The organism is Pseudomonas sp. SJZ131 (assembly GCF_007828705.1).
GTDB lineage: Bacteria > Pseudomonadota > Gammaproteobacteria > Pseudomonadales > Pseudomonadaceae > Aquipseudomonas > Aquipseudomonas prosekii.
Genome location: NZ_VIVC01000001.1, coordinates 286807 through 402149, shown reverse-complemented (window position 1 = coordinate 402149; position 115343 = coordinate 286807). Strand labels below are relative to the sequence as shown.

The 115343-nt window shown below is 59.5% G+C and carries 97 protein-coding genes and 1 pseudogene (2 of these 98 only partly in view); 63 read left to right on the top strand and 35 right to left on the bottom strand.

Translation table 11 applies throughout. From position 1 onward, the window contains the following. The 21 genes from purB to FBY12_RS01460 form a co-directional block, all read left to right on the top strand. A protein-coding gene (gene purB, locus FBY12_RS01560) for an adenylosuccinate lyase (protein WP_092270068.1) crosses the window boundary here: on the top strand, nt 1–1179 show its 3' portion. The gene continues 192 nt to the left of window position 1, outside the view; the window shows 1179 of its 1371 coding nt (coding positions 193–1371); its start codon lies off the left edge, out of view; its stop codon occupies nt 1177–1179. Between the two features lie 86 nt (nt 1180–1265). Continuing rightward, the gene (locus FBY12_RS01555; protein WP_121733666.1) at nt 1266–2435 is read left to right on the top strand and encodes a cupin domain-containing protein; all 1170 of its coding nucleotides are present in this window, start codon (nt 1266–1268) and stop codon (nt 2433–2435) included. Beyond that, nucleotides 2428–2853, top strand: coding sequence for a GNAT family N-acetyltransferase (locus tag FBY12_RS01550; protein ID WP_145250424.1), 426 nt, complete (start codon nt 2428–2430; stop codon nt 2851–2853). The genes FBY12_RS01555 and FBY12_RS01550 overlap by 8 nt, the downstream gene beginning before the upstream one ends. Nucleotides 2854–3066: 213 nt before the next feature. Then, on the top strand, nt 3067–3828 hold the full coding sequence (locus FBY12_RS01545) for a secretin N-terminal domain-containing protein (protein WP_121733668.1): 762 nt from the start codon (nt 3067–3069) through the stop codon (nt 3826–3828). A 472-nt stretch (nt 3829–4300) separates the two neighbouring features. Next, the gene (aceA, locus tag FBY12_RS01540; RefSeq protein ID WP_008032724.1) at nt 4301–5626 is read left to right on the top strand and encodes an isocitrate lyase; all 1326 of its coding nucleotides are present in this window, start codon (nt 4301–4303) and stop codon (nt 5624–5626) included. 680 nt (nt 5627–6306) lie between these two features. Next, the gene (locus tag FBY12_RS01535; protein WP_003223812.1) at nt 6307–6720 is read left to right on the top strand and encodes an NADH-quinone oxidoreductase subunit A; all 414 of its coding nucleotides are present in this window, start codon (nt 6307–6309) and stop codon (nt 6718–6720) included. A 10-nt stretch (nt 6721–6730) separates the two neighbouring features. Continuing rightward, nucleotides 6731–7405 carry an NADH-quinone oxidoreductase subunit B family protein gene (locus FBY12_RS01530; protein ID WP_008146035.1) on the top strand — a complete coding sequence of 225 codons (675 nt, stop codon included), beginning with the start codon at nt 6731–6733 and terminating at the stop codon, nt 7403–7405. 72 nt (nt 7406–7477) lie between these two features. After that, nucleotides 7478–9262 (top strand): NADH-quinone oxidoreductase subunit C/D, encoded by a 1785-nt coding sequence (nuoC, locus tag FBY12_RS01525; protein ID WP_145250421.1) that lies wholly within the window; start codon nt 7478–7480, stop codon nt 9260–9262. 2 nt (nt 9263–9264) lie between these two features. Continuing rightward, nucleotides 9265–9762: an NADH-quinone oxidoreductase subunit NuoE gene (gene nuoE / locus FBY12_RS01520; RefSeq protein ID WP_092270083.1), complete on the top strand. Its 498-nt coding sequence runs from the start codon at nt 9265–9267 to the stop codon at nt 9760–9762. Beyond that, complete coding sequence (gene nuoF / locus FBY12_RS01515; RefSeq protein WP_109501857.1) at nt 9759–11114, top strand: NADH-quinone oxidoreductase subunit NuoF; 1356 nt, start codon at nt 9759–9761, stop codon at nt 11112–11114. Before nuoE ends, nuoF begins: the two co-directional genes overlap by 4 nt. Nucleotides 11115–11250: 136 nt before the next feature. Next, entirely contained in the window at nt 11251–13965 is a 2715-nt protein-coding gene (gene nuoG, locus FBY12_RS01510; protein WP_145250418.1) for an NADH-quinone oxidoreductase subunit NuoG, read from the top strand. After that, complete coding sequence (gene nuoH / locus FBY12_RS01505; RefSeq protein ID WP_145250415.1) at nt 13962–14969, top strand: NADH-quinone oxidoreductase subunit NuoH; 1008 nt, start codon at nt 13962–13964, stop codon at nt 14967–14969. Before nuoG ends, nuoH begins: the two co-directional genes overlap by 4 nt. 12 nt (nt 14970–14981) lie before the next feature. Beyond that, the gene (nuoI, locus tag FBY12_RS01500) at nt 14982–15527 is read left to right on the top strand and encodes an NADH-quinone oxidoreductase subunit NuoI (protein ID WP_178076584.1); all 546 of its coding nucleotides are present in this window, start codon (nt 14982–14984) and stop codon (nt 15525–15527) included. A gap of 9 nt (nt 15528–15536) precedes the next feature. Continuing rightward, a complete protein-coding gene (nuoJ, locus tag FBY12_RS01495; protein WP_092270096.1) occupies nt 15537–16040 on the top strand; it encodes an NADH-quinone oxidoreductase subunit J in 504 nt (167 codons plus the stop codon). A gap of 2 nt (nt 16041–16042) precedes the next feature. Then, entirely contained in the window at nt 16043–16351 is a 309-nt protein-coding gene (gene nuoK / locus FBY12_RS01490; protein ID WP_003223790.1) for an NADH-quinone oxidoreductase subunit NuoK, read from the top strand. Then, nucleotides 16348–18201, top strand: a complete 1854-nt coding sequence (gene nuoL / locus FBY12_RS01485) for an NADH-quinone oxidoreductase subunit L (protein WP_092270100.1) — start codon at nt 16348–16350, stop codon at nt 18199–18201. Before nuoK ends, nuoL begins: the two co-directional genes overlap by 4 nt. Before the next feature lie 40 nt (nt 18202–18241). Further along, nucleotides 18242–19774, top strand: a complete 1533-nt coding sequence (gene nuoM, locus FBY12_RS01480) for an NADH-quinone oxidoreductase subunit M (protein WP_121733673.1) — start codon at nt 18242–18244, stop codon at nt 19772–19774. Between the two features lie 7 nt (nt 19775–19781). Continuing rightward, nucleotides 19782–21245 (top strand): NADH-quinone oxidoreductase subunit NuoN, encoded by a 1464-nt coding sequence (gene nuoN, locus FBY12_RS01475; protein ID WP_145250412.1) that lies wholly within the window; start codon nt 19782–19784, stop codon nt 21243–21245. Between the two features lie 241 nt (nt 21246–21486). Then, complete coding sequence (locus FBY12_RS01470; RefSeq protein ID WP_109501932.1) at nt 21487–21837, top strand: toxin; 351 nt, start codon at nt 21487–21489, stop codon at nt 21835–21837. Then, nucleotides 21827–22141: a DNA-binding transcriptional regulator gene (locus tag FBY12_RS01465; RefSeq protein WP_092270111.1), complete on the top strand. Its 315-nt coding sequence runs from the start codon at nt 21827–21829 to the stop codon at nt 22139–22141. Before FBY12_RS01470 ends, FBY12_RS01465 begins: the two co-directional genes overlap by 11 nt. 310 nt (nt 22142–22451) lie before the next feature. After that, complete coding sequence (locus FBY12_RS01460) at nt 22452–23234, top strand: hypothetical protein (RefSeq protein ID WP_145250409.1); 783 nt, start codon at nt 22452–22454, stop codon at nt 23232–23234. Nucleotides 23235–23523: 289 nt separating this feature from the next. Here FBY12_RS01460 and FBY12_RS01455 read toward each other — a convergent pair whose 3' ends face one another. From FBY12_RS01455 to FBY12_RS01430, 6 genes are read right to left on the bottom strand one after another with little or no spacing between them, the layout of a single operon-like run. Then, a complete protein-coding gene (locus tag FBY12_RS01455) occupies nt 23524–25266 on the bottom strand; it encodes an ABC transporter substrate-binding protein (RefSeq protein ID WP_101208365.1) in 1743 nt (580 codons plus the stop codon). A 48-nt stretch (nt 25267–25314) separates the two neighbouring features. Next, nucleotides 25315–25587: a DUF2160 domain-containing protein gene (locus FBY12_RS01450; protein ID WP_027925091.1), complete on the bottom strand. Its 273-nt coding sequence runs from the start codon at nt 25585–25587 to the stop codon at nt 25315–25317. Nucleotides 25588–25597: 10 nt separating this feature from the next. After that, entirely contained in the window at nt 25598–26398 is an 801-nt protein-coding gene (locus FBY12_RS01445) for a carbohydrate ABC transporter permease (RefSeq protein ID WP_003232361.1), read from the bottom strand. Between the two features lie 8 nt (nt 26399–26406). Then, complete coding sequence (locus FBY12_RS01440) at nt 26407–27273, bottom strand: carbohydrate ABC transporter permease (protein ID WP_092270120.1); 867 nt, start codon at nt 27271–27273, stop codon at nt 26407–26409. Beyond that, on the bottom strand, nt 27270–28385 hold the full coding sequence (locus tag FBY12_RS01435; RefSeq protein ID WP_145250406.1) for an ABC transporter ATP-binding protein: 1116 nt from the start codon (nt 28383–28385) through the stop codon (nt 27270–27272). Before FBY12_RS01435 ends, FBY12_RS01440 begins: the two co-directional genes overlap by 4 nt. Further along, nucleotides 28385–29479, bottom strand: coding sequence for an ABC transporter ATP-binding protein (locus FBY12_RS01430; RefSeq protein ID WP_092270126.1), 1095 nt, complete (start codon nt 29477–29479; stop codon nt 28385–28387). The genes FBY12_RS01435 and FBY12_RS01430 overlap by 1 nt, the downstream gene beginning before the upstream one ends. 361 nt (nt 29480–29840) lie before the next feature. Between FBY12_RS01430 and FBY12_RS01425 the strand changes: the two genes are divergently transcribed. Then, nucleotides 29841–31673 (top strand): sigma-54-dependent Fis family transcriptional regulator, encoded by a 1833-nt coding sequence (locus tag FBY12_RS01425; protein WP_145250403.1) that lies wholly within the window; start codon nt 29841–29843, stop codon nt 31671–31673. Between the two features lie 213 nt (nt 31674–31886). On the opposite strand, the gene cysS is transcribed toward FBY12_RS01425, so the two are convergent. After that, on the bottom strand, nt 31887–33269 hold the full coding sequence (cysS, locus tag FBY12_RS01420; RefSeq protein ID WP_145250400.1) for a cysteine--tRNA ligase: 1383 nt from the start codon (nt 33267–33269) through the stop codon (nt 31887–31889). An 18-nt stretch (nt 33270–33287) separates the two neighbouring features. Further along, entirely contained in the window at nt 33288–34988 is a 1701-nt protein-coding gene (locus tag FBY12_RS01415) for a glutamine--tRNA ligase/YqeY domain fusion protein (protein ID WP_145250397.1), read from the bottom strand. Between the two features lie 267 nt (nt 34989–35255). Between FBY12_RS01415 and FBY12_RS01410 the strand changes: the two genes are divergently transcribed. Continuing rightward, a complete protein-coding gene (locus FBY12_RS01410) occupies nt 35256–35762 on the top strand; it encodes a peptidylprolyl isomerase (protein WP_145250394.1) in 507 nt (168 codons plus the stop codon). After that, on the top strand, nt 35759–36511 hold the full coding sequence (lpxH, locus tag FBY12_RS01405) for a UDP-2,3-diacylglucosamine diphosphatase (protein WP_145250390.1): 753 nt from the start codon (nt 35759–35761) through the stop codon (nt 36509–36511). The genes FBY12_RS01410 and lpxH overlap by 4 nt, the downstream gene beginning before the upstream one ends. Before the next feature lie 324 nt (nt 36512–36835). Here lpxH and FBY12_RS01400 read toward each other — a convergent pair whose 3' ends face one another. From FBY12_RS01400 to FBY12_RS01370, 7 genes are all read right to left on the bottom strand, one after another. After that, the gene (locus FBY12_RS01400) at nt 36836–38365 is read right to left on the bottom strand and encodes a DHA2 family efflux MFS transporter permease subunit (RefSeq protein WP_145250387.1); all 1530 of its coding nucleotides are present in this window, start codon (nt 38363–38365) and stop codon (nt 36836–36838) included. 153 nt (nt 38366–38518) lie between these two features. Continuing rightward, nucleotides 38519–39721, bottom strand: coding sequence for an HlyD family efflux transporter periplasmic adaptor subunit (locus tag FBY12_RS01395; RefSeq protein WP_092270148.1), 1203 nt, complete (start codon nt 39719–39721; stop codon nt 38519–38521). A gap of 15 nt (nt 39722–39736) precedes the next feature. Continuing rightward, nucleotides 39737–41206 (bottom strand): efflux transporter outer membrane subunit, encoded by a 1470-nt coding sequence (locus FBY12_RS01390; protein ID WP_121733684.1) that lies wholly within the window; start codon nt 41204–41206, stop codon nt 39737–39739. Continuing rightward, the gene (locus FBY12_RS01385) at nt 41203–41676 is read right to left on the bottom strand and encodes a MarR family winged helix-turn-helix transcriptional regulator (RefSeq protein ID WP_109501864.1); all 474 of its coding nucleotides are present in this window, start codon (nt 41674–41676) and stop codon (nt 41203–41205) included. Before FBY12_RS01385 ends, FBY12_RS01390 begins: the two co-directional genes overlap by 4 nt. A 256-nt stretch (nt 41677–41932) precedes the next feature. Continuing rightward, nucleotides 41933–45601, bottom strand: coding sequence for a translocation/assembly module TamB domain-containing protein (locus FBY12_RS01380; protein ID WP_145250384.1), 3669 nt, complete (start codon nt 45599–45601; stop codon nt 41933–41935). Continuing rightward, a complete protein-coding gene (locus tag FBY12_RS01375) occupies nt 45598–47325 on the bottom strand; it encodes an autotransporter assembly complex family protein (RefSeq protein WP_145250381.1) in 1728 nt (575 codons plus the stop codon). Before FBY12_RS01375 ends, FBY12_RS01380 begins: the two co-directional genes overlap by 4 nt. A gap of 65 nt (nt 47326–47390) precedes the next feature. After that, a complete protein-coding gene (locus tag FBY12_RS01370) occupies nt 47391–48041 on the bottom strand; it encodes an N-acetyltransferase (protein WP_092270163.1) in 651 nt (216 codons plus the stop codon). A 295-nt stretch (nt 48042–48336) separates the two neighbouring features. Between FBY12_RS01370 and xthA the strand changes: the two genes are divergently transcribed. Both xthA and FBY12_RS01360 read left to right on the top strand, forming a co-directional pair. Next, nucleotides 48337–49149, top strand: a complete 813-nt coding sequence (xthA, locus tag FBY12_RS01365) for an exodeoxyribonuclease III (RefSeq protein WP_092270166.1) — start codon at nt 48337–48339, stop codon at nt 49147–49149. A gap of 126 nt (nt 49150–49275) precedes the next feature. Continuing rightward, nucleotides 49276–50614: pseudogene (locus FBY12_RS01360) on the top strand (substrate-binding domain-containing protein). A gap of 156 nt (nt 50615–50770) precedes the next feature. Here the strand turns inward: FBY12_RS01360 and FBY12_RS01355 are convergent. Next, nucleotides 50771–52000, bottom strand: a complete 1230-nt coding sequence (locus FBY12_RS01355) for an acyl-CoA dehydrogenase (RefSeq protein ID WP_145250378.1) — start codon at nt 51998–52000, stop codon at nt 50771–50773. A gap of 193 nt (nt 52001–52193) precedes the next feature. Between FBY12_RS01355 and FBY12_RS01350 the strand changes: the two genes are divergently transcribed. The 3 genes from FBY12_RS01350 (at nt 52194) to FBY12_RS01340 (ending at nt 54751) form a co-directional block, all read left to right on the top strand. Next, entirely contained in the window at nt 52194–53123 is a 930-nt protein-coding gene (locus FBY12_RS01350; protein WP_092270176.1) for a LysR family transcriptional regulator, read from the top strand. 188 nt (nt 53124–53311) lie between these two features. Next, on the top strand, nt 53312–53713 hold the full coding sequence (locus FBY12_RS01345) for a MerR family DNA-binding transcriptional regulator (RefSeq protein ID WP_092270179.1): 402 nt from the start codon (nt 53312–53314) through the stop codon (nt 53711–53713). A gap of 138 nt (nt 53714–53851) precedes the next feature. Then, the gene (locus FBY12_RS01340; protein ID WP_145250374.1) at nt 53852–54751 is read left to right on the top strand and encodes a hydroxymethylglutaryl-CoA lyase; all 900 of its coding nucleotides are present in this window, start codon (nt 53852–53854) and stop codon (nt 54749–54751) included. A gap of 781 nt (nt 54752–55532) precedes the next feature. Here the strand turns inward: FBY12_RS01340 and FBY12_RS01335 are convergent. Continuing rightward, nucleotides 55533–57227 (bottom strand): AMP-binding protein, encoded by a 1695-nt coding sequence (locus FBY12_RS01335; protein ID WP_145250372.1) that lies wholly within the window; start codon nt 57225–57227, stop codon nt 55533–55535. A 338-nt stretch (nt 57228–57565) separates the two neighbouring features. Here FBY12_RS01335 and FBY12_RS01330 point away from each other — a divergent pair, with 338 nt between their 5' ends. From FBY12_RS01330 to FBY12_RS01315, 4 genes are read left to right on the top strand one after another with little or no spacing between them, the layout of a single operon-like run. Next, nucleotides 57566–58729: an isovaleryl-CoA dehydrogenase gene (locus FBY12_RS01330; protein WP_145250369.1), complete on the top strand. Its 1164-nt coding sequence runs from the start codon at nt 57566–57568 to the stop codon at nt 58727–58729. Between the two features lie 11 nt (nt 58730–58740). Continuing rightward, entirely contained in the window at nt 58741–60348 is a 1608-nt protein-coding gene (locus FBY12_RS01325; protein ID WP_145250367.1) for a carboxyl transferase domain-containing protein, read from the top strand. A 13-nt stretch (nt 60349–60361) separates the two neighbouring features. Further along, nucleotides 60362–61174 carry a gamma-carboxygeranoyl-CoA hydratase gene (locus FBY12_RS01320; RefSeq protein WP_145250364.1) on the top strand — a complete coding sequence of 271 codons (813 nt, stop codon included), beginning with the start codon at nt 60362–60364 and terminating at the stop codon, nt 61172–61174. Continuing rightward, nucleotides 61174–63123, top strand: a complete 1950-nt coding sequence (locus FBY12_RS01315; RefSeq protein WP_145250361.1) for an acetyl/propionyl/methylcrotonyl-CoA carboxylase subunit alpha — start codon at nt 61174–61176, stop codon at nt 63121–63123. Before FBY12_RS01320 ends, FBY12_RS01315 begins: the two co-directional genes overlap by 1 nt. Nucleotides 63124–63167: 44 nt before the next feature. Here the strand turns inward: FBY12_RS01315 and FBY12_RS01310 are convergent, their stop codons facing one another. Then, nucleotides 63168–63818, bottom strand: a complete 651-nt coding sequence (locus FBY12_RS01310; RefSeq protein ID WP_101209561.1) for a LexA family transcriptional regulator — start codon at nt 63816–63818, stop codon at nt 63168–63170. Nucleotides 63819–63947: 129 nt separating this feature from the next. On the opposite strand from FBY12_RS01310, the gene FBY12_RS01305 reads away from it, so the two are divergent. Together FBY12_RS01305 and FBY12_RS01300 are read left to right on the top strand one after the other, a co-directional pair. Further along, the gene (locus FBY12_RS01305; protein ID WP_092270203.1) at nt 63948–64289 is read left to right on the top strand and encodes a DUF6124 family protein; all 342 of its coding nucleotides are present in this window, start codon (nt 63948–63950) and stop codon (nt 64287–64289) included. Nucleotides 64290–64771: 482 nt separating this feature from the next. Further along, nucleotides 64772–65923, top strand: coding sequence for a carboxypeptidase family protein (locus FBY12_RS01300; protein ID WP_145250358.1), 1152 nt, complete (start codon nt 64772–64774; stop codon nt 65921–65923). Nucleotides 65924–65960: 37 nt separating this feature from the next. Here the strand turns inward: FBY12_RS01300 and FBY12_RS01295 are convergent, their stop codons facing one another. Next, a complete protein-coding gene (locus FBY12_RS01295) occupies nt 65961–66425 on the bottom strand; it encodes a helix-turn-helix domain-containing protein (protein WP_145250355.1) in 465 nt (154 codons plus the stop codon). A 95-nt stretch (nt 66426–66520) separates the two neighbouring features. Between FBY12_RS01295 and FBY12_RS01290 the strand changes: the two genes are divergently transcribed. Further along, on the top strand, nt 66521–67717 hold the full coding sequence (locus tag FBY12_RS01290) for an MFS transporter (protein WP_145250351.1): 1197 nt from the start codon (nt 66521–66523) through the stop codon (nt 67715–67717). A gap of 82 nt (nt 67718–67799) precedes the next feature. On the opposite strand, the gene FBY12_RS01285 is transcribed toward FBY12_RS01290, so the two are convergent. Together FBY12_RS01285 and FBY12_RS01280 are read right to left on the bottom strand one after the other, a co-directional pair. Continuing rightward, on the bottom strand, nt 67800–68345 hold the full coding sequence (locus FBY12_RS01285; protein ID WP_145250348.1) for a cytochrome b: 546 nt from the start codon (nt 68343–68345) through the stop codon (nt 67800–67802). Beyond that, nucleotides 68342–69427 (bottom strand): catalase family peroxidase, encoded by a 1086-nt coding sequence (locus tag FBY12_RS01280; RefSeq protein ID WP_145250345.1) that lies wholly within the window; start codon nt 69425–69427, stop codon nt 68342–68344. Before FBY12_RS01280 ends, FBY12_RS01285 begins: the two co-directional genes overlap by 4 nt. A gap of 157 nt (nt 69428–69584) precedes the next feature. Between FBY12_RS01280 and FBY12_RS01275 the strand changes: the two genes are divergently transcribed. Next, nucleotides 69585–70091 carry an RNA polymerase sigma factor gene (locus FBY12_RS01275; RefSeq protein WP_145250342.1) on the top strand — a complete coding sequence of 169 codons (507 nt, stop codon included), beginning with the start codon at nt 69585–69587 and terminating at the stop codon, nt 70089–70091. Continuing rightward, a complete protein-coding gene (locus tag FBY12_RS01270) occupies nt 70088–70840 on the top strand; it encodes an anti-sigma factor (RefSeq protein ID WP_145250339.1) in 753 nt (250 codons plus the stop codon). The genes FBY12_RS01275 and FBY12_RS01270 overlap by 4 nt, the downstream gene beginning before the upstream one ends. Before the next feature lie 251 nt (nt 70841–71091). Here the strand turns inward: FBY12_RS01270 and FBY12_RS01265 are convergent, their stop codons facing one another. From FBY12_RS01265 to FBY12_RS01235, 7 genes are all read right to left on the bottom strand, one after another. Then, a complete protein-coding gene (locus FBY12_RS01265; RefSeq protein ID WP_145250336.1) occupies nt 71092–72060 on the bottom strand; it encodes a spore coat U domain-containing protein in 969 nt (322 codons plus the stop codon). Next, the gene (locus tag FBY12_RS01260) at nt 72057–74414 is read right to left on the bottom strand and encodes a fimbria/pilus outer membrane usher protein (protein WP_145250333.1); all 2358 of its coding nucleotides are present in this window, start codon (nt 74412–74414) and stop codon (nt 72057–72059) included. The genes FBY12_RS01265 and FBY12_RS01260 overlap by 4 nt, the downstream gene beginning before the upstream one ends. Nucleotides 74415–74550: 136 nt before the next feature. Continuing rightward, a complete protein-coding gene (locus FBY12_RS01255) occupies nt 74551–75324 on the bottom strand; it encodes a molecular chaperone (protein WP_371927360.1) in 774 nt (257 codons plus the stop codon). Between the two features lie 54 nt (nt 75325–75378). Continuing rightward, nucleotides 75379–75879 (bottom strand): spore coat U domain-containing protein, encoded by a 501-nt coding sequence (locus tag FBY12_RS01250; protein WP_145250327.1) that lies wholly within the window; start codon nt 75877–75879, stop codon nt 75379–75381. A 4-nt stretch (nt 75880–75883) separates the two neighbouring features. Further along, nucleotides 75884–76420: a spore coat U domain-containing protein gene (locus tag FBY12_RS01245; protein ID WP_145250323.1), complete on the bottom strand. Its 537-nt coding sequence runs from the start codon at nt 76418–76420 to the stop codon at nt 75884–75886. Nucleotides 76421–76440: 20 nt separating this feature from the next. After that, nucleotides 76441–77010 carry a spore coat U domain-containing protein gene (locus FBY12_RS01240; protein ID WP_371927381.1) on the bottom strand — a complete coding sequence of 190 codons (570 nt, stop codon included), beginning with the start codon at nt 77008–77010 and terminating at the stop codon, nt 76441–76443. Between the two features lie 102 nt (nt 77011–77112). Then, nucleotides 77113–77574 (bottom strand): spore coat U domain-containing protein, encoded by a 462-nt coding sequence (locus tag FBY12_RS01235; protein WP_371927380.1) that lies wholly within the window; start codon nt 77572–77574, stop codon nt 77113–77115. A 351-nt stretch (nt 77575–77925) separates the two neighbouring features. Between FBY12_RS01235 and zapE the strand changes: the two genes are divergently transcribed. Together zapE and FBY12_RS01225 are read left to right on the top strand one after the other, a co-directional pair. Further along, nucleotides 77926–79068, top strand: coding sequence for a cell division protein ZapE (gene zapE / locus FBY12_RS01230; RefSeq protein WP_145250320.1), 1143 nt, complete (start codon nt 77926–77928; stop codon nt 79066–79068). 127 nt (nt 79069–79195) lie between these two features. Next, the gene (locus FBY12_RS01225) at nt 79196–80509 is read left to right on the top strand and encodes a leucine-rich repeat-containing protein kinase family protein (RefSeq protein ID WP_145250317.1); all 1314 of its coding nucleotides are present in this window, start codon (nt 79196–79198) and stop codon (nt 80507–80509) included. Nucleotides 80510–80617: 108 nt separating this feature from the next. On the opposite strand, the gene FBY12_RS01220 is transcribed toward FBY12_RS01225, so the two are convergent. Both FBY12_RS01220 and FBY12_RS01215 read right to left on the bottom strand, forming a co-directional pair. Beyond that, nucleotides 80618–81397, bottom strand: coding sequence for an ABC transporter substrate-binding protein (locus tag FBY12_RS01220; RefSeq protein WP_145250314.1), 780 nt, complete (start codon nt 81395–81397; stop codon nt 80618–80620). A 409-nt stretch (nt 81398–81806) separates the two neighbouring features. Continuing rightward, nucleotides 81807–82232 carry a rhodanese-like domain-containing protein gene (locus FBY12_RS01215; RefSeq protein ID WP_145250310.1) on the bottom strand — a complete coding sequence of 142 codons (426 nt, stop codon included), beginning with the start codon at nt 82230–82232 and terminating at the stop codon, nt 81807–81809. A gap of 101 nt (nt 82233–82333) precedes the next feature. Between FBY12_RS01215 and ftrA the strand changes: the two genes are divergently transcribed. After that, on the top strand, nt 82334–83308 hold the full coding sequence (gene ftrA, locus FBY12_RS01210; protein ID WP_145250308.1) for a transcriptional regulator FtrA: 975 nt from the start codon (nt 82334–82336) through the stop codon (nt 83306–83308). Between the two features lie 109 nt (nt 83309–83417). Here the strand turns inward: ftrA and cobF are convergent, their stop codons facing one another. Next, on the bottom strand, nt 83418–84173 hold the full coding sequence (cobF, locus tag FBY12_RS01205) for a precorrin-6A synthase (deacetylating) (protein ID WP_145250305.1): 756 nt from the start codon (nt 84171–84173) through the stop codon (nt 83418–83420). Further along, nucleotides 84173–84745: a histidine phosphatase family protein gene (locus FBY12_RS01200; protein WP_145250302.1), complete on the bottom strand. Its 573-nt coding sequence runs from the start codon at nt 84743–84745 to the stop codon at nt 84173–84175. Before FBY12_RS01200 ends, cobF begins: the two co-directional genes overlap by 1 nt. Nucleotides 84746–85062: 317 nt before the next feature. Here FBY12_RS01200 and FBY12_RS01195 point away from each other — a divergent pair, with 317 nt between their 5' ends. The 8 genes from FBY12_RS01195 (at nt 85063) to FBY12_RS01155 (ending at nt 93541) form a co-directional block, all read left to right on the top strand. Beyond that, nucleotides 85063–85917, top strand: a complete 855-nt coding sequence (locus FBY12_RS01195) for a MurR/RpiR family transcriptional regulator (protein ID WP_121733957.1) — start codon at nt 85063–85065, stop codon at nt 85915–85917. Nucleotides 85918–85919: 2 nt separating this feature from the next. Next, nucleotides 85920–86564, top strand: coding sequence for an isochorismatase family cysteine hydrolase (locus FBY12_RS01190; RefSeq protein WP_145250299.1), 645 nt, complete (start codon nt 85920–85922; stop codon nt 86562–86564). Further along, on the top strand, nt 86561–87892 hold the full coding sequence (locus FBY12_RS01185; RefSeq protein WP_145250296.1) for a glutamine synthetase family protein: 1332 nt from the start codon (nt 86561–86563) through the stop codon (nt 87890–87892). Before FBY12_RS01190 ends, FBY12_RS01185 begins: the two co-directional genes overlap by 4 nt. After that, nucleotides 87876–88628: an N-formylglutamate amidohydrolase gene (locus tag FBY12_RS01180; protein ID WP_145250293.1), complete on the top strand. Its 753-nt coding sequence runs from the start codon at nt 87876–87878 to the stop codon at nt 88626–88628. The genes FBY12_RS01185 and FBY12_RS01180 overlap by 17 nt, the downstream gene beginning before the upstream one ends. A 111-nt stretch (nt 88629–88739) precedes the next feature. Then, the gene (locus FBY12_RS01175) at nt 88740–90089 is read left to right on the top strand and encodes an APC family permease (RefSeq protein WP_145250290.1); all 1350 of its coding nucleotides are present in this window, start codon (nt 88740–88742) and stop codon (nt 90087–90089) included. A gap of 120 nt (nt 90090–90209) precedes the next feature. Further along, nucleotides 90210–91226, top strand: coding sequence for an arginine N-succinyltransferase (locus FBY12_RS01170; protein ID WP_145250287.1), 1017 nt, complete (start codon nt 90210–90212; stop codon nt 91224–91226). 61 nt (nt 91227–91287) lie between these two features. Then, complete coding sequence (gene astA / locus FBY12_RS01165) at nt 91288–92322, top strand: arginine N-succinyltransferase (protein ID WP_121733961.1); 1035 nt, start codon at nt 91288–91290, stop codon at nt 92320–92322. 349 nt (nt 92323–92671) lie between these two features. Then, nucleotides 92672–93541 carry an oxaloacetate decarboxylase gene (locus tag FBY12_RS01155; RefSeq protein ID WP_101207186.1) on the top strand — a complete coding sequence of 290 codons (870 nt, stop codon included), beginning with the start codon at nt 92672–92674 and terminating at the stop codon, nt 93539–93541. A gap of 75 nt (nt 93542–93616) precedes the next feature. Here FBY12_RS01155 and FBY12_RS01150 read toward each other — a convergent pair whose 3' ends face one another. Both FBY12_RS01150 and FBY12_RS01145 read right to left on the bottom strand, forming a co-directional pair. Beyond that, entirely contained in the window at nt 93617–94858 is a 1242-nt protein-coding gene (locus FBY12_RS01150; protein WP_145250281.1) for a M20/M25/M40 family metallo-hydrolase, read from the bottom strand. 112 nt (nt 94859–94970) lie between these two features. Then, the gene (locus FBY12_RS01145) at nt 94971–96044 is read right to left on the bottom strand and encodes a diguanylate cyclase (RefSeq protein WP_145250279.1); all 1074 of its coding nucleotides are present in this window, start codon (nt 96042–96044) and stop codon (nt 94971–94973) included. A gap of 334 nt (nt 96045–96378) precedes the next feature. On the opposite strand from FBY12_RS01145, the gene FBY12_RS01140 reads away from it, so the two are divergent. From FBY12_RS01140 to FBY12_RS01115, 6 genes are all read left to right on the top strand, one after another. Next, a complete protein-coding gene (locus FBY12_RS01140; protein WP_145250276.1) occupies nt 96379–97833 on the top strand; it encodes an NAD(P)/FAD-dependent oxidoreductase in 1455 nt (484 codons plus the stop codon). Between the two features lie 21 nt (nt 97834–97854). Next, entirely contained in the window at nt 97855–98781 is a 927-nt protein-coding gene (locus FBY12_RS01135; protein ID WP_145250273.1) for an alpha/beta fold hydrolase, read from the top strand. Nucleotides 98782–98999: 218 nt separating this feature from the next. Then, nucleotides 99000–100499 (top strand): glycolate oxidase subunit GlcD, encoded by a 1500-nt coding sequence (gene glcD, locus FBY12_RS01130; RefSeq protein ID WP_145250270.1) that lies wholly within the window; start codon nt 99000–99002, stop codon nt 100497–100499. Further along, nucleotides 100499–101548 (top strand): glycolate oxidase subunit GlcE, encoded by a 1050-nt coding sequence (glcE, locus tag FBY12_RS01125; RefSeq protein ID WP_145250267.1) that lies wholly within the window; start codon nt 100499–100501, stop codon nt 101546–101548. The genes glcD and glcE overlap by 1 nt, the downstream gene beginning before the upstream one ends. A 1-nt stretch (nt 101549) precedes the next feature. Continuing rightward, the gene (gene glcF / locus FBY12_RS01120; RefSeq protein ID WP_145250264.1) at nt 101550–102770 is read left to right on the top strand and encodes a glycolate oxidase subunit GlcF; all 1221 of its coding nucleotides are present in this window, start codon (nt 101550–101552) and stop codon (nt 102768–102770) included. A gap of 88 nt (nt 102771–102858) precedes the next feature. Beyond that, nucleotides 102859–104247 (top strand): VOC family protein, encoded by a 1389-nt coding sequence (locus FBY12_RS01115; RefSeq protein ID WP_145250262.1) that lies wholly within the window; start codon nt 102859–102861, stop codon nt 104245–104247. Between the two features lie 157 nt (nt 104248–104404). Here FBY12_RS01115 and FBY12_RS01110 read toward each other — a convergent pair whose 3' ends face one another. After that, nucleotides 104405–105085: a type 1 glutamine amidotransferase domain-containing protein gene (locus FBY12_RS01110; protein ID WP_145250260.1), complete on the bottom strand. Its 681-nt coding sequence runs from the start codon at nt 105083–105085 to the stop codon at nt 104405–104407. A gap of 253 nt (nt 105086–105338) precedes the next feature. Between FBY12_RS01110 and FBY12_RS01105 the strand changes: the two genes are divergently transcribed. From FBY12_RS01105 to FBY12_RS01070, 8 genes are all read left to right on the top strand, one after another. Beyond that, complete coding sequence (locus FBY12_RS01105) at nt 105339–106469, top strand: alkene reductase (RefSeq protein WP_145250258.1); 1131 nt, start codon at nt 105339–105341, stop codon at nt 106467–106469. A gap of 97 nt (nt 106470–106566) precedes the next feature. Then, the gene (locus FBY12_RS01100; RefSeq protein WP_121733972.1) at nt 106567–106872 is read left to right on the top strand and encodes a helix-turn-helix transcriptional regulator; all 306 of its coding nucleotides are present in this window, start codon (nt 106567–106569) and stop codon (nt 106870–106872) included. A 311-nt stretch (nt 106873–107183) separates the two neighbouring features. Then, entirely contained in the window at nt 107184–107699 is a 516-nt protein-coding gene (locus FBY12_RS01095) for an Hcp family type VI secretion system effector (RefSeq protein ID WP_121733973.1), read from the top strand. Between the two features lie 132 nt (nt 107700–107831). After that, entirely contained in the window at nt 107832–109886 is a 2055-nt protein-coding gene (gene tssI / locus FBY12_RS01090; protein WP_145250257.1) for a type VI secretion system tip protein TssI/VgrG, read from the top strand. After that, a complete protein-coding gene (locus FBY12_RS01085) occupies nt 109883–110770 on the top strand; it encodes a DUF4123 domain-containing protein (protein WP_145250255.1) in 888 nt (295 codons plus the stop codon). Before tssI ends, FBY12_RS01085 begins: the two co-directional genes overlap by 4 nt. Then, nucleotides 110763–114143, top strand: coding sequence for a T6SS effector BTH_I2691 family protein (locus tag FBY12_RS01080; RefSeq protein WP_145250253.1), 3381 nt, complete (start codon nt 110763–110765; stop codon nt 114141–114143). The genes FBY12_RS01085 and FBY12_RS01080 overlap by 8 nt, the downstream gene beginning before the upstream one ends. 17 nt (nt 114144–114160) lie before the next feature. Continuing rightward, on the top strand, nt 114161–114871 hold the full coding sequence (locus tag FBY12_RS01075) for a hypothetical protein (RefSeq protein WP_145250251.1): 711 nt from the start codon (nt 114161–114163) through the stop codon (nt 114869–114871). A 432-nt stretch (nt 114872–115303) separates the two neighbouring features. After that, on the top strand, nt 115304–115343 hold the 5' portion of the coding sequence (locus FBY12_RS01070; protein ID WP_145250249.1) for a hypothetical protein. The gene runs 314 nt beyond the window's last position; only the first 40 of its 354 coding nucleotides appear in the window; the start codon lies at nt 115304–115306; its stop codon lies beyond the right edge, outside the window.

The following is a 115343-nucleotide window of genomic DNA, read 5'->3' as shown; positions in this document are numbered from 1 at the left end:
GCGGTGCTGAACACCTTGGCGGACAACTTCGCTCTGGAGCACGCCGAGCGTGTCAAAGAGATCGAGCGCACCACCAACCACGACGTCAAAGCCATCGAATACCTGCTCAAAGAGCAAGCGGCCAAGCTGCCGGAATTGGCCAAGGTCAGCGAATTCATCCACTTTGCCTGCACCAGCGAGGACATCAACAACCTGTCCCACGCCCTGATGCTGCGCGAAGGCCGTGATGATGTAATGCTGCCGCTGATGCGCCAGACTGCCGAAGCCATTCGCGAACTGGCTGTGCGTTTCGCTGACGTGCCGATGCTCTCGCGCACTCACGGCCAACCAGCCTCCCCGACCACTCTGGGCAAAGAGCTGGCAAACGTGGTTTACCGTCTGGAGCGTCAAATCGCTCAGGTCGCTGCGGTGCCGTTGCTGGGCAAGATCAACGGCGCCGTCGGCAACTACAACGCGCACCTGTCGGCCTACCCGGAAATCGACTGGGAAGAAAACGCCCGCGCCTTCATCGAAGACGAGCTGGGCCTTGGCTTCAACCCGTACACCACGCAGATCGAACCGCACGACTACATTGCCGAGCTGTTCGACGCGATCGCGCGTTTCAACACCATCCTGATCGACTTCGACCGCGACATCTGGGGCTACATTTCCCTCGGTTATTTCAAACAGCGCACCATCGCTGGCGAAATCGGTTCGTCGACCATGCCGCACAAGGTCAACCCGATCGACTTCGAAAACTCCGAAGGCAACCTGGGTATCGCCAACGCACTGTTCCAGCACCTGGCGAGCAAACTGCCGATTTCCCGCTGGCAGCGCGACTTGACCGACTCCACCGTACTGCGCAACCTCGGTGTCGGCTTCGCCCACAGCGTGATTGCCTACGAAGCCAGCCTCAAAGGCATCAGCAAACTTGAGCTCAATGCGCAGAAGATTGCCGCTGACCTCGACGCGTGCTGGGAAGTGTTGGCCGAGCCGATCCAGACTGTCATGCGTCGCTACAACATCGAAAACCCGTACGAGAAGCTGAAAGAGTTGACCCGTGGCAAGGGCATCAGCCCTGAAGCGTTGCAAACTTTCATCGACGGCCTGGACATGCCAGCCGCGGCCAAAGCCGAGCTGAAATTGCTGACCCCGGCCAACTACATCGGCAACGCTGTAGAGCAAGCCAAACGCATCTGATCCAACGCTGTACCCGTTTGAGACGCCCGGCAGCGCCGGGCGTTTTTATTCCCGTCTGAAAAGTGCTTTTTTTCAATAGGTTACACATGAATCCTGATATTCCTCTTCAACTTCTGGGCGGCATCACGGCGCGCGAATTCCTGCGTGACTACTGGCAGAAAAAACCACTGCTGATCCGCCAGGCAATGCCTGATTTCGAAAGCCCGATCGACCCGGACGAACTGGCCGGCCTGGCGCTGGAAGAAGAAGTTGAATCGCGTCTGGTGATCGAGCACGGCGAGCGTCCTTGGGAAATGCGCCGCGGCCCGTTCGCTGAAGACGAGTTCAGCAAATTGCCGGAAACCGAGTGGACCTTGCTGGTGCAAGCGGTCGATCAGTTCGTGCCAGAAGTCAGCGAACTGCTGGAAAACTTCCGTTTCCTGCCGAGCTGGCGCGTCGATGACGTGATGATCAGCTTCGCCGCACCGGGCGGCAGCGTTGGTCCGCACTTCGACAACTACGACGTGTTCCTGCTGCAAGGTCACGGCAAGCGCAATTGGAAAATCGGCCAGATGTGCGATTCCGAGAGCAAGCTGCTGCCGCATGCAGACCTGCGCATTCTTGCCGACTTCGAAGCCACCGATGAGTGGGTTCTGGAGCCGGGCGACATGCTTTATCTGCCGCCGCGTCTGGCCCATTGTGGCGTTGCGGTTGACGACTGCATGACCTACTCGGTCGGCTTCCGCGCACCGAGCGCCTCGGAAGTGCTCACGCATTTCACTGACTTCCTCAGCCAGTTCCTGACTGACGAAGAGCGCTACACCGATGCCGATGCCCTGCCGGCAGTCGATCCGCACCAGATTCAGCACGACGCGCTTGATCGCTTGAAAGCCTTGCTGGCCGAGCACATGAGCGACGAGCGTCTGCTGCTGACCTGGTTCGGCCAGTACATGACCGAACCGCGCTACCCGGAATTGGTGGTTGGCCCGGAAGACATCGAAGAAGAGGACTTCCTCGCCAGTCTCGAACAAGGCGCAGTGCTGATCCGCAACCCGAGCGCGCGCATGGCGTGGTCCGAAGTCGATGACGACTTGCTGTTGTTCGCCAGCGGCCAGAGCCGTTACCTGCCGGGCAAACTGCGCGAGTTGCTGAAGCTGATCTGCGCGGCTGACGCACTGCACAGCGATAACCTCGGCGCATGGCTCAGCGATGAAGACGGTCGCGGCTTGCTGTGCGAATTGGTCAAGCAAGGCAGCCTGGGGTTTGCTGATGAATAAAATCCACGTTCGTGTCGCAGACTGGCATAAGGATATCGCCGAGATCCGGCGCATTCGTGAGACGGTGTTCATCGCCGAGCAATCCGTTCCACCTGAACTGGAATGGGATGCCGATGACGCGACAGCGGTGCATTTCCTCGCATACGAAGGCGACTTTCCGATTGGCACCGCGCGCCTGTTGCCCGATGGGCACATTGGTCGCGTGTCGGTGCTCAAGGACTGGCGCGGTTTGAAAGTGGGCGATGCATTGATGCAAGCAGTGATCGGTGAAGCCGAGAAACGCGGGCTGAAGCAACAGAAACTGAGTGCGCAAGTGCAGGCCACGGCGTTCTATGAGCGACTGGGCTTCAGCCTGGTCAGTGAGGAATTCCTCGAAGCCGGGATTCCGCACGTGGACATGGTCCGGCATTCGGCTTGAAACCGAGGTGAAGCCTTCGCGGGCAAGCCTCGCTCCTACGGATATTCGCGAACTGTAGGAGCGAGGCTTGCCCGCGAAGAGGCCCGCAAGAACACCACAAAACGCCCCGCCATCTTCGGATGTCGGGGCGTTTTGCTGTGCGCGATTCAACTTGCCCCACCCCAGGCCGACAAACTGGCAATATCAAGCCTTTCGAAAGCGGAGATAACGGACATGTCCCTACGCACCCTGCTCACCACGCTGCTGCTGACCTGCAGTTTTTCGGTCATGGCCGCCACCGAAATTGTGCCCCTGAGCTACCACACCAGCGCCGACATGCTGCCGATGGCGCAGGATTTCATCGGCAAGGATGGTCAGGTCAGCGCCTACGGCAATCAACTGATCGTCAACGCTGATCAACGCAAGATCGACGAACTCAAAGCGCTGATCGCGCAGCTGGATACCCAACCCAAGCGCTTGCTGATCACCGTCGACACCAACGAAAACAATTACCAGGGCGATCAGGGTTATTCGGTGAATGGCGTCAAGCCGAGCCAGACCCGCATCATCAACCGCAGCACCAACAGCCGTGACGGCGGCGTCCAGCAGATCCAGGCCAGCGAGGGTTCACCGGCGTTGATCCAGGTCGGCCAAAGCGTGCCGCTGACCAGCAGCCAGACCGATTCCTACGGTGATTTGCGCAGCCAGACCGAATATCGCAACGTCACACAGGGTTTCTACGTCACTGCCAGCGTCACCGGTGACATCGTTCACTTGGCAATCAGTACCAATCGTGACCGCATGAGCCAGGAACGTCCCGATGTAGTGAATGTGCAAAGTACCGACACAACTGTCACCGGGCGCTTGGGCGAGTGGATCACCCTCGCCGGCGTGAACCGGCAGACTCAGGCCGACAAACAGGGCCTGACCCGCAGCTACTCTACTCAGGGCCGCGATGACATGACGCTGCGGGTGAAAGTCGACACGCTGGACTAAAGCACCGAAAACTGACTGATTGGTCGTATTAGACTAAAGATGTAGTGCTTGAAAAAAAGCACTACAAAACGTTTGACGAGCTAAAAAAGCAAAGGCATGATGGCCTCGCTCCCGCTAATCAGGGGCCCTGGAAAGGGCCTTCGGATCGACGCCTGCATCTACCCCGCAAGCCGATTCGTGTCTGTACCGCCCACAAGGCGTGTTTGACGAGGTTGCCGACTGGAACGAAGTTGTCCCGAGGGACGGAAGCGTAATTAGGTAACCCGGCTCCACGCTGATGTTTGTATGAAGGCCCACGACGCCCGAATGCGCTCGCCAGTTCGCCCTTACCTGCTCACTTCCCCTCGAGCCCATCGTTCATCCCGTCGCCACCCCCGCCGAATCCGACTTGAGCACCTAAGCTTCTGGTCAGCGAGCATGAATTTTTCACCCAAGACGACTTTTCATACAAGACGCGACGAGGTTTAACTCCATGGCACTGACACGCGAACAGCAAATTGCAGCCCTCGAAAAAGACTGGGCTGAAAACCCACGCTGGAAAGGCGTGACACGCGCTTACTCCGCTGCTGACGTCGTCCGCCTGCGCGGTTCGGTTCAACCTGAGCACACCTTTGCAAAACTCGGCGCCGAAAAGCTCTGGAACCTGGTCACCCAAGGCGCCAAGCCGTCCTTCCGTCCTGAGAAAGATTTCGTCAACTGCATGGGCGCCCTGACTGGCGGCCAGGCTGTTCAGCAAGTCAAAGCCGGTATCCAGGCTATTTACCTGTCGGGCTGGCAAGTGGCTGCCGACAACAACTCCGCCGAATCGATGTACCCGGACCAGTCGCTGTACCCGGTGGACTCGGTGCCAACCGTGGTCAAGCGCATCAACAACTCGTTCCGCCGTGCTGACCAGATCCAGTGGAAAGCCGGTAAAGGTCCGGGCGACGAAGGCTACATCGACTACTTCGCGCCAATCGTGGCTGACGCCGAAGCCGGTTTCGGCGGCGTACTGAACGCCTACGAGCTGATGAAAAGCATGATCGAAGCAGGCGCCGCCGGCGTTCACTTCGAAGACCAACTGGCCTCGGTGAAAAAATGCGGGCACATGGGCGGTAAGGTTCTGGTGCCAACCCAGGAAGCTGTGCAGAAGCTGACCGCCGCGCGTCTGGCGGCTGACGTTGCCGGCACGCCGACCATTATTCTGGCGCGTACCGACGCTAACGCGGCAGACCTGCTGACTTCCGATTGCGATCCGTACGACCAGCCATTCGTGACTGGCGAACGTACTCAGGAAGGCTTCTACAAAGTGCGCGCTGGTCTCGACCAGGCCATCGCTCGCGGCCTGGCTTACGCGCCGTATGCCGACCTGATCTGGTGCGAAACCGCCAAGCCGGATCTGGACGAGGCTCGTCGCTTTGCTGAAGCGATCAAAAAGGAATACCCGGACCAACTGCTGTCGTACAACTGCTCGCCTTCCTTCAACTGGAAGAAAAACCTGGACGACGCGACCATCGCCAAGTTCCAGCGCGAATTGTCCGCCATGGGTTACAAGCATCAGTTCATCACCCTGGCCGGCATTCACAACATGTGGCACAGCATGTTCAACCTGGCGCACGACTACGCCCGCAACGACATGACTGCTTACGTGAAGCTGCAAGAGCAGGAATTCGCTGACGCGGCCAAGGGTTACACCTTTGTGGCGCACCAGCAGGAAGTGGGCACCGGCTACTTCGACGACATGACCACCGTGATTCAAGGTGGCTCGTCTTCGGTAACCGCGCTGACCGGTTCGACTGAAGAAGAACAGTTCCACTGATACCCCAGCAAACGGCCGTTGCGGACCGAGTGAAAAGCTAACCGCAACGTCGCACATCTGACGCCCCGACTGGTTCGGGGCGTTTTTTTGCGTGGGATTTCTTCCGTCCCACCTTCCCTGTAGCAGCTGCCGAAGGCTGCGTTCGAGGGCGAAGCCCTCGCTGATTCTACGAACTGAATTCATCTGAAAAACATCACCGCTTGTTTAACGACTGCTCCGCAGCCGAACGCAGCCTTCGGTAGCTGCTACAGGATGTGCGTGTGGCGGGCCTTGCGCGAAAAAACATTGATCCAGAGCGCTATCGCGATCGCAAAAACCGGGTAAAACCTGTCCACGTGCAACTTGCAGTAACGGCTATATAAGACAACTTCCCACTCACTCGCCCGTTAAACACTTACAAAACCGCCGCAAACAATATTGATTATCATTTAGCCGTAACTTTGTTCGTTACATTTGCCACAAAACAATATTGATCAAATGCCGGCTAATGCCCGGAGCGCATGGGTCGCAGGGCTGTGGAGGTACGCTATGTCCTTATTCCGCTAAATAATTTCGCCACAGGAATTTTACTTGCACGGTGTTGTGCCATAAAATCACCGCGATTGATTGCTGCGACATATCGTCACTGCTTTGTTTCTATCAAGCTCAGAGACCTTTGCTCTCTGTTAAGGATTACCAGCATGCCCGAAGCGACAGGACTCATGGCCCACAACTGGGGCTTTGCCATTTTCCTTCTGGGCGTCGTCGGCCTCTGCGCCTTCATGCTCGGCGTCTCCAGCCTCCTCGGGTCAAAAGCCTGGGGCCGCAGCAAAAACGAACCGTTCGAGTCCGGCATGCTACCTACAGGTGGCGCCCGCTTGCGGCTCTCAGCCAAATTCTATCTGGTCGCGATGCTCTTCGTGATCTTCGATATCGAAGCCCTATTTCTCTTTGCCTGGTCTGTGTCCGTCCGCGAAAGCGGCTGGACCGGATTCGTCGAAGCTCTCGTTTTCATAGCAATTCTGTTGGCAGGTCTTGTCTACCTGTTCCGAGTGGGCGCCCTTGACTGGGCTCCGGAAGCTCGTCGCAAGCGGCAGGCGAAGCTGAAACAATGAGGCTTTGGCAATGCAATACAATCTCACCAGGATCGACCCCGATGCTCCTAACGAGCAATATCCGATTGGCGAACGGGAAACCGTTTCCGATCCGTTAGAAGATCAAGTTCACAAAAACATCTTCATGGGCAAGCTCGAAGACGTGCTTAACGGCACGATCAACTGGGGGCGCAAGAACTCCCTGTGGCCGTACAACTTCGGTCTTTCGTGCTGCTACGTGGAAATGACCACCGCCTTCACGGCGCCCCACGACATCGCGCGCTTTGGCGCCGAAGTTATCCGGGCATCGCCACGTCAGGCGGACTTCATGGTTATCGCCGGTACCTGCTTCATCAAGATGGCGCCGATCATTCAGCGTCTCTACGAGCAAATGCTCGAACCTAAATGGGTTATTTCCATGGGTTCGTGCGCCAACTCCGGTGGCATGTACGACATCTACTCCGTCGTTCAAGGGGTGGACAAGTTCCTGCCCGTGGACGTTTACGTGCCTGGCTGCCCGCCCCGTCCGGAAGCTTTTCTGCAAGGCTTGATGCTCTTGCAAGAGTCGATTGGACAGGAGCGTCGTCCGCTTTCCTGGGTCGTCGGTGATCAAGGCGTTTATCGCGCCGAGATGCCTTCGCAAAAGGAACAGCGCCGCGAACAGCGAATCGCAGTCACCAACCTGCGCAGCCCCGACGAAGTCTGATCCAGCTCCCCTTCTTAAATAGAACGAGAACCTGGCTTCATTCTTTACGTTGACCGAAAGCGATAAATAACCATGACTACAGGCAGTGCTCTGTACATCCCGCCTTATAAGGCAGACGACCAGGATGTGGTCGTCGAACTGAACAACCGTTTTGGCCCCGAGGCATTCACCGCCCAGCCTACCCGCACCGGCATGCCGGTGCTTTGGGTTGCCCGTGCCAAACTCGTCGAAGTCCTGACGTTCCTGCGCAACCTGCCCAAGCCGTACGTCATGCTCTATGACCTGCACGGCGTGGACGAGCGCCTGCGCACCAAGCGTCAAGGGCTGCCAAGCGGCGCCGACTTCACCGTGTTCTATCACCTGATGTCGATCGAACGTAACAGCGACGTGATGATCAAGGTCGCCCTGTCCGAGAGCGACCTCAGCCTCCCGACCGTCACCAGCATCTGGCCGAACGCCAACTGGTACGAGCGTGAAGTCTGGGACATGTACGGGATCGACTTCAAAGGTCATCCGCACCTGACCCGTATCATGATGCCACCGACCTGGGAAGGTCACCCGCTGCGCAAGGACTTCCCGGCGCGCGCCACCGAATTCGATCCGTTCAGCCTGACGCTGGCCAAGCAACAGCTTGAGGAAGAAGCCGCGCGCTTCAAGCCTGAAGACTGGGGCATGAAGCGTTCCGGGGCGAACGAGGACTACATGTTCCTCAACCTCGGCCCGAACCACCCTTCGGCGCACGGTGCCTTCCGCATCATCCTGCAACTGGACGGTGAAGAAATCGTCGATTGCGTGCCCGACGTCGGTTACCACCACCGTGGTGCCGAGAAAATGGCCGAGCGCCAGTCCTGGCACAGTTTCATCCCGTACACCGACCGTATCGACTACCTCGGCGGCGTGATGAACAACCTGCCGTACGTGCTCTCGGTCGAGAAGCTCGCTGGCATCAAGGTGCCGGAGAAGGTCGACGTCATCCGCATCATGATGGCCGAGTTCTTCCGGATCACCAGCCACCTGCTGTTCCTCGGGACGTACATCCAGGACGTCGGCGCGATGACTCCGGTGTTCTTCACCTTCACCGACCGCCAGAAGGCGTACACGGTGATCGAAGCCATCACCGGTTTCCGTCTGCACCCGGCGTGGTACCGCATCGGTGGCGTCGCCCACGACCTGCCGCGTGGCTGGGAAAAACTGGTCAAAGACTTCGTCGAGTGGATGCCAAAGCGTCTGGACGAATACCAGAAAGCTGCGCTCGACAACAGCATCCTCAAGGGCCGGACCATCGGCGTCGCTGCCTACAACACCAAAGAAGCCCTGGAATGGGGCGTCACCGGTGCCGGCCTGCGTTCGACCGGTTGCGATTTCGACCTGCGTAAAGCGCGTCCATATTCCGGCTACGAGAACTTCGAATTCGAAGTGCCGCTGGCGGCCAACGGCGATGCCTACGACCGCTGCATCGTGCGTGTCGAAGAAATGCGCCAGAGCCTGAAAATCATCGAGCAGTGCATGCGCAACATGCCGGAAGGCCCGTACAAGGCGGATCACCCGCTGACCACGCCGCCGCCCAAAGAACGCACGTTGCAGCACATCGAGACCTTGATCACGCACTTCCTGCAAGTTTCGTGGGGTCCGGTCATGCCGGCCAACGAATCCTTCCAGATGATCGAAGCGACCAAGGGCATCAACAGTTATTACCTGACGAGCGATGGCGGCACCATGAGCTACCGCACCCGGATTCGTACCCCAAGCTTCCCGCACTTGCAGCAGATCCCTTCGGTGATCAAAGGCAGCATGGTCGCGGACTTGATCGCGTACCTGGGTAGTATCGATTTCGTTATGGCCGACGTGGACCGCTAAGCATGAACAGCACGCTTATCCAGACAGACCGTTTCACTTTGAGTGAAACCGAGCGCTCGGCCATCGAGCACGAGCTGCATCACTACGAAGACCCGCGCGCGGCGTCGATCGAAGCCCTGAAGATCGTCCAGAAGGAACGCGGCTGGGTGCCGGATGGCGCCCTGTACGCGATCGGCGAGATCCTTGGCATCCCGGCCAGCGACGTTGAAGGCGTGGCGACGTTCTATAGCCAGATCTTCCGTCAGCCGGTCGGCCGCCACATCATTCGCGTCTGCGACAGCATGGTCTGCTACATCGGCGGCCACGAGTCGGTGGTCAGCGAAATCCAGAGCAATCTGGGGATCGGCCTGGGTCAGACCACCGCCGACGGTCGCTTCACCCTGCTGCCGGTTTGCTGCCTCGGCAACTGCGACAAGGCGCCGGCGTTGATGATCGACGACGACACATTCGGTGACGTGCAGCCTGCTGGCGTCGCCCAATTGCTCGAGGGCTACGTATGACCCTGACTTCCTTCGGTCCTGCCAACCGCATCAAGCGTTCGGCCGAGACTCACCCGCTGACCTGGCGTCTGCGCGACGACGGCGAGGCCGTGTGGCTCGACGAATACCAGGCCAAGAACGGTTACGCCGCTGCGCGCAAAGCCTTCGCCGACATGGCCCAGGACGACATCGTCCAGACCGTGAAAGACGCTGGCCTCAAAGGTCGCGGCGGTGCAGGCTTCCCCACTGGCGTGAAGTGGGGCCTGATGCCCAAAGACGAATCCATCAACATCCGCTACCTGCTGTGCAACGCGGATGAAATGGAGCCGAACACCTGGAAAGACCGCATGCTGATGGAGCAACTGCCCCATCTGCTGATCGAAGGCATGCTGATCAGTGCTCGCGCGCTGAAAACCTACCGTGGCTACATCTTCCTGCGCGGCGAATACACCACCGCCGCCAAGCACCTGAACCGTGCCGTGGAAGAAGCCAAGGCTGCAGGCCTGCTGGGTAAAAACATCCTAGGCAGCGGCTTCGATTTCGAACTGTTTGTCCACACCGGCGCCGGGCGTTACATCTGCGGTGAAGAAACCGCACTGATCAACTCCCTCGAAGGCCGCCGCGCCAACCCGCGCTCCAAGCCGCCCTTCCCTGCCGCCGTTGGCGTGTGGGGCAAGCCGACTTGCGTGAACAACGTTGAAACCCTGTGCAACGTGCCGGCGATCATTGCCGACGGCGTCGACTGGTACAAATCGTTGGCGCGTGAAGGTAGTGAAGACATGGGCACCAAGCTCATGGGCTTCTCCGGCAAGGTCAAGAACCCGGGCCTGTGGGAATTGCCATTCGGCGTCACCGGTCGCGAGTTGTTCGAAGACTACGCCGGCGGCATGCGCGACGGCTTCAAGCTCAAGTGCTGGCAGCCCGGCGGCGCCGGTACCGGTTTCCTGTTGCCGGAACACCTCGACGCACAAATGTACGCCGGCGGCATCGCCAAAGTGGGCACCCGTATGGGTACCGGCCTGGCCATGGCGGTGGACGACAGCGTCAACATGGTCTCGTTGCTGCGCAACATGGAAGAGTTCTTCTCCCGTGAATCCTGCGGTTTCTGCACCCCATGCCGTGACGGTTTGCCGTGGAGCGTCAAGCTGCTGCGTGCAATCGAAAACGGTGAAGGACAGGCCGGCGATATCGAGACCCTGCTGGGTCTGGTCGGTTTCCTCGGCCCGGGCAAGACCTTCTGTGCTCACGCACCGGGCGCCGTGGAGCCGTTGGGCAGCGCAATCAAATACTTCCGTTCAGAGTTCGAAGCCGGCATCGCGCCCACCAGCGCCGCCGTCCCGCCTCTGGCAAGGCCGATCGTAGTCGGCGCGTAAACGCTTAAAAAACGAAGGGTCCGTGCCCTTCGTTTTCTCGTGTGATGACGCCGCAAGCGGCTGTGTTGATTCACGCGAATAACAAGATTCCATTAGCCACGCCCGCTGACACCGGGCCAACGAAGACCTTTGAACCATGGCCACTATCCACGTAGACGGCAAAGAGCTCGAAGTCGATGGGGCAGACAACCTGTTACAGGCATGTCTGTCGCTAGGCCTCGATATCCCTTATTTCTGCTGGCACCCAGCCCTTGGCAGCGTTGGCGCTTGCCGCCAGTGCGCGGTCAAGCAGTACACCGACGCCAACGACACCCGTGGTCGGATCGTCATGTCCTGCATGACACCCGCCACCGACGGCAGCTGGATCTCCATCGAAGACGAAGAAGCGAAAGTGTTTCGCGCCAGCGTCGTCGAATGGCTGATGACCAACCACCCTCACGACTGCCCGGTCTGTGAAGAAGGCGGTCACTGCCACCTGCAAGACATGACGGTAATGACCGGCCACAACGAGCGCCGTTACCGCTTCACCAAGCGCACTCACCAGAATCAGCAACTGGGCCCGTTCATTTCCCACGAAATGAACCGCTGCATCGCTTGCTACCGCTGCGTGCGTTTCTATAAGGATTACGCCGGCGGCACCGACCTCGGTGTATTCGGCGCCCACGACAACGTGTACTTCGGTCGCGTTGAAGACGGCACCCTCGAAAGCGAGTTCTCCGGCAACCTCACCGAGGTCTGCCCGACCGGTGTGTTCACCGACAAGACTCACTCCGAGCGTTACAACCGCAAGTGGGACATGCAGTTCTCGCCGAGCATCTGCCATGGCTGCTCCAGCGGTTGCAACATCTCGCCGGGCGAGCGCTACGGTGAACTGCGTCGGATCGAAAACCGCTTCAACGGTTCGGTCAACCAGTACTTCCTGTGCGACCGTGGCCGTTTCGGCTATGGCTACGTCAACCGCGAAGACCGCCCGCGTCAGCCACTGCTGGCCAACGGCGCCAAGCTGAGCCTCGACGAAGCGCTGGATAAAGCCGCTGACCTGCTGCGTGGTCGCAACATCGTCGGTATCGGTTCGCCGCGCGCCAGCCTCGAAAGCAACTATGCGTTGCGCGAACTGGTCGGCGCCGAGCACTTCTACTCCGGCATCGAAGCCGCCGAGCTGGAACGCATTCGCCTGGTCCTGCAAGTCCTGAACGACAGCCCGCTGCCGGTTCCGAACATGCGCGACATCGAAGACCACGACGCGATCTTCGTCCTCGGCGAAGACCTGACCCAGACTGCTGCGCGCATGGCTTTGTCGTTGCGCCAATCGGTCAAGGGCAAGGCTGAAGACATGGCCGACGCGATGCGCGTCCAGCCGTGGCTCGACGCTGCGGTGAAAAACATCGGCCAGCACGAGCTGAACCCGCTGTTCATCGCCAGCCTCGCTGAAACCAAGCTCGACGACATCGCCGAAGAATGCGTGCACGCCGCGCCGGACGACCTGGCTCGCATCGGTTTCGCCGTGGCTCACGCCCTCGACGCCAGTGCGCCAGCGGTTGAAGGCCTGGACACTGAAGCCCTCGACCTGGCCCAGCGCATTGCCGACGCCCTGCTCGCGGCCAAGCGTCCGCTGATCATTGCCGGTACTTCGCTGGGTTCCAAAGCACTGATCGAAGCGACGGCGAACATCGCCAAAGCCTTGAAGCTGCGCGACAAGAACGGTTCGATCAGCCTGATCGTGCCAGAGGCCAACAGCCTCGGCCTGGCCATGCTCGGTGGCGATTCGGTCGACGACGCGCTACAAGCCGTGATCGATGGCCGCGCCGACGCCCTCGTCGTGCTCGAAAACGATCTGTACACGCGCACTGACAAAGCCTTGGTCGATGCCGCGCTGAACGCTGCGAAAGTGCTGATCGTCGCCGACCATCAGAAGACCGCCACCAGTGATCGCGCGCACCTGGTTCTGCCAGCCGCAAGCTTCGCTGAAGGTGACGGCACGCTGGTCAGCCAGGAAGGTCGCGCCCAGCGCTTCTTCCAGGTCTTCGATCCGAAATACATGGACGCGAGCATTCTGGTGCACGAAGGCTGGCGCTGGCTGCATGCCCTGCGCGCGACCCTGCTGGACCAGCCAATCGACTGGACCCAACTGGACCACGTCACCGCCGCCGTCGCTGCGAGCCGGCCACAACTGGCGCGCATCGTCGATGCCGCTCCGTCCGCCGCGTTCCGCATCAAAGGCATGAAACTGGCGCGCGAACCGCTGCGTTACTCCGGGCGTACCGCCATGCGCGCTGACATCAGCGTGCACGAACCGCGTACTCCGCAGGACAACGACACCGCGTTCAACTTCTCGATGGAAGGTTACTCGGGCTCGGCCGAACCCCGTCAGCAAGTACCATTCGCCTGGTCGCCGGGCTGGAACTCGCCGCAAGCCTGGAACAAGTTCCAGGACGAAGTCGGTGGTCACATCCGCGCTGGCGATCCGGGCACCCGCCTGATCGAAAGCACCGGTGATTCGCTGAACTGGTTCGCCAGTGCGCCGCGCGCGTTCAACCCGGCGCCGGGAACCTGGCAAGTGGTGCCGTTCTTCCACCTGCTCGGCAGCGAAGAGAACTCGGCGAAAGCCGCACCGGTTCAGGAACGCATTCCAACACCTTACGTTGCTTTGGCCAAATCCGAAGCCGATCGCCTTGGCGTCAATGACGGTGCCCTGCTCAGCTTCAATGTTGCCGGCCAGACCCTGCGTCTGCCGCTGCGCATCAACGAAGAACTCGGTGCCGGCCTGGTGGCCTTGCCGGCAGGTATCGCCGGCATTCCAGCGGCGATCTTTGGCAAAACCGTTGACGGTCTGCAGGAGGCAGCTCAATGACCTGGTTCACGCCTGAAGTGATTGACGTGATCATCGCGGTCCTCAAGGCCATCGTGATTCTGCTCGCCGTGGTGGTGTGCGGCGCGCTGCTGAGCTGGGTCGAGCGTCGTTTGCTCGCCCTCTGGCAGGATCGTTACGGTCCGAACCGCGTCGGCCCGTTCGGCGCGTTCCAGATCGCCGCCGACATGATCAAGATGTTCTTCAAGGAAGACTGGACCCCGCAGTTCGCCGACAAGATGATCTTCACCCTGGCACCAGTAGTCGCCATGAGCGCCCTGCTGATTGCCTTCGCGATCATCCCGATCACCCCGACCTGGGGCGTCGCGGACATCAACATCGGCATCCTGTTCTTCTTCGCCATGGCCGGTCTTTCGGTGTACGCGGTGTTGTTCGCCGGTTGGTCGAGCAACAACAAGTTCGCCCTGCTCGGCAGCTTGCGGGCCTCGGCACAAACCGTGTCGTACGAAGTGTTCATGGGCCTGTCGCTGATGGGCATCGTGATTCAGGTCGGCTCGTTCAACATGCGCGACATCGTTGAATATCAAGCGCAGAACCTGTGGTTCATCATTCCGCAGATCTTCGGGTTCCTGACCTTCTTCATCGCTGGCGTCGCCGTGACTCACCGTCACCCGTTCGACCAGCCGGAAGCGGAACAGGAACTGGCTGACGGTTACCACATTGAATATGCCGGCATGAAATGGGGCATGTTCTTCGTTGGCGAGTACATCGGCATCGTGTTGATTTCGGCGTTGCTGGTGACCTTGTTCTTCGGTGGCTGGCACGGCCCGTTTGGCATTCTGCCGCAGATCCCGTTCATCTGGTTCGCGCTGAAAACCGCGTTCTTCATCATGATTTTCATCCTGTTGCGCGCCTCGATTCCGCGCCCACGGTATGACCAAGTGATGGATTTCAGCTGGAAGTTCTGCCTGCCGCTGACCCTCGTCAACATGCTGGTGACCGCTGCGATCGTGTTGCTCAACACGCCCGCCGTCGCGGCTCAGTGAGGATAGAGAATCATGAAGTACATATTTGACATCGTGCATGGCTTCTTCACCCAGCTTCGCAGCCTGGTGATGATCTTCGGCCATGCCTTCCGCAAGCGCGACACGCTGCAGTACCCGGAAGAGCAGGTCTACCTGCCGCCGCGCTACCGTGGCCGGATCGTCCTGACCCGCGACCCGGATGGCGAAGAGCGTTGTGTAGCCTGCAACCTGTGCGCCGTGGCTTGCCCGGTCGGTTGCATTTCGCTGCAGAAAGCCGAAACCGAAGATGGTCGCTGGTACCCGGACTTCTTCCGCATCAACTTCTCGCGCTGCATCTTTTGCGGCCTCTGCGAGGAAGCCTGCCCGACCACCGCGATCCAGCTGACACCGGATTTCGAGATGGCCGAGTTCAAACGTCAGGACCTGGTTTACGAGAAAGAAGATCTGCTGATCTCCGGCCCCGGCAAAAACCCTGATTACAACTTCTATCGTGTTGCAGGTATGGCGATTGCCGGGAAGCCGAAAGGCGCCGCGCAGAATGAAGCCGAACCGATCAACGTGAAGAGCTTGCTGCCTTAAGGAAGAAAGATGGAATTCGCTTTCTATTTCGCATCGGGTATCGCTGTGGTGTCCACGCTTCGCGTGATCACCAACACCAACCCTGTGCACGCCCTGCTCTACCTGATCATTTCGCTGATTGCCGTGGCGATGACGTTTTTCGCCCTCGGCGCACCGTTTGCCGGTGTGCTGGAAGTGATCGCCTACGCTGGCGCCATCATGGTGCTGTTCGTATTCGTGGTAATGATGCTGAACCTTGGCCCGGCCTCGGTTCAGCAGGAACGCGTGTGGCTCAAGCCCGGCATTTGGATCGGCCCGGTAGTGCTCGGCGCGCTGCTGCTGGCGGAACTGCTGTACGTATTGTTCAGCGATGCCAGCGGTCAGGCCATCGGCCACACCACCGTAGACGCGAAAGCCGTGGGCATCAGCCTGTTCGGCCCGTACCTGTTGGTGGTCGAACTCGCCTCGATGTTGCTGCTTGCCGCAGCGGTCACGGCGTTCCACTTGGGCCGTAACGAAGCCAAGGAGCAATGACGATGCCTGCTATCCCTCTGGAGCATGGTCTGGCGGTCGCCGGCATCCTGTTCTGCCTCGGTCTGGTCGGCCTGATGGTCCGGCGCAACATTCTTTTCGTGCTGATGAGCCTGGAGGTGATGATGAATGCCTCCGCGTTGGCGTTCATCGTTGCCGGTGCCCGTTGGGGTCAGCCGGATGGACAGATCATGTTCATCCTGGTGATCAGCCTCGCGGCCGCCGAGGCCAGTATTGGCCTGGCGATTCTGTTGCAGCTGTATCGCCGCTTCCACACTCTCGATATCGACGCTGCCAGCGAGATGCGCGGATGAATCTTCTCTATCTGACTTTCGTATTCCCTCTCATCGGTTTCCTGCTGCTGTCGTTCTCACGCGGCCGCTTCTCGGAAAACCTTTCGGCGCTGATTGGCGTCGGTTCCATCGGCCTGTCGGCGATCGTCACCGCTTACGTGATCTGGCAATTCAACGTCGCCCCGCCAGAAGGCGGTCACTACACCCAGGTGTTGTGGCAGTGGATGGCGGTTGAAGGCTTCACGCCGAACTTCGCGCTGTATCTGGATGGCCTGTCGGTGACCATGCTTGGCGTGGTGGTCGGCGTCGGTTTCCTGATTCACCTGTTCGCGTCCTGGTACATGCGCGGTGAAGACGGCTACTCGCGCTTCTTCGCGTACACCAACCTGTTTATCGCCAGCATGCTGTTCCTGATCCTCGGCGATAACCTGTTGTTCCTGTACTTCGGCTGGGAAGGCGTGGGCCTGTGCTCGTACCTGTTGATCGGTTTCTACTACAGCAACCGCAACAACGGTAACGCTGCACTCAAAGCCTTTATCGTCACCCGCATCGGCGATGTGTTCATGGCCATCGGCCTGTTCATTCTGTTCCAGCAACTGGGCACGCTGAACGTCCAGGAACTGCTGGTGCTGGCGCCGCAGAAATTCCAGGTCGGCGACTTCTGGATTGTCCTGGCGACGCTGATGCTGCTGGGCGGCGCTGTCGGTAAATCCGCGCAACTGCCGCTGCAAACCTGGCTGGCGGACGCGATGGCCGGTCCGACCCCGGTTTCGGCACTGATCCACGCCGCAACCATGGTGACCGCTGGCGTTTACCTGATCGCCCGTACCCACGGTCTGTTTGCCTTGGCGCCGGACATCCTGCACCTCGTCGGCATCGTTGGCGGCGTGACCCTGGTGCTGGCCGGTTTTGCCGCACTGGTGCAAACCGACATCAAACGTATCCTCGCCTACTCGACCATGAGCCAGATCGGCTACATGTTCCTGGCGCTGGGCGTGGGTGCCTGGGATGGCGCGATTTTCCACCTGATGACTCACGCGTTCTTCAAGGCGCTGCTGTTCCTTGCTTCCGGTGCGGTGATCGTTGCCTGCCACCACGAGCAGAACATCTTCAAGATGGGCGGCCTGTGGAAGAAACTGCCACTGGCCTATGCCAGCTTCATCGTCGGCGGCGCGGCTCTGTCGGCCCTGCCACTGGTGACTGCAGGCTTCTACTCCAAGGACGAAATCCTCTGGGAAGCGTTCGCCAGCGGCAACCACGCTCTGCTTTACGCAGGTCTGGTCGGCGCGTTCATGACTTCGCTGTACACCTTCCGTTTGATCTTCATCGCGTTCCACGGTGAAGCGAAGACCGAAGCGCACGCCGGTCATGGCATCGCCCACTGGTTGCCACTGTCGGTGCTGATCGTGCTGTCGACTTTCGTCGGCGCGATGATCGTGCCACCGCTGCACGGCGTGTTGCCGCAAAGCGTCGGCCATGCCGGCGGCGAAGCCAAGCACAGTCTGGAAATCGCTTCGGGCGCTATCGCTCTGGCGGGTATCCTGCTGGCCGCGCTGCTGTTCCTCGGCAAGCGTCGTTTCGTCACTGCAATCGCCAACAGCGGCATCGGCCGCTTCCTTTCGGCCTGGTGGTTCGCTGCCTGGGGCTTCGACTGGATCTACGACAAACTGTTCGTCAAGCCATACCTTGCGATCAGCCACGTACTGCGCAAAGACCCGCTCGATCAGACCATCGGTTTGATCCCACGGATGGCCAAGGGTGGTCACACCGCCCTCAGCCGTACCGAAACCGGTCAACTGCGCTGGTACGCGGCATCGATGGCAGCCGGCTCCGTGCTGGTCATCGGCGCCATCGTGCTGGTAGCGGTCTGAATATGAACCTTGCGAACTTGCGAAAGGAATTGAGCCCGTCATGATTCTGCCTTGGCTAATCCTGATCCCCTTCATCGGCGGCCTGCTGTGCTGGATGGGTGAGCGCTTCGGCGCTACCCTCCCGCGCTGGATTGCGCTGTTGACCATGACCCTGGAACTCGCACTCGGCCTCTGGCTGTGGGCCCACGGTGATTATTCATTTGCTCCGGCGCCTGGCGCCGATCCAACCTGGGCGCTTGAGTTCAAGCACATCTGGATCGAGCGCTTCGGCATCAGCGTGCACCTGGCGCTCGATGGCCTGTCGCTGCTGATGATCCTGCTGACCGGTCTGCTGGGTATCCTCTCGGTACTCTGCTCGTGGAAAGAGATCCAGCGTCACGTCGGTTTCTTCCACTTGAACCTGATGTGGATCCTGGGCGGTGTCGTCGGCGTGTTCCTCGCCCTCGACCTGTTCATGTTCTTCTTCTTCTGGGAAATGATGCTGGTGCCGATGTACTTCCTCATCGCGCTCTGGGGTCACAGTTCTTCGGACGGCAAGAAAACCCGGATCTACGCGGCGACCAAGTTCTTCATCTTCACCCAGGCCTCCGGCCTGATCATGTTGGTGGCGATCCTCGGTCTGGTGCTGGTCAACTTCAACAGCACCGGCGTGATCACCTTCAACTACGCCGACCTGCTGAAAACCAAGATGTCGCTCACCACCGAGTACATCCTGATGCTCGGCTTCTTTATCGCGTTCGCGGTGAAGCTGCCGGTCGTGCCGTTCCACTCCTGGTTGCCTGATGCTCACGCCCAGGCGCCAACCGCTGGTTCGGTCGACCTCGCCGGTATCTTGCTGAAAACCGCTGCCTACGGCCTGCTGCGTTTTGCCCTGCCGCTGTTTCCGAATGCCTCGGCCGAGTTTGCGCCGATCGCCATGACCCTCGGTCTGATCGGGATCTTCTACGGCGCGTTCCTCGCATTCGCGCAAACCGACATCAAACGTCTGATTGCCTTCTCGTCCGTTTCCCACATGGGTTTCGTACTGATCGGCATCTACTCCGGCAGCCAACTGGCGCTGCAGGGCGCGGTGATGCAGATGCTGGCGCACGGTGTTTCCGCCGCCGCACTGTTTATCCTCAGCGGTCAGTTGTACGAGCGCACCCACACCCGCGACATGCGTCAGATGGGTGGCTTGTGGTCGAAGATCGCTTACCTGCCGGCCATCAGCCTGTTCTTCGCGGCCGCGTCCCTGGGCTTGCCGGGCACGGGTAACTTTGTCGGTGAGTTCCTGATCCTGCTCGGCACTTTCGCCGCAGCGCCATGGATTACCGCGATTGCAACGTCCGGCCTGGTGTTCGGTTCGGTCTACTCGCTGATCATGATTCACCGTGCCTACTTCGGCCCGTCCAAGTCGGACGCGGTGTTGCATGGCATGGATGCTCGCGAACTGATCATGGTGGTCGGTCTGGCGGTACTGCTGATCTACATCGGCGTGTACCCGCAGCCGTTCCTCGACACTTCTGCAGCGACGATGCATGGCGTGCAGCAGTGGCTCGGTACCGCCTTCACTCAACTCGCTTCGGCCCGGTAAGAGCGCTATGGAATTCACGACTCAACACTTTATCGCGCTCGCGCCGTTGTTGATCACCACCGCCACGATCATCGTGGTGATGCTGGCCATCGCGTGGCGTCGCAACCACTCGCAGACCTTCCTGATTTCCGTGGCGGGTTTGAACCTGGCATTGCTGTCGATCCTGCCAGCCTTGAAAGTCGCGCCTCTGGCCGTGACCCCGTTGCTGCAAATCGATAGCTTCGCTTGTCTTTATATGGCGCTGATCCTGGTCGCCATCCTCGCGTGTGTCACCCTCGCCCACGCCTACCTCGGCGATGGCGGTTCGGGTTACCCGGGCAACCGTGAAGAACTTTACCTGCTGATCCTGATGTCGGCCCTTGGCGGTCTGGTATTGGTCAGCGCGCAACACCTGGCCGGGTTGTTCATTGGTCTGGAACTGTTGTCGGTGCCGGTCTACGGTCTGGTGGCGTATGCGTTCTTCAACAAGCGTTCGCTGGAAGCCGGCATCAAATACATGGTGCTGTCGGCCGCCGGTTCTGCGTTTCTGTTGTTCGGCATGGCGCTGTTGTATGCCGACTCCGGCAGCCTGAGCTTCGTCGGTATCGGTCAAGCCCTCGCGACCACCGGCCTGCCAAGCTCGCTGGCGCAAATGGGCCTGGGCATGATGTTGATCGGTCTGGCGTTCAAGCTGTCGCTGGTACCGTTCCACCTCTGGACTCCGGACGTTTACGAAGGTGCTCCGGCGCCGGTTGCAGCGTTCCTCGCGACGGCTTCCAAAGTGGCGGTGTTTGCGGTGATGGTGCGGTTGTTCCAGATCTCGCCAGCGGCAAGCAGCGGTGTCCTCAGCGACGTGCTGACCGTCATCGCCATCGCGTCGATCCTGTTCGGTAACCTGCTGGCGCTGACCCAAAGCAACCTCAAGCGTCTGCTCGGTTACTCGTCCATCGCCCACTTCGGTTACCTGCTGATCGCCCTGGTGGCGAGCAAAGGCCTGGCCGTGGAAGCCATCGGCGTGTACCTGGTCACCTACGTGATCACCAGCCTCGGCGCGTTCGGCGTGATCACGCTGATGTCCTCGCCGTACAACGGCCGTGACGCCGACGCTCTGTACGAATACCGCGGCCTGTTCTGGCGCCGTCCGTACCTGACCGCCGTGCTGACCGTGATGATGCTGTCGCTGGCCGGTATCCCGCTGACCGCTGGCTTCATCGGCAAGTTCTACATCATCGCCACCGGCGTCGAGTCGCACCAATGGTGGCTGGTCGGTTCGCTGGTGTTGGGCAGCGCCATCGGCGTCTTCTACTACCTGCGCGTGATGGTGACTCTGTACCTGATCGAGCCAAACCTGCGTCGCCACGACGCCCAACTGCACTGGGAACAAAAGGCTGGCGGCGTGATGCTGCTGGCCATCGCCGCCCTGGCGTTCTTCCTCGGTCTGTATCCGCAACCGTTGCTGGTACTGGTGCAACAGGCAGTGTTGGCAGGTTGATGGTTTAGCGGTAGAAGCAGCAAACAGAAACGGCACCCTCGGGTGCCGTTTTTGCGTCTGGATATCAGGAAGTCACCACTCCTCGCTCATTTGCAGAATTCCCCCGCAGGCACTGCCGCCTCGTCCTACATCCTTTTCGCGATCCGCAACCTACCGTAATGACTTGACCGAATTGGCCGGAACAGATGCCTTGACCAATTCGATTCTTGTGATAGAAATATACGCAGGTAACGTACAGAACATGGATGCTCTCTTTATCGAATTACCCGTATTTGCAAAACACCGCAGCGACTACCTGGACGATGACCTTTTCGGGTTGTTTCAACAGGAGCTGCTGAAAAACCCCGAAGCTGGAGACCTTATTGAAGGCACCGGAGGTCTGCGCAAGATTCGCGTTATCGATCAACGACGAAACAAAGGCAAGCGTGGCGGGTTGAGAGTGATTTATTACTGGTGGTCCGGCTTCAACCAATTCTGGCTGTTTACCTTGTATGGCAAAAACGAGCAGGACGATCTGACGTCATCCCAGAAACAACTGCTCAAACAAATGCTGCATCGAGAAATCAACGCGAGAATAAACGATGAAACGTGAGATCTTTTCCGAGCTGGTAGAGGGCTTCGACGCCTTGGCCGATGAGCGCCAAGGCAAAATCACACTGCGCACCCACAAAGTGAAGCTGGCCAAACTTGCCCCCATCACGGCAGAAGAGGTCGTAGCTGTACGTCAGCAACTGAACCTGTCCCGTCCGGTGTTTGCCATGTACCTGCGCACCAACACCCGCACCCTGGAAAACTGGGAACAGGGCCGAGCCCAGCCGAATGCGCAGGCAACTACCCTGATCCGCCTGGTCGAGCGCTTTCCGGAAACGGTCGAGCAATTGGCGGCCTTGACCTGATAGCGGCGCCAAGACTCGCGAAGACGACAGATTCTGCGGCCCCAGCGTTGCGCCTGACTTCAATGCAAGCGTGCAATTCAAGAGAAGAGTTGCTCTCACAAAGGCTTTGATCACATCTGACACAAAGCAGAAACGGCACCTACTGGTGCCTTTTTTGAGATTGTGGGATTTATTACCGCCAATCACGCACACCTCCCAATCACCGAAAGCTCCGGCTGGATTTACCGCTTCGTCCTACAGCCAGAAATACGCCATCCGCTTTATCGTGATCGACGGTTAATAGGCTGCGCAGCACGTGAGGAGAAACTTTGTGAGCAATAACGATGTAGGGGCAACCTACGAAAAAATGTATCTGCATGAAGAGGAAATAAAAAACAGTCTTGCGATTAAAACCCAAGTGATTTTTACAGCCATATTCGCCCTCGTTTCGACAACCATTTATCTTGCTCGCTTTTTAGATTTCTCATCCAGACCCGACATTGCTTTAGCCATTTCATTAATGATCATTCTGGTCGTAACAAGCGCGATGATTTCAACGTATTTCAACTTCAAAGCTTTCAGTGGCTCAGAATTCAAACGAATGCCGTATGCCGCAAAGGTCAAAGATTATTACGACGAACAAATTCAATACAACATTGAGCTCGATCGCTATAACGCCAAGGTTACTCAGCATGAAAGAGTGTCTTTGATTGATCCAACCAAAGAGACTGAAAACTTTATATCGAACACTTACGTTTCGTGCTCGACGCATAACGCGCTGACCAATGAAAAGCGTTCAAGATGGGTTTTCCAGGCTACTGTGGCCTTCTTGTCGGCCTGCATTCCTCTCGCATTCGCCAGCCTTCTTTTTGTGCTCTTTGACATGGATACATCTTCTCCCAGAAAAAATTTTGCAATTAAGGATGCCTATGTAGGCGGGGAAATCGCGTCATTAAAGGACCATCTACTAAATACTTCCAAGAATGACGGTATGGCAGATCTGGAGAGCAGGATCCAAATTATTGAGAGGATGCTCTTTGGAACATCACCAGCTGATCCAAACCTTATTAACAACATTAATATCGCAAGCAAAAATCTGAAGGAATCGCACTGACTGTTTCATCCTCAAAAATAATGTACGATGAGCCCCACGGCGGCTCCAGCAGGAATAAAGAATGAAACCCAACGACGGTCAATCCAAACCAAACGACTCTATCAAGCCCACACCGCCGAAGAGGCCGTCGGAGCCGGTTGTACGGCGAGTCGTGAACGAGAAAGTTATCAATAGCAGAGAGATAGCGTTAGAGATTCGCTGACGTCCTCCTTACGCACTTGCTTTCAGCAGCAGGACATAACAAAAACGGCACCTCCCGGTGCCGTTCGCCTTTCAAGATCCAACCCGCTTACTTGCGTGCATCTGCCCACGATTTCAGCAGTTCGGTGTAGCTCACGGTTTCCCCTTTTGGCTTCTCATTCGCCAATTTAGGTTTCGGTGCGCCCGGCTGATCAAACCAGTACTGCGCGTCGCGTTCCGGGTTCATTTTTGGTCCGCAGACCGGTTGCACTTTGGAGCGTTCGAGGCGCGCCATGATTGCGTCCTGATCCTTGGCCAGGCCGTCGAGCGCCTGTTGCGGGGTTTTCTCGCCGCTGGCGGCTTCGGCGATGTGGCTCCACCAGAGTTGGGCCAACCGAGGATAATCCGGCACGTTGGTCCCGGTCGGGGTCCATTGCACGCGGGCCGGGCTGCGGTAGAACTCGACCAGACCACCGAGTTTCGGTGCGAGGTCGGTCATCGCTTGCGAGTTGATGTCGGATTCGCGGATCGGTGTCAGGCCGACGATGGTTTTCTTCAGCGAGACGGTTTTCGAGGTCACGAACTGCGCGTACAGCCACGCGGCAAGTTTTTGTTTTTCAGGCGTGGACTTGAGGAATGTCCAGGAACCCACATCCTGATAACCGAGTTTCATGCCCTCTTCCCAATACGGGCCACGCGGCGACGGTGCCATGCGCCACTTCGGCGTGCCATCGGCGTTCATGACCGGCAGGCCAGCCTTGGTCATGTCGGCGGTGAACGCGGTGTACCAGAAGATTTGTTGGGCGATGTTGCCTTGCGATGGCACTGGACCGGATTCGGAGAATGTCATGCCCGCCGCTTCCGGTGGCGCGTAGGCTTTCATCCAATCGACGTATTTTTGCGTAGCGAACACAGCCGCCGGGCCGTTGGTGTCGCCGCCGCGGGTGACGCTGGAACCGACCGGGTGGCAGTCCTCGACGCGAATCCCCCACTCGTCCACCGGCAAGCCGTTGGGCAAACCTTTGTCGCCGCCACCGGCCATGGAGAACCAGGCATCGGTGAAGCGCCAGCCCAGCGACGGGTCTTTCTTGCCGTAGTCCATGTGCCCGTAGACACGTTTGCCGTCGATTTCCTTGACGTCTTCGCTGAAGAATTTGGCGATGTCTTCATAGGCGGACCAGTTCACCGGGACGCCCAATTCGTAACCGTACTTTTCCTTGAACTTGGCTTTGAGGTCCGCTCGCTCAAACCAGTCGGCGCGGAACCAATACAGGTTGGCGAACTGCTGGTCGGGCAGCTGATAGATCTTGCCGTCCGGCGCGGTGGTGAAGGAAATCCCGATAAAGTCCTTGAGGTCCAGCGTTGGCGAGGTGTAGGCCTTGCCTTCGTTGGCCATCAGATCGGTGATCGATTCAGTCTTGCCATAGCGAAAATGCGTGCCGATCAGGTCCGAGTCGTTGACCCAGCCGTCATAAATGCTCTTGTCCGATTGCATCTGGGTTTGCAGCTTTTCCACCACGTCGCCTTCTTGCAGCAAGTCGTGGGTCAACTTGATCCCGGTGATTTCGGAAAACGCCTTGGCCAGCACTTTCGACTCATATTCGTGGGTGGTCAGGGTTTCCGAAACCACTTTGATGTTCATCCCGCGAAACGGCTCGGCCGCTTTGATGAACCACTTCAATTCCTCGAGCTGCTGATCGGCCGTGAGGGTGGACGGCTTGAATTCGCTGCCGATCCACTTTTTCGCCGCGTCTTCGTAGGCATCCGCCCAGGCAGATGCGCTCAAACCGCTGAGTGCCAGCATGGCTGCCAATGAAATGCTATGTCGCAGCTTATTGTTTTTGTCGAACATAGAGACCTCCTGTTGAGTTTTTGGGAGCAACTTTGCCGAGCGATTCGACTAGCCCCAACGCATCACAGCCAACAGCCACACCAGGGACAACGCGGACGCGACCCAGATGCTCCAGTCGGTGACGCCGATTACCAGCAAATGCAGGTAGGCGCTGCCGAGAAGACCGATAAACAAGCGATCGCCACGGGTGGTGGCAATCGGCAATAAACCCCGCCGAAGAATGCTCGGCGAACGCAATTCCCACGTCGTCATGCCGACCAGGATCAGGCCGATGACGATGAAAAACGCTGCGGTCGGAACCGTCCAACTCATCCATTCCATCATCAGCTCCTCAGACCCGACCGAGGGCAAAGCCCTTGGCCACGTGGTTGCGAACAAACCAGATCACCAGCATGCCCGGGAGGATGGTCAACACCCCCGCCGCTGCCAGCACGCCCCAATCGATGCCGGACGCCGAAACCGTGCGGGTCATTACCGCCGCGATCGGCTTGGCGTTGACCGAAGTCAGCGTGCGCGCCAGAAGCAATTCGACCCAGGAAAACATGAAGCAGAAGAACGCCGTGACGCCGATCCCCGAGCCTATCAAAGGGATGAAAATCTTCACGAAGAACTTCGGAAAACTATAGCCATCAATGTAGGCCGTTTCGTCGATTTCCTTGGGAACACCGGACATGAAGCCTTCGAGAATCCACACCGCCAGCGGCACGTTGAACAGGCAATGCGCGAGTGCCACAGCGATGTGCGTGTCGAACAGCCCAATCGACGAATAGAGCTGGAAGAACGGCAGCAGAAATACTGCCGGCGGCGCCATGCGGTTGGTCAGCAGCCAGAAGAACAGGTGTTTGTCACCGAGAAAGCGGTAACGCGAAAACGCATATGCCGCCGGCAGCGCCACGCTCAGCGAGATCACCGTGTTCAGGCTCACGTAATACAGCGAGTTGAGGTAACCGGTGTACCAACTCGGGTCAGTGAAGATCACCTTGTAGTTCGCCAGGGTGAAATCCTGTGGGAAAAGGGTCAAACCGCCGAGGATTTCGGTGTTGCTCTTGAAGGACATGTTCAGCAGCCAGTAGATCGGCACCAGCAGGAACAGGATGTAGATCAGCAATGGGATGAGCTTTCTTTTACTCATGGCAGACCTCAGCGGTTGGCGTCGGAGTGAGTCATGGCCGTGTAGAACAGCCAGGACACCAACAGAATGATCAGGAAGTACACCAGCGAGAAAGCCGCCGCCGGACCGAGGTCGAATTGCCCTACAGCCATTTGCGTCAACGTCTGACTCAAGAAGGTCGTGGCATTCCCCGGTCCGCCGCCCGTCAGCACAAACGGCTCGGTGTAAATCATGAAGCTGTCCATGAAGCGCAACATCACCGCGATCAGCAGCACGCTTTTGAGTTTGGGCAACTGGATGTGTCGGAACACTGCCCAGGACGATGCGCGATCAATCCGCGCGGCTTGGTAATACACATCGGGAATCGCCCGTAATCCGGAGAAACACAACAGCGCCACCAAAGAGGTCCAGTGCCACACGTCCATCACCAACACCGTGACCCAGGCGTCCATTGTGTTCGATGCATAGTTGTAGTTGATGCCCATCGCGTTGAGGCTCGAACCAAGCAAACCGATGTCGGCGCGGCCGAAAATCTGCCAGATCGTGCCGACCACGTTCCAAGGAATCAGCAGCGGAATCGCGAGGATGATCAGCACCAGCGACGACCAGCGGCCCTTGGTCGGCATGGTCAGCGCGATGGCGATGCCGAGCGGGATTTCGATCAGCAGCACACACGCCGAATAGATGAACTGGCGCAGCAGCGAGTCGTGCAAACGTGGGTCGAGCAGCACTTGCTTGTACCAGTCGGCGCCGACGAAGTAGCGGCTGGACTGGTCGAAGATGTCCTGCACCGAGTAATTGACCACGGTCATCATCGGGATCACCGCGCTGAACGCCACCAGCAAAAACACCGGCAACACCAGCCACCAGGCCTTGTTGTTCTGCACCTTGTTCATGGCTGCGCTCCGTTATTTGCCTGCACGGGCAACAGATATTCATCGGCGTAGACCATCAGCCATTGCGCCGGAAAACTGATATACGCCGTGCCTTCCGGCACCGGTTTGTCTTCGGCCAACCGCACTTTCAACGGTGCGCCGTCGAGGTTGAGGGTCATGATTTTGTAGGTGCCAAGGTCTTCGACGTGTACGACGTTTGCCTGCATCGCGTCGTCAAACGGCTCGTCCCAGACATGCACGAATTCGGGACGGATTCCGACCTTGAGGGTTTGCCATTGCTTGTCGGCGATTTGCTGCTGCATCGCTTCGGGCAGCGGCAAGTGCGTCGAGGCAAAACCGACGCCACCCGGTTGCGGCTGCACGTCGATCAGGTTCATCCCCGGGCTGCCGATGAAATAGCCGACAAACGTGTGACTCGGCCGCTCGAACAACTCGCGCGGCGTGCCGAATTGCACAATCTGGCCGCCATACATCACGGCGATTTTGTCGGCGAACGTCGAGGCTTCAAGTTGATCGTGGGTGACGTAGACCATGGTGATGTTGAACTGCTCGTGAATCTGCTTGAGCTTGCGCCGCAGCTTCCACTTCAGGTGCGGGTCGATCACCGTCAGCGGTTCGTCGAAGAGGATCGCCGAAACGTCGTCGCGCACCAGTCCTCGGCCCATCGAGACTTTCTGTTTTTCATCGGCGGTGAGGTTGCGCGCCTTTTTGCTCAGCAGTGCCTGCAGGTCGAGGACCTCGGCAATTTCCTGCACCTTGCTGTGCACTTTCGCCTCGTTCATGCCCTGATTTCGCAGGGGGAACGCCAGATTGTCGAACACCGTCATGGTGTCGTAGACCACCGGAAACTGGAAAACCTGGGCGATGTTGCGCTTCTCCGGGGTCAGCTCGTTGACCTCTTTGCCGTCAAACAGCACTTGGCCTTGCGAGGGGCTGAGCAACCCGGAAATGATGTTGAGCAACGTCGATTTGCCGCAACCCGACGGCCCGAGCAACGCGTAGGCACCGCCCTGCTCCCAGATGTGGTTCATCTCGCGGATCGCGTAATCCTCGGGGCCGCTCGGCGTGCGGGTGTAGCTGTGGGCGAGGTTTTGCAAACGAATTTCGGCCATCAGGCAACCCTCGCGATACGGCGACCGGGCGCCTGGACCAGCCGGCCCTGCATATCGAAGACAAACAGTTTGTGCGTCGGGATGTAGATGCGAATCGGCGCATCGACGTCGTATTCGTGCACGCCCGGCAAGTGCAGCACCAACAGAAAATGTTCGTTGCGCACGTGCAGGAAGGTTTCCGAACCGCTGATCTCGGCGACTTCGACGGTGACCGCCAACTCGAGGTCATCGTCGTTGCTCGGCACCAGCGAAATGTGGCTCGGGCGCACGCCAAAACGGAATTCGCCTTCACCCACCGGGCGCAGATCGACGTTCAGCGGGAAGTGCACAAAATTGGCGAAACTCACTTCGTTGCCAGCGATGCGTCCCGGCATCAGGTTGATCGGCGGCTCGGAAAACAGCTCTGCGGCCAATACGGTTTGTGGCTGGTGATACACCTCGGAGGACTTGCCGCTCTGGATCACCCGGCCTTCGTGAAGAATCGTCGTGGTGCCGCCCAGCGCCAACGCTTCGTTGGGCTCGGTGGTGGCGTAGATCGCGATGGTGTGCCGCGCCTTGAACAGCTCGCGCATTTCCTGGCGCAGCTCTTCGCGCAGTTTGTAGTCGAGGTTGACCAGCGGTTCGTCGAACAGGATCAGTTCAGCGTCCTTGACCAGCGCCCGCGCCATGGCCGTGCGCTGTTGCTGACCACCGGAAAGCTCCAGCGGATAGCGCTTGAGGAATTTCTCGATGCGCAGCATTTTCGCGGTTTCGAGCACTTTGCTCTGGATCAGTTCGTTGGACGCCCCGCCCTGGCGCAGCGGCGAAGCGATGTTCTCGAACACCGTCATGGTCGGGTAGTTGATGAACTGCTGATAAACCATCGAGACGTTGCGCAAACGCACCGGGCGTTGCGTGACATCGACACCGTTCATCAGGATGCGGCCGCTGTCAGGCTTGTCGAGGCCGGCCATCAGACGCATGAGGCTGGTTTTGCCGGACAGCGTGCGCCCGAGCAAAACGTTGAATGATCCGGGTTCGAAAACCAGGCACGCATCGTCGATCCAGGTCTGGCCCTCGACGGTACGGCTGACGTGCTCCAGGGTGAGTGACATGGCTCGGCCTTTTTTATTATTTGGAGTCAAGCGACCGAAACGATAGAGCGACATTCGTGCCAGAAAATGCAAGTGCTTGATGCGCTTCGTAAATCCGTGAAATGAGCGTGAACGGCGTTCGTTGCTGAACAGAAATGAACAATCGCGGCTGAACAATTGAACAGTTGGGCGGTTGACAATGAACAATAGTGAACAACACTCTACGAACGCATTTTGACCCTGTAGGAGCATGGCTTGCCCGCGATGGCGTTATCGAGATCGCCATCGCGGGCAAGCCTTGCTCCCACAGAATAATGTGGCGCCTCGAACGTTGTGTAACACCCATAAAAACAATAAAAGCTTTGCTCAGAGATCGACTGCCATGGCCGTACCCGCCTCGCCGCTCTCCCACGACGCCATCATTCAGGACTCCTGGTCGCGCTGCCGTGCGTTCGGCCTCGATCACCACAGCGCCCCGACCTTCGACCAGCTACCCGCCGCCGGCATCGCGCAATTGCTCGAGAGCCAGCATTCGCTGGTGCAGACCACGCATCAGGAAGTGCTGCCGTATTACGAAAATATCCTCAGCAACTCCAATTGCCTGATCATGCTCGCCGACAATCAGGGCCAAGTGCTCACGTCCTGGGGCACCCAGCGCTTTATCGAGCCGAGCCTGACCCGCGGTTTCAGCGCCGGCGCCAGTTGGATCGAGCGTTGCAGCGGCACCAATGCGATCGGCACCGCCCTCGCCTGCGAGCAAGCCGTGCACATCGAGCACGACGAACATTTTCTGAAAGCCAACCGTTTCATGACCGGTTCCGCCGCGCCGATTTTCGATGCCGAGCGCAAAGTCATCGCGGTGCTCGACGTGTCCAGCGACAGCTACCTGCCGCCGTCGCACACGCTGGGCATGGTCAAAATGATGAGCCAGACCGTGGAGAATCGGCTGATTCTCAACCTGTTCCATGGCCAGCATTTTCAACTGACCTTCAACACCGGGCTAAACAACCTCGACAGCCAATGGGCCGGTTTGCTGATCTTTGACGAGGCCGGGCAAGTGCTTTCGGCCAATCGCCGGGCCGATAATCTGCTGGGCATCAGCCTGTCGCGGGTCAGCGTCGAGAGCCTGTTCAAGGTGTCATTACTGGAATTGCTCAACCAACCGGAGGGCTTGCCGTTTGCGTTGCAAGCGTCCGGGCGCAACCGTTTTCAGTGTTTGTTGAAGCGGCCGAAACAGGTGCCGATTCAAGCGAGAGTGTTCGCTGAACCGACGGTTTCGCCCCCCGCCACCATCAGCCTGAGCACCCTGCACTTCGGTGACAGCCGCGTCGAAAAAGCCGTGCGCCAGGCCGAGCGTTTGCTGGAGAAAGACATTCCGCTGCTGATCCACGGCGAGACCGGGGTCGGCAAGGAAGTGTTTGTCAAAGCGCTGCACCAGGCCAGCTCGCGCAGCAAACAACCGTTCATTGCGGTGAACTGTGCAGCGATCCCCGCCGAACTGGTGGAATCCGAGCTGTTTGGTTACGAGAAAGGCGCGTTCACCGGTGCCAATCAAAAGGGCAGCATCGGCCTGATCCGCAAGGCTGACAAAGGCACGCTGTTCCTCGATGAAATCGGCGACATGCCGCTGCCGACACAGGCCCGACTGTTGAGGGTGTTGCAGGAGCGCTGCGTGCAACCGGTGGGCAGCAGCGAGTTGTTTGCGGTGGATATCCGGATTATTTCGGCGACCAACCGCTCGTTGCGCGAACAGGTGCAGTTGGGGCGTTTTCGCGAGGATTTGTATTACCGGATTGGCGGGCTGACGCTGGAGCTGCCGCCATTACGCGAGCGCAGTGATAAAGAAGCCTTGTTCAAACGCCTGTGGGAACAGCACCGCGAACCGGCGCAATGGGCCGGGTTGAGCCGCGAGGTAATGGCGTTGTTCAGCCGTCATCCGTGGCCGGGGAATTTGCGTCAGGTCAGCAGCGTGATGCAGGTCGCGTTGGCCATGGCTGAGGAGCAACCGGTGAAACCTGAGCATTTGCCGGATGATTTTTTTGTCGATCTGGAGATGGAACCGGTAGAGACGCCGGAGCCGTTGGCGGTGGATTTGAATGATGCCGAGGATTTGAATCGGCTGTTGCAGGCGGCTGGGGGGAATATTTCGCATCTGGCCCGCAGATTGGGCGTTAGCCGCAACACTTTGTACAAGCGCTTGCGCCAGACGGAGTGACCGGGCGTCGGCACTGTTTGCGCTCGACTGCAGACCATTCGCGGGCAAGCCTCGCTCCTACAGGGCCGAGTCGTACGCCATCTTGCGAACGACACAAAACTGTAGGAGCGAGGCTTGCCCGGGAAGGCGTCAGCCCTGTCACCACCGGACTTGGAACCTGCACATAAACAAAAACCCGCACAAGGCGGGTTTTGCTTGTAATGAGTGCAGAAATCAGTCAGCCAGGCGCCAGGTCGTGCCGCCCTTGCCGTCTTCCAGCACCACGCCCATGGCGGTGAGCTGCTCGCGGATGCGGTCGGATTCGGCCCAGTCCTTGTTGGCGCGAGCGGCCAGACGCGCAGCAATCAGCGCATCCACTTCAGCTGCATCGACCCGCCCTTCAGCGCCAGCCTGCAAGAAGTCATCGGCTTCAAGCTGCAACACGCCGAGCACGCTGGCCAGTTCCTTCAAACGCGCCGCCAGACCGGCCGCCGCGTTCAGATCGCTCTCGCGCAGACGGTTGATCTCGCGGACCATCTCGAACAGCACCGCGCAGGCTTCCGGCGTGCCGAAGTCGTCGTTCATCACCTGAGTGAAGCGCTCGACAAACCCTTCGCCGCCCGCCGGAGCGACACTCGGCAGGCCTTTCAACGCATGGTAGAAACGCTCGAGTGCGCCTTTGGCGTCCTTGAGGTTGTCTTCCGAATAGTTGATCGCGCTGCGGTAATGGCTCGACACCAGCAAGTAACGCACGACTTCCGGGTGGTACTTTTCCAGCACGTCGCGAATGGTGAAGAAGTTGTTCAACGACTTCGACATCTTCTCGCCGTTGATCCGAATCATCCCGCAATGCATCCACGCGTTGGCGTAGGTCTTGCCGGTGGCCGCTTCGCTTTGGGCGATTTCGTTTTCGTGGTGCGGGAACTCGAGGTCGCTGCCGCCGCCATGAATATCGAACGTCTCGCCGAGGCAGCAGGTCGACATCACCGAGCATTCGATGTGCCAGCCCGGACGCCCGTCGCCCCACGGCGAAGGCCAGCTCGGCTCGCCCGGTTTGGTGGCTTTCCACAATACAAAGTCCAGCGGGTCCTGTTTCGACTCGTCGACTTCGATCCGCGCGCCGATGCGCAGGTCTTCGATCTTCTTGCGCGACAGCTTGCCGTAGCCCATGAACTTGGCGACGCGGTAATACACGTCGCCATTGTTCGCGGCATAGGCGTAACCCTTGTCGATCAAAGTCTGGATCATGCTGAGCATGCCCGGAATATGATCGGTGGCACGCGGCTCCATGTCCGGCTTCTTGATGTTCAGGCGCGCTTCGTCTTCGTGCATCGCCGCGATCATGCGCTCGGTCAAGGCCTCGAACGACTCGCCGTTCTCGTTGGCCCGATTGATGATCTTGTCGTCAATGTCGGTGATGTTGCGCACATACGTCAGGTTGTAACCGCTGAAGCGCAACCAGCGGGTCACCAGGTCGAACGCGACCATGCTGCGGCCGTGGCCCAAGTGGCAGTAGTCGTAAACGGTCATCCCGCAGACGTACATGCGCACATTGTTGCCATCCAGCGGTTTGAAAACTTCTTTGCTCTTGGTGAGCGTGTTGTAGATCGTCAGCACTTTAGCGGTTTCCTTGAATCACTGGCCCCACGAATCACGCAAGGTCACGGTACGGTTGAACACCGGAGCGCCCGGTTTCGAGTCCTTGATATCCGCGCAGAAGTAACCTTCGCGCTCGAACTGGAAACGGTCTTCCGGCTGTGCATTGGCCAACGAAGGCTCGGCACGACAACCAGTGAGAACTTGCAGTGATTGAGGGTTGATGTTGTCGAGGAAACTGGCGCTGTCCTCAGCCTTTTCAGGGTTCGGAGAGCGGAACAGGCGATCGTACAGACGCACTTCGCACTCAATGCTGGCCGCTGCTGGCACCCAGTGCACAACGCCTTTGACCTTGCGGCCTTCAGGGTTTTTGCCGAGGGTTTCCGGGTCGTAGGAGCAACGCAGCTCGACGATGTTGCCGTCGGCGTCCTTGATCGCTTCGTCCGCACGAATCACGTAGCTGCCGCGCAGACGCACTTCGCCGTTCGGCTCCAGGCGCTTGTAGCCTTTTGGCGGCTCTTCCATGAAGTCATCGTGGTCGATGTAGATTTCACGGGCGAACGGCAACTGGCGCACGCCGAGTTCTTCTTTCTGCGGATGACGCGGCAGTTCGAGGTTCTCGACCTGGTCTTCCGGGTAGTTGGTGATCACGACTTTCAGCGGACGCAGCACGCACATGGCGCGCGGAGCATTCTGGTCCAGATCCTGACGGATGCTGAATTCGAGCATGCCGAAATCGACAACGCCGTCAGAACGGTTGGTGCCGACCATGTCGCAGAAATTGCGGATCGACGCAGGCGTGTAGCCGCGACGGCGGAAACCCGACAACGTCGACATGCGCGGGTCATCCCAGCCGAACACGTGTTTCTCGTCGACCAGTTGCTTGAGCTTGCGCTTGCTGGTGATCGTGTAGTTCAGGTTGAGGCGGCTGAATTCGTACTGACGCGGGTGCGCGGGCACTGGCAACGCGTCGAGGAACCATTCGTACAGCGGACGATGGCTTTCGAATTCCAGGGTGCAGATCGAATGCGTGATGCCTTCGATCGCGTCCGACTGGCCGTGGGTAAAGTCGTAGTTCGGGTAGATGCACCACTTGTCGCCGGTCTGGTGGTGATGGGCGTGACGGATGCGGTACATGATCGGGTCGCGCAGGTTCATGTTCGGCGAGGCCATGTCGATCTTGGCCCGCAGCACGCGTGCGCCGTCCTGGAATTCGCCGGCCTTCATGCGGGCGAACCAGTCGAGGTTTTCTTCGACGGAGCGGTCGCGGAACGGGCTGTTCTTGCCCGGTTCGGTCAGCGTGCCGCGGTATTCCTTGGCTTGCTCCGGGCTCAGGTCATCAACGTAAGCCTTGCCGGCCTTGATCAGCTCGACGGCCCAGTCGTGCAATTGGTCGAAATACTGCGAGGCGTAGCGCACTTCACCGGACCATTCGAAGCCCAGCCATTTGATGTCGCTTTCGATCGCGTCGATGTATTCCTGGTCTTCCTTGGCCGGGTTGGTGTCGTCGAAACGCAGGTGCGTGACGCCGCCAAATTCCTGGGCCAGGCCGAAGTTCACGCAAATCGACTTGGCGTGACCGATGTGCAGGTAGCCGTTGGGCTCAGGCGGGAAACGGGTGACGATCTGCGTGTGCTTACCCGAGTCCAGGTCCGCCTGGATGATCGGCCGCAGGAAGTTGACCGGCACGGCAGGGCCGGTCTTGGCATTCGAGGTAGGGTCGACAGTGGGCTTGCTCATTAGGATCCTTGAACATACAAGTGCGCGGCCGGAACGAAAGGCCTGACAAAACAAAGCCGCTATCATAGCCGATGCTGTCAAGCCGCTGACAGAGCAGGCCTTAAATCAGCTGCGTTTAATCCACCTGTTTTGAAAAACTGCCTCGAAATTAACGCCTGTCGCGCTAAACTGCGCACCTTGGCCGAAATTGGCCAAACCGGTTGCCGGCGTAACGCGCGGCAAACCACGAATTCCTTTCAAACGCTTCTTTTATAAAGAGTCCCGATCATGACCCAAGTCAAACTGACCACCAACCATGGCGACATCGTCCTGAAACTGAACGCTGAAAAGGCTCCGCTGACCGTTGCCAACTTCATCGAATACGTCAAAGCCGGGCACTACGAAAACACCGTTTTCCACCGCGTCATCAGTAACTTCATGATCCAGGGCGGCGGTTTCGAGCCAGGCATGAAAGAAAAGAAAGACAAGCGCCCAAGCATCCAGAACGAAGCCGACAACGGTCTGCCGAACGAGAAGTACAGCGTCGCCATGGCCCGTACCATGGAGCCGCATTCGGCCTCCGCGCAGTTCTTCATCAACGTGGCTGACAACAGCTTCCTGAACCACAGCGCCAAGACCACTCAGGGTTGGGGCTACGCCGTTTTCGCCAAAGTGGTTGCCGGCGAAGAAGTGGTCGACAAGATCAAAGGTGTTTCCACCACCATGAAATCCGGCCACCAGGATGTGCCAGCAGATGACGTGATCATCGAGAAAGCCGAGATCATCGAAGCGTGATACTGCTGATTTCAGATTTACATCTGGAAGAGGAGCGCCCGGACATAACCCGGGCGTTTCTGGATTTGCTCGCCGGACGCGCCCGCTCGGCGAGTGCGTTGTACATTCTCGGCGACTTTTTCGAGGCATGGATTGGCGACGACGCCATGACGCCTTTCCAGCGCTCCATCTGCCAGGCCCTGCGCGATCTCAGCGACAGCGGCACGGCAATTTTTCTGATGCACGGTAATCGCGACTTCATGCTTGGCCAGGCCTTCTGCAAACAGGCCGGCTGCACGTTGTTGAAAGACCCGAGCGTCGTGCAACTCGCAGGCGAGCCGGTGCTATTGATGCACGGCGACAGCCTGTGCACCCGCGATGTCGGCTATATGAAGCTGCGTCGTTATCTGCGCAACCCGATCACCCTGTTTATCCTGCGGCACCTGCCCCTCAGCACCCGGCACAAACTGGCGCGCAAACTGCGCAGCGAAAGCCGTGCGCAGACGCGGATGAAGGCCAACGACATCGTCGATGTCACGCCCGAGGAAGTGCCACGGATCATGCAGGAATTCGGCGTGAAAACGCTGATCCACGGCCACACCCACCGCCCGGCGATCCATAAATTGCAGATCGGCGAGGAAGCGGCCCGGCGCATTGTGCTGGGGGATTGGGATCGCCAGGGCTGGGCGCTGGAGGTGGATGAGAACGGATTTGCCCTGGCACCGTTCGATTTTGGGACACCGCCGCGGCCTGCATTGCTTAGCGGCTAAGAGCCACCCCTCACCCCAGCCCTCTCCCCAGTGGGGAGTGGGGGAATGGGAGCCGATCTTCATTGTTTTCCAGGCCTGAGTTCGGCTCGGGCTTTCAGGTCGGGACACCGCCGCGGCTTGCATTGCCTAACGGCTAAGAGCCACCCCTCACCCCAGCCCTCTCCCCAGTGGGGAGAGGGGGGAAGGGAGTCGATCTTCATTGTTTTCCGGACGGGAGTTCGGCTCGGGCTTTCAGGTCGATGCAGCTCAAAAGAACGCCTCGGTCAGTCCCCTCGCCCCTCTGGGGAGAGGGTTAGGGAGAGGGGTCGATCTCAAGCCCTGCACTCAATGCCCAGACGCCGCTGGCCCTGCTTTTGCGGCAAACGGTGGTTTCGCCAGCCATACAATCAGGATCAAACCGACAAAACCCCAGCCCAGCAGCGTGAAGTAATCCACGGTGGAGAGCATGTACGCCTGGCTCGTCAGCACCTGATCGAGTTGCGCATAGGCCGGCGTACTCGCCCCGCCCAGCGCATGCAAGGCATCGCGCGTCGCCGGTTCATAGGTGGTGATGCTTTCGCTCAGATACGCGTGATGCTGATCGGCCCGGCGAATCCAGATCCACGTCGTCAGCGACGCCGCGAAACTGCCGCCCAAGGTCCGCAGGAACGTCGCCAGGCCCGCGCCATCGGCGATCTGGCTCGGCGGCAAGTCCGACATCAAGATGCTCAGCGTCGGCATAAAGAACAGCGCCACGCCAATCCCCATGAACAACTGCACCAACGCGATGTGCTGGAAGTCCACTTCATTGGTGAACCCGGCGCGCATGAAGCAGCTCAGGCCGATACACAGGAACGCGCCACCGGCGAGCAAACGCAGATCAAACTTGTGCGCGTATTTGCCGACGAAGGGCGACATCAACACCGGCAGAATCCCGATCGGCGCCACCGCCAGACCGGCCCAAGTCGCGGTGTAGCCCATCTGCGTCTGCAGCCATTGCGGCAGAATCAGGTTGATACCAAAGAACCCGGCGTAACCCAGCACCAACACGATGGTGCCGATGCGGAAGTTGCGATACGCGAACAAGCGCAAATTAACCACCGGATGCGCATCGGTCATCTCCCAGATCACAAACACCGCCAGCGCCACCACGGAAATCGCCGCGCCGATGATGATGAAATTCGACTCGAACCAATCGAGGTCATTGCCCTTGTCGAGGATCACCTGCAACGCCCCGACGCCAATGATCAGCGTGATCAGACCGACGTAATCCATCGGCTGGTGACTGGTAACCACCGGGCGCTCCTTGAGCTGCTGGCGCACCACCATCACCGCGAAAATCCCGATCGGCACGTTGATAAAGAAAATCCACGGCCAACTGTAGCTGTCGGTAATCCAGCCACCGAGGATCGGCCCGGCAATCGGCGCGACCACCGTGACCATCGCCAGCAGCGCCAGGGCCATCCCCCGTTTGGCGGGAGGATACACCGCGATCAGCAGCGTCTGGGTCATCGGGTACAACGGCCCCGCCACCAGACCTTGCAACACCCGGAAACCGATCAATTCCGGCATCGAGGTCGAGATGCCGCAGAGAAACGAAGCCAGCACGAACAGAATCGTTGCCCAGAGAAACAGCTTCACTTCGCCGAAACGCCGGCTCAGCCACCCGGTCAGCGGCAGCGCGATCGCGTTACTGACGGCGAACGAAGTGATCACCCAGGTGCCCTGCTCCGAACTCACGCCAAGGTTGCCGGAAATCGTCGGCAACGCGACGTTGGCGATGGTCGTGTCGAGCACTTGCATGAAAGTCGCCAGCGACAGCCCGATGGTACTGAGCAGCAGGCTGGGCGGGGTGAAAGACGCGTTATTGCTCATCGCGAATCCTTTGAAACCAGATGGGCGCTGGGCCCCTTAAAGACGCAGCTGACCTTGTAGGAGTGAGCCTGCTCGCGATAACGGATTTACATTCAACATCTTTGTTGATGGGACCGCCGCTATCGCGAGCAGGCTCGCTCCTACAGGGGAGTATCAGCGCTTGGCGGTCTTGCTGGCCGCCGCACTGTTGTCGTGGATCAACTGCGTGATCATCGCGTCCGCCTCGGCCAATTGACGGTCGTAGACGTTAGTGCTGAACGAAGCCTTTTGCGGCGGCTGTTGCGCCAGCACCGGGCCGCTCTGGTCGTGCAGGTTGACCTCAACCTGAGTCGACAGGCCCACGCGCAACGGGTGTTTGGCCAGTTCTTCGGCGTTGATGTGAATCCGCACCGGCACCCGCTGGACGATTTTGATCCAGTTACCGGTGGCGTTCTGCGCCGGCAACAGGGCAAACGCGCTGCCGGTCCCCGCGCCGAGGCTGTCGATGGTGCCGCTGTACTTCACGTCGCTGCCGTACAGGTCAGCCTCGATGTCCACCGGTTGGCCGATGCGCATGTCACGCAGTTGGGTTTCCTTGAAGTTGGCGTCGATCCACAACTGATCCAGCGGGATCACCGCCATCAGCGCCGTGCCCGGCTGAACCCGCTGACCGAGTTGCACCGAACGCTTGGCGACATAACCGGTAACCGGCGCAATCAAGGTGCTGCGGGAATTGTTCAGGTAGGCCTGACGCAGTTGCGCGGCGGCCGACATCACGTCCGGGTGCGACGAAACCACCGTGTCATCGACCAGCGCGCTGGTGGTTTTCAGTTGTTGCTGGGCGTTGGCCAAGGCGTTTTGCGCCGAGGTCAGGTCGTCGCGAGCGTGGGACAGTTCTTCCTGGGAAATCGCCCCGCCGGCGGCGAGATTCTTCCGGCGGCTGAAGTTGTCCTGAGCCTTTTGCACGTTCGCCTGTTGCGCGTTGACCTGAGCTTTCATACCGTCAACGTTGCTGTACAAGCCGCGCACTTGGCGCACGGTGCGGGCCAGATTGGCCTGGGCACTTTGCAAACTGACCTGCGCGTCGTTCGGGTCGAAATTGACCAGCACCTGGCCTTCGTGGACCAGATCGCCATCGTCGGCGCCGATGCTGACCACGGTGCCGGTGACCAACGGGGTGATTTCCACCACGTTGCCGTTTACATAGGCGTCGTCGGTGCTTTCATTCCAGCGACCGTACAGTTCGTGATAAGCCCAGACGCCGAGGCCGGCGAGGATTACCAGAACCGCCAGCACGGTCAGCATGATCTTGCGTTTGCGCGGGTTGCTGGTGTCTTGCGCGTTGTCGGGAGCTTTGGTTGTTTCGGCAGTGGCCATGACAAATACCTTGAATTAGTTGTTCAGCTTGGCTGGAGCTGGGTTGGCCGAGGCGAGGGTTTCAGTCTGGAAACCACCGCCCAGCGCCTGCATCAATTGGATCGACAGGTCGATCTGCTCGGCATTCAGGCTGGCCAACTGACGCTGGGCCTGGAGCAATTGCTGTTCGATGCTGAGCACGTCGAGGTAATTGCCGATGCCGGATCCGTAGCGCTCGACCACTGTGTTGTAAGAATCCTGAGCAATCTCGGTGGCGTGTTGCTGGGCGCCGATCTGCCGGCCGATATCGCGCAACTGGTTGATCGTGTCGCTGACATCACCGAGGGCCTTGACCAGGTTTTTGTTGTACTGCGCGACCGCGAGGTCATAGTCGGCATCGCGCGCATCGAGGTTGGCGCGCAGGCGCCCACCGTCGAAAATCGGCACCGAAAGCGTCGGGGCAATGTTGAAAAAGCGACTCGCCGAACCGAACATCGCGTCGCCCAACAGCGACTCGGCGCCCGCAGCGGCGCTGAGGTTGAGGTTGGGGTAGAACTGGGTTTTGCTCGCGTCGATGTCTTTGCTCGCCGCTTCGACCCGCCAGCGCGCCGCGACCAGATCCGGGCGACGACCGAGCAATTCGGCCGGCAGTACCGACGGCAACGCCACGGCGCTGGCCTGGAGGATCTTCGGCCGGGCGATTTCGTTGCCGCGGTCCGGGCCTTTGCCGAGCAGCACGGCCAAGGCGATTTTGGCGCTGTTCAAGCGTTTTTCGGCGTCGATCAGGCTGGCCTGGGAACTGGCTTCGAGGCTTTCGGTTTGCTGGAACTGGTACTGACTGTCGATCCCCGAACTCAAGCGCCGCTGGCTCAGATCCAGCATCTGCCGGGTGCGTTTGAGGTCTTCGGCGGCGAGGTCATAAACGATGTGCGCCTGCCCCAGATCGCTATAGGCGCGGGCAACGTCGGCGGCCAACGTCAATTGCGCCGCCTGCCGATCGACTTCGGCGGCGCGCGCCTCGCCCAATGCGGCTTCCCAGGCGTCACGCTGACCGCCCCAGAGGTCGAAGTTGTAATTGAAACCGGCGCTAACGTTACGCACGGTGGCGTAAGCATCGCCCTGCCCTCGCGGGTCCTGGTCCTTGGCCAGACGGGAACGGCTGATGCCGGCGCTGGCGTCGAGCGTCGGCATGCGCGCGGCATCGGCGGCATACGCTGCGGCACTGGCCTGATGGGCACGGGCGGCGGCGATTTGCATGTCGGGGCTGTCGTGCAAGGCTTCGCGGATCAAGCCGTCGAGCTGCGGGTCGCCGAGGCTTTTCCACCAGTCGCTTTTCGGCCAGGCCGCTGGCGACAGGGTCACGCCGGTCAGCGATTGCCCGGCCTTGAGGGTTTTTGCGTCGAGGCTTTGGCCTTCGGTGTCGAGGCCGCTGTAGTTGGCGCAACCGGCCAGGACCATCGCCGACAGCACCAGGCTCAGCCCGGTACGCAGGGTTTTACTGCTCATTTGTCACCTACCCGCAGCAGCGTGATGGGATCACCCGCCGCTACCAAAATTTTCTTCAGGATCTGTTCCAGGGTGCTCAACTCTTGCGGGGTGATGGCCCCGGCCAACTCATTCATAGCGTCGGCGCCGATGTCCGGCAGGCGGTCGGCCAACTGCTGGCCTTGCGCGGTGAGCACCAGTTGCACCTGACGGCGATCAGCTTCGGAGCGTTGGCGGGCGAGGAAGTTTTTCTGCTCCAGACGATCAAGCATGCGCGTCATCGAACCACTGTCGAGCGACAGGTGCCGGCACAGCTCGGCCGGCGTATCGACGCCGAACTGGGCCATGATGATCAGCACTTTGAACTGCGCGGCAGTGATGCCGTGCGGTTCCATGTGCGTATCAATGATCCGGTCCTTGAGCAGCGCCGCGCGCCCGAGCAAGAGGCCGAGATGGCAATGCTTGAATTGTTCCGGGGTGAAATGCTTCATCTGTCCACCGATTAGCTGCCTAGGCAGAGAATGTATGTCGAGATGTTACTGCCTAGGCAGCGAATGTCAACGTAATAGTTAGGAAGCTTTGTAATTGGCGGATAAATGGCAATGTGACTGATCGTTCCCACGCTCTGCGCGGGATTCAGCCAGTGACGCTCTGCGTCACGATTCGAGAGCGGAACGCGGAGCGTCCCAAGAGGCATTCCCACGCAGCGCGTGGGAATGATCGGGCAGGAGCTGTAACGGACGGGCTTTAGAAATCCCGCTTGTAGAAGATGTCCAGTGAGCTGGCGACGCCGCTGGCGACTTCAACGTAGACTTTTTTGCTCAGTTTGTAGCGCAGGGCAATGGTGCTCGCCGGCTCAAACACGCCGACGCCGTAACGCAAACTGAGTTTCTCGGAGATGTTACCGCTGGCGACCACGCTGGTGCTGTCGCCGCTGCCCTGGGTATCGAGCTGGAAATCCTGAATCCCCAAGTCCTTGGCCAAACCGCTGGTGACCCCGGCGCTGCCCATCAAACCCAAGCCCAGCGCCGCTTGCGCGAGCATGTTGTTGTCTTCGCCGTTGGTGCTTAACGGACGCCCGAGCACCAGATAAGACAAAGCCTGCTCTTGGCTCATCGCCGGTTCGGAGAAGATCTGCGTGGTTGGCTGCTCGGCGCTGCCACTCAAGCGAATACCGGCAATCACGTCATCCGTCTGGCGAATCGCTTCGATGTCCAGATACGGTTGGTCCAACGGCCCGGCAAACAGCAACCGCGCCCGGCGCACCGTCAGGCGCTGGCCATACGCGCGGTACCGACCGTCGTTGAGCCAGAGTTCGCCGCGCGTGTCCATGTTGTCGCCGATGTGCACATGACCTTGCAGATTCGCGGTCAGACCGAACCCGGCGAAGCTGAGTTTGTCATCGCCGACCACCACGTCGATGTCCATTTTCATCGCCACCGGTGGCTTGCCTTCTTCCGTTTGCGCGCCAACGATCACCGTGTCATCCGAGACCTTGACCGTCGAGGGCGGCAATTCGCGCACGGTGATTTCACCGCGCGGCACCTGCACTTTGCCGGCAATCGCCAGCTCATCGCCCTTCATCGAAATCTTCAGGTCTGGCGCCACTTCAAGTTTGGCGTAGGGCTCGACGGTCACCGGCAATTGCGAGCCTTTCAGCGCCAGGTCAACGACCAGCGCCTGACCCCAGGCAATATTGCCGTTCAAACTGCCCTGCCCGTTCTTGCCGCTTTTCCAGCCACCGTTCAATTGCACGGTCTCGCCGGCAATCAATGCCTGGACTTTTAAATCCTGCAACTCCATCGGCAGTTCCGGCCCGGACACTTCGCCGTCGCTGAGCATCAAGTTGCCGTTGACCAGCGGCGCCGTCAGCCCGCCGGACAAAGTGCCGCTGCCATTCAAGCGACCGTTGATCTTCTCGACCATCGGCAAAAACGGCCGCGCCACCGACAGGTCGAGGCCATTGAGGCGGAACGAGCCGGTCAACGGTTTGTTCGCTGGCAGCGGGTTGATCTGCGCTTGCACCATCAACTCACCGAGCTTGCCGCCGACGAAGTTGAGGTCGGTGTCGATGCGCTTGGGCGTGAGTTTGCTAGTGAGTTTCAGCGTCTGGTACGGGAAGTCCAGCCACTGATCCTTGTCTTTCATGCGCAACGTGCCGCCGCTGGCATCGACGCTAATCTGGCCGTTCGGGCCGCTGGCCGGCAAGTCGAGTTGCAGGTCGGCGTTGAGTTTGCCCTTCCAGGCAAAGTCCTTGGGCAACCATTGCGCAAGACTGTCGATCGGGAACTGCTTGAGGTGATAACGCAGCTTCGGCTCCGGCATCAGACGCTGGTCTTCGCCGCAGAGACTGGCCTGACCGGACATCCAGCAATGCGCGCCGAAGTTGATTTTGCCGTCCGCCAGGCGTTCAAGTTTCGCCGGCCCTTGAAGCCGCCAATCCTGACCGCCGGCCTGAATATCGCCGCTGGCCAGGCGTCCGCGCCAGTTGCCCTGATCCAGCGCGCCGTCGAGGCCCAACGCGAGTTTCAGCTGCGGTCCTTGCAGGTCGAGGGCCAGTTGCTGCTTTTTGATGTCGCCCTGACCGCTGGCGGTCAGCGTGCCCAGATTGGTTTCGCCGGCCTGAATGCCGCTGCCCTTGAGAGCAATTTTTGCCCGTTGCGCACTGTCGAGCGTGGCGTCGAGATTGAGGCTTTGCAGGCGATTGTCGGCGAACGCCAGTTGCGAACCTTGCAGGCCGAGCTTGCCCTGCGGCGCTTTGAGCGTGCCGGCGACATCGACCCTGCCATTGAGCTGACCGCGCAATTGCGGCCAGAGCTGGGCGAGGCGCGGCATCTTGATGTCGATCTGTCCGGCAAGTTTTTGCTGCAGGCTGCCCTTGCCGTTGATGCTGTTGTCGCCGAGGCGAATCTGCAGCGCGTTCAAATTCCACTGCTCGCCAGCGCCGTCAGCCTTGGCTTGAATCACCGCCGGTTGCCCGCGCAGTTTGCCTTTCAAATCAAGGTCGGCGCTGAGGCTGAGCTGCTGGTTTTTCATCTCGCCTTTACTGCGCAACGGCCCGGCCAGCGTGCCCGGCAATTCCGCCATCCAGTACGCAGGGTTGAGCGCCGACAAATCCAGCGCCGTGTCCCAGGCAATGCCGTCGGCGAATTGCAGGTTCAGGTGGCCTTGAGCCTTGCCCTGCCCGGCTTCGAGGGACAACTGTTGCAGATAGATTTTTGTCAGGTCGCCGGCGAATGGGCTGCTCAGGCTGAACGCCCCGGCCGGGCCATCCAGCGCGGCTTTGAAGTTGCCGAGGTATTTGCCATCGGTGTAGGAAACTTCGCCATTAAAACTGCGCAGCGCCACTTGCGGTTCGTCGATCAGCGGATAGAGGCGATGCCACGGGAAGTCCAGCCAGTCGATTTTCGCCTGAGCCGTGAGTCCTTTGCTCCAGTCGAGGTTGCCGCTGAGTTTCAGACTTTGTTTGTCGTTGGCCGTGAGGTCGAGGCCGGCGATCTGCGCGCCATTAGCGTCGACCTTGCCTTGCAGCAACAGCGCCACCGGACCTTTTTCGGCGGGCAGCGTGGCTTTACCAAGCAATTGATAACCGTTTTTCAGGTCGCCAACACCGGTCAATTCCAGCTGATTGAGTTGCAGCGTGTCGGGCAGATCAGCGGCGGGTTTGAAGCCGTCAGCGGTGATGCGCACTTTGGCCGGCAGGTTTTCCGCCAGCGGTTGCAACTCGCCGGTCAGTTGCCCGTTGAGGTAACCGCTGCTGTCGGCCTTCAAGTTGAGGGTTTTCAGCAAGTCGCCGTCAACCTTGAGGTCGAGCGTCCACGGCGCGGGCGTGGCCATTGTCAGCTTGCCAGCGGCGGTCAGCGGCCAGTTGCCGCTGGGTTTGAGCAGCCCGGACAGATTCAGGCTGAGGTCGTCGCGCTGCAATTGCACCGAGTCTATCTGCAAACCCTGGGTCGTCCAGTGCGCGGCCAGCTGCAAACCCTTGAGTTGCTCGCTGCCATTGAACAGCAGGCTGCCGACCTTGACGTCGCCGAGTTCAATGGCCAGCGGCAAATCCAGATCCGGCAGGCTGATCGGGCCGCTGCTTTCTTCATCGGTGCCCGGCGGCAATTGCAGACTGACCTGATCGGCTTGCAACTGGTCGATGCACAAGGTCATGCGCGTCAGGCACAACGGCGACCAGGCGAAAATCACTTTGCTCAGCTCGACTCGGCTGGTGTCTTGCTGCCACAGCAGATGATCGGCACTCCACTGCCCGGCCAAGCGACCCTGGAAATTGTCCACGCTCAAACCCGGCACCCAGCCGAGCGCCCAGCGGCTGCCCGTAGCCGTACCAAGCACAATCGCCACGGCCAGCACGCTTAGCAACAGCAGCGAAGCCATCGCCGCCAGGGTTATTTTCAAACCACGCTTCACAGCTCAGGCCCCATGGAAAAGTGCAATCGAATGCCGCCGTCATCGTCCAGCGCATGGGCGAGGTCGAGGCGAATCGGCCCGACCGGTGACACCCAGCGCACGCCGATGCCGACGCCGGTCTTGAGGTTCGGCAGTTCGAGTGTATTAAAGGAGTTGCCCTGATCGACGAATGTCGCGACGCGCCATTTCTCGGCAACCGAATATTGATACTCGACGCTGCCGGCGATCATGTAGCGGCCACCGATATTCTTGCCGTCGGAGTTTTCCGGGGACAGGCTCTGGTAGTCGTAGCCACGCACACTCTGATCGCCACCGGCAAAGAAGCGCAGCGACGGCGGCACGGATTTGTAACCATTGGTGGCGCTGCCGCCGACCTGCACCCGACCAAGCAAACGGTGTTTGTCGAACACCGTGGTCAAGCCTTTGACCAGCGCGGTGCCGTACAACAGATTGTTGTCCGAACCGAGCCCTTCCTTGGCGACTTTGGTTTCGAAGGTCAGGCGATAACCGTTGCGCGGATCGATGCGGTTGTCGCTTTTCAGGTACGAATAACTGACGCCGGGCATCAGCAAGGTGCTCAGGCCCGAGTCATCGCCGAGGGTGTATTCCTCGCGTTGCCACTTCAGCGAAATCACCCGTTGCCAGCCGCTCGGCAGCTTGCTGTGCCACTCGGGGCCGAGGGTCAGCAGCTTGCTCACCGAGTCGGTGTCGGCGAGTTCTTCATATTGATAACCGGCGGCCCAGCGCAGTTTGTCGGTCAGCGGCGGGTCCAGTGGAATGTCGTAAAACACCCCGACGTTCTGCCGTGGCGCCGACAACTCGGCTTCCCAGCCATAACTGTGGCCCTGCGGATTGACCCAGTGGCGCGTCCAGTTGGCTTTGATACGCGGGCCGACGTCGGTCGAATAACCCAGACCGAGGCCCATGGTGCGCGGCTTGCGCGTGTCGAGTTTGACCGCCACCGGAATCACGTCGTCCTTGGACGCGGTAGGCGCCGCATCGACGCGCACGCCTTCGAAATAGCCGCTCGATTGCAGCGCCTGATTGAGTTCGGCGATCAGTTCGGAATCGTAAGGCGCGCCTTCCTTGAACGGCACCATGCGTTGCAGCAGGTCTTCGTCAAACGGCGTGTCGCCTTCAAACGTCACTTTGCCCAAGGCGTAACGCGGACCGCTGTCGTAAATCAGTTCGACGTCGGCCACCCCGGCGCGCGGGTCGACCAGCAGCTTTTGGCTGGTGAAGCGGCCACTGAAGAAACCGAAGCGCGAAGCCTGATTCTGGATCAGCCGTTTGGCGTCTTCGTAATGACCGTGGTTGAGCACCGCACCGGGTTTGAGCAGTTCCGGTGGCGGTTTGCGAAAGGACTTCAGCGCGCCGGCCGCGCCATCGATGCGCACCGTAACGTTGCGCAAATGAATCGGTTCGCCGGGGTCGATGTTCAGGGTCAGGCGCGGGTTCTTGCCGCCCCGCACTTCGCTGTCGATCTGCGGCTGGTAATAACCCAAGGCCTGGGCGGCCTTGCGCGCCTGTTCCTCGGCACCCCGACTGAAGCGCAGCAACGCTTCCTCGTCACGATCGCCGAGGCTGCCGATATAGCCCTCTATATTGGCTTTCAGTTCATCGTTGGACGGTTTGATCCGCACAGCCAATTCACTTTGCGCCAGCGCCGTGCAGCTGGATAACAGCATGAGCACGCCACTGGTAAATCTTCCTGGAAACTTCATAGGCGCGGATGCTATCACGAGCTTGGGAGCGTGATAGAGCCTGCTGTGCCGGTAAAGTTCGACCTCTATGCCGTTGCTGTTTGCAGGACCTGCGGATTGGCGTGAAAAAACACGTGCTCGCGGATTGGTCCTACGGCCACTTCGCCGATTTCCTCATAACCCTGTCGCTTGTAGAACTCGAGATAACGAGGGTTTCCGGTGTCGAGGACTACACCTTGGGAGTGTTCATCGACCGCACACCAGTTGTGCACCGCTTGTAACAGTTGCTCACCAAAATGTTTGCCCTGGAACTGAGGATGAATCCCCAGCAACGGCAACACATGGACCGAATCGGTCGGCACGCACGCGGTCACCGCATCGTGGTATTCGAGGTAACGTCGAGTGCAGCGGAAACCGGTGCTGAGCACCATGCGCAGGCGCCACGCCCAACTTTCGGTGATGCCCAGGCGCCGTTGCGGCGGCGCGATCAGGGCAATCCCGATCAAACGGTCGTTGACCAACAGGCCGATGGCCGGCAAGTCCTGCAGGAAATGTTGCTTGACCAGTTCACGCACGGTGGCGCGGACCCGCTGTTCATAGCCGGGGCGCTCGGCTTCGAACAGATAACCGAAAGTCGGTTCGTGGCGATAAGCCTGGTACAGCAAGGAGCGCGCTTCGCGGGAATAGCCGCTGTCGAGCATGTGAATATCGGCAATGGCAGTCGAGGTTTCAGGCATAACGGTTTTTCTCCCCGGGGCGCCGTTCAAACGACGGCACTCTTCTGGTTACGAGCCTACAGCGCTGGCACAGTTCCGTGCTGATCCGAATCAGCGTCGGTGCCGATGACGCCATCGCGAACAGGCTTGCCCCCACAAGGTATAGCCGATAACCCCGTGGGTGCGAGATTGCTCGCGATGGGGTCAGTTCTGCCCACGCATCTTCCACGGCAACAGGCGAATCCCCCTACCCCGACACTGGCCCCATTCCTACATGTCAGCTAGCATCGCCCTTTTTTCCCCAGGACTGCCGACCATGAAGATCGTCTCCTTCAACATCAACGGGCTGCGTGCTCGCCCGCATCAGCTGGCGGCGCTGATTGAAAAGCATCAACCGGACGTCATCGGCCTGCAGGAAACCAAGGTCCACGACGACCAGTTCCCGTTGGCCGAGGTCCAGGCCCTTGGCTACCACGTGTATTTCCACGGCCAAAAAGGCCATTACGGCGTCGCCCTGCTCTCGCGCAAGGAACCGATTGCCCTGCACAAAGGCTTCGTCACCGATGAAGAAGACGCGCAGCGGCGCTTTATCTGGGGCACGTTCGAAGACGCGAATGGCCTGCCGGTGACGATCATGAACGGCTATTTCCCGCAGGGCGAAAGCCGCGACCACCCGACCAAATTCCCCGCCAAGCAGCGTTTCTACAACGATTTGCAGCACCTGCTGGAAAGCCAGTTCAGCAATGATCAGCCGGTCGTAGTGATGGGCGACGTGAACATTTCCCCGGAAGACTGCGACATCGGCATTGGCGCCGACAACATGAAGCGCTGGCTGAAAACCGGTAAATGCAGCTTCCTGCCCGAAGAGCGCGAGTGGATGGCGCGCCTGAAAAACTGGGGCCTGGTGGACAGCTTTCGGCACTTGAACCCGGACGTGGCCGACCGTTTCAGCTGGTTCGACTACCGCAGCCGTGGTTTTGAAGACGAGCCGAAGCGTGGACTGCGGATCGACGTGATCATGGCCTCGCACGGTTTGTTGCCGCGCGTGAAGGATGCAGGCGTGGATTACGATTTGCGCGCCATGGAAAAACCCTCGGATCATGCGCCGATCTGGCTTGAATTGAGCTGATCTCGCGCGAATCCACGCAAATCCCTTGTGGGAGCAAGCTCGCTCCCACCGGGTTCTTTGTCATCTGGCTGAAATCTGACTGACTTATTCTCCCGGCACTTTCCTTGTCCTTTATAAGGTGCCGGCATGACCCTGCGCGCGTTGTTCCTGCTGCTGCTCTGCGCCGGCCTGCCATTTACGGCGGCCGCCGGTGAATTGCCGATCCCCGAACACGGCCCGGCGCTGCGCATTCAGGGTTCCAACACCATCGGCGCGGCGCTCGGCCCGGCGCTGGTCGAAGGCTTGCTGCGCGAACAAGGCTTGCTCAACGTCCATCGCGAAACCTCGGACACAACCAACGAACAACGGGTGATCGGGCAAACGTCGGACGGTCGGCCCGTGATTGTCGAAGTCGCGGCACATGGCTCGAGCACTGGTTTCACTTCTTTGAAAAACGCCTCGGCCGACCTCGCGGCTTCATCGCGTCCGATCAAGGACAGCGAATTGGCGCAGCTCAAATCCCTCGGCGACCTGAAAAGCTCCGGTGCCGAGCAAGTGATTGCCATTGATGGATTGGCGATCATCCTGCACCCGCAAAACCCGCTGAATCAGCTCAACATCGAACAACTGGCGCGGATCTTCAGTGGCGAGGCCGAGACGTGGGAAGACGTCGGTGGTGTCGGTGGGAAAATTCATCTGTACGCGCGGGATGATCAGTCGGGCACCTACGACACCTTCAAAGAAATTGTCCTCAATGGCCGTGGGAAAACGCTGAGCAGTGCCGCGAAACGTTTCGAGTCCAGCGAGCAATTGTCTGATTCAGTCAGCCTCGATCGGCAAGGCATCGGTTTTATCGGCCTGCCCTATGTGCGTCAGGCCAAAGCCGTGGCGATTGCCGATGGTCAGTCCCAAGCCATGTTGCCGCTGAGCAGTTTGATCGCGACCGAGGACTATCCGCTGTCGCGGCGGTTGTTCTTTTATCTGCCGCCGAATGGCAAAAATCCCTGGGCCGAGGCGTTGGTGGCGTTTGCGCAAGGCAGCCAGGGCCAGGTGCTTGTCGCGGCCAACGGTTTTATTGCGCAAACCGTGCAGGCGATGGCGGTGACGCCGAACGCGCTGATGCCTGAGGGTTATCAGGCGTTAAGTCGGCATGCGCAGCGGTTGACCGTGAATTTTCGCTTTGAGGAAGGCAGTGCGACGCTGGATAACAAGGCGCGGCAAGACCTGTCGCGGGTGCTCGACTATAAAGCAGCACGGCAAACGTGACCGCGAGGTAACGCTGGTGGGATTTGGCGACGCCAAGAGCGATCCGGCGCGCGCTGATCTGCTGTCGAAGTTGCGGGCAATGGCGGTACGTCGGGAGTTGGCGAAAAGCGGCGTGGTGTTTCGCGAGATTCGCGGTTTTGGCGCCGAGATGCCGGTGGCGGCGAACAGCGCGGATGAGGGCCGGATCAAAAATCGGCGGGTTGAGGTTTGGGTGTATTGATTCTGGAGGTTACTGCGTCAAGGCTGCCGACGTCATCGCGAGCAAGCTCGCTCCCACAAGGGAATGCATTCCCAATGTAGGAACAAGTTCGCTCCCACAAGGGAATGCATTCCAAATGTGGGAGCGAGCTTGCTCGCGATGGCTGCCAACGCGGTTTTACTGCCCGCTGCGCATCATTTCTTTCGGCACGTATTTGCCGATTTCGAATTTGCCGATCGCCGCGCGGTGCACTTCGTCCGGGCCGTCGGCCAGGCGCAGGGTGCGCTGCATGGCGTACATGTAGGCCAGCGGGAAATCATTGGAAACCCCGGCGCCGCCATGAATCTGAATCGCCCGGTCGATCACGCGCAAGGCAACATTCGGCGCGACCACTTTGATCTGCGCGATCTCGCTTTTGGCGATCTTGTTACCTACCGTGTCCATCATGTACGCGGCTTTCAACGTCAGCAGCCGCGCCATGTCGATTTCCATCCGCGAGTCGGCGATCTTGTCGATGTTACCGCCCAGCCGTGCCAACGGTTTACCGAATGCAGTACGGCTCACCGCGCGTTTGCACATCAACTCCAGCGCGCGTTCGGCCATGCCGATTGAACGCATGCAGTGGTGAATCCGCCCTGGGCCGAGGCGACCCTGAGCAATTTCGAAGCCACGTCCTTCGCCCAACAGGACGTTTTCGTACGGCACCCGGACATTTTCGAACAGCACTTCGGCGTGACCGTGCGGCGCGTCGTCGTAACCGAACACCGGCAATGGCCGGACGATTTTCACCCCCGGCGTGTCCACCGGCACCAGAATCATCGAGTGCTGGGCGTGACGCGGCGCGTCGGGATCGCTCAGGCCCATGAAAATAAGGATCTTGCAGCGCGGATCGCACGCGCCGGAGGTCCACCATTTTTTCCCGTTGATGACCCATTCATCGCCATCACGCACAGCGCGGGCGGCCATGTTGGTGGCGTCCGAAGACGCCACGTCAGGCTCGGTCATGGCGAACGCCGAGCGGATTTCGCCGCGCAGCAAGGGATCGAGGTAACGCTGTTTTTGTTCTTCGTTGGCGTAACGCACCAGCACTTCCATGTTGCCGGTGTCTGGCGCCGAGCAGTTGAACGGCTCCGGGCCGAGCAGCGAGCGGCCCATGATTTCAGCGAGCGGCGCGTATTCGAGGTTGGTCAGCCCGGCGCCGAGTTCGGACTCAGGCAGAAACAAATTCCACAAGCCTTCGGACTTGGCCTTCAGTTTCAGCTCTTCCATGATTGCCGTCGGCTGCCAGCGATCACCCTCGGCGACTTGGCGCTCGAACACGGCTTCAGCGGGATAAACGTAGGTGTCCATGAACGCGGTCACGCGCTCACGCAGTTCTTGCACCTTGGGCGAATAAGCGAAATCCATGGGCAGCTACCTTCTCTTTCAGGGAGGTTGTTTGGGGCATGCAATCGATGCTAGAACAGCGTTGATAATTTACCTAGCCTATTCTCGGCGTGTATAAACATTCATCACCGATATATGATCGGGCAATTATCAAGGGCAAAATCGCCCTGACTGCCAGCCCTGACAACACGCCAAAAAAACAAGAGAGCGCGCAATGAATCTGAGCAAGGTCGACCTCAATCTCTTTATCGTCTTCGACGCGATCTACACCGAAGCCAACCTGACGCGCGCCGGGCAGATTGTCGGCATTACCCAGCCTGCGGTTTCCAATGCCCTGGCGCGGTTGCGCGAAACCTTCAACGACCCGTTATTCGTGCGTACCGCGCAAGGCATGGTGCCGACGCCGATGGCGCAAAACATTATCGGCCCGGTGCGCAACGCGCTCTCGCTGCTGCGTGTGTCAGTGCAGGAAAGCCGCATTTTCAACCCGTTGCAGGCGGTTAAGACCTACCGCATCAGCATGACCGACCTCACCGAAGCGGTGATTCTGCCGCCGCTGTTCCAGCGCCTGCGACGCCTGGCGCCGACAGTGATCATCGAAAGCTTCCTGTCGAAACGCCGCGAAACCACCAAGGAATTGGCGGCCGGTCGCCTCGACTTCGCCGTGGATGCGCCGCTCAATACCGACCCGCAAGTGCGCCACGTCAAACTGATGGAAGACCGTTACGTGTGTGCGATGCGCAAGGGTCATCCCATGGCCGGCAAGGAAAAATTCAGCCTCGATGACTATTTGTCACTAACGCACATTCACATTTCCAGCCGTCGCAACGGGCTCGGGCATGTCGATCTGGCGCTGGGGAAAATGGGCATTCAGCGCAAGATCGCCCTGCGTTCCCAGCATTATTTGATGGCGTCCCAGGTGTTGCAGCAGACCGATATGGTCATGACGGTGCCGGAGCGCTTTGCCCGTCGGCATGAGTTGCAGGCGTTCAATCTGCCGGTCAACGATGTGCCGCCGGTGGAAACCCATTTGTACTGGCACGAAAGCACCGATCAGGACCCGGCCAACCGCTGGATGCGCGAGCAGATGATTGAGTTGTGCCAGCAGGTTACGGCGCATGAGAAAAAGCTCGATAAGGCGTAGGACGTATGACCGCTTTATCGTTCATCGCGAGCAAGCTCGCTCCCACATAGGACCGAGGTGAACGCAAATCCAATATGGGAACGAGCTCGCTCGCGATGAGGCCCCCAAGAACCCAGAAAATCCAAGCTGCTTGACGTAAACGTCAACCTGCCATTAGCTTAGCGCCATGACTTTCTTCGAGCGCGCCCATGAGCAGCCAGACTTACAGCATTTCCGATCTCGCCCGCGAGCTAGACATCACCACCCGGGCGATTCGTTTTTATGAAGAGCAAGGCCTGCTCCGCCCCGAGCGTCGGGGCCAGGAGCGGATTTATTCGCCGCGTGACAAGGTCAGCCTGAAGCTGATTCTGCGCGGCAAGCGCATCGGTTTTTCCTTGGCCGAATGCCGCGAGCTGATCGAACTCTACGATCCCACCGGCGGCAATCAAAAACAGCTGCAAACCATGCTCAGCAAAATCGCCGAACGCCGCGAACAGCTTGAGCAGCAGATGCTCGACATCGAACAGATGAAACTCGAACTCGACACCGCGCAAGAGCGCTGCACCCAGGCGCTGGAACAGACGATCAAGAGCCAGCAACCGGTCCAATAAACACTGCAAATCCCGTAGGAGCAAAGCTTGCTCGCGAACACGGTAGGTCATGCAACATCGATGTCGACTGACCTGACGCTATCGCGAGCAAGCTTTGCTCCTACAAGGGTTATCTGAACAATTAAAAGGTCCATCGCCATGTCCCTCCCCACCCACGTACGCCTGGTCGAAGTCGGCCCCCGCGACGGTCTGCAAAACGAAGCTCAGCCCATCAGCGTCGCGGACAAAGTGCGACTGGTCGATGCCTTGAGCGCTGCCGGCCTCGGCTATATAGAAGTCGGCAGTTTCGTCTCGCCGAAATGGGTGCCGCAAATGGCCGGTTCCGCCGATGTCTTCGCGCAGATCCAGCGCAAGCCCGGCGTAACCTACGGCGCCCTGGCCCCGAACCTGCGCGGTTTTGAAGACGCGATCGCCGCCGGGGTCAAGGAAGTCGCGGTGTTCGCCGCAGCTTCCGAGGCGTTCTCGCAGCGCAACATCAATTGCTCGATCAGCGAAAGCCTCGCACGGTTCGTGCCGATCATGGAAGCGGCGAAACAACATGGCGTCAGCGTGCGCGGTTACGTTTCCTGCGTGTTGGGCTGCCCTTATGAAGGCAATGTCGCGCCGGAACAGGTCGCCATGGTTGCGCGCGAGTTGTTCGCGATGGGCTGCTATGAGGTCTCGCTGGGCGACACCATCGGCACCGGCACCGCGGGGGCAACGCGGAAAATGTTCGAGGTGGTTTCAGCCGATGTGCCGCGAGACAAACTGGCCGGGCATTTTCACGACACTTACGGCCAGGCCATGGCCAACATCTACGCGAGTCTGCTGGAAGGCATCGCGGTGTTCGACAGCTCTATCGCCGGCCTCGGCGGCTGCCCGTATGCCAAAGGCGCGAGCGGTAACGTTGCAACCGAAGACGTTGTGTACCTGCTCAATGGCCTTGGCATCGACACCGGAATCGACCTGGACGCCCTGATTCTCGCGGGCCAACAGATTTCCAGCGTGCTCGGACGCCCCACCGGTTCCCGCGTGGCCAAGGCCCGTAGCGCACAGTAAACGCGCAAATGAGTCCGGGTGTTACCGCAGCCGCGTTTGTGCGGGGATAAACGAGTAACACGGAAACAAATTGTCGGATTTGATCTGAAGGGAAATTCCTGCAAAATCTTAATTCGTTGATTTTAAAGGGATTCTTAAAGTTGGCACGGCTTCTGCTATCTCTATGGCATAACAAGAATAAAAAGCAGCAAACCAATAAAAATAAGACGAAACGACTCTGACATAACAAGAACAACACGGCAGAGACGCAGCTAACAGATTTTTTTGGAGAGGATGTGCTTTTCAGGGTGCTTTTCGGAGTAACCCGCAACCGGGCAGAGAACAATAAAACTACCTTCAGGTAGCCCCCGAACTGGTTGGATCGCTCGGCGAAAAAGCAGATCAGCGCTCAAAAAAATACGTTTGCTCTTGATCCCGGATGGGGATCGACAAGAAAAGCGGTAAAGGGCCACGGTTGCCAAAAACAACAACAGACCGACCCTCAATAATAAAAAAAGAGCACGCGCAACGACAAATTAAAGGGGAGCCTCGGCTCCCCTTTGTGCTTTCTGCGATTCACCGCCATCACCTGCCCCTGTAGGAGCGAGGCTTGCCCGCGAAGGCAACGCCACGGTCCGACAGAAAACCTGTGGGACCCAAGCTTGCTCCTACAGGATCTCCAGCGGTTGCAGATTCTTGCCAAAACACCAAACCCTGTGGGAGCCGAGCTTGCTCGCGATGGCGTCAGCCCAGCCACCATCAATGCTGGATAACAGACCGCCATCGCTGGCAAGCCTCGCTCCTACGGTATCGCTTTGAGCTCCTCGATACTGATCTCGCGCATGCGGAATTTCTGGATCTTGCCGGTCACTGTCATCGGGAATTCCTCGACGAACTTGAAGTGGCGCGGCGTCTTGAAGTGCGCGATGCGTGATTTGCACCAGGTTTTCAAGTCTTCTTCGGTAGCGCTGTGGCCGGGATGAAACTTGACCCACGCGACAATCTCCTCGCCGTAACGCGAACACGGAATGCCGATCACCTGCACGTCCGCCACCGCCGGATGCGTGAAGAAAAACTCCTCCAGTTCACGCGGATAAACGTTTTCCCCGCCACGGATGATCATGTCTTTGTTGCGCCCGGCGATGCATACGTAACCCTCGTCATTCATGCTCGCCAGATCGCCAGTGTGCATCCAGCCGGCCTCATCGATTGCCTCCGCCGTACCTTGCGGATTGTTCCAGTAACCGAGCATCACGCTGTAACCGCGCGTGCACAGCTCGCCGATAGTGCCGCGCGGCACCAGGTTGCCAGCCTCGTCGATGATCTTGCTTTCCAGTTGCGGCTGAGTACGTCCAACCGTGGTCACGCGCAATTCCAGTTCGTCTGCAGGACCGGTCTGTAATGACACCGGACTGGTTTCCGTCATGCCGTAGGCAATCTGCACCTCGCTCATGTGCATTTCCTTGATGACCCGGCGCATCACTTCAATCGGGCACGTCGCCCCGGCCATGATCCCGGTGCGCAGGGTCGACAGGTCGAACTCGCCGCGCTGCGGTTGATCGAGCATGGCGATGAACATGGTCGGCACGCCATATAGCGCGGTGGCTTGTTCTTCGGCCACGGTGCTCAGGGTCAGCAAAGGGTCGAAGGCATCGTTGGGGTAAATCATCGTGCTGCCGTGGGTGATGCAGCCGAGATTGCCCATGACCATGCCGAAACAGTGATAAAGCGGCACCGGAATGACCAGCCGATCATCAGCAGTCAAACCCAGGCTTTCGCCGACCATGTAGCCGTTATTGAGAATGTTGTAGTGACTGAGGGTCGCGCCTTTGGGGAAACCGGTGGTGCCGGAGGTGTACTGGATATTCACCGGTTGGTCGAAATGCAGGCTGTTCTGGCGCTCATCGAGTTGTTCGGCAGTGACGCTGGCGGCGAGATCGGCCAGCTGTGTCCATGGCAGAAAACCCGAAGGCGGGCGAGCGTCGAGGCTGATGACGCCGCGCAATTCCGGCAGGCGTTCGCTGCGCAATTGACCGATCGATTGCTCCGCCAATTCGGGCACCAGGCTTTGCAACATCGCGTGATAGTCGGAGGTCTTGAACGCCCCGGCGCAGACCAACCATTGGCAGCCGGATTGTTTCAACACGTATTCGAGTTCGGAGCTGCGGTAAGCCGGGTTGATGTTGACCAGGATCACCCCGAGCTTCGCGCTGGCGAACTGGCTGATGCACCATTGCGCGCAGTTCGGCGCCCAGATCCCGAGGCGGTCGCCGGCCTGCAGACCCAGCGCCAGCAGCGCCCGCGCGTGCAGATCAACGGTGTCAGCCAATTGCTGCCAGGTGTAGCGCAACTGCTGATGCCGCACGACCAGCGCTTCTCCATTCGGGAATTGCGCCACTGTCTGGTCGAACTTTTCACCGATGGTCATCGCCAGCAAGGCTTTGGCCTGGGAACCGCGCGTATAGCTGCGCTGCGGGTTTGCTCTGGGTTGATCCATGACGACCCCTATTGTCTTTATTGATGGGTTGCCGACGGTCACTTGCGGGACTGCATTTGTGGCGAGGGGGCTTGCCCCCGTTGGGATGCGAAGCAGCCCCAAAATTTCCGATGCACCAAAGATTTTGTGAGTGCTACGCACTCAAACAGGGGCAAGCCCCCTCGCCACAGATCCCACAGGGATGGTCCGCTGTTCAATCTTGAACGGCCCTACTCTCGCTCAAGTTGACGTTAACGTAAAGGGTGATTGACAGTCATCTGCCGCAGGCTTACGTTAACGTAAAGGTGAGAGCCGATTCACTGCCCTCCCCAACCGACAAAAAAGCCAATAGGTGACCCATGAGCTACCCATCCCTGAACTTCGCCCTCGGTGAAACCATCGACATGCTGCGCGATCAGGTTCAGTCCTTCGTTGCCAAGGAGATCGCTCCACGCGCGGCGCAGATCGACATCGACAACCTGTTTCCCGCTGACCTGTGGCGCAAATTCGGCGACATGGGCCTGCTCGGCGTCACCGTTCCGGAAGAGTACGGCGGCGCTGGCCTGGGTTATCTGGCGCACGTGGTGATCATGGAAGAAATCAGCCGCGGTTCCGCCTCGGTTGCGCTGTCCTACGGCGCGCATTCCAACCTCTGCGTCAACCAGATCAACCGCAATGGCAATCACCAACAGAAAACCAAATACCTGCCCAAACTGATCAGCGGCGAACACGTCGGCGCCCTCGCCATGAGCGAGCCGAACGCCGGTTCCGACGTGGTTTCGATGAAACTGCGCGCCGACAAACGCGGCGATAAATACGTGCTCAACGGCAGCAAAACCTGGATCACCAACGGCCCTGACGCCAACACCTACGTGATCTACGCCAAGACTGACCTGGAAAAAGGCCCGCACGGCATCACTGCTTTCATCGTCGAACGCGATTCGCCGGGCTTCAGCCGCAGCAACAAATTCGACAAGCTCGGCATGCGCGGTTCAAACACTTGCGAACTGTTTTTCGACGACGTCGAAGTGCCGGAAGAAAACATCCTCGGCGTGCTCAATGGCGGCGTGAAAGTGCTGATGAGCGGCCTCGATTACGAGCGCGTCGTGCTCTCCGGCGGCCCGACCGGGATCATGCAGGCATGCATGGACCTGATCGTGCCGTACATCCACGACCGCAAACAGTTCGGCCAGAGCATCGGCGAATTCCAGCTGATCCAAGGCAAAGTCGCCGACATGTACACCCAACTAAACGCCAGCCGCGCCTACCTGTATGCGGTCGCGCAAGCCTGCGAACGGGGCGAAACCACGCGCAAAGACGCCGCCGGGGTGATCCTCTACAGCGCCGAACGCGCCACGCAAATGGCTCTCGACGCGATCCAGATTCTCGGCGGCAATGGCTACATCAACGAATTCCCCGCCGGACGCCTGTTGCGCGACGCCAAGCTGTACGAAATCGGCGCCGGCACCAGTGAGATCCGTCGCATGCTGATCGGTCGCGAACTGTTCAACGAAACCCGCTAACGGAGCTGTCCATGGCTATCCTGCATACCCAGCTCAACCCGCGTTCGGCGGAGTTCGCGGCCAACAGCGCGGCGATGCTCAGACAGGTCGACGCCCTGCACACCCTGCTCGCTCAAGTGCAGCAAGGTGGCGGCCCGAAGGCGCAAGAACGGCACACCTCGCGCGGTAAATTGCTGCCGCGCGAGCGCATTAACCGACTGCTTGATCCGGGCTCACCGTTTCTCGAAATCAGCCAACTGGCGGCCTACGAAGTGTATGGCGAAGAAGTTCCGGCGGCGGGCGTGATTGCCGGAATCGGCCGCGTCGAAGGCGTCGAATGCATGATCGTCGCCAATGATGCGACGGTGAAGGGTGGCTCGTACTACCCATTGACCGTGAAAAAACACCTGCGTGCCCAGACCATCGCCCAGCAAAACCGCCTGCCATGCATCTATCTGGTGGATTCCGGCGGCGCCAATTTGCCGCGTCAGGATGAAGTGTTCCCGGACCGCGAGCACTTCGGCCGGATCTTTTTCAACCAGGCCAACATGAGCGCCATGGGCATTCCGCAGATTGCCGTGGTGATGGGCTCGTGCACCGCTGGCGGCGCTTACGTGCCGGCAATGGCCGACGAAGCGATCATGGTGCGCCAGCAAGCGACGATTTTCCTCGCCGGCCCGCCGCTGGTAAAAGCCGCGACCGGCGAAGTGGTCAGCGCCGAGGATCTTGGCGGCGCCGATGTGCATTGCAAGATTTCCGGGGTCGCCGACCATTATGCCGAAAGCGATGAACACGCCTTGGCCATCGCCCGCCGCAGTGTCGCCAACCTCAACTGGCGCAAGCTCGGCGAACTGCAGCAACGCACGCCGATTGCGCCGCTGTACGCCAGCGATGAGTTGTATGGCGTAGTCTCGGCCGACGCCAAACAGCCATTTGACGTGCGCGAAGTCATCGCGCGGCTGGTCGACGGTTCAGTATTCGACGAATTCAAAGCGCTGTTCGGGACTACGCTGGTCTGCGGCTTTTCCCACCTGCACGGTTACCCAATCGCCATCCTCGCGAACAACGGCATCCTCTTCGCCGAAGCCGCGCAAAAAGGCGCGCACTTCATTGAACTGGCCTGCCAGCGCGGGATTCCGCTGCTGTTTTTGCAGAACATCACCGGGTTCATGGTCGGGCAGAAATACGAGGCCGGCGGCATTGCCAAGCACGGCGCCAAACTGGTGACCGCCGTGGCCTGCGCCAAAGTGCCGAAATTCACCGTGATCATCGGCGGCAGCTTCGGCGCCGGTAACTACGGCATGTGCGGCCGCGCCTACGATCCACGCTTCCTGTGGATGTGGCCGAACGCGCGGATCGGCGTGATGGGCGCCGAGCAAGCGGCGGGCGTGCTGGTGCAGGTCAAACGCGAGCAGGCCGAACGCAGTGGCCAGGCGTTCAGCGCCGAGCAGGAAGCGCAGATCAAGCAACCGATCCTCGACCAATATGAAGAGCAAGGCCATCCGTATTATTCCAGCGCGCGCTTGTGGGACGACGGCGTCATCGACCCGGCGCAGACCCGCGACGTGCTGGCGCTGGCCTTGTCCGCGTCGCTGAACGCGCCAATCGAACCGAGCCGCTTCGGCGTGTTCCGGATGTGATCGGGAGAAAATCATGAGCGACTTCAACACCCTCGAACTGCTGATCGACACACGAGGTTTCGCCACCCTGTGGCTCAGCCGTGAAGAAAAGAACAACGCCTTCAACGCCGAGATGATCCGCGAACTGATCCTCGCGCTGGACAAGGTTGGCGGCGATGCGAGCCTGCGTTTCCTGCTGGTGCGCGGACGCGGCAAGCATTTCAGCGCCGGCGCCGACCTGGCCTGGATGCAGCAATCCGCCGAGCTCGATTACCACACCAACCTCGACGACGCGCGCGAACTCGCGGAGCTGATGTACAACCTCGCCAAACTGAAAATCCCCACGCTGGCCGTGGTGCAAGGCGCGGCGTATGGCGGCGCGCTGGGCCTGATCAGTTGCTGCGACATGGCGATTGGCGCCGATGATGCGCAGTTCTGCCTGTCGGAAGTGCGCATTGGCTTGGCGCCAGCGGTGATCAGCCCGTTCGTCGTGCAAGCCATCGGCGAACGTGCGGCGCGGCGTTATGCACTGACCGCCGAACGTTTCGGTGGGCAACGGGCGCGGGAGATTGGTTTGCTGGCGGAGAGTTATCCGCTCGCCGAACTGGACCAGAAGGTAGAGCAATGGATCGACAACCTGCTGCTCAACAGCCCGGCGGCAATGCGCACGAGCAAGGATTTACTGCGCGAAGTCGGCCACGGTGCGCTGACGCCGGCGCTGCGCCGATACACCGAAAACGCCATCGCGCGGATTCGGGTCAGCCCTGAAGGTCAGGAAGGTCTGCGCGCCTTTCTGCAAAAACGTCCGCCGAACTGGCAAGCCGAATCCACCAAGGAGCCGCGTTGATGAGCGCACCTGTTCTCACCACCCTGCTGGTGGCCAATCGCGGCGAAATTGCCTGCCGCGTGATGCGCACCGCCAAAGCCCTGGGCCTGACCACCGTCGCCGTGCACAGCGCCACCGACCGTGACGCCCGGCACAGCCGCGAGGCGGATATCCGCGTCGACCTCGGCGGCAGCAAGGCTGCCGAGAGCTATTTGCAGATCGATAAACTGATCGCTGCGGCCAAGGCCAGCGGCGCTCAGGCGATTCATCCGGGTTACGGCTTTCTCTCGGAAAACGCCGAATTCGCCCGCGCCATCGAAGCCGCCGGGCTGATTTTCCTCGGCCCACCCGCCTCGGCCATCGACGCCATGGGCAGCAAATCGGCGGCCAAAGCCTTGATGGAAACCGCCGGCGTGCCACTGGTGCCGGGCTATCACGGCGAAGCCCAGGACCTCGACACCTTCCGTGACGCCTGCGCGCGCATCGGTTATCCGGTGTTGCTCAAAGCCACGGCGGGCGGCGGTGGCAAAGGCATGAAAGTGGTCGAGGACGTCAGCCAATTGGCCGAGGCCCTGGCCTCGGCGCAACGCGAGGCGAAATCGTCATTTGGCAATTCGCGGATGTTGGTCGAGAAGTATCTGCTCAAGCCGCGCCACGTCGAAATTCAGGTGTTTGCCGACCAACACGGCAACTGCCTGTACCTGAATGAACGTGATTGCTCGATTCAGCGCCGCCATCAGAAAGTCGTCGAAGAAGCACCGGCGCCCGGTTTGAGTGCGGAATTGCGGCGGGCGATGGGCGAAGCGGCGGTGCGTTCGGCGCAGGCGATCGGTTACGTCGGCGCCGGCACCGTCGAGTTTTTGCTGGATTCGCGCGGCGAGTTTTTCTTCATGGAAATGAACACGCGCCTGCAAGTCGAGCACCCGGTCACCGAAGCAATCACCGGCCTCGATCTGGTGGCGTGGCAGATTCGCGTGGCGCGCGGTGAGGCGTTGCCGATGACCCAAGCTGAAGTGCCGCTGATCGGCCATGCCATCGAAGTGCGGCTGTACGCCGAAGATCCGGGCAATGACTTTTTACCGGCGACCGGACGGCTGGAGTTGTACCGCGAGTCGGCCGCTGGGCCGGGGCGCCGGGTGGACAGCGGGGTTGAGGAAGGTGACGAGATTTCGCCGTTCTATGACCCGATGCTCGGCAAGCTGATTGCGTGGGGCGAGGACCGTGAACAGGCGCGCCTGCGCTTGTTAAGCATGCTCGATGAGTTCGCGATTGGCGGGCTGAAGACCAACATCAACTTCCTGCGGCGGATCATCGATCATCCGGCGTTTGCTGCGGCGGAGCTGGATACCGGGTTTATCCCGCGTTATCAGGAGCAATTGCTGCCGGCGCCCGCCGAGCTCAGCGACCCATTCTGGCAAGCGGCGGCGCAAGCGTTCGCGCAAGGTCAGCCATCGCTGACGCGCGGCGATGATCCGGGTTCGCCGTGGGCGATCAACAGTGGTTTTCGCTCAGGGCTACGGAAAGAAATCAGCGTGCATTTGAGCTGTGAAGGCCAGGATCGCGCGTTGACTCTGGGCGAGGTGAGCAACGCCCGGATCAGCGGCGAACAGTTGCTGATCGACGATAACGGCGTGCGTCGCCAGCACCGGGCGATCCGCCGTGGCGACAGTTTGTATTTGCAATGGCAAGGCGAATTGCGCCGGGTCGAGGCTTACGATCCGATCGCTGCGGTTGAATCCAGCCACAGCCATCAGGGCGGTCTGACCGCGCCAATGAACGGCAGCATTGTCCGGGTGTTGGTCGAGGCCGGGCAAGCGGTCGAAGCCGGGGCGCAATTGGTGGTGCTCGAAGCGATGAAAATGGAGCACAGCATTCGTGCGCCACACGCCGGGGTAATCAAGGCGTTGTATTGCCAGGAAGGCGAGATGGTCAGCGAAGGCAGTGCGTTGGTCGAGCTGGAAGAAGGGTGAAATGAAGATCGGTCCTGCGCATCACCTTGCGCGGACCGATCTGATCAGAATTTTGCGGTGGCCTGAACCACTACGCCGATGATTCGGCAATCCTCGGTAAACAGGGCTTTCGGGTAGGTTGGATTGAGCGGGACCAGGTAACGCTGACCGCCCTCTTCCATGAGTTTGCGAAAGGTCGCCTCGTCGGTGTCCGGCCACTGCGCGATCACCAGTTTGCCGGGCTCCGGAACGATGGCCGGGTCGACTAGAATCATCATCCCTTCGGCAACACTGAAACCACTGGGCGCGGTCATCGCGTCACCGACTACCGAGAGCCAGAACGCCGGGCCCTGCGCGTGATAGTCGGTGAGCTCGTAGCGCTCGTTCTTGCGATACACCGTCAGTTCACCGTCGCGCAATTGCGCCGGCTCCCGCCAGTCGCTGACCGGATAGCGGAAGTATGGGTTGTATTTGAGCGCCAGCGGCATCTCGTCCTCTTCCGATTCCACGCGTTCGCGGATCACCAGCGCTACTTCGAGAAAGTCCATGCCCAGCGCTTTCAACACGCGGTTCATGTTCTCGACGCCAGGGTCGCGACGTTTGTTGAGCCAGTGGCCGACGCCGCCCTGGGACATCCCGAGGCGCTCTGCGAGTATCTCTTGAGTGATTTTGAGTTCACTCATTTTGGCCTTGACCAATTCAATCCATTTATCCATGTGCGGCACGATACGTGGGGCTCTCCGACCCGCAAAACACAAATTGTAGTATTTAAATATTCGTCACAAATACAGCACGTATTAAGATGGAATCACGGATCTGAATCTATCACGGAGTTCACCAGCATCATGACAATCCCCAGCCAGGACACGCCAGAGCAGCAAATCGACACCACGTTCACCTCGCCAAAAGGCTGCGCCGCCGCGCAACGAGCGTTGGATTATTACTTGAAACCAGCTGTTTCAGAGGTGGTGATCCAGTCGCGTTTCTTCGACGTCAATCGCAATGTCAGCTGCGAGGAGGCGCTGGTCCACGCCTCGGACCTGCTGCGCTGTGCCGCCGCTACCGCGCAGGAATCGGCAGACAACCTGCAGGGCTCGCATCGCGCGTTGGCATTTTCAGTGGTGCACATGATTGATATGGCGCAAGCCATGGTTGACCGCTCGCTGGACGGCGATCAGGAAGACTGAAGAAGACTGGATTTAGCGAAGGACAGGAAAGAATTTTCCTATCGCGCAGATAAAATCATTTGACTTGCAAACGAGAATGATTATTATTGCATGCAGCTGGTCGCGAGATCAGTCGATGGACCAGAGGACCTTAGGTCGGTCTCCTGGACTATCTCCTCATCAGGCTAATCACGGTTTTTGACCCGGCTTTTTGCCGGGTCTTTTTTTTGCCAGTTATTCTGGCTTTGGCTTCAGGCTAATGAAGACTGTAGGTGCTGCTAATTCGATGGCCGGCATGATATCAAAAGAATGTCCGTTGGCAAGAGAACCCCGCCAGCATTGGGCCGAACTAATCCGAATTAGCACTTGAGAATCAATCGCACACTCTCTAAGCTTCGTCCGCGTCAAGGAGGACGCCCCCGCTCTGCCCTCGATTTTTCCGCCGATTCCCCCCCGCCTTGCGTGTAAAGTAGCAGCCATAAAATCATAATCAGGAACCGACTATGACCGTGGCTAAATCCTCTTTCGACATCAGCGCCAATTTTGACAGCGGCAACATTGAAGTGCTGGACATCAGCAACCCGTTGCAGGCCCTTCTGGCGATCAAACCGGACACACGCAGCCAACATTTCCAGTGGTTCCACTTCAAGGCCAGCGGCCTGCACGTCGGTCAAGACCATTGGTTTCGCCTGAACAATGCGAGCAAATCCTCCTACAACAAAGCCTGGGACGGTTATCAAGCCGTGGCCTCCTACGACCACGTCAACTGGTTCCGCGTACCGACCATTTTTGAAGGCGATTGCCTGCGCTTCAGCCTCGAAGCGACGGCCACTCACGCCTGGTTTGCCTATTTCGAACCGTACAGCCGTGGTCGTCACGACTGGCTGATCGAGCAGGCGCTGACCAAGGCTGGCACCGAGCTGCTGGCCACCGGCAAAAGCGTTGAGGGTCGCGACATTCAATTACTGCGCAAAGGCACCGGCGCGGCTGGCCAGCGCAAAGTCTGGATCATCGCCCAGCAACATCCCGGCGAGCACATGGCCGAGTGGTTCATGGAGGGCGTGATCGAACGCCTGGAAAACCACGACGACCCAGTGCTGCAAAAACTCCTGGCCAAAGCCGACCTGTACCTGGTGCCGAACATGAACCCGGACGGCGCGTTCCACGGCCATTTGCGCACCAACGCCATGGGCCAGGACCTGAACCGCGCCTGGCAGAACGCCACGCCGGAAATCAGCCCGGAAGTGTATTTTGTTCGGCAACAGATGGAGCAGTACGGCGTCGATCTGTTTCTCGACATTCACGGCGATGAGGAAATCCCCTACATCTTCACTGCTGGCTGCGAAGGCAATCCGGGCTACACGCCGCGCATCGAAGAGCTGGAGACGCACTTCCGCAACCACTTGAAGCATCTGACCAAAGATTTCCAGACCAAGCACGGCTACACCCGCGACCTGCCGGGCCAGGCCAACATGACCCTGGCCTGCAACAGCGTCGGGCAGAAATTCGATTGCCTGTCGCTGACCCTGGAAATGCCCTTCAAGGACAATAACGACGCACCGAACCCGCTGACAGGCTGGTCGGGCAAACGCTCGAAACAGTTGGGTAAAGACGTGCTGACCACCGTTGCCGAGATGATCGAAAGCGTCCGCTGATCATCCTGCAAACACAAAAGATCCCAGCCTTCGAATCCTAAGAAGCTGCGATCTTTGCGTTTGCGGGCAACCGCACGCAATCCTCCGGCCCCAACAATCGTCCATCCTCGGCGCGCAATTCCAGCGCGCGTATCGGTTTGCCGTGCTGACGATCCACCACTTGTGAACGCGCCTCCCCCGCCGCAAAGAAAAACGCCTCGCCCCACTGGCGCAAACCGATGATCAGCGGGAACAGGCCCCGGCCCTTTTCCGTCAGCACGTATTCCTGATAAGCGCTGCCGTCCGACGCCGGCACCAAGTCGAAAATCCCGTGCGTGACCAAGGTGCGCAGGCGCGCCGAGAGGATGTTCTTGGCCATGCCCAGACTTCGCTGAAACTCGCCGAACCGCCGGATGCCATCGAACGCATCGCGCACGATCAGCAACGACCACCAATCACCAATCGCGTCCAGCGACCGTGCCACCGGGCATTCGGCGTCTTGCATGCTTGTACGTTTGACCATGATCGCGCTCGCCGACTGCAAATGTGGTTGCAATATAAAACCAGTCTCCTTACCGTACAACTGGTTTTATTTTGAAACCACATCAGGAGCCTGGCATGAAGCCCAATCAATCCTTGAACAGCGGCGTGGTGTTGCTGTTCGCAGTCGCCTGCGGTCTCGCCGTCGGCAACGTGTATTACGCGCAACCGCTGCTCGACGCGATGGCCGACGCTTTCGGCATGAGCCCGGCGACCATCGGCATCGTCGTCACGCTGACTCAGGTCGGTTACGGCTTGGGGCTGTTGTTGCTAGTGCCGTTGGGGGATCTGCTCAATCGTCGGCGCCTGATCGTCACGCAGACGCTGTTGTCGGCGCTGGCGTTGCTGATGATCGCGCTGGCGCAAAACAGCATCTGGCTACTGATCGGCATGGCGTTGACCGGATTGCTCGCGGTGGTCACCCAGGTTTTGGTCGCCTACGCCGCGACCCTGGCCATTCCGGCGCAGCGCGGGCGCGTGGTCGGCGTGGTCACCAGCGGCATCGTCGTCGGCATTCTGCTCGCGCGAACGGTCGCCGGCGGCATGGCCGATCTGGCCGGTTGGCGCTCGATTTATTGGCTGTCGGCGGGTTTGACGTTGCTGATGGCGCTGCTGCTGTTGCGCGTGTTGCCGAAGCACGAAGCCGCGCAACCGGCGCATTCTTACGCGGCGCTGATCGGCTCGGTGTTTACGCTGTTTAAAGAAGAACCGGTGCTGCGCCAACGAGCGGTCCTCGCGTTGCTGACCTTCGCCAGCGCGATGGTGTTGTGGACGCCGATGGTCTTGCCGCTGAGCGCGCCGCCGCTGTCGTTATCGCACACCCAAATCGGATTATTCGGCCTCGCCGGTGCCGCTGGCGCACTCGGGGCGGCGCGCGCGGGGCATTGGGCGGATCGCGGTTTGGGGCAATGGACCAGCGGGTTGTCGCTGCTGTTGATGCTCGCGTCGTGGTTGCCCATCGCGCTGACGCAATCTTCGCTGTGGGCGCTGCTGCTGGGGGTTATCACCCTGGATCTGGGTCTGCAAGCGGTGCACGTCACCAGCCAAAGCATGATCTACAGCGTACGGCCCGAAGCGCAAAGTCGCCTGACTGCCGGGTATATGCTGTTTTACTCGATTGGCAGCGCGCTGGGCTCGATCGGCTCGACGGCGATGTACGCGTGGGCCGGATGGATTGGCGTGTGTTGGCTCGGTGCCGGAATCAACGCCGTGGCGTTGCTCTATTGGTGGCTGACCCTGGCCGCCAAACCCCAGCCACTTCCCCATCCCCTGTAGCAGCTGCCGAGCACCGCGAGGCTGCGATTGGCGCCGGACGCAGCCTCGCGGTGCTCGGCAGCTGCTACAAAAGATGCGTGAATCAGAGGTGATCCTTACCCCGCAACATGCTGTCCAGCACATCATCGCGGCGCACCCAGCCATGGAACAGCGCCGCCGCCAGATGCAGCAATACCGTCAGAAACAGCAGATACGCCAGATACCCGTGCGCCGTGCGCAGCAGCGCAAATAGCTGCGCATCTGCCGGCAGGATCGCTGGCAATTGCAACGAACTGCTGAGCATCACCGGGTCGCCGGCAGCGGAAATCATCGCCCAGCCGAGCAACGGCAAAATCAGCATCAACGCATACAGCAACACGTGCGATGCCTTGGCCGCCAGCGCTTGCCAACTCGGCAAATCCGCCGGCAGCGGCGGCTGTTGCGTGGAGAAACGCACCACCAGGCGCACGATCACCAGCAACAAAATCGCAATGCCCAACGGCTTGTGCAGATGAATCAGCCATTCATGCCGCTCGGACACCGAGGCCACCATGCCGGCGCCGATAAACAGCATCGCGATGATCATCAGCGCCATCAACCAGTGCAACAGGCGCACCAGCGGGGCGAAATGTTTCGGTTGGGCGCTCATTGTTTAGCCTCCTGTTTAGCGGCGGGCAACTGACTGACTTCGCTGGTGCGGCGCAAGTAGGAACTCGCGTAACCGGCCGAGCGCGCAGCGAGCAACGGGTCGGCGGAACCTTCGATGCCGGCCGGCAACACCAGCGGATCGTAGTTGATGTCGCGGCACTCGCCGTCCAGTTGCGGCTGGGTGGCGCTGAGCACCAACGTCCCGGCGTTGATTACTTTGCGCCCGGCCGGCCAGGATTTGCTGGCGTCGTTCACCGGATCGTCAGCGTTGGCCAACGTCAGGTTCAACTGGAAACGCAGCGGACCCGCGCCGATCCGTTGCACCAGGTCTTTCTCAAGGAAATCCGCGCCCTCAGGCGCCGTCGCCCCCGCTGCATCCTGCGCCAGCGGAACCATGCTCCAGCGCACGGCTTGCTTTTGCCCCGCCGCATTCACCAGGTAGAACGCGTTGACGCTGTTGTAGGTTTCCGTCACGTAGCTCGCCGACGGCTTGGCGGTCTTGATCCAGGCCAGGAACGGCCCCGCTTCCGGGTGCGAACCAAAGAATGCCGGGACCGCCGTCGGGTTCGGTTTACCGGTAGCCGGGTCCGGTGACTGCGCTTGCTGCAACTGATAAAACGCTTCGGGCGTGCCGACCGGGAACACCGGCATGCTGTTCATCCCGGTGCGCCACTGTTGGCCATTGGCCTGGGTGAAACGTAGCGCCAGGCTGCGGATCGGCACGCTGCTGTCCGGCGCGTACGGGCTGCCCGCCGGTAACGCAAAACGGCCGACAACAGGCGTCTGCGGGTCGTTGAACACTTGCGCGGTGGAATAGCTGCGCGCTTCCCCGCTGCTCTCGAAATGACCGATCACGCACACGCCTTTCGAGTGATTACGGCGGAAACCCGGGTGCACGCCGTTGTTGGTTTCGAGCACGTTGATCAATTTTTTCGGGGTCAGGCGTTGTGGGTCAAAGGTGCCGTTGACGTAGGCAAAAGCCCCGGCGACGGCCGCGACGATCACGCCGATGCCAGCCAGGCGCGCAATCAGGCTGGCGCTGCTCAGCGGCGGCCGGTTGGGCGGTGTTGAGCGATCTACCATGAAAGACTCCAGGGCCAGCGGCCACAAGTGAGAAGAATCAGCCAGACGCACCCCGCGCAGGTTTATTCCATCGCCCGGTATTTATTTTTGCGGGCGTGGAATAACCTCCAATGCCGGACGTCTTCCTAGTCCTAGCGTAGTGACTGGCCGGAACTTCATGCACGATATCGACGAACAACTGCGGGAAATCATTCCCAGACTGCGCCGGTTTGCCGTGTCGTTGACGCGCAACTCCAGCGGCGCCGACGATCTGGTCCAGGCCAGTCTGGAAAAAGCGCTGTCGAGTTGGAGCGACAAACGCCCCGACGGCGACCTGCGTGCCTGGCTGTTTGCGATTCTGTATCGGCAGTTTCTCGACGCGCACCGGCGCTCCCGGCGTTACGCACGCATGCTCGAATTCTTTACCGGACGTGACGATGTGCAGCCTTCGGTCGAGCGCACGGTGATCGCCCAATCGACCCTGCAAGCGTTCGATCAGCTCAACACCGAACAGCGCGCGTTGCTGCTCTGGGTGTCGGTCGAAGGCCTGACGTATAAGGAGGTCGCCGAGATTCTCGGCGTCCCGACTGGCACCGTGATGTCCCGCCTGTCCCGCGCCCGCCAGGCCTTGCGCGAACTCAGCGACGGCGAAATCAGCCGCCCTTCCCTGCGGAGACTCAAATGATCAGCATGCCCCCAAGCGAGCGTGACCTGCACGCCTACGTCGATCACCAACTCAGCGACGCCGACCGACGTCTGGTAGAGACTTTTCTGGCGAGCAACGCCGAGGTTTCCGCACAGGTGCGCGCCTGGCAACAGGACGCCCAGCAACTGCGCGCGGCGCTGAGTGGCGCGTTGCAGCAGACGGCTAATCCGCAGCTGGATCCGGCGCTGATTCGCCAGCGCCTGAAACGTCAGTCCCGGCGTCATCTGGCCAGCGCGGCGGTGTTGCTGATTGCAGTCAGTGTCGGCGGTTTTGGTGGCTGGAAAGCACGCGAGATCGCCCTCGTCAGCGCCCAGCTGCCCATGGCCGACGCGATGCAGGCGTACCGCTTGTTTGCTCAGCAAGGCGTGATGCCGGCGGATTACAAAGTCAGCGATGAGGGCGATATGCAGCGTTGGCTCGACCGCTATTTCACCCAGGCCAATCGCCTGCCGGACCTGGCGAACGCAGGGTTCAAACCGGTCAGCGGGCGCCTGCTCAGCACCGAGCAAGGGCCGGCGGCGATGGTGGTTTATGAGGACGCGGGCGGGCACAAGATCAGTTTCTACGTGCGCCCGCCAGGCCCGAAAAACTACCTGCTGCCGCGCGGCAGTCGCAGCGATGGCGAGTTGCAGGCCGAATACTGGTCGGGCGCTGGATACAACTACGCAATGGTCAGCCCGAACGACACGCCAGCGGCGCAACTGCTCAAGCAAACACAGCAGTTTTAGCCACACAAAACCCTGTGGGAGCGAGCTTGCTCGCGATCACGGTGTGTCAGCCGACATTGATCTAACTGAAACACCGCTATCGCGAGCAGGCTCACTCCCACAGGGGGCAGCGTCGTTCACAAATAGTGCAACCAACCCAATCCACTGTGGGAGCGAGCTTGCTCGCGATAGCAATTTGTCAGCCGCCATTGATGTAGCTGAAACACCGCTATCGCGAGCAGGCTCGCTCCTACAATGAGTTTGGGCGGTAGTCAGAATCCGACATCCAGCACCACGCTGTCCTGATATGTCCCGGCCGGTGGGGTGTTTTGGTCGGTGTAGATTTTCGCGTTGTAATTGAACACCTGGCTCCCGGTGCCGAGGCCGTTACCAGGATTGACCTCGGCATCGGTGCTGGCGCGCCGCGCGGCGCCGACACTGCCCCAGCGCGTGGTGCCGGCGCTTTTGAAAATGTCATACGCCAGATAATTCCCCCCGGAAATCATCCGTCGGCGCCCGCCGACGCTGACGGCTTGCTGGCCATCGCTCAGCCCCACGGTATAGGCGCTGCCCTTGGTACAGGCCAGGTTGATGGTCTGGCCGGTGACCGGGGCAAACGCGCTGATCACCGGGGCGCTGCCGAAGTTGATGTTCGGCGCGGTGATCGTGCAGTCATTTGCCACAGTCAGGTTGACCGTCAACGTGGTGTTGCCGCTGCCGATGTCGCGTCCCACGCAAATATTGCCAATGCCGAGGCCCGAGCAATAATTCCAGCTCCAGGCAATGCTCAGGGTCTCGCTGTAGATCCCGGCTGCGACATTACTGCCGATGGTCGTGCGTAAAAATATCGGCGCAGTCTTGGGCACCACGCTGCCGAGCAATCCCAGCGCATCAAGGATGCCATTGCGGGCGAAATCGAAGGCAACGCCTCGGGTCAGCGGGTAGCTGGTGGAATTGTTGGCGTACAGCGTGTAGTTGATGATGTCGCCGGTCGGGCCGCGCAGGCCACTTTGGCTGGAGGTGACGGTGGCGTAGAAATGGTCGTTGGCGGACAGCAACGACAACAAAGAACCGGTGCAGCTCAACCCGGCGTTGAGGCTCGAACTGCTCTGCGCTGTGGTGCGCACCGCGATCGAACTCAGCGAACCGAACGCGACCGGCGTGGTGCTGACCACCGAGCACAGCGCCCACGCCGAACCGGGCAAGCACAGCGCCAGCAACGCGAAGAAACACCTGATCATCGACACACCAACGGACCGATCAACGGAATCTGCGCCTGCTGCATGTCCACGGCAAATTGCACCTGACAGTGGCTGCCATCGGCCAGCGTCACGCGCAAACGGTTCTGCGCCTGAAGGTTTTCCAGGTACACCAGCCCGTCCCAACCGACCACGGTTTGCGCGCCACTTTGCTCATGCACAACGCCGCTGCCCAGCGGCAATTCCTGCTGCTGCGCATCCACCAGCACAATGCTCGCGGCGACCACCCGCTGCAGCGGAAACTCCAGCAGATAACCGCTGCCCCGGCGCACCGCAATCCGCTGTTCGACATTAGGGCTGCGCACGTTGGCCGGCAGGTTGAGTGGATCGATTTCATATTTGCCACGGTAATAAGCGCTGCTCCACGGCACCAGAAGATGGCCATTGCGATCGGTCTGGCCGACCTGCTGATTTTCGTAGCGCACCGGAATATCGGCATAGCCGTCGGTGCTGACCAGCACAAACGCGTCGTCGATGCGGTTGGCGGCGAACGCCTGACGGTCCATCCACACCAGCGAACCGCTGGCGTCGGCCCAGCGGGTTTCAGCTTCGCTGGTGCCGTAAACGCCAGCCTGCAATTGCACCGATTGCAGGCGCCAGGTCAGGTCGGCCTGCCGGTATGCCGGGCCGTCGCCCTGCGCATAACCGAGGTTGAAGCCGACCCCGCCTTCGGTCGGCACCGCGCGGCTGTAATTGACGCGTTGCTGACTCTGCCCGGTTTTGCTGCGTTCGCTGCTGATCGCCAGACTGCCGCGCAGGTCGAACGGAATCACCAATTGCGCCTGCACCGCCCAGTTGCTGTCACCGATCTCGCGGTTGCCCGACAGGTAGAAACTGGTGTTGCGCCACAGCGGTTTGCTCCACGTCAGGTTAAGCAGGCGGGTGCGCGAATCGTCCGCCGCGCGCACATCGAAATAACCGACGCCGAGGCTGCCCCAGGTGTCGAGATTGAGGCTCAGGGTCGCCTGCTCGCTGCGCTTGCTGAGGGTCGCGTAAGGGCTGTCGACCACCGACAGGTCGGCGTAGTTTTCATGCCGTTGCAGCCGCTGATAAGAAAAACTGTAGCGCTGACTGCTGTACTGATAGCCGAGGCTCAACTGCTGACCGTTTTCGCCGTCGAACTGGCTTTGACTGAGTGCGGTGTTGAGCACGCCGAAATTGCCCAGGCGCAGATTGCCGCCAAGACCACCGAGGGTCAGGGCTTGCGATGCTTCGGCGTGGCTCTCCAGCGTGAAGTTGTCGCTGACGCCGTAACGCAAACTGCCGGACGTGACGCCGGAACCGTAACCGAAATCCTTGAGGCCATAGTTGCGCCGCAACGTGCCGGCGGCCACGGAAAAATCGCTCAGACCTTTTTGCAGCAGACTGCTGGTGACGTAGAACGGCACCGTGGTCGAAACCTGGCGACCCAAGGCGTCGGTGGTCACCACGACAGCTTCGCCGGCGCCGTTGATGAACGGGATATTGGTCAGCGTGTACGGCCCCGGTTGCAGGTCGGCGCTGCTGGATTTGTAGCCGTTGATGAACAGATCGACCGAGGATGGCACCGCCGCTTCCCCGGCAAACTGCGGCAGCGGGTAAGTCACCAAGTCCGGACGCACGCCGAAGTCACGCGACAACTGCACGCCGCCGAGGCGCACCGAACTGCTCCAGGGCAACGCGCCGCTGACCAGATCGCCGGCCTCGTAGGTCAGCAATCGCTCGTCATCGGAATAACGCCACGTGGTGTCGTAGCGCAGGTAGCCGTTATTCAGCGTGCTGACGGCGTTGCCCGACAAGGTCTGGCGGTATTGCCCGGTGTTCGACAGCGTGCCCCAACCGTCAAACAGCCGCAGTTCGTTCCATGCCGCGAGGTAGGTGCCGGCATCGTCAGTGTCGTTGAGGTAAAGATCGTAGTTGAGCAACGCGCCAAAACTGCTCAGCGCCGGGGTGCGCGGGTAGGCTTCGCGGCTGCCGACAAATTGCTCCGGCAACCACTCCGGCGGCACGTTGACCAGCAGCCGCTGGCCGCTACTGTCGTACTCGCTGTGCAGGCCCGGCAAGCGCTCGAGATCGACGTCGGCATCGACGTTTTCCGGCAGTTTTATGCCACTCTCGCGCAGGGCCGAGGCCGGCAAAAAGAAGCGCCCGCCACGCTGATCGACGGCGACCACGCGTCCGGTATTCATCTGATTGACCACCAACTCCAGAAACAACTGTGCATCGGCCACGGCCTCCATGCCGCTGGGTGGCGGCGGCAAATCGCCGGCCTCGGTGCGCGGGACGATCAGCAGCCAGCACGCGCAGATTGCGGTCCAGATCGGACACAGGAAACTGCGAGCCCAAGCGGGGCTCATTCGCGTCTTACGTCCGTCAATGGACCTTGTCCTCCTTGTTCAGCCTGTCTGGCGAAACCGGGTCGTCAGTGCAGGGGCCGCTTCGCAACCCAGCGCGAGCAAGCTCGCTCGCCACAACAGCTTGAGCACCGTGATATCAGCGCAGTGGCGAAATGCTCTGCACCTGGCTCGCCCCGTTTACCCGCACCAGCAACGCCGATTCCCCGGCCAGCGGTCCCGGCGCCGGCCAGCGCATCACCGCGCCTGGCAGCACGTATCCGAGCAACCCTTCCACCAGCGGTTTGCTTTGCCCGCCCTGCTTCAGCGCGACATCGGTCAAGCGCGCATGCACCGCGCCCTGATTGCGCACTTCGACATACGAGCGGCCATCGACCGCCACCGTGCGCCAACTCAAGTCGGGCAAACCGACACCCTTGGGATCGCGCGGGCGATTGGCGTCTTCCTTGCTCCACAACCCTGCGCCGTAAGCGAACAACGGCACCGAATAACGCATCTGGAAGCGAATCGCCGCCGCTGTCTTGCCGTCCTCGGCGGCAGGCGGCGTGGCCGAAGGAATCTCGTCGATGATGATCCGATAAGCCAGTTCCTGCCCCGGCGGGACGTCCTTGGTCCGGGTCAGGCGTACCAACTGTTTTTGCCCCGGTTCGATCTTCGCCACCGGCGGGCTGCCAATCACATCGCGCTGGTTCTGGTACTGGTCGTTGAAGCCGTTCTGGCTCCAGGCAAACACGCGTATCTGCAGGTTGGCCGTCTCGCTGCCACGGTTTTCCAGCCACAACGCACTGGCCTGTTGATCGGCCTCCAGTACTGGATCTATTGGCCAGATCAGCACCGAGCTGGCGGCCTGCGCCTTGGCGATACCGAAGAACATCAGCGCCACTGCTGCCGCGCGCAAAACCTGTGAAGCCATGTGCCTGCTCCTTGTTGACATCACTGCACTACTTAGACTGATCACCAAGACTGATCACCAAGACAGCTGCACCTGCAACACATCGCTGTACGTTCCACCGGGCTGATTGCCCGGCAACTGCACCTGCCCGTAAATCGGCAAGCGAATGTTGTTGGCATCGGTGTAAGCCACCGCCACGCTCTGGCCGACGCCCAGCGCCTGGCTGAATGCCGCATCGCGAAACAACGCATACGCCACGCGATTGCTTCCGGTGCTCAGCTGCAAATGGCGACCGCTGCTGTTGTACTGGCCGCCATCGACGCTCATGTTCAGGGTTACGCCCGGCGTGCACTGCAACTGCACGCCACCGCTCAGCGCCACTTGCACCGCCCCGGTGTCCAGCGCCGAACGACTGCCGAAGTCGAGGCTGCCGTAATTCGACACACCGCCGACCACCAGGCAACCGGCCGTCACCGTCGCGCTGACCTGAAAGCTCTGACTGGTCACCGCCGCCAGCGGCAACGGCAGGCTGCCCGCACACAGCAAAACCAGCGTCGGCCATCCCTGGCGAGCCATCGCACTAGAACGTCAGTTCGACGGCAACGGTGTCGGTGTAGGTGCCGGCGGGTAAACCGGCCTTGCCGACTGCCTTGCCGTAGATATTCACCGTCTGCGCCACGCCGGTACTGGCGGCGAGATTGATCACGCCGTCGATGGCAAGAATCTGCGAGTGCCCGGCGTCGGTGTACAGGTCGTAAGGCACGAAGTTGCCGCCGCCATCGGCCAGCGCGCGGGTGCCGCCAGGCGACTGTCCGTCATGGCTGCCGGCGCGCACTTTGACCGCCGGGATGGTGCCGCTGGAGCACAGAATCGACAGCCCGCCGCCGCCACCGCCCAACACCTGCGCGTCAGCCTCGGTGAACAGACTGTTGGCGACGCCGAAGTCCAGCGCACCGAAGTTCAGCCCGGTGCTGCCACCGGCGCCGTTGACCTGACAACTGCTGATCAGCGTCAGGCTGGAGGTGATCTGGCCGGTGACTGTGGTGGCCGCGATGGCGCTGGAGCCCAGCGTCAGGCCGAGCAATGACAAACCGATCCTTGATGCAAACATGTGCATGGTGTCCGTCCTCTTCGGGGTTACCAATCGAGCGTTACCGTGAGGGTGTCGGTATAGACACCGGCCGGAACCGCGCGGGTATTCGCCACCACCGCGCCAAATACCGGGATCGGTATCTGCTCTGCGTTGGTCACGGCGAAATTGTGTTGTTGGCCGATGCTGTAGCCCTGTGTGCCGGAAGCATCGAGGAACAACTGATAAATGAGGGTCTGGCGGCCGTTGCTCAGGCGTCGGGTGGCGCCGTCGCCGTGGGCGCCACCGTCGATGGTGACGGTGAACCCGGTGACCGAAGGGTTGCAGGCGACATTCAGCGTACCGCTGCTGTTGTCGCTGAGGCTGGCCTTGATCGGATTGGTCCAGGTTGGCCCCTGCTGGCCAAAATCGAGGCTGCCGAGGTCGCCGACCGGCAGGTCGGGACGCGTGCCATTGTTGACTTCGCAGCCGGCAATGATCGTCAGCCGCGCTTGGATCTGCCCGCTGACCAGCGCATATGCAGGCTCGGCCGGCAACGTCAGTGCACCTGCGGCAACAGGAGCGCCAGCGGCAATAAACGCGCCTGCGGCGAAAATTTTCCAATGCTTGTCAGTCAGCGCCAAACCCAGTTCCCTCTGGTGTCGAACCCCGGACGATCAACCGGCATCGTCCCCTTCCCTGCGCTCCCCGACTCGGCGGGAGCCATCAAACAGCGCCTGCTACCAGGTGACGGTCACCTTCACCAGGTCTGAATAACGGCTGACATGCGGAATTTCCGCCAGCCGTTCAATCCGCGCATACAAAGGCAAATCCACCGAACCGCTGTCCGGTACGCGCCCGCTCACCGGTACATCCACCGCCAGCGGAATGCGCCGCGCCGGGTCTTGATAGAGCCGATAAGGGATGGGTTTGCTCTGTTGGTTGGCTCCCGCCATGTAGCGCACGTCACCGACGCCGCCATGCTGGCCGCCATCGACGCGTAATTGATACGGAGTGTCCGGATTGCACTCCAGTCGCGGCAGGCGCGAACTGATCAGGGCTGCACTCAACGGGCCGGCGGGGTCGTCGAGACGCGCCGTGCTGCCGAAATCCAGCACGCCCAATTGCTCGATGCCCGCGCTGCGTTGCTGGCCGACCAATTGACAGCCGCGCAGCACATCGACACGCACTTGCACCTGCATTTCTGCGGCTGATAAATGTGCGCCGAGCAACAGGCCCAACACGGCGAAAATCCATAATCCTTTCACTGCCCCAATCCTTGTAAGGGGTGACTCCTGAAAGTCAGGTTAGCTAGCGAACGAGATTCCGCCAGTTATCCGGGCTAATTGGATCCAGCAAAATGGCGGTGATTTGTTTCGATATGTTGAGGAACCCTCGCTACAACGGCGGGAAAATAGTTGTCCACGCCGCAGTTTTCCGTACAACCGAAGGCCGTTCACCACGCGTGCATGGCACGACAATTCACCATTTGGTTAAACTACGCCGCCGACGCTCCGTGCATCGGCCTGCTGACTTCCGGGGTGCTATCTATCGTGGCTGTTCGACCGCCAAACCGTACGCAAAAAACACCGCGCTGGCCCGCGCTGCACCGCTTGTTCGGCAAAGCGCTGCTCGGCAAAAGCCTGCTTGGCAAAGCGGCGTCGCCCGGCAACCCACGGTTGATTCACGATTACTTTCAGCACAAAGCGTCCGCGCAGGGCTACACCCTCAGCCACAGCCAGCAACGAGTGATCGACTGCATGGCGCAACACGCGACCCATTTGCTCGGATCGTCGGCGAAAACCCTGCCCGGTCTGTACTTGCATGGAGCGGTCGGGCGCGGCAAGAGCTGGCTGCTCGACGGATTTTTCCAGGCCCTGCCGATCGAGCAAAAACAACGTCTGCACTTCCATGAATTCTTCGCCCGGTTGCATCAAGGCATGTTCGACAATCGCGAGCACAACGATGCCCTGGCGACGACGCTGGACACGCTGTTGCAGGATTGCCGGGTACTGTGCTTCGACGAGTTTCACGTGCATGACATCGGCGACGCGATGCTGATCAGCCGGCTGTTCAAAGCCTTGTTCCGTCGCGGCATTCTGCTGTTGGTGACGTCCAACTACCCACCCGAAGGCCTGCTGCCGAATCCGCTGTATCACGCGCGTTTCAAACCGGTGATCGACCTGATCAACACGCGCATGCAAGTGATGGAAGTCGGTGGCCCGCATGATTACCGCAGTCAGGCGCGCACCGATCATTTGCAGGTGTTTACCCACGGCCAATATGTCTGGCCGGCGACGCCGCAGCAGCGGCAAGCGCTGAGCCTGCCGGACCGCGCGGAGCCCTTGGAACTGACGGTCGGCACGCGACAAATGTCGGCGTGGTTTTGCCACGGCAGCACGGTTGGCTTCAGCTTCGGCGACCTCTGCGATCAGCCGACCGCAGTGATGGATTATCTGGAGTTGTGTCGGCATTTCGATCACTGGGTGATTGATCAACTGCCCTGCCTGGCCGAGTGTTCGATGGCAGCGCAGCAGCGATTTATCAACCTGATCGACGTTTTATACGATCAGGACAAACACCTGGTGTTGCTCGGGCAGCGCTCTTTGCATGAAAGCCTGGGCGGCCATGCGATTGATCTGGCGCGCACGCGCAGTCGGTTGGGGCAATTGGTGGAGGTTCGCAAGGTTGTTTGATTGAGCGGTTTTTTTGCGCGATGGCTGCTCGCGAAACCGGCCTGACCGACACACCGACTTCCCGCTATCATGCAGCCCATTCTTCGGGCCGCGCGCCCGACGCCACGACCAATAGCGAATCCCGTTGATGAATACCCTTGCCCAATTGCAGGCCGGTGAACTGGCCGGCATTACCCGCCTCGACTTGTCCTGTGGCCTCAGCGAATTCCCCCGGGAAATCTTCGACCTCGCCGATTCGCTGGAAGTGCTCAACCTCAGTGGCAACGCCTTGCGCAGCTTGCCGGACGACCTGCATCGGTTGCGCAAATTGCGCATCATTTTCTGCTCCGACAACCTCTTCAGCGAACTGCCAGCGTGTCTGGGCCAATGCGCGGCGCTGAGCATGGTCGGCTTCAAGGCCAATCGCATCGAACACGTGCCCGGCGCCGCGCTGCCACCGCTGCTGCGCTGGTTGATCCTGACCGACAATCGCATCAGCGAACTGCCGAGTGAACTGGGCCAGCGCCCGCACTTGCAAAAACTCATGCTGGCCGGCAATCGCCTGCAACAGTTGCCCGAAAGCCTGCGCAATTGCCATCAGCTCGAACTGATCCGCATCGCCGCCAACCAACTCGGCGAACTGCCGGAATGGCTGCTGACTCTGCCGGCGCTGAGCTGGCTGGCGTACGCCGGCAACCCGCTGGAAACCGAAGCCGACGCCGCTGCGCTCGAAGCGACACCGAGCATTGCCTGGGCGCAGTTGCGTCTGGAACAGCAATTGGGTGAAGGCGCGTCGGGGGTAATTCATCGCGCCACGTGGCAGCGCCCGGATCAGCCGGCCAGCGAGGTCGCGGTCAAACTCTATAAAGGTGAGATGACCAGCGATGGCTCGCCGCTGCATGAGATGAATGCCTGCATCACCGCCGGCCTGCACCCCAACCTGATCCGTGTTGAAGGGCGAATTGTCGAGCATCCGCAGGCCCAGGCTGGGTTGGTAATGCAGTTGATCGACCCGAGTTATCGCAATCTGGCGGGGCTGCCGAGCCTGGCGTCGTGTTCGCGGGATGTTTACCGCGACGACACGCGTTTTACTGCGGCAGTGGCGTTGCGCAGCGCCGGTGGCATTGCTTCGGTGGCCGCGCATTTACACCGGCAAGGCATCACCCACGGCGATTTGTACGGCCACAACATTTTGTGCAATGAGCACGGTGATTGTCTGTTGGGGGACTTTGGCGCGGCGTCTTTTCATGCCACCGGCGACAGCGTCGAAAGCCGTGCGCTGCAACGCATCGAAGTGCGCGCGTTTGGCGTGTTGCTGGGGGAATTGCTGGCGCGGATTGATTCGGGGTTGGGTGCTGAACAGCGTCTGGCGCTGGAGGATTTGCAACAGCGTTGCTGTCAGCCGGATGTGCTGGCGCGGCCGGGATTCAGCGAGATCGTGCGCGAACTGAAGGGCCTGTAGCCGCTGCACATTGATGGGCCAGCGGGCAAAAAAAGTGGCAATCGCCTCAACGATTGCCACTTTTCATCAAGCTCTATACACCTGGTAAGGCTGGTTTAAACGGCTGGATTATTGGCCGTAAACATCAAAATCGAAGTACTTGTCCTGAACCTGCTTGTACTTGCCGTCGGCGCGGATTTCAGTGATGGCGGTGTTGAATTTTTTCGCCAATTCCTTATCGCCCTTGCGCACGGCAATGCCCGCGCCGCCGCCGAAGTATTTGGCGTCTTCGTAGGTCGGGCCGACGAATGCAAAACCTTTACCGGCGTCGGTTCTCAGAAAACCGTAATCGAGGTTGACCGAGTCGGCCAGCATCGCGTCGAGGCGGCCGGAGACCATGTCGAGGTTGGCTTCCTGCTGGGAGCCGTAACGCACCAGGATGATGCCTTCGGGTTCCAGCACTTCCGTGGCAAAACGGTCGTGGGTGCTGGCGCGCAGTACGCCGACTTTCTTGCCTTTGAGTTCGGTCAGCGGGTCTTTGACGTCGGTGCCTTGCTTCATCAAGAAGCGCGCCGGCGTGTGGTAGTACTTGACGGTGAAATCGACGTTTTTCTTGCGGTCGTCAGTGATGGTCATGGACGACAGGATGGCGTCGATTTTCTTCACTTTCAGCGCCGGGATCAGGCCGTCGAACTCTTGCTCGACCCACACGCATTTGACTTTCATCTGCTCACACAGCGCATCGCCGATGTCCACGTCGAAACCGGCGAGTTTGCCGTCAGCGGTTTTCATCGAGAATGGAGGGTACCCGGCTTCAATGCCGATGCGGATCGGCTTGGCATCGTCAGCCACAGCGCTGAGGGACAACATCGACAGTGCCAGGGCACCAAACATCACTAGCTTGTTCATTTATAACTCCATGGTGTGCGGAGGCTTTTATTGGCAGCTTTAGAGTGGCAGTTTCGATGGATGAAGATCGAAAGTGGCGGCAGTCTAGAGTGGCTTTGGGCCAGCCAACTATCTATAAGCGACAAATACTTATAGAAAAAACCAGGATTACCCGCACACCCGCAGGAGCGAGGCTTGCCCGCGAAAGCGTTATGTCAGCCAACAAAAATGTCGAACACGACGAGCCCCTGTAGGAGCAAGGCTTGCCCGCGAAGGCGGTGTGTCAGCCAATATAAATGTCGAACACGACGAGCCTCTGTGGGAGCAAGGCTTGCCCGCGAAGGCGGTGGGTCAGCCGACATTGATGTTGGATTTGACGGCCTCTTCGCGGGCAAGCCTTGCTCCCACAGGGTTATGGTTTATTGGCAGGTCAGCATTCGCAGCCAATCGCCCCGCTAACCGCGTCAACGCTTAGCGCAAACCCTTCATCCAGCCAGCCGGTAACCCCGCCGATCATTTCCTTGACCGGGTAACCCAGCGCCGCGAGTTTGACTGCGGCTTTGTTTGCGCCGTTGCAGTGCGGGCCGGCGCAATACACCACAAACAACGTGGACGCGGGATAAGCCGCCAGCGCCTGGGCGGTTATCAATCGCCCCGGAATGTTGATCGCCCCCGGCACGTGCCCGCGCTGGTAGGCCGATGGCCCGCGCGTATCCACCAACACGAAATCCACCTCGCCAGCCTCCTGGCTGCCGTAGACGTCGGAACAATCGGTTTCAAACGTCAGACGATTGCTGAAATGCATGAGGGCAATCGCGGACGGGGCGGCGGGGATTTGGCGAACCAGACTGGTCATGGTGTGTAGTCCTTAGTAGCGGTGGGTGTAGGCAAACTTTATCTGCCAGACACTTGCCGCTACAGTGGCGCACAAGACACTTACCGGGAAGTTTCCGCCAAATGCCCAACACCCCAGGATTGGTCGCAATTCTGGCCTATGACGGCCTCTGCACATTCGAGTTCGGCATCGCCGTGGAGATCTTCGGCCTGACCCGGCCGGAGTTCGATTTCCCGTGGTACCAGCACCAGATCGTTGCCGTGGATGACGGACCGATGCGCGCCATGGGCGGAATCCAGGTGCTGGCCGACGGCGGCATGCCATTGCTTGAAACCGCGCGCACCATCATCGTCCCCGGTTGGCGCGACCGCCAGGCGCCGGTGCCAGAGGCGTTGCTGGTTGCGTTGCGCCAGGCACATGCGCGGGGTGCGCGGTTGCTGTCGATCTGTTCCGGGGTGTTTGTGCTCGCCGCCACTGGCCTGCTCGACGGTCATCGCGCCACTACTCACTGGCGCTACACCGGCGAATTGGCGGAACGTTTTCCGAACATTCTGGTGGACCCGGACGTGCTGTATGTCGATTCGGGCCAATTGATCACTTCGGCCGGCAGCGCGGCGGGCATCGATGCTTGTCTGCATTTGGTGGCGCGCGACTTTGGCACGCAAGTCGCCAACTCGGTGGCGCGACGCCTGGTGATGTCGCCGCAACGCACCGGTGGTCAGGCGCAGTTTATTCCGGCGCCGGTCAGCGCTTCGCCGCGCAGCGATTTGTCCCGAGTCATGCAATGGGCGCGCGAGCGTTTGCACCAACCGCTGGAGGTGCGCGACCTCGCCAGTGAAGCCGCGATGAGCGAACGCACTTTCTTGCGGCGTTTTACCGAGGCCAGCGGCCTGTCGCCGAAAACCTGGCTGCAACATCAACGCCTGGCCCGGGCGCGGGAACTGCTCGAAAGCACCAACGCCAACACCGAACAGATCGCCGAACGCTGTGGTTACCGTTCCGTGGAAAGTTTTCGGGTGGCGTTTCGCAGCGTGGTCGGGGTGCCGCCATCGGTGTATCGGGAGCGCTTTGGGCGGGAGGTCACGGCGATTTCCTGAGGTGCTTTTACTGGACCAATCGCGAGCAGGCTCGCTCCTACAGAGTCCGCGTATTCCCGTGTAGGAGCGAGGCTTGCCCGCGAACAGGCCCGCGCAGACACCTGAAGTTTCAAAGCTTGCGCAGCAAATACGTATCCATGATCCAGCCATTCGCCAACCGCGCGGCTTTGCGCACCCGCTCAATCTGCGCCGCGACGTCTTTGAGCTTGCCCGAGATGAGGATTTCATCGGGCGTGCCGAGGTAGGCGCCCCAGTAAATCTGCGTCTCCGGATCCGCCACGTGCTGGTAGGAATCTTCGGCATCGAGCATCACCACGACGCTGTCCGCCTCACTCACCTGCCCCGCCGCCAGTCGCCGGCCGGTGGTGATTTCAATCGAGCGGCCAATGCGGTTCAGTGGCACTTTGTGTTGCGCCGCCAACGCCTGGACGCTGGTAATGCCGGGGATCACTTCGAACTCGAAGGTGCAACGCCCGGCGTCGAGGATCGATTGCAGGATGCGCACGGTGCTGTCGTACAACGCCGGGTCGCCCCACACCAGGAAACCGCCGCACTGGCCGTCGGACATTTCCTCGTTGATCAGTCGTTCGAAGGTGTTTTGCTTGGCCAGGTTCAGCGCCTCGACGCTGGTCTTGTAGTCAACATCGCCGCGCTCGCGCTCGGGGCTGTGGGCTTCGACAAAACGATAATCGTGATCGGTGATGTAGCGTTCGCAGATCTCGCGGCGCAGGTCGATCAACTTGTCTTTGCTCTGGCCCTTGTCCATGAGGAAAAACACGTCGGCGCGGTTCAGCGCTTTCACCGCTTGCATAGTTATGTAGTCCGGGTTGCCGGCGCCAATGCCGATGACCAGCAAGGTTTTCATCAAATTGCTCCTTCGAAAGCAGTGCCCGTCAAGCGTAGCCGCCAGCGCCCGGTGAAACGCAATTCGAGCGCCGAGAGCGGCTCGACGTCGATCAGGTGGCTCGCCGGGCTTTGCAGCACGTGCGCCAGTGCGGCGCGAATAACGTAAGGATGAGTGACCGCGATCACCTGGCCCGGCTGCGCCTCCAGCGTGGCCAGCCATGCCGCAACACGTGCGCCGAGTTGGTTTACCGACTCGCCACCGTGCGGCGCCGAATCCGCGTCGGCGAGCCAAGCGTTCAGTGCTTCGGGCTCATGCTTTTGCAAATCGCTGAGGCGCTGGCCCTGCCAACGGCCGAAATCACAATCGCGCAGGGCTTCGACGACTTGCGCATCGTTGCCAAACAGCTCGGCGGTTTGCCGGGTCCGGGCTTCGGGGCCGCACAGCAGGATTGGCGCCACGTTGGATGCATCGCGACGGCAAGACTTCGCCGATTGCCAATCGATTTCCACCGATTCGTCCGCAGGAAAACGCGCGAGTTTCTGTGCGACGGTTCGCGCGTGGCAGATCAGGGTCAAACGGGTCGCCTGCACGGGTGATTACTCTTTGATGGAAAGCCGAACGGCAACACGCCGCCAACAGTCGGGCGATTGTGCCGCAAGAAGTGTCAGCAATACACACAGCCTGCTGGAAATTCCGCAGCCAAATAGATCATGTCTGACACGCCAATGGTCAATGTCCTACACGCGCTGTCGACATCTACTTAGCCCAAAGGACACGGGCGTTTCGCCCGATCTCACCGACAAATATCCTCTCGTGAAAAACCGCTAGACATGTAGTGTGAGTTACATAAATACTGTTTTGGCGAATTGTGAAATAAAACCGACACACCCATCCAGCAGGAGCCCGGATGCCGCCTCTCAGAGACTTGATCACCGATCCCGGCCTCGTATTGACGCCGTCGGAGCGCAAAGTCATCCGCGCCTTGCTCGACCAATACCCGCGTAACGGGTTGGGGCCGATGTCGCGTCTGGCCGAACATGCCGGTGTCAGCGATCCGACCATCGTGCGGCTGGTGAAAAAACTCGGTTTTGGTGGTTACGCTGAATTCCAGGACGCCCTGCTCAGCGACATGGACCACCGCTTGCGCTCCCCCAGCGCCCTGCTGCAACCGCGCGCTCATTTGCAAAAAGACGATCCGTGGAGCCATTACCTGGCCGAGACGCACCGCTCGCTGCTCGAAACCCAAGCCCTGACCCAACCTGAAGACGTGCGCATTCTGCTCGAATGGCTGCTCGACGTGCGCCACCAAGTGCATTGCTTCGGCGGGCGTTTCAGCAGTTTCCTCGCCAATTACCTGCTCAATCACCTGCGCCTGCTGCGTCCCGGCTGTTTTGCTCTGGAAGACAACGCCCAGCTACCCGACCGTTTGTTCGATGTACAGCGCCAGGACGTGGTGCTGGTGTTCGACTATCGGCGTTACCAGACCCAGGCCTTGCGCGTGGCCAGCGCGGCGAAAAACCGTTATGCGCGGGTGGTGCTGTTTACCGACATCTATGCTTCGCCGCTGCGTGAAATGGCCGACCTGATCATCAGCGCGCCGGTGGAATCGGTTTCCGCGTTCGACAGCATGGTCCCGGCACTGGCGCAAATCGAGGCGTTGATCGCCTGCCTGACCTTGCGCAGCCCGGACCTCGCCGATCGGCTCGAAGGCATCGACGCCGTGCGCTCCGACTTCAATACTCATTTGCTGGAGGAAAAATAAGGATGTTGACGCTCCCTCACCGCTCGCCCCGCGACGTGCCGTTTGTCACCGACCACACCGCGCTGTTGCTGGTCGACATGCAACGCGCCTGGCTCGAACCGCAGTTCGACCCGCACCTCAACGAGCCCGACGCCGAATATTTCCTCAGCCGCACGCGCCAGCAGGTGGTGCCCAATCAACAACGCTTGCTCGAAGCCTTTCGCGGCGCGCGGCAGAACGTTCTGCACACCTTGATCGAAAGCCTCACCGCCGATGGCCGCGACCGCTCGCTGGACCACAAACTCTCGGACATGCATTTGCCCAAGGGCAGCCCGCAGGCGCAGGTGATTGAGCAACTGACGCCGCAGGAAAACGAAATCGTCCTGCCGAAGACTTCTTCGGGCGTCTTCAACTCGACCAACATCGACTATGTGCTGCGCAATCTCGAAACGCGGCACCTGATCATCGCCGGCATCGTCACCGACCAATGCGTGGACATGGCGGTGCGCGACGCCGCCGACCGTGGCTATCTGGTGACGCTGGTCGCCGACGCCTGCGCGACCTATACCGAGCAACGCCATCAGGCCTGCCTCAACGCGATCAAGGGTTATTGCTGGATTACCGACACGCAAACCGTGCTCCGCCGTTTGCGGGAGATGCAGCCATGAGCGCGCATCTGTTGCCGGTGCCGATGACCACGATTGTCACCACCGACCTGATCGGCGTGACCCGTGGCCGTTCGTTTCCCAGCGATGAGCTGGACCATTACCAAGCCGCCGGTTGCGGCTGGGTGCCGGCCAACAGTGCGCTGACCCCGCAAGACGTGATCGCCTCGAGCAACCCGTGGGGCGCTTACGGTGATTTGCGGCTGATTCCAGATCTGGGCAGCCGGGTGACCGTCAACAATGGCCCGGACGCCAACGCCCCGGCGCTCGATTTCATCCACGGCGACCTTTGCGAAACCGATGGCCGGCCGTGGAGCGCTTGCCCGCGCACGCTGCTGCGCAATGAAGTGGAACGTTATCGCGCCGAACTCGGTTTGCAGGTCAACGCGGCGTTCGAACACGAGTTCAATCTCGACAGCGGCACTGCCGAACACCTGGCGTTTTCCCTTGAAGCGCAGCGCCAGGGCGCCGAGTTTGGCGGCTGGCTGCTCAGCGCTTTACGCGCGGGCGGCGTCGAACCGGAAATGTTCCTGCCGGAATACGGCAAGCATCAATACGAAATCACCTGCCGCCCGACCCTCGGCGTTGCGGCCGCCGACCGCGCGGTCAATGTGCGTGAAATCACCCGCGAGATCGCCCGGCAAATGGGCCTCGACCTGAGTTTCGCGCCGAAAACCGCCGAACATGCCGTCTGCAACGGCGTGCACTTGCACATCAGCCTGCAGGACCTGGCCGGGCAACCGCTGCTATACGACGCCGGCACCAGCAATGGTTTGTCGATGCTCGGTGAGCAGTGGGCTGCCGGCGTTCTGCATTACATGCCGGCACTGTGTGCGTTTACCGCGCCGACGCCGGTGTCTTATGAACGATTGCAGCCACATCACTGGAGCGCGTCGTACGCCTGCCTCGGCCAACGCAACCGGGAAGCGGCGTTACGGATTTGCCCGACCGTCAGCTTCGGCGGTAAACCGGTCGCGGCGCAGTACAACCTGGAATTTCGCGCGATGGACGCCACCGCCTCTCCGCATCTGGCAATGGCTGCGCTGCTGATCGCCGGGCGACTGGGCATTGAGCAACGCCTGGCGCTGAACGCCGTCACCGATGAAATCCCCGATGCCTTGAATGACGAACAACGCCAGTCGCGCGGCATCGTCGCCCTGCCCGCTTCGCTGGCCCAGGCGCTGGATTGCCTGCGCAACAGCGAGGCGCTGATCGAAGCCTTGCCGCAGGCCTTGCTCGACACCTATTTCGCCCTGAAAACCGAGGAATTGACGCTGACGGAACAGCTCTCGCCCGCCGAACTTTGTGAGCACTATGCGCGCCTGTACTGAATCCGTTGAACAGGGGCTTTACACCCGCCCCGCGTACACCTTGAGCCGGGAAGCTTCCGAGCACCCGCTGATTCTGGTGTGCGAACACGCCAGCCGGTTTATTCCGCCGGCGCTGAATGACCTGGGCCTGAACGCCGAAGCCGCGCGCCAGCACATTGCCTGGGACATCGGCGCCCTGGCGTTGGCCGAACGTTTGTCGGAGACCCTCGGCGCGACCCTGCTGGCGGCGAATTATTCGCGTTTGCTGATCGACCTCAACCGCCCGCGCCACGCCCCGGACAGCATTCCCGGGCAAAGCGAAATCTACCAGGTGCCGGGCAACCAGCAACTCGACGAAGCGACGCGCGAGCATCGTCGGCAGATGTTGTTCAAGCCGTTCCACACGCGCCTGCAAACCCTGATCGATGAGCGCGTGGCGCAAGGTCGCCCGGTGCGGGTGGTGGGGATTCACAGTTTCACCCCGGTTTATTACGGTCAGCAGCGTCCGCTGGAGGCCGGTGTGTTGTTTGGCGAGGCGCGGCAATATGCGCAAAATGTGCTCGACGGCTTGGCCCGTCATCCGTTGAAAGTCGCCGGTAATCAGCCGTACAAAATCGACCCGTTGGGCGACATGACCGTGCCGGTGCACGGCGATGCTCGCGGCTTGCAAGCGCTGTTGATCGAGGTCCGCAACGACCTGCTGCGCACGCCGGAAAACGTTGATCGCTGGGCCGGATATCTGGCCCCGCTGCTGTAGGAAAAAGCTCTACGTTCACAAAGCTCTATGTAAAAAAGCTCTACATAAAAAAAAGCTCTGCCCGCATAAAAACTAAAAGTTGTCCGAACGACTGATAAGGAGAAACGCTTCATGGAAATAGAAGAATTCGGCTACAAGCAGGAGTTGAAACGTAGCCTGACGCTCACGGACCTGGTGGTGTACGGGATGATCTTCATGATCCCGATCGCACCGTTTGGTGTGTATGGCTACGTCAACGCCGAGGCGCCGGGGATGGTGCCGCTTGCGTACATCATCGGCATGGTTGCGATGCTGTTCACCGCGCTCAGCTACGGCAGCATGGCCCGGGCTTTTCCTATCGCCGGCTCGGTGTATTCCTACGCGCAACGCGGCTTGAATCAACACGTCGGGTTTATCGCCGGTTGGTTGATGCTGCTCGATTACCTGCTGATCCCGCCGCTGCTGTACGTCTACGCGGCGATGGCGCTGAATCATCTGTATCCGGACATCCCGAAAGTCGGCTTCATTCTCGCGTTCCTGGTCAGCGCAACGTTTGTAAACCTGCGCGGCATCACTTTCACCGCGCGGATGAACATTGTGTTTCTGCTCGCGCAACTGGTGGTGCTGGGGATTTTCCTGTTCTACGCCTGGAACGCCCTGCACAACGGTGGCGGCAACGGCCAACTGACTTTGGCGCCGCTGTACAACCCGCAAACATTCAACTTCGCCCTGCTGATGCAAGCCGTGTCGATTGCGGTGTTGTCGTTCCTTGGCTTCGATGCGATTTCCACGCTCGCCGAAGAGATCAAGGGCGATCCCGGCCGCAGCGTCGGCAAAGCGGCGTTGATTACGCTGGTGGTGATGGGCGTGATTTTTGTCGTGCAAACCTGGATCGCCACCGACCTCGCGGCGGGCATGGGTTTCACCTCGGCGGACACCGCGTTTTATGAAATCGCCGAAATTGCCGCTGGCAGCTGGCTCGCAACGCTGACCGGCGTGGCTACCGCGCTGGCCTGGGGCGTGGCGGTCGCCATCACTTCACAAGCGGCGGTGTCGCGGCTGCTGTTCGGCATGGCGCGCGACGGCAAACTGCCGAAGGTGCTGGCCAAAGTCCATCCGAAACACAACACGCCGTACATCAGCATTTACCTGGTGGCGGTGCTGTCGCTGGTGATCTGCTACTTGTTCATCAATTCGGTAGACACCCTGACCTCGCTGGTGAACTTCGGCGCGCTGAGCGGGTTCATGCTGCTGCACCTGACCGTGATCAATTACTACTGGCGCCGGCAGAAATCCGGCCAGGTGATTCGTCACCTGCTGTGCCCGGTGATCGGCTTCATCATCGTCGCGGCCATCATGTACAACATGGGCGTTGATGCGCAGAAGCTTGGCTTGATCTGGATTGCGCTGGGTCTGGTCTATCTGTTCTTCCTCAACAAACTGGGCGCCAGCACAACGCTGCCGGACCCGAGCAACGTCTGACAATAAAAAGGGCGGCGTCTGACAACAAATCAGGCGACCGCTGCTTTAACGCGTGGAAACCGACAGTGATAGTCAGGTTCGGCGGAACACCGTCGAACCCTTTGATACAGGAGTGCATCCATGCTGGTCTTACGTCCAGTCGAACTGACCGACCTGCCCCAGTTGCAGCAACTGGCCCGCGACAGCCTGGTGGGCGTGACCTCGCTGCCGGACGACAGCGAATGCTTGCGGGAAAAGATCCTCGATTCCAACGATTCGTTTAACCGGGACGTTGAAAGCAATGGCCCGGAAAACTACTTCTTCGTCCTCGAAGACCTGGCCACCGAGCGCCTGACCGGGTGCTCGGAAATCCTCGCCACTGCCGGGTTCGCCGAGCCGTTCTACAGCCTGCGCAACCGCCACTTCACCAGCGCCTCGCGCGAACTGAACATCGAACACGGCGTGCCCGCGCTGTCGTTGTGCCACGACCTCAGCGGCCACACCTTGCTGCGCGGCTTTCACATTGACGCGGCGCTGGTGCGCACGCCGTTTTCCGAATTGCTGTCGCGCGCGCGACTGCTGTTTATCGCGGCGCACGCGGCACGCTTCTCCGAAGCGGTGATTACCGAAATCGTTGGTTACAGCGATGAACAAGGCCAGTCGCCGTTCTGGAATGCCTTGGGCAAACACTTTTTCGATCTGCCGTACGTCGAGGCCGAAAGGCTGTGCGGGTTGCAGAGCCGGACGTTTCTCGCTGAATTGATGCCGCATTACCCGATCTACGTGCCGATGCTGCCGCCAGCGGCCCAGGAATGCATTGGCCGGGTTCACCCCGATGGCCAGGAAGCGTTCGACATTCTTGAGCGTGAAGGCTTCGAAACCAACAGTTACATCGACCTGTTCGACGGCGGGCCGACGCTGTTCGCGCGCACTTCAACAATCAATTCGATCACTCGCAGCCACACGGCGCGGGTGCAGCAGGTTGAGGTTATCCAGGCGCGTGGCAGTTATCTGCTGAGCAATGATTCGCTCAGGGACTATCGGGCGATTGTCGCCGAACTGGCATTCAACGATGGGCAAACGGTGGGTCTGAGCGCCGAGATGTGCGCCGCGTTGCACGTGACCGACGGCAGCCTGATCCGGCTGATCGCCCTGTGAGCATCATCCGGCCCCGCGCCCAACGACAGCGCCCGAGCACGTGCGCAAAAGGAGCTGCATCATGATTGTCCGCCCGGTTAGCGTCGCCGACCTGCCCGCCTTGTTGGCGCTGGTGCAACAGGCCGGCCCGGGGTACACCACCCTGCCGGCCAACGAGGAACGGCTCGGCCATCGGGTGCGCTGGTCGCAACGCACGTTCGCCGAACAAGTCGAGCGCGCCGACGCCGATTATCTGTTCGTGCTCGAGGACGATGATCAGCAAGTGGTCGGGGTCAGTGCGCTGACCGGCGCCGTCGGCATTCGCGAGCCCTGGTACAACTATCGGGTCGGGCTGACGGTGAATTCGTCGCCGGACCTGGGCATTCAGCGGCAGATCCCGACGTTGTTCCTCAACAACGAAATGACCGGGCAATCGGAGTTGTGCTCGCTGTTTCTGCGACCGGATCAGCGTCAGGGTTATAACGGGCGTTTGTTGTCGCTCGGGCGCTTGCTGTTTGTCGCCGAATTCCGCCAGTTGTTCGGCGAAAAGATGATCGCCGAGTTGCGCGGCAGTGCCGACGAGCACGGTCGCTCGCCGTTCTGGGACAGCCTGGGCCGGCACTTTTTCCAGATGGATTTCAGTTATGCCGACCAATTGTCGGGGCTCGGCAACAAATCCTTTATCGCCGAACTGATGCCGCGCCAGCCGCTGTACACCTGCCTGCTGACCGAACAGGCGCAAGCGGTGATTGGACAGGCCCACCCGAACACGCAACCGGCGCTGAAAATTCTCAGCGCCGAAGGTTTTGCGCATAAGGACTACATCGACATTTTTGACGGCGGACCGGTAATTGAGGCACCGGTGGCGAAGATCCGCACGGTGCGCGACAGTCAGCCGCTGATTCTCGGCATCGGTACGCCGGATGATCAGGCGCCGGTGTGGCTGATCCACAACCGACGACTGGAGAATTGCCGGATCACTACGGCCCAGGCACGGTTGGTCGGTAACAGCCTGATCGTCGATCGATTGACCGCGAAACGCCTGCAACTGCAACCGGGCAACTCGGTGCGCGCGGTGCCGTTGCCGAATCAGGAGCAGCAGGCTGTGGCGGCCTGACTGCAACACCATACGCCCCTGTAGCAGCTGGCGAAGCCTGCGTCGGGCTGCGAAGCGGCCCTGAAATTACCGACCCGGTACACTTTGTTCACTCGACTGAGTGAATTTGTTTATGCAGGTTTATCCAATTGCGAGCGCTGCGCACTCGGACGCAGCCTTCGGCAGCTGCTACAAGGGGCTCGGCAAACTGAGCGAAATCCAGGCAAGCCCAACCCTGCCGAGAGCGGTATCGTTTCACCCGAGTTTAAATTCGTCATCATCTTTGCCGCGCTCGCGTGATAGCCTTTTGTTCCTTCGGCGTTGACAGTTTTGTTCAAGCCCTTCCATTCCAATGCAGTGGTGGAACTATATGTCCAGGCTTTCCCATCAAGATTTGCGCCGTAACTTTCGCCAATTGCTGGCCTCCGACACCTGCTATCACACCGCCTCGGTGTTCGACCCGATGTCGGCGCGCATCGCCGCTGACCTGGGTTTTGAAGTCGGCATTCTCGGCGGCTCGGTCGCCTCTTTGCAGGTACTGGGCGCTCCCGATTTCGCCCTGATCACCCTCAGTGAATTCGCCGAACAAGCCACGCGCATCGGCCGCGTCGCGCAATTGCCGGTGATCGCCGACGCCGACCACGGCTACGGCAACGCGCTCAATGTGATGCGCACCATCGTTGAACTGGAACGCGCCGGCATCGCCGCGCTGACCATCGAAGACACGTTGCTGCCCGCGCAATTCGGCCGTAAATCCACCGATCTGATCGGGGTTGCCGAAGGCGTCGGCAAGATCCGCGCGGCCCTCGAAGCCCGGGTCGACAAGGAAATGGCGATCATCGCCCGCACCAACGCGGGGATTCTGCCGATCCAGGAAATCATCAACCGCACCCAGCAATACCAGAACGCCGGCGCCGACGGCATTTGCATGGTGGGCGTGCAGGATTTCGACCAACTGGAAAAAATCGCCGAAAACCTCAACGTGCCGTTGATGCTGGTGACCTACGGCAACCCGGCGCTGCGCGACGACAAACGCCTAGCGGAACTGGGCGTGCGGGTGACGATCGACGGCCACGGTGCGTATTTTGCGGCGATCAAGGCAACTTACGACAGCCTGCGCGAACAACGCCAAATCTTCACCCAGGCCTCGGACCTGAGCGCAACCGAACTGACCCACACCTACACGCAGCCAGAAGAATACATTCGCTACGCCGAAGAGTTTATGCGCGTTAAAGAGTGATGACGGCGCCAGTCGCGACACCGCTCATCTGATCGTTCCCGCGCAGAGCATGGGAACGATCGATGACGGCGGGGTTTAGCGCTTGGTCAATTCCATGATCATCCGCGACAGCAGATAGATGCGTGGCGCGACGCTCTCGACTTCGGCGTATTCCTCCGGCGTATGAATGTTGCCGCCGACAATCCCGAAGCCGTCCAGCGTCGGCGTGCCAACGCCTGCCGAGAGACTCGCATCCGCCGCCCCACCGCTGCCCTCTTCGGTGAGCTTGCGGCCGATTTCGCCGTAAATCCCCTGGGCAATGGCCATCAGCCGATCCGACTCCGGCGTTTGCGGCATCGGCGGCAAACCGCGCTCCAGCGTGGTGGTGACTTCGGTGTCGGCGATCAACTTGTCCTTCGACACCCGCGCCAGATCCTTCTCGATCCGGTCGAACTCTTCCGGCACCGCTGCGCGCACATCGGCCTTGGCGGTGGCCTGATCCGGGATCACGTTGGTACGGTCGCCGGCCTTGAGCACGGTGAAGTTGATCGTGGTTTTTTTCGCTTCGTCGCCCAATTTGCCCAATTGCAGAATCTGGTGCGCGGCTTCCATCGCGGCGTTACGCCCCAGCTCCGGCGCGACCCCGGCGTGGGCGGCTTTGCCCTTGACTTCAACGACGGCAGTGGCGCTGCCCTTGCGCCACACCACCAAACCATCGGCCGGGCGACCGGGTTCCAGATTGAGCGTGACGTCGTGGGCCTTGGCGGTTTTCTTGATCAGGTCGGTGGCGACGTCCGAGCCGGATTCTTCGCTGGCATCGAGCAGGAAAGTGATTTGCGCGTAGTCCTTGAAGTCGAGGTTTTTCAGGACTTTCAGCGCGTAGATCCCGGCAACGATGCCGCCCTTGTCGTCCATCACGCCCGGCCCGTAGGCGCGACCGTCCTTGATGTGGAACGGACGCTCGGCGGCCGAACCTTCCTTGAACACCGTGTCCATGTGCGCCATCAGGAGGATTTTCGCCTTGCCGGTGCCTTTGAGCGTAGCAACCACGTGGCTGCTTTTATCCGGAGTGTTGGGCACCCGTTCGATGCTGAAGCCGAGTTTTTTCAGCTCATCGACGGCGATGTCGCTGACTTGGGTCAGGCCCGGTTCATAACCGGACCCGGAATCAATGTTGACCAGTTTTTCCAGCAGCTTCAGCGCTTCGGCCTTGTACTGCTCGGAATCGGCGAGCACTTGTTTGTGTGGTTCGGCGAGGGCTGCTGGGGCGAAAACGCCGAGGGCGAAGGTCAGCGCGAGGCTGGTGGCTAGCGGGGAGCGAGTGAGATTGAAGGTCATGAATCGATCCTTGTTTCGTGTCGGGGGTCGTCGAACCCTACCGCACTGCGACGCCCGGCTCTATACCGGATGCGACATCGAGCGTTCGCAACGACACACCTCTGTATTGCGCTCAGACCGGATCGAGCAACTCTCGGCGGGGCTTGCCGTCGCCGCAGCAGATTACCCGGTTGCGCCCGGTGCTTTTGGCTTCGTACAGCGCCTGATCGGCATCGTTGAGCCACAACGTCGCATCGCTGTGCGCCGGGTTGAACGCAGCGAGGCCAATGCTCAGGCTGACTTTCAACGCCGGGCTCTGCTCGTAGCCGAGGGTGGCGAAACGATCGCGCAAGGCATCCATGACCAGCGCGGCGCTGCTCAGCGGCAGGTCCGGCAGAATCACGCAGAACTCGTCGCCGCCGTAACGCCCGGCAACATCCGTGGCGCGCAGGTTTTGCTTGAGCATTTTGCTCAGTTGCCGCAGGACGATGTCGCCGGCGACATGGCCATAGGTGTCGTTGATGGTTTTGAAGTGGTCGATGTCGATCAGCGCAATCGCCCCGCCCTGATGCGTGCGATGGCAACGCTGGAATTCGACTTCGAGCTGATCCTTCCAGGCGCCGTGATTGAGCAGGCCGGTCAGGCTGTCGGTGCGGCTCAGCGCCAGCAGTTCACGTTTGTGTCGGCCGAGAGTGTCGGCCTGGCGAAAGCAGATCCAACCCAGCGCCAACGGGTACACGCACAACAACGGCAAACAGGCGTACAGCTGTAATTGGCTGGTTTGCGCGATGAACAACGGGGTGAACATCAGCATGCCGGCGCCCATGCCGAAGATCTGTACCACGCTGCCGACCAGCAGAAAACGCAGGCCGCCGATGGCGACGTTGTTCATCGCCATCATTGAGATGGTGGTGGCGCTGGGCAGCGGATTGAATTGCATGGCCGCGACCCAGAAGCCGCCAAGAAAAGCGTCGACCAGCAAATTGCGGTATTCGGCGTGATAAGGAACTGGAGAGCGGCGCGACCATTGATAGGCCAAATACGGCCAGAGCAAGCCGTTGAGCAGCATCAGCGCCCAGACCCACGGCGCCGGATCGAGCGGGTACATCGCTGCGCTCACGCACAATAATCCCAGGGCCAGACCCAAGGTGCGCGACGTGTAGAGACGCTTGGCGAGCGAAAATCCCTTTCCTCCAGTTTTTGCCATAAAGGCCTCGATCACTGAACGGAATCTGATACCCGGGCTTGCGGGGGTGCTGGCAGTCTATCAGGGCAACGTCAAATAGCCATCACCGGCTGGCGGTGAATCCCCCGGCCCCGATTACGCCGCAACCCCCTGTAGGAGCAAGGCTTGCCCGCGAAGAATGCTGACGCGATTTGTCTGATGTACCGCGTTTTCGTTTTTTGCGGGCAAGCCTCGCTCCTGCTTGAGAAACATGACGCGGACTTCTGGAAAACCGCGGCGCCGCTATCGCGAGCAAGCTTTGCTCCCACAAAAGCAGGCTATACATGTTGGGTGGGTTCAATAAACGAGGAGGCGCATGCAAACCTTTCAGGTGTTGATCATCGGCAGCGGTTTTGGCGGGCAATGCGCGGCGGTGAATCTGCTCAAGGCAGGCATCAGCGATTTTCGCCTGCTGGAGCGGCGGGATTTTTTCGGCGGCACTTGGTGCCAGAACACCTACCCCGGCGCCGCCGTCGACGTGCCCTCGCCCCTGTATTCGCTGTCCTTCGCGCCTTATCCATGGACGCAAATGTTCGCCGAACAAGCGGAACTGCAGCGCTACACAGAGCATGTGGTGGAGCAATTCGGTTTGCGCGACAAGGTCGAACTCGAGGCCAACGTCGAAGCCATCGAATGGGACGACGCCAATAAACGCTGGGCTGTGCACGTCGGCAGCAAAGGCACGTTCTACGCGCAGTTCCTGATCAACGCCACGGGGCCGCTCAGCCAACCGGTTATCCCACGCTTCGCTGGCCAGGATCTTTTCCAGGGCAAGACCTTTCACACCAATCATTGGGATCATTCCTACGACTACCGGGGTAAACGGGTCGCGATCATCGGCAGTGGCGCCAGTGCCGCGCAGATCATTCCGGCGATTGCGCCCGAGGTCGAACACCTGCACGTATTCCAGCGCTCGGCGCACTGGGTATTGCCGCGCGCCGACCGCAGGTTCGGGCGCTTTCAGCGTTGGCTACTGGGGCTGAAGCCGGCCTACAAACTGCTGCGCTGGATGATCTACTGGCAATTCGAAACCCGGGTAATTGCCTTCAAATATTCCCGCCCGGCGATTCATCTGGTGCAGAAACACGCGCTGCGTTTTCTCAAACGCCAAGTGCCTGACCCCGAACTGCGGCGCAAACTGACCCCGGATTTCACTATCGGCTGCAAGCGGGTGATCGTTTCGAGCACGCTGTATCCGGCGCTGGCCCGGCCGAACGTCACGCTGCATAGCCGCGAACAGGCCATCGCCGCACTCGATGCAAGCGGAATCAATACCCTCGACGGCCAGCACATTGATGTCGACCTGATCGTCTGGTCGACCGGTTACGACGCCACCGATGGAGTGATTTCCTACCCGGTCACCGGCAAAAACGGCACGCGTCTCAAAGACGTCTGGGCGCAATACCCGCGCGCCTATCTGGGCACCAGCCTGCCGGACTTTCCCAACCTGTTTATCGTCACCGGACCCAACACCGGCATCGGCCATACCTCGGCGCTGTTCATCATCGAATCGCAGATGAATTACATCCTCGGTTGCATTCGCGCACTAAAAGAACAGGGTCTGCGCAGCATTGAAGTGCGCCCCGCAGCAGAACGTACCTACACTGAAATGATCCACCGGGAAATGGAACGCACGGTGTGGAAGTCCGGTGGCTGCAACAGTTGGTATCAAAGCAAGAGCGGTCATGTGATCGCCATGTTTCCGGGCTTCAGTTTCAGCTATCACCGTTTGACCCGAACGCTGAAACCCGCTGACCACATTCTGTCCTGATCACGTAAAAGGAAGCGCCTGATGCTTGTGTTGGTAGTCGCGATTGCGGTGTTTGCAGCCTGGAGCTGGTTGAGTTACCCGGCCATCGGCCATTGGCTGTATGACCTGAGCATGGCCCTGGAGGCCAAGTTGTATCGGCTGCACAAGATTGTCGTGCCGATCAGCGAAATGACCGTTTCGACCTGGCAGGGCGGGCCTTACGAAGCGACGAGCGCCGTGCTGATGCTGCACGGCTACAGCGCCGACAAGAATTTGTGGCTGCGTTTTGCCCGGCACTTTGTCGGCGATTACCGGGTGATCATCCCCGACCTCGCCGGCCATGGCGAAACCGGGTTCAAGGCTGGCGGCGGCTACGACATCGCGCTGCAGGCGAAACGCATGATCCAGTTGCTCGATGTCTGCGGGGTCGAGAAAGTCCACGTGATCGGCAATTCCATGGGCGGCTACATCGCAGCGTGGCTCGCGGCCACCTACCCCGAGCGCATCGCCTCGGTGGCGCTGATCGACCCGGCCGGCGTGACCGCGCCGGAAATCAGCGACCTGGAGCGCCAATTGGCCAAGGGCCACAATCCGTTTTTGATCAATTCCAGGGAGGAATTCCAGCAGTTCTACGCGATGACCATGGCCAACCCGCCGTGGGTGCCCGGCGTGGTGCTCGACGCGGTCGCCCAGCGCTACGAGCAGAATCGTGAGGAACTCGCGGAAATATTCGAGGATTTTCGCGCCAGCCCGCCGATGGAGCCGAAACTTGCCGACATCAAATGCCCGGCGTTGTTGTTGTGGGGACGCAAGGATCGGCTGATCGACGTCAGCAGCGTCGCGGTGTGGAGCAAGGGCATCGACAATTTGCGCGTCGATATCTGGGAAGGCATCGGCCATATGCCGATGGTCGAGCAACCGGTGCGCGCGGCGCGGTTGTATCAAGAATTTCTGAAACCGGGCGCGTAGCCCCTGTAGCAGCTGCCGGAGGCTGCGTTCGGCTGCGCAGCAGTCGTAAATGGGTAAATGCCCTATTTCAGGTGGGCAAGGATTTGGCGTCTGCTGCGCAGACGAACGCAGCCTTCGGCAGCTGCTACATGGAGCAAAAGCGGATTGCGGCGGGTGTTGCGTAGAGCAGAAGCAGCTTTGGCAGCGGCTTGAGAGGGCTTTCTGGAAGGGGCATTGCGATGAACATTCTTTACGACGAGCGTATCGACGGTGTCCTGCCAAACGTCGACAAAACTGCTGTGCGCAATCAGCTCAACCAGCAGATCCCCGACCTCGACCTGCTCTGGCGCGAAGAAGAACTCAAGCCTTACGAATGCGATGGCCTCTCCGCGTATCGCACCACGCCAATGCTGGTCGCCCTGCCCCGGCGTCTGGAGCAAGTGCAAAAAATCCTCGAAATCTGCCACGCGCAACACGTGCCGGTGGTCGCGCGCGGCGGCGGGACCGGGTTGTCCGGCGGTGCTTTGCCGCTGGAAAAAGGCCTGCTGCTGGTGATGGCGCGCTTCAACAATATCCTGCACATCGACCCCGCAGCACGCACCGCACGGGTCCAGCCCGGCGTGCGCAACCTGGCAATCTCCCAGGCTGCCGCGCCGTTCGGTCTGTATTACGCGCCGGACCCATCGTCGCAAATCGCCTGTTCCATCGGCGGTAACGTCGCCGAAAACGCTGGCGGCGTGCACTGCCTCAAATACGGTTTGACTGTGCACAACCTGCTGAAACTCGAAGTGCTCACGGTCGAGGGCGAACGCCTGACGCTGGGTTCTGAAGCGCTCGACTCACCGGGCTTCGACCTGCTGGCGCTGTTCACCGGCTCGGAAGGCTTGCTCGGGATCATCACCGAAGTCACGGTCAAACTGCTGCCCAAACCGCAGGTCGCCAAGGTCTTGCTGGCGAGTTTCGATTCCGTGGAAAAGGCTGGCCGCGCGGTCGCCGACATTATTGCCGCAGGAATCATCCCCGGCGGGCTGGAAATGATGGACAACCTGGCGATTCGCGCCGCCGAAGATTTCATCCACGCCGGTTACCCGGTAGACGCCGAAGCGATTTTGTTGTGTGAACTGGACGGCGTCGAAGCCGATGTTCACGACGATTGCCAACGCGTGCGCGAAGTCATGCAACAGGCCGGCGCCAGCGAAGTTCGCCAGGCGCAGGACGAGGCGGAACGGGTACGCTTCTGGGCCGGACGCAAAAATGCGTTCCCGGCGATCGGTCGCTTGTCGCCGGATTATTACTGCATGGACGGTACGATTCCGCGCCGCGAATTGCCCGGCGTACTTGAGGGCATCGCCCGTCTCGGCGTCGAATACGGTTTGCGCGTTGCCAACGTCTTCCACGCCGGCGACGGCAACATGCACCCGCTGATCCTGTTCGACGCCAACCAGCCCGGCGAACTGATGCGCGCCGAAGCGCTGGGCGGGCAAATCCTCGAACTGTGCGTGAAGGTCGGCGGCAGCATCACCGGCGAACACGGGGTCGGCCGCGAGAAAATCAATCAGATGTGCGCGCAGTTCAACAGCGACGAGTTGACCTTGTTTCATGCGGTCAAAGCCGCGTTCGATGCACAAGGCCTGCTCAACCCCGGCAAAAATATCCCGACCCTGCACCGCTGCGCGGAATTCGGCGCGATGCACATTCACGCCGGGCAACTGCCGTTTCCTGAGCTGGAGCGTTTCTGATGAACGATTTCGATGCCAGCGAAGCGCTGCTCGCGCAGGTCAATCAGGCCCGCGACAACGCCACGCCGCTGCGCATTCAGGCCAGCAACAGCAAGGCGTTTCTCGGACGCGAGGTGACCGGCGAAGTGCTCGACACCCGCGCCCATCGCGGCATCGTCAGCTACGACCCGACGGAATTGGTGGTCAGCGTGCGCGCCGGCACGCCGCTGAGCGAACTGCTGGCCGCGCTCGACGCCAAGGGGCAAATGCTCCCGTGCGAGCCGCCGTCATTCGGCGACGGCGCCACGGTCGGCGGGATGATCGGCGCCGGGCTCTCCGGCCCACGGCGCCCGTGGTCAGGCTCGGTACGCGACTTTGTCCTCGGCACGCGGGTGATTACCGGCCTCGGCAAACACCTGCGCTTTGGCGGCGAAGTGATGAAAAACGTCGCCGGTTATGACCTGTCGCGCTTGCTCGTGGGCAGTTACGGTTGCCTCGGCGTACTGACCGAAGTTTCGCTCAAAGTGCTGCCCAAACCGCGGCAATGCCTGAGCATCAGCCTGGAAATCGATAGCGCCCGCGCCCTGATCAAACTTGCCGAATGGGGCCAGCAACCGCTGCCGATCAGCGCCGCCAGCCACGATGGCCAACGGTTGCATCTGCGCCTGGAGGGTGGCGAAGGCTCGGTGACGGCGGCCCATCAACGCCTCGGCGGCGAGCCGCTGGACTCAGGTTATTGGGCGCAGTTGAACGAACAACGCCTGGCTTTTTTTGACGAGGCTTTGCCGCTGTGGCGCTTGTCCTTGCCGAACAATCTCGGGCCGTTGACGCTGCCCGGCGAACAGTTGATCGACTGGGCCGGCGCGCAACGCTGGTTGAAATCCGATGCCGACAATATTCAAGCGCTGGCCCACGAACTCGGCGGCCACGCGACCTGTTTCAGCCACGGCGCCAGTCACACACCGTTCCAGCCACTGGCCCCGGCGTTGCTGCGTTATCACCGACAACTCAAGGCGCAACTCGACCCGCAAGGGCTGTTCAACCCTGGCCGGATGTACGCGGAGTTCTAGCATGCAAACCACCCTCAGCGAACAATCGCGCAAACTGCCACGGGCCGCCGAAGCGGAAAAAATCCTCCGCACCTGCGTGCATTGCGGGTTCTGCAACGCCACGTGCCCGACGTATCAACTGCTCGGCGACGAGCTCGACGGCCCGCGCGGGCGCATCTACCTGATCAAGCAAGTGCTCGAAGGCGCGCCTGCCACCGCCAAAACCCAATTGCACCTGGACCGTTGCCTGTCATGCCGCAACTGCGAAACCACCTGCCCGTCCGGCGTCGATTATCACAATTTGTATGACATTGGCCGCGCCGTGGTCGACCAAGCGGTGCCGCGCACGCCCGGTCAACGCCTGCTGCGCGAAGGTTTGCGGGCGCTGGCGCCGAATCCGAACCTGTTCAAATCGCTGCTGCGGATCGGCGCGACGTTTCGTCCTTTATTGCCACGCAATGTCGAAGCGAAGTTGCCGCACGATCTGCCAGTGACCGGCACACGCCCCGCCATTCGGCATGCGCGCCGGGTGTTGCTGCTCGAAGGTTGCGTGCAACCGGGTTTGTCGCCGAACACCAACGCAGCGGCGGCGCGGGTGCTCGACCGCGTAGGAATCAGCGTGATTGCAGCGCCCGAGGCCGGTTGCTGCGGCGCGCTGGATTATCACCTCGACGCGCAAACCAAAGGCCTCGACCGCGCTCGCCACAACATTGATGCGTGGTGGCCGCACCTGGAAAGCGGCGCCGAAGCCATCGTGCAAACCGCCAGCGGCTGCGGCGCGTTCATCAAGGATTACGCGCATCTGCTTGAACACGATCCGGCGTATGCCGCCAAAGCGCAGCGGGTCAGCGCGCTGGCACTGGATTTGGTGCAAGTGCTGGCCGAGGCACCGCTGGAGCGCGTCTGCTCGGCAACCGCTCAGCGCATTGCTTTCCATTGCCCCTGCACTTTGCAGCACGCGCAAAAACTCGGCGGCGCGGTGGAAGCGCTGCTCAGCCGCTTGGGTTTCAACCTCACCGCGGTGCCGGACAGTCATTTGTGTTGCGGCTCGGCCGGCACTTATTCATTGACCCAACCGGAACTGGCCCGGCAACTGCGCGACAACAAACTCAACGCGCTGGAAAGTGCTCGCCCGGATCTGATCGTGACCGCCAACATCGGCTGCCAGAGCCACCTCGCCAGCGCCGCGCGCACGCCGGTCCGGCACTGGATCGAACTGGTGGACCAGTCGCTGGGAGAATGAAGTTCGTAGGATTCTTCGTTTGTCGGCGTAGCTGAAGGCTGCGATCTTGCCCCTCATCCGATCAGTCTTACGCCAGGAAACACTTTTCATGAGCCAGCCGAGCTTCGTCAGCCCCGACCTGATCCGCCAGCGCTTTTCCAAAGCGATGTCCGACATGTACCGCGAAGAAGTGCCGTTGTACGGCGCGCTGATGGCATTGGTGGAACAGACCAACCGTGAGGTTTTGGCGAGTGATCCGCAGGTCGCCCGGCAGCTCGAAAGCACCGGCGAGATTCAGCGTCTGGACCTGGAGCGTCACGGCGCAATTCGCGTCGGCAGCGCTGCCGAACTCGCCACCCTCGCCCGTTTGTTCGCGGTGATGGGCATGCAACCGGTGGGTTATTACGACCTGACGCCGGCGGGCGTGCCGGTGCATTCGACGGCGTTTCGTGCGGTACACGAAGCGGCGTTGCAGGTCAGCCCGTTTCGGGTGTTCACCTCTTTGTTGCGCCTGGAATTGATCGAAGATCTCGAACTGCGCGCGTTCGCCGAATCGGTGCTGGCGCAACGTTCGATTTTCACCCCGACCGCGCTGCAATTGATCGAACTGGCCGAAACCCAAGGTGGGCTCAGCGACAAACAGGCGTGGCAATTTGTCGAGCAGGCGCTGGAGACGTTTCGCTGGCATCACAGCGCCACCGTGACTGCCGCGCAATATCAGCAACTCAGCGCCCAGCATCGTTTGATCGCCGATGTCGTGGCGTTCAAAGGCCCGCACATCAATCACCTGACCCCGCGCACGTTGGACATCGACATGGTCCAGGCGCAAATGCCTGCGCATGGCATCACGCCCAAAGCCGTGATCGAAGGCCCGCCGCGCCGCCAGTGTCCGATCCTGCTGCGCCAGACCAGTTTCAAAGCGCTGGATGAGCCGATCGCCTTCACCGATCAGGACAACGCGCGCGGCAGCCACAGTGCGCGTTTCGGCGAAATCGAACAACGCGGCGCGGCGCTCACGCCCAAGGGCCGCGCACTGTACGACCGGCTGCTAAATGCGGCACGTGATGAATTGAAGGACTTTCCGAATGAAGCCAACTCCGACCGCTACAACGAATTGATGGCCCGGCACTTTGGCGAATTCCCTGACACGCTCGACGGCATGCGCCGACAGGAACTGGCGTACTTTCGCTACTTCGTGACGGAAAAAGGCTTGGCGATGGAAGGATTGAGCGGGGCACTGCAGGACTTGCTGGATCAAGGTCTGGTGCGGGCCGAGCCGCTGGTGTACGAGGACTTTTTGCCGGTGAGTGCGGCGGGGATTTTCCAGTCGAACCTCGGGGACGCGGCGCAAACGCATTATGGCGAGCATTCCAATCAGCGAGCGTTCGAGCAGGCGTTGGGGCGCAAGACCATTAATGAGTTGGAGCTGTACGCCGAGACCCAACAGCGCTCGATTGATCAGTGCTACGCCAGATCCTCCAGCACCCAACCCCTGTAGCAGCTGGCGCAGCCTGCGTTCGGCGGCGCAGCCGTCGTCAATCTCTGCACGCGATGTTTCAGTCGAATTGCGGCGGTTGAATAAACGACTGCTTCGCAGCCGAACGCAGGCTGCGCCAGCTGCTACAGGACGGTGTTGGCGACGGGAATGGTGTTGCTCAGCTGGCCAGTTTCGCCAGCAACGCTTCTGCCGTCGCTTCCGATGAAGCCGGGTTCTGCCCGCTCAGCAGCAACCCGTCGGTGGTCACGTAGCTTGCCCAATCCTCGCCCTTCGAATAAATACCGCCCTTGGCTTTGAGCTCATCCTCAACCAGAAACGGCACGACATCGGTCAACTGCACCGCCTCTTCTTCGCTATTGCTGAAGCCCGTCACACGTTTGCCTTTTACCAACGGTTGACCGTCCGCGTCTTTGACGTGGCGCAACACACCCGGTGCATGGCACACGGTGGCGACAGGTTTACCGGCCTGGTAAAGCGCTTCGATCAGCGTGATCGAGTGCTGATCTTCAGCCAGATCCCACAGCGGACCATGGCCGCCCGGATAGAACACGGCGTCGAAATCTTCAGCCTTGACGCTGCTCAGCACCACGGTGGAAGCCAATGCGGACTGTGCTGCTGAATCCTTGCGAAAGCGCTCGGTGGCGGCGGTTTGCGCGTCCGGCTCGTCGCTTTTCGGGTCCAGCGGCGGTTGGCCACCCTTCGGCGAGGCCAGGGTCAACTGCGCGCCGACGTCTTTGAACGTGTAATACGGCGCGGCGAACTCTTCCAGCCAGAAGCCAGTCTTCTTGCCGGTATTTCCCAATTGATCGTGGGACGTTAGAACCATCAGGATTTTCATGTCGTGCTCACTTGATTTCAGGAATGTTCAGACGCCAACGGCGTTCAGGTACAGAGTCATTGACTGCCGCGCCGGGCAGTTCGTTTCACTCGGCGCGGGCCAGTGATTCCGGATCATACGCAACAGTTTTAAATTTAGATATTGAAATATCGCAATATCGTGATACTCCTATAAAGGCGTTCACAGCGCACCCTGCTCAGCCCGCCGCTGACGGCGCACGAACGCACTCATTCCGCTTTACAGGACTTTACCGATGACCGGCTCCACGCTTTTCACACCTATTCGCCTCGGCCCGTTCACCCTGCAGAACCGCTTGGTGCTGCCCCCGCTGACGCGTTCGCGCAGCAGCCAACCGGGCAACATTCCCAACGCCTTGATGGCCGAATACTATCGCCAGCGCAGCAGCGCCGGCCTGCTGATCACCGAAGGCATTCAGATCGAACCGCGCGGTCAGGGCTATGCCTGGACGCCGGGCATCCACAGTCAGGAACAAATCGAAGGCTGGAAACTGGTGACCGAGGCGGTGCACGCCGAGGGCAAACCGATATTTGCGCAGTTGTGGCATGTCGGCCGGGTCTCGCACACCTCGCTGCAACCGGGTGGCGCGGCGCCGGTCGGGCCATCAGCGATCCCGGCAACGGCGGTCAGCGTGTTTATCGAAACCGGCCCGGGCACCGGCGCACTGGCCGAACCGTCTGTGCCGCAAGCGCTGAGTACCGCGCAAGTCAAGGAACTGGTGGAGCTTTACGCCCAAGGCGCACGCAATGCTTTGGCCGCCGGTTTTGACGGAGTCGAGCTGCATTGCGCCAACGGTTACCTGGTGAATCAATTTATCTCCGAGCACAGCAACCAGCGCACCGACGAATACGGCGGCTCGCTGAGCAATCGCCTGCGCTTTCTGCGTGAAATCACCGAAGCCGTCGCGGCGGTGGTCGGCGAGGATCGTGTCGGCGTGCGGTTTGCACCGCTGTTCGCCAGCACTGACGAAGCCCGCGTGTACCTCGGTCTCGTCGAAGAAAACCCGCACGAAACTTACCTCGAAGCGGTGAAGTTGATGGAGCAGATCGGCATCGCTTACGTGTCGTTGGCCGAAGCCGACTGGGACAACGCGCCGGAGTTGCCGACGACCTTCCGCGTGGCTGTGCGCGAGGCGTTCAGCGGGCTGCTGATGTACGCGGGCAAGTATTCGAGCGCGCGTGCCGACAAGGTTCTGGACAATGACTGGGGCGATCTGATCGGTTTCGGCCGCTGGTTCATCGCCAACCCGGACCTGCCGGCGCGCCTGCTCAATCAATGGCCGCTCAACGAACTGGACGCGTCCAGCCTGTATGGCGGAACTGCCGTCGGCTACAGCGATTACCCGCGTTACCAGCCGAGCCTGTAAACTGCGCCGCAGATCGCGCCGTGGAATCTCGGCAGCGGTCTGCCGGCCGTAAGGTTTCGGCTTATTTCGACGCAGCAAACAGGCGCCAGGCTCGACCATGACTCTTGATCTGAACGACATCATCAAAGCCCTTTCCAACCCCACACGCCTGCAAATCATGCAATGGCTGAAGGATCCGCGTGTGCACTTCCCGTCTCAGGAACGCGACCCGGAAGAAATCGGCGTGTGCGTCAGCATCATTCAGGAAAAGGTCGGCCTGTCGCAGTCCACCGTGTCGCTGTACCTGACGGCGCTGCAACGCGCCGATCTGGTGACCTCGCAGCGACTCGGGCCGTGGACGTATTACCGTCGCAACGAAAAGACCATCGCGCAGTTTGTCGAGCAGATCGGCGCCAGCCTTTGATGATGGCGCATGGCCTTGATGCGCAAGAAGTTGCGCACTTGTGTTGTCGAATCAGCCGTCAATGGCGCTGAGCGACCGCCCTGTCCGGGCCTGCAGCGGAGTGCGCAAGAAGTTGCGCAGTGTTGCGCAAGAAGTTGCGCACTTTACCGGATTAGCTCTTTGCGAAATCTGCGAAATAGCCATCTGGGCCGCCGCAAACCCCTGGTTTCACTGGCCACGAAAGTTTCTGGCACGGACCTTGATAACAGTCAGGCACCCACCGGGCGATATCGCCTCCCGGGCACCCTAAATTTTTAGCAAGGAGCACCTCCATGGCTACACCAGCGTACATGTCCGTCACTGGCGAAAAACAAGGTCTGATCACCGCCGGCGCTTTCACTGCCGATTCGGTTGGCAACACCTACCAGGAAGGTCACGAAGACCAGGTCATGGTTCAGGCTTTCAGCCACGACGTCCTCATCCCGCGTGACCCGCAGTCCGGCCAACCAACTGGTCAGCGCGTTCACAAGCCAGTCGTGATCACCAAGGTCTACGACAAATCTTCGCCACTGCTGCAAGCGGCTCTGACTTCCGGCGAGCGCATGAGCGAAATCGTTATCCAGTGGTACCGCACTTCGGCCCAAGGGACCCAAGAGCACTACTACACCACCAAACTGGAAGACGCGATCATCGTCGCCATAAACAACAAAATGCACAACTGCCAGGATCCGTCGAACTCGCACTTCACGCACCTGGAAGAAGTACAGTTCACCTACCGCAAAATCACCTGGACCCACGAAGTATCCGGTACTTCGGGTTCCGATGACTGGCGTCAGCCAGTCGCTTAATCGCGGCTGACCGCTTCAAGCATCGGCCAGCTCTGCTGGTCGATGTTGTTTACGCCCCTCCAGAATTTCGCGTCCGTTGACCCGGTTTCCGGGTGTCGACGAGCGCAGTAAGCACTGCACAAGGAACAAGGGATGTTCGCGCCGGCCAATCAGACTCACTTTGCCCTGACTATCGAAGGTCTTTCCAACGATCTGCAGGTTCTTGCCCTGCAAGGCCGGGAAGCCATCAGCCAGCCGTTTGTGTTTGAGGTGGATCTGGTCAGTGAACAGCCGTCCCTGGACCTCGAAACCCTGCTGCACAAACCTGCATTCCTGCAGCTATCGCCCGATGGCAGCGGTATCCACGGCCAGATCTATCGCGCCGCCCAGGGTGATTCCGGCAAACGCCTGACCCGCTACGCGGTGACCCTGCGCCCGCAACTGTCCTACCTGGCGCACCGCATCAACCAGCGCATCTTCCAGAACATGACCGTGGCAAAAATCATCGCCACGGTCCTCGAAGAGCATGGCCTGAAGGGCAACGCCTACGAGTTCACCCTCGGCGCGACTTATCCGGAACGCATCTACTGCGTTCAATACGATGAGTCGGACCTGCAATTCGTCCAGCGCCTGTGCGAGGAAGAAGGTATCCACTACCACTTTGAGCACAGCACCACCGCGCACAAATTGGTGTTCGGCGATGACCAGACAGTCTTCCCGAAACTTGCGCCAGTGGCCTACCTGCAAGACTCCGGCATGGTCGCCAACGACCCGGTGATCAAGCGCTTCGACCTGCGCCTGGAAACCCGCACCAGTCGCACCACTCGCCGCGACTATGACTTCGAAAAACCACGCCTGACCCTCGAAGCAGAAAATCGTGGCGACGCCCTGCCCGACCTCGAAGACTACGACTATCCCGGTCGCTTCATCGACCGCGAGCGCGGCAAACACCTGTCCAAACGCGCCCTCGAACGCCACCGCAGCGACTTCCAGCTCGCCGAAGGCAAAAGCGATCAACCGTTGCTCGTCAGCGGCCACTTCCTGGCCCTGACCGAACACCCGAAAGCCAAATGGAACGACTTGTGGCTGCTCACCGAAATCTTCCACGAAGGCAAACAGCCACAAGTGCTGGAAGAGTCAGTCACCAGCGACACCACCACGCTCAAAGATGACTTCCATCAGGGTTATCGCAACCGCTTCCAGGCCACCCCGTGGGACGTGCCGAACCGCCCGCCGCTGAACCACCCGAAACCGCGCATCCTTGGCAGCCAAAGCGCCGTGGTCACCGGACCGAAAGGTGAAGAGATCCACTGCGACCAGTACGGCCGCGTCAAAGTCCAGTTCCACTGGGACCGCGAAGGCCAGGCCGACGACAAAACCAGCTGCTGGCTGCGCGTCTCCTCCGCCTGGGCCGGCGCCCACTACGGCGGCATCGCCATCCCGCGCATCGGCATGGAAGTGCTCGTCACCTTCCTCGAAGGCGACCCCGATCAACCGCTGATCAGCGGCTGCCTGTACCACAAGGAAAACCTCGTCCCCTATCCCCTGCCGGCGAACAAAACCCGCAGCACCTTCAAAACCCTGAGCTCCATGGGTGGCGGCGGCTACAACGAACTGCGCATCGAGGATAAGAAGGGTCAGGAACAGATCTTTCTGCATGCTCAACGCGACTGGGATGAGAACGTCGAGCACGACCAGAAGATTCGCGTCGGCAATGAACGGCACGATACGGTTGAGCAGAACAGCTACACGGAATTCAAGGCTGAAGAGCATCACACGGTTTATGCGGATCGCAAGGTTGAGGCGCGGGCGAATGATCACCTCACTGTCGGCGTTAACCAACACATCAAGGTCGGCACCGGCCAGTTCATCGATGCTGGTCAGGAGATTCACCTAAGCAGCGGCATGAAAGTCGTGCTCGAAGCCGGCAGCGAGTTGACCCTCAAGGGTGGTGGTAGCTTCATCAAGATTGATGGCAGCGGTGTAACGCTGAGCGGGCCGGTGATCAACATGAACTCTGGTGGCAGTCCGGGGAATGGGACTGGGGCTGCGCCGTTGTTGCCGGGGCCGTTGAAGCAGGCGGATGCGGATAAGGCTGGGGAGTTGTTGGTGCCGGCGCAGCGGCAGGCGTTGATGCGCGGCACACCACGCTGTGAAATCTGCGAGCGTGCAGCCAAAGAGCGAGCCGCTAAGGAAAACGCCAAGTGACCAATGTTACCCAAGCCAATTTTTTGTTGATTGACGGCGTGCTGCGACCCGATGCGATTGTCCAGCTGTACCAACGTGGTGAGCCGCTGGAGATAGAGCCGCTGTACATTGGGACGCGATGGAAGGAGTTGCATGATTTGGGGCCGATATTGGTCAAGCTGCCAAGCAACACACCCCTACTCAGCGAGTGGCAGCAAAACCACCTGACCCAAGCCGATTCCTGCCCCTTGTTCAGCCGTGCCTCCCTCAGCACGGTGGCAGATCACCTTCGTCACTTCATTTGCCCGCCCGACTTTCATGGAAACACAGGGCTGCTAAGGTTTGCAGATCCGCTTGTCATGTATCACTGGTTAACCAGTTATGGGCCAGAACAGCTTAGCCAAGTGCTGAGCCCCGTCGATACCATCTGGGTCAATACACCTGTCCACACCTGGCAATCCAGTGGCGATACACCTGTTAGCTCGTTCATACGTCCACACTCAACAGACGTTCGCGACAAAAACTTCGCCATCCTCGGAGAAAATCAAATCAGCGCCCTTGAACTTGCCTACCGATGGCAGTTCAAAGAGCGTCTGTACGCTTGGCTAAATACCCGCGACCCGCAAACCTTTTCATTGCTCGACAACGATCAAACCGAGCGCTGGCTGAACCAGGTACTGGACAGCGGTAGCGCTTGGGGGCTGGTCAGCGAGAGAGGACTGGTAACATGGGCGGAAACCTGCGTTGACTGGGGTAGAGACTTCGCCACCCGCCTCGACAGTCCCTATCAAGATTGGTTGAGGCTGGCCCCCGAACAGGGACGCCTGGCACCTGAATTACGCATCGAAGCATTGGATGACTATCGCCAGCAAACGCTGGAAGCAAAGGACACTGCAAATGGCTGACAAGAACGGAACCCCTCAACAACAACGCAACGCCTGCTTCCCGACGACCCCGGCCAAAGCCACCGGCGGCTGCCCCCTCAACGGCCCCGATATCGCGATCATCCCGATGCGCTACGCATTGGATCGCTCTCGCTACGACGAAAATCCGAAAAAGCTCAAACCACTGCTGAAGACTGGCAAGTGGGCGGCGATGCCTGCGTTGAAGACGCGGAGTTATACGTTGCGGCAACTTCGCAATGGCTACGTTTACGTATTCGATGAAACAGAAAAAACCCTTCATGAATACGAGTACAACGCTGACACCGCGATGCTGACCCGTATCAAGTGGGACGGCGGATTAACGGGTAAAGACGTGCGCGCTGGCTCGGGCCCAGCCAAGACACATCTGCTCTACCCTCGAAAAAATACAATTCGCATCGCTTATTCAACCCTACAGTGGACATGGCGTATTTGTGAGTATATGCGATCCAACGGCGGCAACCGTAAAGCCTGGATGCAGACGCTGGACCTCAAAGAATATTGCCTCACGATGAAAAGCCCCCACGTGCTACCGCTTTCGCAACTGGCGGATGCTGTCGCAGATATCGACAAAGGCGCCGTAACAAAAGACAAACGCTTTGCGGATTCGGCACATCCTCCAGAGAGTAAGTTTTGCAGCAAGGATGACGTCACACCATTGGCTGCTGATGTTGTATGGACTGGCAGTGTGCCTGATCCAACCAGTGCATTAGTCATAGCACTTGATGACTCTTTGGCAATGCTGGAAGAACTCAATATTCAGCTGATGGCTGACCAAGCCGCCTATATTGAATGGCAGGATGAGCATCTACATAAAATCAGCATTGCAGAAATAGTGGAAAGCTTGTGTGGAACGGGTAACGATAAAATGTCACTTCCGGCGTCTGTGGTGAACAATGAAGTGAAAACAAGGCAATACGCCAGCGAGGTTGAGGCCTATTTTGAGCAACTGAAAGTCGAAGAGCAATTAGCCAACGGCACTGATAGCATTATCATGCCGCCGAATTTACCTTCAGAAACAATGGTTGCGGAACTAAAAGCAAAATATGGCAGCGCGCCCCCATCAGCATTGCGGGAGGCGTGGGAATCCCGAACTAAATGGCGTAGGCAAGTTGATCTTGAAGGAGCACGAAGTTACGTTTCAATTAACAAAAGCCAGGGTGAAAATTTACTAAAAAATGTAAAAGAAACTCAAAAAGACCTTACTGAGCTAGCGTTATATATTGGATCCGAGCCTCTACGCCTGTTTGTCGACACCACAAATTCCGCCTCTTTACTTTATCTTCAGGCCATCACCGCAGAGATTCTAAAATCACTTGGACAAGATCACCTTACATCAAGTTGGCTTACCGAGCAGGATATTAAAGCAAGCACACTGCTTGGGCTTAGTCGATTCGGATTCTCACAAGAAATTCAGTTAATTCTCACAAAAAAAGCTAACGATCTAGTCCAAAATACCAGCGACACGACGGCGCTCGTTAGTCGGCTCGGTGAACTTAACGGTTTTATCACTCACGACGTAATCGCAGATAAACCGTGGGTGAAGGCATTGACCGAGCCGGCTAGACTCACGTTAGACGCAATGAAAAATCTAGCCAAAGGCGCAGGAAAAGTTGTTTTCGAGCAAACACTCCTAGCTCTTCTGCCAATTGACAGCAGACTTGCTCGTAGCAAACAACAGAACTTGCCTGCACTCCTTAGAAATATATGGGTCGGGCATCTGCTGATAGAACACAAGGGGCGACTCGAATTTGACAAGTCTGGAAGTCAACGATTTATAGAGTGGAAGCGTCACTATCTTCTTACAAAAACGAACCTCGACCGAAATCTGAAAGCTTGGCACCTCCCACAGTCGGGCTATGACAGACGCTCCTTAGGTCGTACGATACTCAAACTTCAAAATGACGTTCAACTCGTCATTCAAGAACTGCCAAGCTCACTGGATTACCAAACTAATAAGTACACGCAAATTCTTAGAGACGAAATAACCAGCACCTTGAAAAAAGGTGGTCTCGCAGCGAACCAGTGGCAACAACGCGCAAAAACTTGGAGCGGAAAATATGGCATTGACGCATCCGCCATTACATGGGGCGTAGCGATTATAAATTTATTTAACACAGTAGTAACTTATAATAACATAACCAAAGATGGCGATTTTAATAGAAAAGACCAAGCTAAAGTATTTTCTAGCGCTGGGTATACTGCCAACGCAATAATGGCAGTGCTTATTGAAACTAAATGGACAACAATGAAAGGCTTACAAATTGTCGCTGGATCAAAAACGATAAAAATAACTGATCATACAGCATCATTTTGGGAAAGCCCCACTTCGCAGAGGCAAGGCTGGGGAAAAATAATTCGAGGTTTCAGCGGACGTCTTATTGGACTTGGTGCATTTTCGTTGCTAGCGACAGGCTTTGAATATTGGGATATACAAGACGATCTGGAAGGTACGACAAATAGCGATGAGCGAGCGACGCTTGTGGTAAAACAGGTGGCAGTTGCATCTATGGCTGTGATCGGCCTATTCCAGTTAATTGCAGGTATCTCTGGCTTGCTGGGAAGCGCGAAATTAATAGCACTCGCCATGAATCCGTGGTTTGCCGCGGCTGCGTTAATCGCTGGGATTGTGTACCTATTAGCAACTGTTACACTAAATTATCTAAAACGAGATGCAATTGGAAATTGGCTGTACAAATCTACCTGGAGCAAAACACCCAGTGAAAAAATAAATGATAAAAATGAAGAAAACAGGTCTTTATTAGAAATTCAAATGAGCCCATCTTTATTTGTAAAGCCTACGTTTATCAAAGCATATCAGTATAGTCCATCCATTGGGCAAACGGAATATTACCTTCAAGACGGCGCCTGGATACAGATATATTTCCCCGCACAACTAAGAGGATCTCTTGTTAGAATGAATTTAGTTTCCAGCCATAGACCTTTTTATATACTCCCAGTGGCGAAATTAAATGACGAATTAGAGTCACCGCTCTTGAATAATGGAGAAATTGTCCAAGCCGGCTCATTCGGAATAACACCGAGCACACGTCAAAAACCTAACATTCGCCATAATGCTGCGCCTTCTTTACCAACCGAAGATGAGCCTCTTATATGGCAGACTTGGGTTCCTCTTACCAAGGAAGCTCAGAACATTGAAGTGCAAATCTGGTACCCTACCGAAACCCTAGCGACTGGCGAGGGCGACAGAGGTTACCGCTATCAGTTAGAGCTTTCAGAAGAAGGCGTGAAAGATCAAAAAGATACTCGAATTAGCGCATTGGACAAAAGTAGTTTAGTGGTGCAACAACTTGGTGGCCGTGAAAATGCAGCCGTACTTCCTATTCACGAATGACGTAAGCCGCAAAAACAATGAAAACTGATGACAATGTAACCCTCCATGAGTCCGTTGATAAAAAAAATCAAAAAACACTAATGGAATGGACAATAAAAGCCTTACCTAGCGATACTTTGTGCATGGATATTGGCATGTCCATAATGACGCTGACTGGATTAATTGCGATTGCGAATGGCGTTTATGAAAACTATTTTTTACACTTGCTTGAAAATGAGCAGTCTGTATTTCTAAGTCTTCGCTTCGGCACCGTAATGACATTAATGTCTATCTACTTATGGACACTAGTGGTTCGACAAAAAACAATTTACCGCTACACCATCACAGACTCATTTGGCGTCGTGGAGTCGAAACTCCACTTCCCAAAGGCAGCTGGGACATTATTTAAAAGCATCTCTATATTATTTCTTGTTTTTATTATTGGCCTAGCTGTATTTGAACAATCTTTAATTTTATTGCTTGCCGGACCAACAGGCATGGCGGTGGTCGCGGCGAGATTTTTTATACAGTGGACTAACACACCGCAGATCGAGACATCAGCCGAATGGAGTAGTTATAAATTTGTAACAGTAGACAGAAAACGAAAAATCATCTTAGCGCAAGAGACTGAATTTATGGTTGGGTTCGAGGCTAAACTGCCCAACGAACTATTTGATAAATATCTAGACACCCTGCGCTCACTACTACCAGCAGGCGCGATATTTTCAGAAGCCGAGATGAAATGGTAAACAGAAGACTAAAGGGAGACTATAGAGGACATGTCTAGTTTTCTTAGCATTCTTTGGCAGGAAATCGCGTCAAATGAATCAGGCGCAAGGTAAACGAAGGCAAACGGGACAGATTTATTTTCTTCTTGGTCACGAGATCCAGAAGAGAGCTTTCCATCCACATTAGAAGGGCAAACCGAAGAAACCAGATCGTTTCTTGAAATCCAACTCAGCTCCTCAGTTTTTGTCAAACCGACTTATCAGTCCATAACAAAATATGTGCCGCGCATAGGTATGACGCAAAAAACAGACGTGAGGGACGGGGCATGGATACAGATCCAACTACCACCAGCACTGCACGGCAGACTATTACATACAAACCTTGTAGGGAGCCATCGACCGCTATATATACTGCCTATGGAAAAAACTGAAGGTGAATTGAAGGACGCATTTATGAGCAACTCCGACTTCAAAAAATCCAACACCCTTGGAT

Bases quoted from the DNA above. Each gene is read 5' to 3' on its own strand.
- FBY12_RS01330 (WP_145250369.1), top strand. From the start codon at position 57,566: ATGAGCTACCCATCCCTGAACTTCGCCCTCGGTGAAACCATCGACATG.
- nuoE (WP_092270083.1), top strand. From the start codon at position 9,265: ATGAACAGCACGCTTATCCAGACAGACCGTTTCACTTTGAGTGAAACC.
- FBY12_RS01075 (WP_145250251.1), top strand. From the start codon at position 114,161: ATGAAAACTGATGACAATGTAACCCTCCATGAGTCCGTTGATAAAAAA.
- FBY12_RS01375 (WP_145250381.1), bottom strand. From the start codon at position 47,325: ATGAAGTTTCCAGGAAGATTTACCAGTGGCGTGCTCATGCTGTTATCC.
- FBY12_RS01095 (WP_121733973.1), top strand. From the start codon at position 107,184: ATGGCTACACCAGCGTACATGTCCGTCACTGGCGAAAAACAAGGTCTG.
- FBY12_RS01260 (WP_145250333.1), bottom strand. From the start codon at position 74,414: ATGAGCCCCGCTTGGGCTCGCAGTTTCCTGTGTCCGATCTGGACCGCA.
- tssI (WP_145250257.1), top strand. From the start codon at position 107,832: ATGTTCGCGCCGGCCAATCAGACTCACTTTGCCCTGACTATCGAAGGT.
- FBY12_RS01295 (WP_145250355.1), bottom strand. From the start codon at position 66,425: ATGGTCAAACGTACAAGCATGCAAGACGCCGAATGCCCGGTGGCACGG.
- FBY12_RS01180 (WP_145250293.1), top strand. From the start codon at position 87,876: ATGCGCGCCTGTACTGAATCCGTTGAACAGGGGCTTTACACCCGCCCC.
- glcF (WP_145250264.1), top strand. From the start codon at position 101,550: ATGCAAACCACCCTCAGCGAACAATCGCGCAAACTGCCACGGGCCGCC.
- FBY12_RS01175 (WP_145250290.1), top strand. From the start codon at position 88,740: ATGGAAATAGAAGAATTCGGCTACAAGCAGGAGTTGAAACGTAGCCTG.
- FBY12_RS01320 (WP_145250364.1), top strand. From the start codon at position 60,362: ATGAGCGACTTCAACACCCTCGAACTGCTGATCGACACACGAGGTTTC.
- ftrA (WP_145250308.1), top strand. From the start codon at position 82,334: ATGCCCAACACCCCAGGATTGGTCGCAATTCTGGCCTATGACGGCCTC.
- glcD (WP_145250270.1), top strand. From the start codon at position 99,000: ATGAACATTCTTTACGACGAGCGTATCGACGGTGTCCTGCCAAACGTC.
- FBY12_RS01185 (WP_145250296.1), top strand. From the start codon at position 86,561: ATGAGCGCGCATCTGTTGCCGGTGCCGATGACCACGATTGTCACCACC.
- nuoN (WP_145250412.1), top strand. From the start codon at position 19,782: ATGGAATTCACGACTCAACACTTTATCGCGCTCGCGCCGTTGTTGATC.
- FBY12_RS01545 (WP_121733668.1), top strand. From the start codon at position 3,067: ATGTCCCTACGCACCCTGCTCACCACGCTGCTGCTGACCTGCAGTTTT.
- nuoJ (WP_092270096.1), top strand. From the start codon at position 15,537: ATGGAATTCGCTTTCTATTTCGCATCGGGTATCGCTGTGGTGTCCACG.
- FBY12_RS01215 (WP_145250310.1), bottom strand. From the start codon at position 82,232: ATGACCAGTCTGGTTCGCCAAATCCCCGCCGCCCCGTCCGCGATTGCC.
- FBY12_RS01115 (WP_145250262.1), top strand. From the start codon at position 102,859: ATGAGCCAGCCGAGCTTCGTCAGCCCCGACCTGATCCGCCAGCGCTTT.
- astA (WP_121733961.1), top strand. From the start codon at position 91,288: ATGATTGTCCGCCCGGTTAGCGTCGCCGACCTGCCCGCCTTGTTGGCG.
- nuoF (WP_109501857.1), top strand. From the start codon at position 9,759: ATGACCCTGACTTCCTTCGGTCCTGCCAACCGCATCAAGCGTTCGGCC.
- FBY12_RS01415 (WP_145250397.1), bottom strand. From the start codon at position 34,988: ATGAGCAAGCCCACTGTCGACCCTACCTCGAATGCCAAGACCGGCCCT.
- FBY12_RS01410 (WP_145250394.1), top strand. From the start codon at position 35,256: ATGACCCAAGTCAAACTGACCACCAACCATGGCGACATCGTCCTGAAA.
- xthA (WP_092270166.1), top strand. From the start codon at position 48,337: ATGAAGATCGTCTCCTTCAACATCAACGGGCTGCGTGCTCGCCCGCAT.
- glcE (WP_145250267.1), top strand. From the start codon at position 100,499: ATGAACGATTTCGATGCCAGCGAAGCGCTGCTCGCGCAGGTCAATCAG.
- FBY12_RS01335 (WP_145250372.1), bottom strand. From the start codon at position 57,227: ATGGATCAACCCAGAGCAAACCCGCAGCGCAGCTATACGCGCGGTTCC.
- FBY12_RS01445 (WP_003232361.1), bottom strand. From the start codon at position 26,398: ATGAGTAAAAGAAAGCTCATCCCATTGCTGATCTACATCCTGTTCCTG.
- FBY12_RS01395 (WP_092270148.1), bottom strand. From the start codon at position 39,721: ATGGCCACTGCCGAAACAACCAAAGCTCCCGACAACGCGCAAGACACC.
- FBY12_RS01430 (WP_092270126.1), bottom strand. From the start codon at position 29,479: ATGTCACTCACCCTGGAGCACGTCAGCCGTACCGTCGAGGGCCAGACC.
- FBY12_RS01440 (WP_092270120.1), bottom strand. From the start codon at position 27,273: ATGAACAAGGTGCAGAACAACAAGGCCTGGTGGCTGGTGTTGCCGGTG.
- nuoI (WP_178076584.1), top strand. From the start codon at position 14,982: ATGAAGTACATATTTGACATCGTGCATGGCTTCTTCACCCAGCTTCGC.
- FBY12_RS01305 (WP_092270203.1), top strand. From the start codon at position 63,948: ATGACAATCCCCAGCCAGGACACGCCAGAGCAGCAAATCGACACCACG.
- FBY12_RS01350 (WP_092270176.1), top strand. From the start codon at position 52,194: ATGAATCTGAGCAAGGTCGACCTCAATCTCTTTATCGTCTTCGACGCG.
- FBY12_RS01080 (WP_145250253.1), top strand. From the start codon at position 110,763: ATGGCTGACAAGAACGGAACCCCTCAACAACAACGCAACGCCTGCTTC.
- FBY12_RS01140 (WP_145250276.1), top strand. From the start codon at position 96,379: ATGCAAACCTTTCAGGTGTTGATCATCGGCAGCGGTTTTGGCGGGCAA.
- cobF (WP_145250305.1), bottom strand. From the start codon at position 84,173: ATGAAAACCTTGCTGGTCATCGGCATTGGCGCCGGCAACCCGGACTAC.
- FBY12_RS01550 (WP_145250424.1), top strand. From the start codon at position 2,428: ATGAATAAAATCCACGTTCGTGTCGCAGACTGGCATAAGGATATCGCC.
- FBY12_RS01285 (WP_145250348.1), bottom strand. From the start codon at position 68,345: ATGAGCGCCCAACCGAAACATTTCGCCCCGCTGGTGCGCCTGTTGCAC.
- FBY12_RS01455 (WP_101208365.1), bottom strand. From the start codon at position 25,266: ATGTTCGACAAAAACAATAAGCTGCGACATAGCATTTCATTGGCAGCC.
- FBY12_RS01470 (WP_109501932.1), top strand. From the start codon at position 21,487: ATGGATGCTCTCTTTATCGAATTACCCGTATTTGCAAAACACCGCAGC.
- FBY12_RS01465 (WP_092270111.1), top strand. From the start codon at position 21,827: ATGAAACGTGAGATCTTTTCCGAGCTGGTAGAGGGCTTCGACGCCTTG.
- FBY12_RS01315 (WP_145250361.1), top strand. From the start codon at position 61,174: ATGAGCGCACCTGTTCTCACCACCCTGCTGGTGGCCAATCGCGGCGAA.
- FBY12_RS01450 (WP_027925091.1), bottom strand. From the start codon at position 25,587: ATGGAATGGATGAGTTGGACGGTTCCGACCGCAGCGTTTTTCATCGTC.
- FBY12_RS01535 (WP_003223812.1), top strand. From the start codon at position 6,307: ATGCCCGAAGCGACAGGACTCATGGCCCACAACTGGGGCTTTGCCATT.
- FBY12_RS01155 (WP_101207186.1), top strand. From the start codon at position 92,672: ATGTCCAGGCTTTCCCATCAAGATTTGCGCCGTAACTTTCGCCAATTG.
- FBY12_RS01355 (WP_145250378.1), bottom strand. From the start codon at position 52,000: ATGGATTTCGCTTATTCGCCCAAGGTGCAAGAACTGCGTGAGCGCGTG.
- nuoG (WP_145250418.1), top strand. From the start codon at position 11,251: ATGGCCACTATCCACGTAGACGGCAAAGAGCTCGAAGTCGATGGGGCA.
- FBY12_RS01400 (WP_145250387.1), bottom strand. From the start codon at position 38,365: ATGAGCAATAACGCGTCTTTCACCCCGCCCAGCCTGCTGCTCAGTACC.
- FBY12_RS01105 (WP_145250258.1), top strand. From the start codon at position 105,339: ATGACCGGCTCCACGCTTTTCACACCTATTCGCCTCGGCCCGTTCACC.
- nuoH (WP_145250415.1), top strand. From the start codon at position 13,962: ATGACCTGGTTCACGCCTGAAGTGATTGACGTGATCATCGCGGTCCTC.
- FBY12_RS01265 (WP_145250336.1), bottom strand. From the start codon at position 72,060: ATGATCAGGTGTTTCTTCGCGTTGCTGGCGCTGTGCTTGCCCGGTTCG.
- aceA (WP_008032724.1), top strand. From the start codon at position 4,301: ATGGCACTGACACGCGAACAGCAAATTGCAGCCCTCGAAAAAGACTGG.
- FBY12_RS01325 (WP_145250367.1), top strand. From the start codon at position 58,741: ATGGCTATCCTGCATACCCAGCTCAACCCGCGTTCGGCGGAGTTCGCG.
- FBY12_RS01225 (WP_145250317.1), top strand. From the start codon at position 79,196: ATGAATACCCTTGCCCAATTGCAGGCCGGTGAACTGGCCGGCATTACC.
- nuoL (WP_092270100.1), top strand. From the start codon at position 16,348: ATGAATCTTCTCTATCTGACTTTCGTATTCCCTCTCATCGGTTTCCTG.
- FBY12_RS01280 (WP_145250345.1), bottom strand. From the start codon at position 69,427: ATGGTAGATCGCTCAACACCGCCCAACCGGCCGCCGCTGAGCAGCGCC.
- FBY12_RS01220 (WP_145250314.1), bottom strand. From the start codon at position 81,397: ATGAACAAGCTAGTGATGTTTGGTGCCCTGGCACTGTCGATGTTGTCC.
- FBY12_RS01195 (WP_121733957.1), top strand. From the start codon at position 85,063: ATGCCGCCTCTCAGAGACTTGATCACCGATCCCGGCCTCGTATTGACG.
- FBY12_RS01190 (WP_145250299.1), top strand. From the start codon at position 85,920: ATGTTGACGCTCCCTCACCGCTCGCCCCGCGACGTGCCGTTTGTCACC.
- FBY12_RS01245 (WP_145250323.1), bottom strand. From the start codon at position 76,420: ATGCACATGTTTGCATCAAGGATCGGTTTGTCATTGCTCGGCCTGACG.
- FBY12_RS01235 (WP_371927380.1), bottom strand. From the start codon at position 77,574: ATGCAGGTGCAAGTGCGTGTCGATGTGCTGCGCGGCTGTCAATTGGTC.
- nuoC (WP_145250421.1), top strand. From the start codon at position 7,478: ATGACTACAGGCAGTGCTCTGTACATCCCGCCTTATAAGGCAGACGAC.
- FBY12_RS01110 (WP_145250260.1), bottom strand. From the start codon at position 105,085: ATGAAAATCCTGATGGTTCTAACGTCCCACGATCAATTGGGAAATACC.
- FBY12_RS01270 (WP_145250339.1), top strand. From the start codon at position 70,088: ATGATCAGCATGCCCCCAAGCGAGCGTGACCTGCACGCCTACGTCGAT.
- FBY12_RS01275 (WP_145250342.1), top strand. From the start codon at position 69,585: ATGCACGATATCGACGAACAACTGCGGGAAATCATTCCCAGACTGCGC.
- FBY12_RS01340 (WP_145250374.1), top strand. From the start codon at position 53,852: ATGTCCCTCCCCACCCACGTACGCCTGGTCGAAGTCGGCCCCCGCGAC.
- FBY12_RS01555 (WP_121733666.1), top strand. From the start codon at position 1,266: ATGAATCCTGATATTCCTCTTCAACTTCTGGGCGGCATCACGGCGCGC.
- FBY12_RS01250 (WP_145250327.1), bottom strand. From the start codon at position 75,879: ATGGCTCGCCAGGGATGGCCGACGCTGGTTTTGCTGTGTGCGGGCAGC.
- FBY12_RS01390 (WP_121733684.1), bottom strand. From the start codon at position 41,206: ATGAGCAGTAAAACCCTGCGTACCGGGCTGAGCCTGGTGCTGTCGGCG.
- FBY12_RS01530 (WP_008146035.1), top strand. From the start codon at position 6,731: ATGCAATACAATCTCACCAGGATCGACCCCGATGCTCCTAACGAGCAA.
- nuoM (WP_121733673.1), top strand. From the start codon at position 18,242: ATGATTCTGCCTTGGCTAATCCTGATCCCCTTCATCGGCGGCCTGCTG.
- FBY12_RS01345 (WP_092270179.1), top strand. From the start codon at position 53,312: ATGAGCAGCCAGACTTACAGCATTTCCGATCTCGCCCGCGAGCTAGAC.
- FBY12_RS01370 (WP_092270163.1), bottom strand. From the start codon at position 48,041: ATGCCTGAAACCTCGACTGCCATTGCCGATATTCACATGCTCGACAGC.
- FBY12_RS01100 (WP_121733972.1), top strand. From the start codon at position 106,567: ATGACTCTTGATCTGAACGACATCATCAAAGCCCTTTCCAACCCCACA.
- FBY12_RS01150 (WP_145250281.1), bottom strand. From the start codon at position 94,858: ATGACCTTCAATCTCACTCGCTCCCCGCTAGCCACCAGCCTCGCGCTG.
- FBY12_RS01145 (WP_145250279.1), bottom strand. From the start codon at position 96,044: ATGGCAAAAACTGGAGGAAAGGGATTTTCGCTCGCCAAGCGTCTCTAC.
- FBY12_RS01435 (WP_145250406.1), bottom strand. From the start codon at position 28,385: ATGGCCGAAATTCGTTTGCAAAACCTCGCCCACAGCTACACCCGCACG.
- FBY12_RS01385 (WP_109501864.1), bottom strand. From the start codon at position 41,676: ATGAAGCATTTCACCCCGGAACAATTCAAGCATTGCCATCTCGGCCTC.
- FBY12_RS01290 (WP_145250351.1), top strand. From the start codon at position 66,521: ATGAAGCCCAATCAATCCTTGAACAGCGGCGTGGTGTTGCTGTTCGCA.
- FBY12_RS01255 (WP_371927360.1), bottom strand. From the start codon at position 75,324: ATGGCTTCACAGGTTTTGCGCGCGGCAGCAGTGGCGCTGATGTTCTTC.
- FBY12_RS01425 (WP_145250403.1), top strand. From the start codon at position 29,841: ATGGCCGTACCCGCCTCGCCGCTCTCCCACGACGCCATCATTCAGGAC.
- FBY12_RS01135 (WP_145250273.1), top strand. From the start codon at position 97,855: ATGCTTGTGTTGGTAGTCGCGATTGCGGTGTTTGCAGCCTGGAGCTGG.
- FBY12_RS01300 (WP_145250358.1), top strand. From the start codon at position 64,772: ATGACCGTGGCTAAATCCTCTTTCGACATCAGCGCCAATTTTGACAGC.
- FBY12_RS01310 (WP_101209561.1), bottom strand. From the start codon at position 63,818: ATGGATAAATGGATTGAATTGGTCAAGGCCAAAATGAGTGAACTCAAA.
- nuoK (WP_003223790.1), top strand. From the start codon at position 16,043: ATGCCTGCTATCCCTCTGGAGCATGGTCTGGCGGTCGCCGGCATCCTG.
- FBY12_RS01170 (WP_145250287.1), top strand. From the start codon at position 90,210: ATGCTGGTCTTACGTCCAGTCGAACTGACCGACCTGCCCCAGTTGCAG.